111 protein-coding genes and 2 pseudogenes (1 of these 113 running past the window's edge) are annotated in these 109,563 nt (G+C 67.2%); 60 read left to right on the top strand and 53 right to left on the bottom strand.

The genetic code is table 11. From position 1 onward, the window contains the following. The first annotated feature begins 457 nt into the window (after window positions 1-457). Window positions 458-691, top strand: coding sequence for a NepR family anti-sigma factor (locus MGN01_RS13130; RefSeq protein ID WP_147047061.1), 234 nt, complete (start codon window positions 458-460; stop codon window positions 689-691). Further along, entirely contained in the window at window positions 688-1,275 is a 588-nt protein-coding gene (locus MGN01_RS13125; RefSeq protein WP_373319226.1) for a sigma-70 family RNA polymerase sigma factor, read from the top strand. Before MGN01_RS13130 ends, MGN01_RS13125 begins: the two co-directional genes overlap by 4 nt. A gap of 23 nt (window positions 1,276-1,298) precedes the next feature. Here MGN01_RS13125 and aroB read toward each other — a convergent pair whose 3' ends face one another. Beyond that, entirely contained in the window at window positions 1,299-2,417 is a 1,119-nt protein-coding gene (gene aroB / locus MGN01_RS13120) for a 3-dehydroquinate synthase (RefSeq protein WP_147047060.1), read from the bottom strand. A gap of 15 nt (window positions 2,418-2,432) precedes the next feature. Further along, window positions 2,433-3,044: a shikimate kinase gene (locus MGN01_RS13115; RefSeq protein WP_147047059.1), complete on the bottom strand. Its 612-nt coding sequence runs from the start codon at window positions 3,042-3,044 to the stop codon at window positions 2,433-2,435. A gap of 284 nt (window positions 3,045-3,328) precedes the next feature. Between MGN01_RS13115 and MGN01_RS13110 the strand changes: the two genes are divergently transcribed. From MGN01_RS13110 to MGN01_RS13095, 4 genes are all read left to right on the top strand, one after another. Next, entirely contained in the window at window positions 3,329-3,481 is a 153-nt protein-coding gene (locus tag MGN01_RS13110; protein WP_147047058.1) for a histidine kinase, read from the top strand. A 41-nt stretch (window positions 3,482-3,522) separates the two neighbouring features. Further along, window positions 3,523-4,467, top strand: coding sequence for a site-specific tyrosine recombinase XerD (locus MGN01_RS13105; RefSeq protein WP_280178544.1), 945 nt, complete (start codon window positions 3,523-3,525; stop codon window positions 4,465-4,467). 28 nt (window positions 4,468-4,495) lie between these two features. Continuing rightward, entirely contained in the window at window positions 4,496-6,301 is a 1,806-nt protein-coding gene (locus MGN01_RS13100; protein WP_147047057.1) for a methanol/ethanol family PQQ-dependent dehydrogenase, read from the top strand. An 809-nt stretch (window positions 6,302-7,110) separates the two neighbouring features. Further along, window positions 7,111-7,473 (top strand): hypothetical protein, encoded by a 363-nt coding sequence (locus MGN01_RS13095; protein WP_147047056.1) that lies wholly within the window; start codon window positions 7,111-7,113, stop codon window positions 7,471-7,473. Between the two features lie 54 nt (window positions 7,474-7,527). Here MGN01_RS13095 and MGN01_RS13090 read toward each other — a convergent pair whose 3' ends face one another. Further along, window positions 7,528-8,349 carry a transglutaminase-like domain-containing protein gene (locus MGN01_RS13090; RefSeq protein WP_147047055.1) on the bottom strand — a complete coding sequence of 274 codons (822 nt, stop codon included), beginning with the start codon at window positions 8,347-8,349 and terminating at the stop codon, window positions 7,528-7,530. A 154-nt stretch (window positions 8,350-8,503) separates the two neighbouring features. Next, complete coding sequence (locus MGN01_RS24395) at window positions 8,504-8,635, bottom strand: hypothetical protein (RefSeq protein WP_280178543.1); 132 nt, start codon at window positions 8,633-8,635, stop codon at window positions 8,504-8,506. Window positions 8,636-8,966: 331 nt separating this feature from the next. On the opposite strand from MGN01_RS24395, the gene MGN01_RS13085 reads away from it, so the two are divergent. Continuing rightward, the gene (locus tag MGN01_RS13085) at window positions 8,967-9,257 is read left to right on the top strand and encodes a methyltransferase domain-containing protein (protein WP_147047054.1); all 291 of its coding nucleotides are present in this window, start codon (window positions 8,967-8,969) and stop codon (window positions 9,255-9,257) included. Between the two features lie 39 nt (window positions 9,258-9,296). On the opposite strand, the gene MGN01_RS13080 is transcribed toward MGN01_RS13085, so the two are convergent. Further along, window positions 9,297-9,668, bottom strand: a complete 372-nt coding sequence (locus MGN01_RS13080) for a response regulator (RefSeq protein ID WP_147047053.1) — start codon at window positions 9,666-9,668, stop codon at window positions 9,297-9,299. Between the two features lie 363 nt (window positions 9,669-10,031). Between MGN01_RS13080 and MGN01_RS13075 the strand changes: the two genes are divergently transcribed. Further along, window positions 10,032-10,796: a methyltransferase domain-containing protein gene (locus MGN01_RS13075; protein WP_147047052.1), complete on the top strand. Its 765-nt coding sequence runs from the start codon at window positions 10,032-10,034 to the stop codon at window positions 10,794-10,796. Between the two features lie 9 nt (window positions 10,797-10,805). Here the strand turns inward: MGN01_RS13075 and MGN01_RS13070 are convergent, their stop codons facing one another. Beyond that, on the bottom strand, window positions 10,806-11,558 hold the full coding sequence (locus tag MGN01_RS13070; RefSeq protein WP_238258559.1) for an outer membrane protein: 753 nt from the start codon (window positions 11,556-11,558) through the stop codon (window positions 10,806-10,808). Window positions 11,559-11,645: 87 nt separating this feature from the next. Here MGN01_RS13070 and MGN01_RS13065 point away from each other — a divergent pair, with 87 nt between their 5' ends. The 14 genes from MGN01_RS13065 to MGN01_RS13000 all read left to right on the top strand — a co-directional run bounded on the left by MGN01_RS13065 (window position 11,646) and on the right by MGN01_RS13000 (window position 26,027). Continuing rightward, window positions 11,646-12,812 (top strand): GGDEF domain-containing protein, encoded by a 1,167-nt coding sequence (locus tag MGN01_RS13065; protein ID WP_147047051.1) that lies wholly within the window; start codon window positions 11,646-11,648, stop codon window positions 12,810-12,812. A gap of 107 nt (window positions 12,813-12,919) precedes the next feature. Further along, window positions 12,920-14,290, top strand: coding sequence for a D-serine/D-alanine/glycine transporter (gene cycA, locus MGN01_RS13060; protein WP_238258556.1), 1,371 nt, complete (start codon window positions 12,920-12,922; stop codon window positions 14,288-14,290). A 107-nt stretch (window positions 14,291-14,397) separates the two neighbouring features. Continuing rightward, a complete protein-coding gene (locus MGN01_RS13055; RefSeq protein ID WP_147047049.1) occupies window positions 14,398-16,635 on the top strand; it encodes a glycoside hydrolase family 3 N-terminal domain-containing protein in 2,238 nt (745 codons plus the stop codon). Window positions 16,636-16,686: 51 nt separating this feature from the next. Then, entirely contained in the window at window positions 16,687-16,869 is a 183-nt protein-coding gene (locus MGN01_RS13050; RefSeq protein WP_147047048.1) for a ribosome modulation factor, read from the top strand. A 148-nt stretch (window positions 16,870-17,017) separates the two neighbouring features. Then, window positions 17,018-17,383, top strand: a complete 366-nt coding sequence (locus MGN01_RS13045) for a hypothetical protein (RefSeq protein ID WP_147047047.1) — start codon at window positions 17,018-17,020, stop codon at window positions 17,381-17,383. Between the two features lie 87 nt (window positions 17,384-17,470). Continuing rightward, complete coding sequence (locus MGN01_RS13040; protein WP_147047046.1) at window positions 17,471-18,580, top strand: DUF2125 domain-containing protein; 1,110 nt, start codon at window positions 17,471-17,473, stop codon at window positions 18,578-18,580. A gap of 74 nt (window positions 18,581-18,654) precedes the next feature. Next, entirely contained in the window at window positions 18,655-19,482 is an 828-nt protein-coding gene (gene map / locus MGN01_RS13035) for a type I methionyl aminopeptidase (protein WP_147047045.1), read from the top strand. A 16-nt stretch (window positions 19,483-19,498) separates the two neighbouring features. Then, complete coding sequence (gene radC / locus MGN01_RS13030) at window positions 19,499-20,239, top strand: RadC family protein (protein WP_147047044.1); 741 nt, start codon at window positions 19,499-19,501, stop codon at window positions 20,237-20,239. 73 nt (window positions 20,240-20,312) lie between these two features. Further along, on the top strand, window positions 20,313-21,752 hold the full coding sequence (locus MGN01_RS13025; protein ID WP_147047043.1) for a circularly permuted type 2 ATP-grasp protein: 1,440 nt from the start codon (window positions 20,313-20,315) through the stop codon (window positions 21,750-21,752). 166 nt (window positions 21,753-21,918) lie between these two features. Then, window positions 21,919-22,863: an alpha-E domain-containing protein gene (locus MGN01_RS13020; protein ID WP_147047042.1), complete on the top strand. Its 945-nt coding sequence runs from the start codon at window positions 21,919-21,921 to the stop codon at window positions 22,861-22,863. 48 nt (window positions 22,864-22,911) lie between these two features. After that, entirely contained in the window at window positions 22,912-23,766 is an 855-nt protein-coding gene (locus MGN01_RS13015; RefSeq protein ID WP_147047041.1) for a transglutaminase family protein, read from the top strand. Window positions 23,767-23,856: 90 nt separating this feature from the next. Further along, window positions 23,857-24,609 carry a proteasome-type protease gene (locus MGN01_RS13010; protein WP_147047040.1) on the top strand — a complete coding sequence of 251 codons (753 nt, stop codon included), beginning with the start codon at window positions 23,857-23,859 and terminating at the stop codon, window positions 24,607-24,609. 91 nt (window positions 24,610-24,700) lie between these two features. After that, window positions 24,701-25,306, top strand: coding sequence for a sulfite oxidase-like oxidoreductase (locus MGN01_RS13005; RefSeq protein WP_147047039.1), 606 nt, complete (start codon window positions 24,701-24,703; stop codon window positions 25,304-25,306). Continuing rightward, complete coding sequence (locus MGN01_RS13000) at window positions 25,266-26,027, top strand: ferredoxin reductase (RefSeq protein WP_147047038.1); 762 nt, start codon at window positions 25,266-25,268, stop codon at window positions 26,025-26,027. Before MGN01_RS13005 ends, MGN01_RS13000 begins: the two co-directional genes overlap by 41 nt. Before the next feature lie 16 nt (window positions 26,028-26,043). Here MGN01_RS13000 and MGN01_RS12995 read toward each other — a convergent pair whose 3' ends face one another. After that, window positions 26,044-27,144 carry a calcium:cation antiporter gene (locus MGN01_RS12995; protein ID WP_147047037.1) on the bottom strand — a complete coding sequence of 367 codons (1,101 nt, stop codon included), beginning with the start codon at window positions 27,142-27,144 and terminating at the stop codon, window positions 26,044-26,046. Between the two features lie 254 nt (window positions 27,145-27,398). Between MGN01_RS12995 and MGN01_RS12990 the strand changes: the two genes are divergently transcribed. Continuing rightward, window positions 27,399-29,117, top strand: a complete 1,719-nt coding sequence (locus MGN01_RS12990) for a DEAD/DEAH box helicase (RefSeq protein WP_147047036.1) — start codon at window positions 27,399-27,401, stop codon at window positions 29,115-29,117. A gap of 209 nt (window positions 29,118-29,326) precedes the next feature. On the opposite strand, the gene MGN01_RS12985 is transcribed toward MGN01_RS12990, so the two are convergent. Then, window positions 29,327-30,193, bottom strand: coding sequence for a hypothetical protein (locus tag MGN01_RS12985; RefSeq protein ID WP_147047035.1), 867 nt, complete (start codon window positions 30,191-30,193; stop codon window positions 29,327-29,329). A 462-nt stretch (window positions 30,194-30,655) separates the two neighbouring features. Here MGN01_RS12985 and MGN01_RS12980 point away from each other — a divergent pair, with 462 nt between their 5' ends. Both MGN01_RS12980 and MGN01_RS12975 read left to right on the top strand, forming a co-directional pair. Beyond that, a complete protein-coding gene (locus tag MGN01_RS12980; RefSeq protein ID WP_373319136.1) occupies window positions 30,656-32,128 on the top strand; it encodes an ATP-binding protein in 1,473 nt (490 codons plus the stop codon). 13 nt (window positions 32,129-32,141) lie between these two features. Further along, a complete protein-coding gene (locus MGN01_RS12975) occupies window positions 32,142-32,819 on the top strand; it encodes a response regulator transcription factor (RefSeq protein ID WP_147047034.1) in 678 nt (225 codons plus the stop codon). Between the two features lie 33 nt (window positions 32,820-32,852). Here the strand turns inward: MGN01_RS12975 and ruvB are convergent, their stop codons facing one another. The 7 genes and pseudogenes from ruvB to MGN01_RS12940 all read right to left on the bottom strand — a co-directional run. Then, window positions 32,853-33,905, bottom strand: coding sequence for a Holliday junction branch migration DNA helicase RuvB (gene ruvB / locus MGN01_RS12970; protein WP_210246076.1), 1,053 nt, complete (start codon window positions 33,903-33,905; stop codon window positions 32,853-32,855). Window positions 33,906-34,146: 241 nt separating this feature from the next. Then, the gene (gene bfr, locus MGN01_RS12965) at window positions 34,147-34,644 is read right to left on the bottom strand and encodes a bacterioferritin (protein ID WP_147047033.1); all 498 of its coding nucleotides are present in this window, start codon (window positions 34,642-34,644) and stop codon (window positions 34,147-34,149) included. 50 nt (window positions 34,645-34,694) lie between these two features. Further along, complete coding sequence (locus tag MGN01_RS24140) at window positions 34,695-34,970, bottom strand: (2Fe-2S)-binding protein (protein ID WP_147047032.1); 276 nt, start codon at window positions 34,968-34,970, stop codon at window positions 34,695-34,697. 239 nt (window positions 34,971-35,209) lie between these two features. Further along, window positions 35,210-36,073 (bottom strand): universal stress protein, encoded by an 864-nt coding sequence (locus tag MGN01_RS12955; RefSeq protein WP_147047031.1) that lies wholly within the window; start codon window positions 36,071-36,073, stop codon window positions 35,210-35,212. 835 nt (window positions 36,074-36,908) lie between these two features. Beyond that, window positions 36,909-37,592 carry a carbonic anhydrase gene (locus MGN01_RS12950; protein ID WP_147047030.1) on the bottom strand — a complete coding sequence of 228 codons (684 nt, stop codon included), beginning with the start codon at window positions 37,590-37,592 and terminating at the stop codon, window positions 36,909-36,911. Between the two features lie 59 nt (window positions 37,593-37,651). Next, on the bottom strand, window positions 37,652-38,167 hold the full coding sequence (locus MGN01_RS12945; protein ID WP_147047029.1) for an NUDIX hydrolase: 516 nt from the start codon (window positions 38,165-38,167) through the stop codon (window positions 37,652-37,654). A 100-nt stretch (window positions 38,168-38,267) separates the two neighbouring features. Next, window positions 38,268-38,471 (bottom strand): annotated as a pseudogene (locus MGN01_RS12940) (DUF429 domain-containing protein); the annotation flags it as partial. A 116-nt stretch (window positions 38,472-38,587) separates the two neighbouring features. On the opposite strand from MGN01_RS12940, the gene dut reads away from it, so the two are divergent. From dut to MGN01_RS23575, 5 genes are all read left to right on the top strand, one after another. Then, complete coding sequence (gene dut, locus MGN01_RS12935) at window positions 38,588-39,073, top strand: dUTP diphosphatase (protein ID WP_147047027.1); 486 nt, start codon at window positions 38,588-38,590, stop codon at window positions 39,071-39,073. Window positions 39,074-39,240: 167 nt separating this feature from the next. Continuing rightward, window positions 39,241-40,299 (top strand): HD-GYP domain-containing protein, encoded by a 1,059-nt coding sequence (locus MGN01_RS12930; protein ID WP_147047026.1) that lies wholly within the window; start codon window positions 39,241-39,243, stop codon window positions 40,297-40,299. A gap of 90 nt (window positions 40,300-40,389) precedes the next feature. Continuing rightward, the gene (locus MGN01_RS12925) at window positions 40,390-41,679 is read left to right on the top strand and encodes an ammonium transporter (protein WP_147047025.1); all 1,290 of its coding nucleotides are present in this window, start codon (window positions 40,390-40,392) and stop codon (window positions 41,677-41,679) included. A gap of 164 nt (window positions 41,680-41,843) precedes the next feature. Beyond that, a complete protein-coding gene (locus MGN01_RS12920; RefSeq protein ID WP_147047024.1) occupies window positions 41,844-42,110 on the top strand; it encodes a hypothetical protein in 267 nt (88 codons plus the stop codon). 56 nt (window positions 42,111-42,166) lie between these two features. Next, window positions 42,167-42,331: a hypothetical protein gene (locus MGN01_RS23575; protein WP_170245971.1), complete on the top strand. Its 165-nt coding sequence runs from the start codon at window positions 42,167-42,169 to the stop codon at window positions 42,329-42,331. 125 nt (window positions 42,332-42,456) lie between these two features. Here the strand turns inward: MGN01_RS23575 and fabI are convergent, their stop codons facing one another. From fabI to MGN01_RS12880, 9 genes are all read right to left on the bottom strand, one after another. Then, on the bottom strand, window positions 42,457-43,287 hold the full coding sequence (gene fabI, locus MGN01_RS12915) for an enoyl-ACP reductase FabI (protein ID WP_147047023.1): 831 nt from the start codon (window positions 43,285-43,287) through the stop codon (window positions 42,457-42,459). A 499-nt stretch (window positions 43,288-43,786) separates the two neighbouring features. Beyond that, window positions 43,787-45,013: a beta-ketoacyl-ACP synthase I gene (gene fabB, locus MGN01_RS12910; RefSeq protein ID WP_147047022.1), complete on the bottom strand. Its 1,227-nt coding sequence runs from the start codon at window positions 45,011-45,013 to the stop codon at window positions 43,787-43,789. A 107-nt stretch (window positions 45,014-45,120) separates the two neighbouring features. Then, complete coding sequence (gene fabA / locus MGN01_RS12905; protein ID WP_147047021.1) at window positions 45,121-45,687, bottom strand: 3-hydroxyacyl-[acyl-carrier-protein] dehydratase FabA; 567 nt, start codon at window positions 45,685-45,687, stop codon at window positions 45,121-45,123. Window positions 45,688-45,961: 274 nt separating this feature from the next. Continuing rightward, on the bottom strand, window positions 45,962-47,461 hold the full coding sequence (locus MGN01_RS12900; RefSeq protein WP_147047020.1) for a permuted SH3 domain-containing protein: 1,500 nt from the start codon (window positions 47,459-47,461) through the stop codon (window positions 45,962-45,964). 230 nt (window positions 47,462-47,691) lie between these two features. Further along, a complete protein-coding gene (locus MGN01_RS23570; RefSeq protein WP_170245970.1) occupies window positions 47,692-47,835 on the bottom strand; it encodes a hypothetical protein in 144 nt (47 codons plus the stop codon). A 123-nt stretch (window positions 47,836-47,958) separates the two neighbouring features. Then, complete coding sequence (locus tag MGN01_RS12895; RefSeq protein ID WP_147047019.1) at window positions 47,959-48,837, bottom strand: metallophosphoesterase family protein; 879 nt, start codon at window positions 48,835-48,837, stop codon at window positions 47,959-47,961. Between the two features lie 42 nt (window positions 48,838-48,879). Continuing rightward, entirely contained in the window at window positions 48,880-49,359 is a 480-nt protein-coding gene (locus MGN01_RS12890; protein ID WP_238257559.1) for a DUF3016 domain-containing protein, read from the bottom strand. A 13-nt stretch (window positions 49,360-49,372) separates the two neighbouring features. Then, on the bottom strand, window positions 49,373-49,588 hold the full coding sequence (locus MGN01_RS12885; protein WP_147047018.1) for a hypothetical protein: 216 nt from the start codon (window positions 49,586-49,588) through the stop codon (window positions 49,373-49,375). An 87-nt stretch (window positions 49,589-49,675) separates the two neighbouring features. Next, a complete protein-coding gene (locus MGN01_RS12880; protein WP_147047017.1) occupies window positions 49,676-50,314 on the bottom strand; it encodes a ComEA family DNA-binding protein in 639 nt (212 codons plus the stop codon). A 274-nt stretch (window positions 50,315-50,588) separates the two neighbouring features. On the opposite strand from MGN01_RS12880, the gene MGN01_RS12875 reads away from it, so the two are divergent. Continuing rightward, the gene (locus MGN01_RS12875) at window positions 50,589-51,782 is read left to right on the top strand and encodes a patatin-like phospholipase family protein (protein ID WP_147047016.1); all 1,194 of its coding nucleotides are present in this window, start codon (window positions 50,589-50,591) and stop codon (window positions 51,780-51,782) included. 174 nt (window positions 51,783-51,956) lie between these two features. On the opposite strand, the gene MGN01_RS12870 is transcribed toward MGN01_RS12875, so the two are convergent. From MGN01_RS12870 to MGN01_RS12855, 4 genes are all read right to left on the bottom strand, one after another. After that, on the bottom strand, window positions 51,957-52,085 hold the full coding sequence (locus MGN01_RS12870) for a TFIIS helical bundle-like domain containing protein (RefSeq protein WP_147047015.1): 129 nt from the start codon (window positions 52,083-52,085) through the stop codon (window positions 51,957-51,959). A gap of 52 nt (window positions 52,086-52,137) precedes the next feature. Next, window positions 52,138-53,385 carry an MFS transporter gene (locus tag MGN01_RS12865; RefSeq protein WP_373319132.1) on the bottom strand — a complete coding sequence of 416 codons (1,248 nt, stop codon included), beginning with the start codon at window positions 53,383-53,385 and terminating at the stop codon, window positions 52,138-52,140. Window positions 53,386-53,500: 115 nt separating this feature from the next. Next, on the bottom strand, window positions 53,501-54,499 hold the full coding sequence (gene olsB, locus MGN01_RS12860; protein ID WP_147047014.1) for a l-ornithine N(alpha)-acyltransferase: 999 nt from the start codon (window positions 54,497-54,499) through the stop codon (window positions 53,501-53,503). Between the two features lie 239 nt (window positions 54,500-54,738). After that, window positions 54,739-55,122 (bottom strand): DUF2267 domain-containing protein, encoded by a 384-nt coding sequence (locus MGN01_RS12855; protein ID WP_147047013.1) that lies wholly within the window; start codon window positions 55,120-55,122, stop codon window positions 54,739-54,741. A 132-nt stretch (window positions 55,123-55,254) separates the two neighbouring features. Here MGN01_RS12855 and MGN01_RS12850 point away from each other — a divergent pair, with 132 nt between their 5' ends. The 9 genes and pseudogenes from MGN01_RS12850 (at window position 55,255) to obgE (ending at window position 62,248) form a co-directional block, all read left to right on the top strand. Further along, complete coding sequence (locus MGN01_RS12850; RefSeq protein ID WP_147047012.1) at window positions 55,255-56,793, top strand: helicase HerA-like domain-containing protein; 1,539 nt, start codon at window positions 55,255-55,257, stop codon at window positions 56,791-56,793. Window positions 56,794-56,955: 162 nt separating this feature from the next. Further along, window positions 56,956-58,191: a pilus assembly protein TadG-related protein gene (locus tag MGN01_RS12845; RefSeq protein ID WP_147047011.1), complete on the top strand. Its 1,236-nt coding sequence runs from the start codon at window positions 56,956-56,958 to the stop codon at window positions 58,189-58,191. Then, window positions 58,191-58,679, top strand: coding sequence for a TadE/TadG family type IV pilus assembly protein (locus tag MGN01_RS12840; RefSeq protein ID WP_280178545.1), 489 nt, complete (start codon window positions 58,191-58,193; stop codon window positions 58,677-58,679). The genes MGN01_RS12845 and MGN01_RS12840 overlap by 1 nt, the downstream gene beginning before the upstream one ends. Window positions 58,680-58,808: 129 nt before the next feature. Then, on the top strand, window positions 58,809-59,351 hold the full coding sequence (locus MGN01_RS12835) for a TadE/TadG family type IV pilus assembly protein (protein ID WP_147047009.1): 543 nt from the start codon (window positions 58,809-58,811) through the stop codon (window positions 59,349-59,351). A 213-nt stretch (window positions 59,352-59,564) separates the two neighbouring features. Next, window positions 59,565-59,873 (top strand): annotated as a pseudogene (gene rplU, locus MGN01_RS12830) (50S ribosomal protein L21); the annotation flags it as partial. A gap of 125 nt (window positions 59,874-59,998) precedes the next feature. Beyond that, a complete protein-coding gene (rpmA, locus tag MGN01_RS12825; protein ID WP_147047007.1) occupies window positions 59,999-60,265 on the top strand; it encodes a 50S ribosomal protein L27 in 267 nt (88 codons plus the stop codon). 173 nt (window positions 60,266-60,438) lie between these two features. Beyond that, window positions 60,439-61,017: a GNAT family N-acetyltransferase gene (locus tag MGN01_RS12820; protein WP_147047006.1), complete on the top strand. Its 579-nt coding sequence runs from the start codon at window positions 60,439-60,441 to the stop codon at window positions 61,015-61,017. Window positions 61,018-61,021: 4 nt separating this feature from the next. Then, complete coding sequence (locus tag MGN01_RS12815) at window positions 61,022-61,201, top strand: hypothetical protein (protein ID WP_147047005.1); 180 nt, start codon at window positions 61,022-61,024, stop codon at window positions 61,199-61,201. A gap of 12 nt (window positions 61,202-61,213) precedes the next feature. Then, a complete protein-coding gene (gene obgE, locus MGN01_RS12810; RefSeq protein WP_147047004.1) occupies window positions 61,214-62,248 on the top strand; it encodes a GTPase ObgE in 1,035 nt (344 codons plus the stop codon). Window positions 62,249-62,519: 271 nt separating this feature from the next. Here the strand turns inward: obgE and MGN01_RS12805 are convergent, their stop codons facing one another. From MGN01_RS12805 to MGN01_RS12795, 3 genes are all read right to left on the bottom strand, one after another. After that, window positions 62,520-63,287 (bottom strand): Bax inhibitor-1/YccA family protein, encoded by a 768-nt coding sequence (locus MGN01_RS12805; RefSeq protein ID WP_147047003.1) that lies wholly within the window; start codon window positions 63,285-63,287, stop codon window positions 62,520-62,522. 258 nt (window positions 63,288-63,545) lie between these two features. Continuing rightward, window positions 63,546-66,122, bottom strand: a complete 2,577-nt coding sequence (locus MGN01_RS12800) for an ABC transporter permease (RefSeq protein ID WP_147047002.1) — start codon at window positions 66,120-66,122, stop codon at window positions 63,546-63,548. A 183-nt stretch (window positions 66,123-66,305) separates the two neighbouring features. Further along, entirely contained in the window at window positions 66,306-66,989 is a 684-nt protein-coding gene (locus tag MGN01_RS12795; protein ID WP_147047001.1) for an ABC transporter ATP-binding protein, read from the bottom strand. Between the two features lie 183 nt (window positions 66,990-67,172). Between MGN01_RS12795 and MGN01_RS12790 the strand changes: the two genes are divergently transcribed. Beyond that, window positions 67,173-67,799: an arylesterase gene (locus MGN01_RS12790; protein ID WP_147047000.1), complete on the top strand. Its 627-nt coding sequence runs from the start codon at window positions 67,173-67,175 to the stop codon at window positions 67,797-67,799. Continuing rightward, window positions 67,800-68,351: an RNA 2',3'-cyclic phosphodiesterase gene (thpR, locus tag MGN01_RS12785; protein WP_147046999.1), complete on the top strand. Its 552-nt coding sequence runs from the start codon at window positions 67,800-67,802 to the stop codon at window positions 68,349-68,351. It abuts the gene before it with no gap. A 47-nt stretch (window positions 68,352-68,398) separates the two neighbouring features. Here the strand turns inward: thpR and MGN01_RS12780 are convergent, their stop codons facing one another. Further along, entirely contained in the window at window positions 68,399-68,770 is a 372-nt protein-coding gene (locus tag MGN01_RS12780) for a hypothetical protein (RefSeq protein WP_373319133.1), read from the bottom strand. Between the two features lie 121 nt (window positions 68,771-68,891). Beyond that, window positions 68,892-70,400, bottom strand: coding sequence for a histidine--tRNA ligase (hisS, locus tag MGN01_RS12775; protein WP_147046998.1), 1,509 nt, complete (start codon window positions 70,398-70,400; stop codon window positions 68,892-68,894). Window positions 70,401-70,725: 325 nt separating this feature from the next. On the opposite strand from hisS, the gene MGN01_RS12770 reads away from it, so the two are divergent. The 5 genes from MGN01_RS12770 to MGN01_RS12750 all read left to right on the top strand — a co-directional run bounded on the left by MGN01_RS12770 (window position 70,726) and on the right by MGN01_RS12750 (window position 72,659). Continuing rightward, window positions 70,726-71,037, top strand: coding sequence for a hypothetical protein (locus MGN01_RS12770; protein ID WP_147046997.1), 312 nt, complete (start codon window positions 70,726-70,728; stop codon window positions 71,035-71,037). Continuing rightward, complete coding sequence (locus MGN01_RS12765; protein ID WP_147046996.1) at window positions 71,034-71,456, top strand: hypothetical protein; 423 nt, start codon at window positions 71,034-71,036, stop codon at window positions 71,454-71,456. The genes MGN01_RS12770 and MGN01_RS12765 overlap by 4 nt, the downstream gene beginning before the upstream one ends. A gap of 88 nt (window positions 71,457-71,544) precedes the next feature. Then, complete coding sequence (locus MGN01_RS12760; protein ID WP_147046995.1) at window positions 71,545-71,808, top strand: hypothetical protein; 264 nt, start codon at window positions 71,545-71,547, stop codon at window positions 71,806-71,808. A gap of 126 nt (window positions 71,809-71,934) precedes the next feature. Beyond that, the gene (locus MGN01_RS12755) at window positions 71,935-72,228 is read left to right on the top strand and encodes a DUF2934 domain-containing protein (RefSeq protein WP_147046994.1); all 294 of its coding nucleotides are present in this window, start codon (window positions 71,935-71,937) and stop codon (window positions 72,226-72,228) included. A gap of 230 nt (window positions 72,229-72,458) precedes the next feature. Further along, window positions 72,459-72,659: a hypothetical protein gene (locus tag MGN01_RS12750; RefSeq protein WP_147046993.1), complete on the top strand. Its 201-nt coding sequence runs from the start codon at window positions 72,459-72,461 to the stop codon at window positions 72,657-72,659. 6 nt (window positions 72,660-72,665) lie between these two features. Here MGN01_RS12750 and MGN01_RS12745 read toward each other — a convergent pair whose 3' ends face one another. The 4 genes from MGN01_RS12745 to MGN01_RS12730 all read right to left on the bottom strand — a co-directional run bounded on the left by MGN01_RS12745 (window position 72,666) and on the right by MGN01_RS12730 (window position 74,682). Beyond that, a complete protein-coding gene (locus MGN01_RS12745) occupies window positions 72,666-72,965 on the bottom strand; it encodes a hypothetical protein (protein ID WP_147046992.1) in 300 nt (99 codons plus the stop codon). A 331-nt stretch (window positions 72,966-73,296) separates the two neighbouring features. Continuing rightward, window positions 73,297-73,569, bottom strand: coding sequence for a hypothetical protein (locus MGN01_RS12740; RefSeq protein WP_147046991.1), 273 nt, complete (start codon window positions 73,567-73,569; stop codon window positions 73,297-73,299). Between the two features lie 107 nt (window positions 73,570-73,676). Then, complete coding sequence (locus tag MGN01_RS12735) at window positions 73,677-74,108, bottom strand: hypothetical protein (RefSeq protein WP_147046990.1); 432 nt, start codon at window positions 74,106-74,108, stop codon at window positions 73,677-73,679. A gap of 70 nt (window positions 74,109-74,178) precedes the next feature. Beyond that, window positions 74,179-74,682 (bottom strand): peptide deformylase, encoded by a 504-nt coding sequence (locus tag MGN01_RS12730; protein WP_147046989.1) that lies wholly within the window; start codon window positions 74,680-74,682, stop codon window positions 74,179-74,181. Window positions 74,683-74,915: 233 nt separating this feature from the next. Between MGN01_RS12730 and MGN01_RS12725 the strand changes: the two genes are divergently transcribed. After that, window positions 74,916-75,146, top strand: a complete 231-nt coding sequence (locus MGN01_RS12725) for a hypothetical protein (RefSeq protein ID WP_174804588.1) — start codon at window positions 74,916-74,918, stop codon at window positions 75,144-75,146. A gap of 176 nt (window positions 75,147-75,322) precedes the next feature. Here the strand turns inward: MGN01_RS12725 and MGN01_RS12720 are convergent, their stop codons facing one another. Together MGN01_RS12720 and MGN01_RS12715 are read right to left on the bottom strand one after the other, a co-directional pair. Further along, window positions 75,323-79,660: a translocation/assembly module TamB domain-containing protein gene (locus MGN01_RS12720; RefSeq protein WP_147046987.1), complete on the bottom strand. Its 4,338-nt coding sequence runs from the start codon at window positions 79,658-79,660 to the stop codon at window positions 75,323-75,325. After that, entirely contained in the window at window positions 79,660-81,591 is a 1,932-nt protein-coding gene (locus MGN01_RS12715; RefSeq protein WP_147046986.1) for an autotransporter assembly complex protein TamA, read from the bottom strand. The genes MGN01_RS12720 and MGN01_RS12715 overlap by 1 nt, the downstream gene beginning before the upstream one ends. Before the next feature lie 538 nt (window positions 81,592-82,129). Here MGN01_RS12715 and MGN01_RS12710 point away from each other — a divergent pair. Next, entirely contained in the window at window positions 82,130-82,339 is a 210-nt protein-coding gene (locus tag MGN01_RS12710; RefSeq protein WP_147046985.1) for a cold-shock protein, read from the top strand. 219 nt (window positions 82,340-82,558) lie between these two features. Next, the gene (locus MGN01_RS12705) at window positions 82,559-82,939 is read left to right on the top strand and encodes a DUF6481 family protein (protein WP_147046984.1); all 381 of its coding nucleotides are present in this window, start codon (window positions 82,559-82,561) and stop codon (window positions 82,937-82,939) included. A 313-nt stretch (window positions 82,940-83,252) separates the two neighbouring features. On the opposite strand, the gene MGN01_RS12700 is transcribed toward MGN01_RS12705, so the two are convergent. Beyond that, window positions 83,253-84,395: an HPP family protein gene (locus tag MGN01_RS12700; protein WP_174804586.1), complete on the bottom strand. Its 1,143-nt coding sequence runs from the start codon at window positions 84,393-84,395 to the stop codon at window positions 83,253-83,255. A gap of 534 nt (window positions 84,396-84,929) precedes the next feature. Here MGN01_RS12700 and MGN01_RS12695 point away from each other — a divergent pair. After that, window positions 84,930-85,307, top strand: coding sequence for a hypothetical protein (locus MGN01_RS12695; RefSeq protein WP_170245968.1), 378 nt, complete (start codon window positions 84,930-84,932; stop codon window positions 85,305-85,307). Between the two features lie 105 nt (window positions 85,308-85,412). On the opposite strand, the gene MGN01_RS12690 is transcribed toward MGN01_RS12695, so the two are convergent. Both MGN01_RS12690 and sseA read right to left on the bottom strand, forming a co-directional pair. Continuing rightward, on the bottom strand, window positions 85,413-87,557 hold the full coding sequence (locus tag MGN01_RS12690) for a TonB-dependent receptor (RefSeq protein WP_373319135.1): 2,145 nt from the start codon (window positions 87,555-87,557) through the stop codon (window positions 85,413-85,415). A gap of 192 nt (window positions 87,558-87,749) precedes the next feature. Beyond that, the gene (sseA, locus tag MGN01_RS12685) at window positions 87,750-88,598 is read right to left on the bottom strand and encodes a 3-mercaptopyruvate sulfurtransferase (RefSeq protein WP_147047071.1); all 849 of its coding nucleotides are present in this window, start codon (window positions 88,596-88,598) and stop codon (window positions 87,750-87,752) included. 251 nt (window positions 88,599-88,849) lie between these two features. Here sseA and MGN01_RS12680 point away from each other — a divergent pair, with 251 nt between their 5' ends. Beyond that, window positions 88,850-89,098, top strand: coding sequence for a hypothetical protein (locus MGN01_RS12680; RefSeq protein ID WP_238257563.1), 249 nt, complete (start codon window positions 88,850-88,852; stop codon window positions 89,096-89,098). Window positions 89,099-89,122: 24 nt separating this feature from the next. Here MGN01_RS12680 and MGN01_RS12675 read toward each other — a convergent pair whose 3' ends face one another. Together MGN01_RS12675 and MGN01_RS12670 are read right to left on the bottom strand one after the other, a co-directional pair. Further along, the gene (locus MGN01_RS12675; protein WP_147046981.1) at window positions 89,123-90,277 is read right to left on the bottom strand and encodes a GNAT family N-acetyltransferase; all 1,155 of its coding nucleotides are present in this window, start codon (window positions 90,275-90,277) and stop codon (window positions 89,123-89,125) included. Continuing rightward, window positions 90,277-91,698, bottom strand: a complete 1,422-nt coding sequence (locus MGN01_RS12670; protein WP_147046980.1) for a lipopolysaccharide biosynthesis protein — start codon at window positions 91,696-91,698, stop codon at window positions 90,277-90,279. Before MGN01_RS12670 ends, MGN01_RS12675 begins: the two co-directional genes overlap by 1 nt. A 483-nt stretch (window positions 91,699-92,181) precedes the next feature. Between MGN01_RS12670 and MGN01_RS12665 the strand changes: the two genes are divergently transcribed. Continuing rightward, on the top strand, window positions 92,182-93,735 hold the full coding sequence (locus MGN01_RS12665; protein WP_147046979.1) for a DEAD/DEAH box helicase: 1,554 nt from the start codon (window positions 92,182-92,184) through the stop codon (window positions 93,733-93,735). Between the two features lie 105 nt (window positions 93,736-93,840). Then, entirely contained in the window at window positions 93,841-94,026 is a 186-nt protein-coding gene (locus tag MGN01_RS12660) for a YegP family protein (protein ID WP_147046978.1), read from the top strand. A 55-nt stretch (window positions 94,027-94,081) separates the two neighbouring features. On the opposite strand, the gene MGN01_RS12655 is transcribed toward MGN01_RS12660, so the two are convergent. Continuing rightward, window positions 94,082-95,323, bottom strand: coding sequence for an MFS transporter (locus tag MGN01_RS12655; RefSeq protein ID WP_147046977.1), 1,242 nt, complete (start codon window positions 95,321-95,323; stop codon window positions 94,082-94,084). Window positions 95,324-95,539: 216 nt separating this feature from the next. Here MGN01_RS12655 and MGN01_RS12650 point away from each other — a divergent pair, with 216 nt between their 5' ends. Continuing rightward, window positions 95,540-95,746, top strand: a complete 207-nt coding sequence (locus MGN01_RS12650; protein ID WP_147046976.1) for a hypothetical protein — start codon at window positions 95,540-95,542, stop codon at window positions 95,744-95,746. A 69-nt stretch (window positions 95,747-95,815) separates the two neighbouring features. Here the strand turns inward: MGN01_RS12650 and MGN01_RS12645 are convergent, their stop codons facing one another. Together MGN01_RS12645 and MGN01_RS12640 are read right to left on the bottom strand one after the other, a co-directional pair. Further along, window positions 95,816-97,057 carry a sensor histidine kinase gene (locus MGN01_RS12645; RefSeq protein ID WP_238257565.1) on the bottom strand — a complete coding sequence of 414 codons (1,242 nt, stop codon included), beginning with the start codon at window positions 97,055-97,057 and terminating at the stop codon, window positions 95,816-95,818. A gap of 397 nt (window positions 97,058-97,454) precedes the next feature. Then, the gene (locus MGN01_RS12640) at window positions 97,455-99,086 is read right to left on the bottom strand and encodes an ABC1 kinase family protein (protein WP_147046974.1); all 1,632 of its coding nucleotides are present in this window, start codon (window positions 99,084-99,086) and stop codon (window positions 97,455-97,457) included. A 359-nt stretch (window positions 99,087-99,445) separates the two neighbouring features. Between MGN01_RS12640 and MGN01_RS12635 the strand changes: the two genes are divergently transcribed. Beyond that, window positions 99,446-100,009: a LemA family protein gene (locus MGN01_RS12635; RefSeq protein ID WP_147046973.1), complete on the top strand. Its 564-nt coding sequence runs from the start codon at window positions 99,446-99,448 to the stop codon at window positions 100,007-100,009. A gap of 19 nt (window positions 100,010-100,028) precedes the next feature. Further along, the gene (locus MGN01_RS12630; protein WP_170245966.1) at window positions 100,029-101,021 is read left to right on the top strand and encodes a M48 family metallopeptidase; all 993 of its coding nucleotides are present in this window, start codon (window positions 100,029-100,031) and stop codon (window positions 101,019-101,021) included. Window positions 101,022-101,062: 41 nt separating this feature from the next. Here the strand turns inward: MGN01_RS12630 and MGN01_RS12625 are convergent, their stop codons facing one another. Further along, window positions 101,063-101,743 carry an AprI/Inh family metalloprotease inhibitor gene (locus tag MGN01_RS12625; RefSeq protein WP_147046971.1) on the bottom strand — a complete coding sequence of 227 codons (681 nt, stop codon included), beginning with the start codon at window positions 101,741-101,743 and terminating at the stop codon, window positions 101,063-101,065. 479 nt (window positions 101,744-102,222) lie between these two features. Here MGN01_RS12625 and MGN01_RS12620 point away from each other — a divergent pair, with 479 nt between their 5' ends. Together MGN01_RS12620 and MGN01_RS12615 are read left to right on the top strand one after the other, a co-directional pair. Continuing rightward, window positions 102,223-103,023, top strand: a complete 801-nt coding sequence (locus tag MGN01_RS12620; protein WP_238257568.1) for a lytic murein transglycosylase — start codon at window positions 102,223-102,225, stop codon at window positions 103,021-103,023. Window positions 103,024-103,375: 352 nt separating this feature from the next. Then, window positions 103,376-104,518, top strand: a complete 1,143-nt coding sequence (locus tag MGN01_RS12615) for a DUF2778 domain-containing protein (protein WP_238257570.1) — start codon at window positions 103,376-103,378, stop codon at window positions 104,516-104,518. A 35-nt stretch (window positions 104,519-104,553) separates the two neighbouring features. Here the strand turns inward: MGN01_RS12615 and MGN01_RS12610 are convergent, their stop codons facing one another. The 3 genes from MGN01_RS12610 to MGN01_RS12600 all read right to left on the bottom strand — a co-directional run bounded on the left by MGN01_RS12610 (window position 104,554) and on the right by MGN01_RS12600 (window position 106,828). After that, the gene (locus MGN01_RS12610) at window positions 104,554-105,024 is read right to left on the bottom strand and encodes a copper chaperone PCu(A)C (RefSeq protein ID WP_147046969.1); all 471 of its coding nucleotides are present in this window, start codon (window positions 105,022-105,024) and stop codon (window positions 104,554-104,556) included. 242 nt (window positions 105,025-105,266) lie between these two features. Continuing rightward, window positions 105,267-105,821, bottom strand: a complete 555-nt coding sequence (locus tag MGN01_RS12605) for a sigma-70 family RNA polymerase sigma factor (protein ID WP_238257572.1) — start codon at window positions 105,819-105,821, stop codon at window positions 105,267-105,269. Between the two features lie 374 nt (window positions 105,822-106,195). Then, entirely contained in the window at window positions 106,196-106,828 is a 633-nt protein-coding gene (locus tag MGN01_RS12600; protein ID WP_147046968.1) for a YqgE/AlgH family protein, read from the bottom strand. 136 nt (window positions 106,829-106,964) lie between these two features. On the opposite strand from MGN01_RS12600, the gene MGN01_RS12595 reads away from it, so the two are divergent. After that, window positions 106,965-107,447 (top strand): peroxiredoxin, encoded by a 483-nt coding sequence (locus MGN01_RS12595; protein WP_147046967.1) that lies wholly within the window; start codon window positions 106,965-106,967, stop codon window positions 107,445-107,447. 47 nt (window positions 107,448-107,494) lie between these two features. Here MGN01_RS12595 and MGN01_RS12590 read toward each other — a convergent pair whose 3' ends face one another. Then, the gene (locus MGN01_RS12590) at window positions 107,495-108,667 is read right to left on the bottom strand and encodes a GNAT family N-acetyltransferase (RefSeq protein WP_147046966.1); all 1,173 of its coding nucleotides are present in this window, start codon (window positions 108,665-108,667) and stop codon (window positions 107,495-107,497) included. Next, on the bottom strand, window positions 108,664-109,563 hold the 3' portion of the coding sequence (locus MGN01_RS12585; protein WP_147046965.1) for a cupin domain-containing protein. 36 nt of this gene lie beyond the right edge of the window; 900 of the gene's 936 nt are visible here — the last part of the coding sequence; its start codon lies off the right edge, out of view; the stop codon is at window positions 108,664-108,666. The genes MGN01_RS12590 and MGN01_RS12585 overlap by 4 nt, the downstream gene beginning before the upstream one ends.

The following is a 109,563-nucleotide window of genomic DNA, read 5'->3' as shown; positions in this document are numbered from 1 at the left end:
GGTTGCTCTACCAGCTGAGCTAAACCGGCATCGGGAAATGGGCTACCAGCCACTACTGCGCCATGCAAGCAGGTGGGTCGTTCGCCGTTGGTGGACTAGGCCGTGACGGCTGCGGAAACAGCCGGATCCCACGAATCGTGCTTCGGCAAAGCTGTCGGTCTAGCTTGTGACGTTGGTTGAGTCCGAAAGCATTCTGGCGCCATTCGAAAGAATTGCTGCTGACGTGGGCAATTATTTAAGCTGCTAAGCTTGGCTATAAACTCGTCTCGTTCTTGTTTCTAATCGTTTCTGCTTCTTGAAGAGCGACTGAACGCGCATTTCAGAGACGGTTAAATCGCTCGGCACTAGCACGGTAGCCTTCAATGATGGCCTCATCCGACTGAACGTGCCGCTCTCAAGATTTCTGCACGCTCCGACATCGGCCGTGGCCCTCAGGCAGGCACGATGACGGGGAGTGATGAACAATCACGAGCGCGACCGGTCCCGGTTCGGACAACCAGCACCCCGAGCATCCAACTCGGATGCGGAGAAGTCGCCGGCCATTGGCGGCGCAGCCGAGGCGCGCCGACGCATCGGGCGCGGCCTGCGCCTCCTCTATGCGGGCGTCCTCAATCAACCCCTGCCCGAAAGATTGACGCGGCTCGTCGACGTGCTTGCCGCGCAGGATCGAAGCACGGAGGGCCCACGATGACCCGGATGACCGTCCCGGCTCAACCGCAGAACAACACGCCACCGGGAGCCGACGCGGAGATGAGGTCTCTGCTGCTCGGGGCGATTCCCGCGCTCAGAGCTTTCGCCTATTCACTGACCTATGACCTCGATCGAAGCGACGACTTGGTTCAGGACACGCTGGTGAAGGCCTGGGTCAAAGCGGACAGTTTTCAGCACGGCACCAACCTAACGGCTTGGCTGTTCACCATCCTCCGTAATGCGTTCTACTCCGAGTTGCGCAAGCGCAAGCGCGAGGTAGGGGATGCCGATGGTGTCATGGCTGGCAAGTTGACAAGCCTGCCCGCTCAGGAGGTCTCCCTCGAACTGCGTGAGTTCCACGAGGCGCTTGATCTCTTGCCCTCCAGCCAGCGCGAAGCCTTGGTTCTCGTGGGCGCACAGGCCTTCACCTACGAGGAGGCGGCTGAGATCTGCGGTGTTGCGGTCGGTACTGTGAAGAGCCGGGTAAGCCGTGCTCGGCTTCGGCTGACCAAGGCGCTCGGCATGAATGGCGTTGACGAGATCGGCGCCGATGCCGCAACGCGTGCGGCGCTCGGCCCCGTGTAATCCGGTAGACCGGTCGCGGCCGACTACGCGTTGGTCAACTCATCCGTCAGGAAGGCCCGGACGTCGGCGGCGTCGATGCCTGGGGCGATGAAACTCTGGCCGATGCCGCGAGCGAGGATGAAGGTGAGCTGTCCGTCGCGTACCTTCTTGTCCTGTGTCATGGCGTCGAGGAGCATGTCGGCATCGCCTGAGCCGCCAGGAACCTGGCTCAGACGCGTCGGCAGCCCGGCGAGAGCCAGGTGATTGGCGACGCGGCCGGCATCTTGGCCGGAGCACAGTCCCAAACGAGCGGAGAAGCGGAAGGCGAGGGCGAGCCCGATGGCAACACCTTCACCGTGGACAAGCCTGGCGGGGTCGTAGCCGGTCAGCCGCTCAAGGGCGTGGCCGAATGTGTGGCCGAGATTGAGCAGAGCGCGCTCGCCGTCCTCGCGCTCGTCGCGCACGACGACGCCGGCCTTGGACCGACAACAGATGGCCACGGCCTCGTCGCGCTCGGGGCCACCCGAGAAGATACCGCCCCAGTTCGCCTCGCACCAGTCGAAGAATCCGGCGTCGTTGATCAGGCCGTATTTCGCGACCTCGGCATAGCCGGCGCGCATTTCGCGCTCGACCAGGGTGTCGAGCGTCGCGGTGTCGGCGAGGACGAGGCGGGGCTGGTGGAAAGCACCGATCAAGTTCTTGCCCAGCGGCGAGTTGATGCCGGTCTTGCCGCCGACGGAGGAATCGACCTGTGCGAGCAGGCTCGTCGGCGCCTGGACGAGGCGCACGCCGCGGCGCAGCGAGGCCGCCGCGAAGCCCGCGAGATCGCCAACTACGCCGCCGCCGAGCGCTACGACGAGATCGCCGCGCTCGATGCGGTACCCGAGTAGTCCGTCGCAAACCTGAGCGAAGGTGGCGTAGCTCTTCGAGGCCTCTCCGGGAGCGACGCTGACGATGCCGGAGCGCAGGCCGGCTGCCTCGAGGGAGGCCTGGACCCGCTTGGCGTAGAGACCGCCGACGGTGTCGTCTGTGACGATGGCAGCTGCCTTGCCGCCGAGGGCTGCGATCCGCCTGCCGGCCTCGTCGAGCAGCCCGCGGCCGATCAAGATGTCGTAATCGCGGCCCTGGTCGAGGGGCACGTGGACGGTGAGGTGCTCGCTCATTCTCTCGCTCGGGCTCTACTGCGCGGCGACGCCCTGGGCAGGCGGGCTCAGCCAGACGTCGAGGGCTTCCAGCACGTCCTGCACCACGCGGTCATGGGAAACGTCGCGGGACAGCACCATGACATCGGCCCGTCCATAGACCGGATGGCGCACCGCCATCAGGTCGCGCATCGTCGCCTCCGGGTCGGCGGTCTGCAGCAGGGGGCGGGTGCTGCGCTTCTTCACGCGCCGCATCAACACGTCGAGCTCGGCGCGCAGCCATACGGAGACAGCGCTGTCAGCGATGCGCTCGCGCGTGGCGTCGCGCATGAAGGCGCCGCCGCCGGTGGCCAGCACCATTGGGCCTTGGCGCAACAAACGGGCGATGACGCGCTCCTCGCCCTCGCGAAAGCTCTCTTCGCCGTAAATCGCGAACAGGTCGGTGATGGTGAGGTTCGCAGCCGCCTCGATCTCGGCATCGGCGTCCTTGAACATGAGGCCGAGACGGGTGCCCAGGCGGCGGCCAACCGTGCTTTTGCCAGCGCCCATCAGGCCGACGAGCACGATGGAGCGCGCGCCGAGGGCGCGGCGAATGCGCGCCTCGATCGGGTCGTCCGGCTCTGAGCCCGTGGCGTCGGGGTCGGTCATCGCGCGGTCATAGCCAATTTTCGGGAGCGGGCGAAGCATTTCGCCAGGCTGTTCCTGTGGCTTCGTGGACCTTGCCTTCGCACGCCACGCATGGGACCAGATCCTCCGGTCCGACACGCGCAACCGGCTTTGCCGCGCGCGAGATCGCGCTGCGTTTAAATCGAGTCGATCAAAACGTAGAAAACGTGATCAATTCAGAGGGTTAGAGTAGGCTTCACACGAAAAGCCGATCACACTTTTCGTAGCCTGCTCTTGGCAGAGTTTGTCCGAGAGGTTCGCGCGCCGTGCCGTCCCTGTTCCGTTTCCTGGCGATCCTGGCCATCCTCGGGGGCGCCGTCTTCGCCGGACTTTTCGCGTTGGCCACCTTCGTGCAGCCGACCCAGCGCGAGATGAGCGTGACGATCCCGGCAGGGAAGCTCCAACCGGGCAACAAGTGAGCGAAGGCCGTCCAGGCGCCCAACGCCGAGGACGCCGCCCGGTGGCAGCGCCCGCTTCAGCCGCTGAGACAGAACGGCCTCCCGCCGACGTGGCGCAGCTCTTTCTCGACATGCTGGCAGCGGAGCGTGGGGCTGCTGCGAACACGCTGGCGGCCTATCGGCGCGATCTCGACGACTACCTTGCCTACCTTGCCGCGGAGGGCATCGATCCGGTCGAGGCGGATGCGGCGAGCGTGCGGGCCTACATCGCCGATCTGGAGCCGCGCGGGCTGAAGGCGTCCTCGGCGGCGCGCCGGCTCTCCTGTATCCGCGGCTTCCATAAGTTCCTCTACGCAGAGGGTTTTTCGGAATCCGACCCGAGCGCTCCGGTTGCCGGGCCCCGCCGGGCGCAGGCCCTGCCGAAGGTGCTCTCGATCGCGGAGGTCGACGGGCTGCTGGCCGCGGCGCGCGAGCGGGTGGCCGCCGCCGAGAGTGCGGCGGAGACGGCCCGAGCCCGGAAAATGCTGTGTCTTCTGGAGCTTCTCTACGCGACGGGCCTGCGCGTCTCCGAGCTGATCGCCCTGCCGCGCTCGGCGGCCTCGACGCGCGAGCGCTATCTCGTGGTGAAGGGCAAGGGTGGGCGCGAGCGTCTGGTGCCGCTGACGGACGTTTCCCGGGAGGCCATGCGTGAGCACCTGCGTCATGTTCCGGGTGATGGTCCGTGGCTGTTTCCGGCCGACAGCGAGAGCGGACACCTGACCCGCCAGGCTTTCGCGCGGGATTTGAAGGTCGCGGGCGCAGCGGCCGGCATCCGGGCCGACCGGATTTCGCCGCACGTGCTGCGCCATGCTTTCGCCAGCCACCTGCTGCGAAACGGCGCGGACCTCAGGATCGTGCAGGAGCTGCTGGGACACGCCGACATCTCGACCACGCAGATCTATACCCACGTGCTCGACGACCGCCTCAAGAGCATGGTGCGCGACCTGCACCCGTTGAACGACGGCTGACGAGGCCTCGGACAAGGCGAGTTTTGCGATGAAACGTCTGCTGCTGTCGGTGCTCCTGTGGAGTCTCGCCGGCCCCGCATCGGCCGTCGGCCAGGCGGAAAGATCCGATCTCGAAACCCGGCTCGCCGATCCCGGTCAGCAGGTGATCCAGACGGTCGATTACGCGAATACCCGCTACTCGCGGCTCGATCAGGTTACCGCCGAGAACGTCTCCCGGCTCAAGGTAGCCTGGACCTTCTCCACCGGGGTGCTGCGCGGCCACGAGGGCGCGCCGCTCGTCGTCGGCCATCGGATGTACGTGCACACGCCGTTCCCGAACACGGTCTACGCGCTTGACCTCGACCACGAGGGCCGCATCCTCTGGTCATACGCCCCGAAACAGGCGGCCGACGTGGTGCCTGTCATGTGCTGCGACACCGTCAACCGCGGGCTCGCCTATGCGGACGGCGCGATCCTGCTGCACCAGAACGACACCACCCTGGTCTCGCTCGATGCCGAGACCGGCCGGGTGAACTGGTCGGTGAAGAACGGCGATCCGGCGAAGGGCGAGACCAACACGGCCACGGTGCTGCCGGTGAAGGATCTGGTGATCGTCGGCATTTCGGGCGGCGAGTATGGCGCCCGCTGCCACGTCACCGCCTACGGCCTCAAGGACGGCAAGCGGATCTGGCGGGCCTACGCGACGGGGCCGGACGAAGACATGCTGGTCGACCCGGACAAGACGACCGAACTCGGCAAACCCATCGGGAAGGACTCGTCGCTGAAGACCTGGGACGGCGACCAGTGGCGCATGGGCGGCGGCTGCGCCTGGGGCTGGTTCTCCTACGACCCCGCCCTGGACCTGCTCTATTACGGCACCGGCAATCCCTCGACCTGGAACCCGGCCCAGCGCTCGGGCGACAACAAATGGGCCATGTCGATCGTCGCCCGGCACCCCGAGACCGGCCGTGCGGCCTGGCTCTACCAGATGACCCCGCACGACCAGTGGGACTATGACGGCGTCAACGAGATGATCCTGACGGACCAGGAGGTCGATGGCCGGCCGCGCCATCTCCTCACGCATTTCGACCGCAACGGTTTCGGCTACAGCCTCGACCGCGCCACGGGCGAACTCGTCACTGCCGAGAAATTCGATCCGACGGTGAACTGGGCCACGGCGATCGACCGCGACCGGGCCTCGCCGACCTACGGGCGCCCCCTGGTGGATCCGCGGCACGCCCCGGAGACCACCGGCGAGGACGAGGTGATGCACGGCATCTGCCCCTCGGCGCTGGGAGCGAAGAACCAGCAGCCGGCAGCCTACTCGCCGCAGACGCACCTGTTCTACGTGCCCACCAACCACTTCTGCATGGATTACGAGCCCTTCCACGTCACCTACGTGCCGGGCCAGCCCTATGTCGGCGCGACGCTCGGGCTCTACCCGCCGCCCGGCACGGACCGGACCGGAAACGTCATCGCCTGGGACGGCGTGAAGGGGCGGATCGCCTGGTCGCTCCCGGAGCGGTTCTCGGTGTGGTCCGGCACCCTGGCGACGGCGGGCGGCGTGGTGTTCTACGGGACGTTGGAGGGCTGGCTGAAGGCGGTCGATGCCCGCGACGGGCACGAGCTCTACCGCTTCAAGACACCCTCCGGCATCGTCGGCAATCCGATGACCTTCATGCACGACGGCCGGCAGTACGTCGCCGTGCTCTCCGGTGTCGGCGGCTGGGCGGGCATCGGCCTCGCCGCCGGCTTGACCGATCCCGCCGACGGCTCCGGAGCGGTTGGCGGCTACGCGGCGCTGTCGCAGTACACCGCCGCCGGCGGCCAGCTCACCGTGTTCGCGCTGCCGTAAGGCTCGGCGAAGGATCGACGTCTGATGCTGGGCGCCCACCCGGAAGGTCCGCGTTGAGTGGCATCGTTTTTGGGGCGGATGAGCCATTTCTGTATGGGCCAAGTCGCAGAGCTCCCAAGTCCGCCAGGCTCGCTGAGCACGCCAGCCGTCTCATTGTTATCTTTTGTACAATGATCTAACGTCGACGAATCGCCGGCCAACAATCTTAGGGCGCCTGCGACTGAGAGAGACGTGCGCTCCCGCCTTCCTCGGAGGACGCGCCTTGTCTCGGCACTGCTTTGATACTCGGAATCGAACTCTCGCTCGTAACGATGAGATCGAGCCCGAATGGGCAGGCCGCGAAGCAATCAAAGATCGCGCCCTGCAGGTGCTAGGCCAAACGACAGGGGCTTAGCCATTTCATGCAGATAGCTGCATGTAGCTATCTGCGTTCCCATTCCGTTTCAATACTGTGTCATCACGGAAGTGTTCATAATTATCGATAATAACTCGTAGTCAATCGGTCCGCGCTCGCAGGTGTTGTGATGCCCAGGTTACCTACAATAGGCGGTTGGTTGAGGCGCCGCTCTCGGCGCCAGCGGGTTAGGCTCTTGACGTCATGGCCTCAGAACAAGGCCAAGCGCAACAATAGAGTTTCTCCTATATCCAAAGTGACCATCGCCGACTTGAGGAATGTGATCTTCTTCGACGTTCCAAATATTCGTATTCAAGTTAATCCGATTTAGTCTGTAATGCGGCGGATGGTCCTTGTGTCGAAAATGACCAGGCGAGTGACGATCCCGCAGCCATTGAAAATTTGAGGATCGGCAATGAAAATTATCTCCTGGTTCAAAGCGCAGAGTCGGCGGCGACAAGAAGCCGCTCGACGTAAAGTCTCGAGCGAAAAGCAAGCAGCTGCGATCGAAAACGGTACCTTCACCGACAAAGATACTTATGGGGATCGCGATTTCGACGAAAAATATCGGCTAGCAATGCGACTCACGCAGAGTTACGTCAATGAACATTATCCTAATTCGTATTATGCTCGGCAAACGAAAGATTTCGATAAAACTCTCGACTACGAGGGAATAAGAACGAACGCGATCAGTGTTCTGTCATCGTCCATCTGCGTATCCTTGCGGCAGGGTACAGGCGCCGAACAATCTGCAAGTATAGCAATAATGAAAATTTAGATTGATAAGTGTCTGTTTTGTAAGGCGGGGAATAGAAAAGCCGCGAGGCCGACCTCAATTCGCGATGGCGGGTGCCTCTTCAGTCGTAACCACAAAATTGACGAGCGAATTCGGCCCAAAGGTAAGCGTCAGCGGCACGTCGGCAGCGTCGCGACCATATGCAATCAAGATGCGACCGATGCGCGGGCTGTTATTCCGCGGGTCGAACGTGTGCCAGCGTCCGCCCAAGAAAACCTCCATCCAAGCCGCGAAGTCGCCGGGTGAATGCGGTAGGGGCAAGCCAATGTCGCTGACATAGCCGGTGCAATAGCGCGCCGGGATGTTCAGACATCGGCAAAAGGTAATAGCGAGGTGAGCATAGTCGCGGCACACGCCTCGTTGCTCCTCGAAGACCTCTGCGGCTGTACGCGTCGCCCGCGAGTGTTCGTACCCGAACGTGATCCGGTCATGCACGTAGTCGCAAATGGCCTGGACGCGCGACCACCCTGGCGACAGGCTTCCGAACAGTTCCCAGGCGATGTTCGACAGTCGATCTGTCTCGCAATACCGGCTTCCAATTAGGAAGAGCAGCGTGTCCGTCGGCAACATCGAGGCGAACGCTTCAGTCGCGGCTGTATCAGGTGGTGCTTCATTCTCGCTGTGATCGCGCACGACCGTATCGGTCTTCAGCGTCAGGAGACCGGCCGGCGCAACCAAGCGGGTGCACCAGTTTCCAAAGCTGTCACGATATCCCTCCAGCGGTACGGAGGGCATCGTCAAAATGTAGTCTGGCCGCTCAAGGTCGGAAAACCGTGATGAGTGAACATTCAGCATCGCGATGAGGGTTGTGGGATACTGAAAGTCGTAAGTCATCTCGCAGCCGACGAGAATTCGCATTCCTGATAATCCAGAGTTGCCGAGACATCGAGGATGGCGAGTCAACCCCCTTCGATGGAAGCTGATCGGTCGGTTGGAACGAGAAGACCGCATCGCTGCGCAACGTATGCGGTCGAAGCGGCCCCTCGGGCAGCGTTGGTGAGCGCTCTTGCGCTTACTTGCGTCCGGGTGCCTTCAAGGCGTCGCTGACGGGATTCTTCATCGACGGTGCAGACGCATTCGTCTTCACGACGGGCTTCTTCGGCTTCTTCGCCTCACGACTGCCGCGCTGCTTTTCCGTGGCCATAATCGTCACTCCCGGTCTGTGATTGTAGAACTGGTGGCGCCGCACCTGGCAGCCGCGGCATGCAGAAACAGGTGGCCAAAACGGCCGTGCTGCTCAGGTGACTCAATGATGTCCGATGGATACCGATCCTAGCCACGTGACCTCCCAAACCCTGCAGGCGGGAGACTTGGCCCTCAGCCACGGGAGCCTGTCGTTCTCGGCCGGTGATGACGCAGGATGCGCTTCTTCAGCAGTGAAAGATAGCCGTCTGATTATTTGAGCGTCGCAGTGTCAGAGACAGGGTCAAAATGTGTGGTGTTCCGGATCGGGCAAAGTCCAACCAAGCCGCATTATGGATCCGCACGGCGATCAGCACACTTCGCGGCTGCCTCCTTCTACTGTGATGGACGCGGCCGCCGCGCCGCTTGCACCGTCGCCCCGGACCCTGGAAATCGGCTGCGGCACCGGGTTCCTGACGCGAGCCCTGCGCAGCCGAATTCCGGTCGGATCGATGCTCGCCACCGATATCGCGCCGGCGATGATCGCGCGCTGCCGGACGCGGATCGGCGCGGAGGAGGCTGGTTTCCAGGGCGTCCGCCTTGCGACCGCGCAGCCGGGGAGCGGTTCAGGCCTCTGCCGGTGACGTCGGCTTGACCCCCTTCCGTGCTCGGCTGGTCAGGGGCTATGCGGCGTTCAGCAAACGCCCGAGCGCTCGCAGAACCTCCTCGACCGCGACGGGCTTTTCCAATCGCGGCGCCTTGGCGTAGCGCTCCGGGAGCGAGGCTTGGTCGTACCCCGTCGTGAGCAGGAACGGCACGCCTCGGGCGCGCAACGCATCGGCCACCGGGTAGGCCATCTCGACGCCGAGCTTCACATCGATCGACGCAGCGTCGACGGTCTCGCGATCGACGAGGCCGAGTGCCCCCTCCACCGAGGGCACCGGCCCCAGAACGATCGCGCCGGAAGCCCGCAGCCTCCGCTGCAGATCATCCGCGAGGAAGTAATCGTCCTCGACCACCAGGATGCGGCGGCCGGATAGGGGATTCTCAGGCATCGGCCATCTCCAGAGCAGTCCGTGGCTCCGAGACGGGCAGCGCCATGGTGCCGTGAACGCTGTCCTCTTCCATGACGTCGGTTGTCCTCGTGCCGAGCCGGTAGGGCACCGCCCGCGGGAAGGCTGCACCGGCTGCGGAGCTCGCGCATAATGGTCTCGCCGCTCCGCGCCCGCTCCGGATCATTGTGGGCGGCATGACCGCCCTCGTCCACGATGAGCACGGCCCAGGGCTCGACCGGGCGTCGGGGGCAATGCCGTTCTGGCAAGGGTTGCGGTCCAGGCCCGCGCCGCGTCAGCTTGAGCGGGCCATCCCGGCAGGGTAGGGCGGGCGCGAGCCGCTGGACGATCGCATCTCGAACAAGAATGACCGCGTGGAAACAGGCTGTCGCGCGGGCCTTCGATCGCGCGGACGAGTATGACGGCGACGCCCGCATCCAGGCCGTCGTCGCCGATGGGCTCGCCGCGACAATTGCCGCCGCGCCGCTCGCACCGTCGCCCCGGACCCTCGAAATCGGCTGCGGCACTGGGTTCCTGACGCGGGCCCTGCGCAGCCGGATTCCGGTCGGACCGATGCTCGCCACCGATATAGCGCCTGCAATGATCGCGCGCTGCCGGACGCGAATCGGCGCGGCGGCCGATCTTCACTTCGCCGTCATGGATGCCGAGCGTCCCGCCATGGCCCCCGGCTTCGATCTCATCGCGTCGAGCCTCGCCGCGCAATGGTTCGTGGATCTGCCGGGTACGCTGGCCGGGCTCTGCGCCCTGCTGCGCTCCGGCGGCCTGCTCGCCGTCACGACCCTCGCCGCCGGCACCTTTCGCGAGTGGGACGCAGCGCAGGAGGCGGTGGGACGGGTCTCGGCGACGCCCGCCTATCCAACGATCGACGCGTTGCGGGCCATGCGCTTCGCGGCCTGCCGTACCGAGATCCGGCTGGAGGACGTGCGCGAGACCCATGAGGACGGCGCCGCCTTCCTGCGGGCGCTGCGGGCGATCGGCGCTCAGACGCCCTCCGACCTCACGGCAGCCCGCTCGCCCGGTCAGCTCAGACGGGCGCTGCGAGCCTTCGATGCGCGGGGTGCTACCGTCACCTACGCCGTCGCCACCTGCCTGATCCGGCGGGCGGGGTAGCCGGCGCGCTCAGCGGATGCCGCTGCCCGTCATGCCCGCCTCGACGGCCAAGGTCAGCTTGTCGGTCACCGCCCACTCGACGCCGACGCGGGCGTCCGGCCGGATCGCGATGTCGTCGCGCGAGAAGGGCTGCGAGACCGAGGTCGGCCCGACGCGCCACTGCTCGTGCACGGCGAGCGCGCCGAGCTTGCCGTAGACGAGCACGTCGGGCGTCAGCAGCGCACCGACCTTCAACTGGAGCGCGCCCGCGAAGTCGCGCGAATAGGCGAGGCGGCCGAAGCCGGGCGTCGCGTTTCCGCCGATGGCCGAGAGATAGTCGAAGCCGCCGACGATGCCGTAGACGAAGCGCCCCTCCTGCCACATCCGACCACCCTCGAAGCCGACGGTCGGCCCGGAATAGCTGCCGAAATGCTTCGACGAGGACACCTGGTAGCCCGCCGACAGGCTCGCATAGGAGCCGGCCCAGCGACCTTCGTCGATGCTCTCCGGCTGCGGCCAGGCGAAGGAGGGCAGTGACGCGAAGCCGATGAAGGGCGAGAAGGCTTGCGCGGCCGCGGGACCGGCCGACGCCACGACGCTGCCGGCCACGAGGCAGGCTGCCCATCGGCCGAGGCGGCGGGTATGGCGAAGCAGGCTCATACGGCCAAGATAGCCCATGCCGATGGAGAGAGACAGACGGGGCTGGCGCGACGTCTCGCGCGGCGCCTGCGTACGCCGCCTGACGAAAGCCGCCTCGAGGGCTACCCCCTGTCTGTGTGACATTGCGTAAACTCAATTTTCGCGGTTGAGGAGCAACCATGGCGGCGTCGGGCCGGCACGCGGCGAGCAGGTAAAGGACAGACCCGGCAGATGCGCCTCGACACCCCGACCCTCTTTCTGATGACGGTGGTCGTCACCTTCATCGTCGGCGTGCTCTTTCTGCTGTCCTGGAGCCAGGACCGGCGGTCGCGGGCCCTGGCGATCTGGGGCGTGGCCCATCTCGTCGGCGCGGGGGCCTCGGCCCTGCTCTGCCTGCGCGGCATCATCCCGGACAGCCTGTCGATCGGCCTCGGCAACGCCCTGATGCTCGCGGCCTACGGCCTGATCTGGAGCGGCGTACGCAGCTTCGAGGGCCTGAGGCCCGCCTATCGAATCGCCCTGGCCGGCGGCCTCGTCTGGGGCCTCGCCTGCCTGGTGCCCGCCTTCTACGCGTCGCTTCCGGCGCGGATCGCGCTCGCCTCCACGATCGCCGGATCGTTCTGCGCCCTCAGCGCCCGGGAGATCCTGCGGGGCCGCGTCGAGCCCCTGGCCTCCCGCTGGCCGGCCATCATCCTGATGTCGGCCTATACGGTGCTGTACTGGATCCGCGTGCCGCTGGCGCTCTTCCTGGAGCCGCCGCCCGCCAGCCGTGTGGTCGAATCGCCCTGGCTCCCCGTGCTCTGCTTCGTCGGCGTCCTGTTCACGGTGGCGATCGCCTTCGTGCTGATGGCCTTGACCAAGGAACGGGCCGAGCGGCGCCAGCGTCTCGCGGCGGAGACGGATGCGCTCACGGGGCTCGCCAACCGCCGGGCCTTCGTCGGCCGCACCGAGGCCCGTCTGGCGGGCGGTGGTGACCCCGTCGCGCTGCTTCTGTTCGACCTCGACCACTTCAAATCGGTCAACGACACCTACGGCCACGCCGTGGGAGACGGCGTGCTCGTCGCCTTCGCCCATCTGGCCGAGGCCGTGCTGCCGCCGGGCGCCGTGCTCGGACGCATGGGCGGCGAGGAGTTCGCCTGCACCCTGTCCGGCTGCGACCTCGCGACGGCCGCACGGATCGCCGAGCGCGTCCGGGCCGCGGTGGCGACGGTCTCGCTCGCCGCCTATCCGCGGCTGCGCATCGGCGTGAGCGTCGGCGTCGCCGCGACGGCACCCGGCGAGGCCGGAGAGTTCGAAGATCTCATGCGCCAGGCGGATGCCGCGCTCTATTCCGCCAAGCGCGCCGGCCGCGGCCGCGTCGTGGCCGCGGAGCCCGTGGCTTACGGCCTCGCCGCCTGAAAACGCGCACGCGGCCCAAGATTGAGGCCGGTTGCCGGAGCGATGCGCTTCCTGCCGTGCGGTTTGATCGTCTACAACCTCCCTAGGGCCTAGCTTGGGGGATGGTGATGGCGAGGAGTGGTCGCGGGCTCGAGCGCAGTCTCGAGAATCGTCACATCCAGATGATGGCGCTCGGCGGCGCCATCGGCACGGGTCTGTTCATGGGCTCCGGCAAGACCATCTCGGTCGCCGGTCCCTCCATCCTGCTGGTCTACCTGGTCATCGGCGTGATGCTGTTCTTCGTGATGCGGGCGCTCGGCGAGCTGCTGCTCTCGAACCTCGCCTACAAGTCCTTCACGGACTTCGCCGACGATCTGCTCGGGCCCTGGGCCGGGTTCTTCATCGGCTGGACCTACTGGTTCTGCTGGATCGTCACCGCCATCGCCGAGGTCGTGGCTATCGCAGCCTATGCCAAGTTCTTCATTCCGCTGGTGCCGAGCTGGATCCCGGCCCTTGCCTGCGTCGCGCTGCTGCTCGGCCTGAACCTCGTCAACGTGCGCGCCTTCGGCGAGCTCGAATTCTGGTTCGCGATGATCAAGATCGTCGCGATCCTGGCGCTGATCTTCGTCGGCATCGCCCTGGTCGCCACCGGCTTCACCGCGCCCTCCGGTGCGAAGGCGGAGCTCTCCAACATCACCCGCGACGGGCTGTTTCCGACGGGGCTGTGGGGGTTCTTCGCGGGGTTCCAGATCGCGGTCTTCGCCTTCGTCGGGATCGAGCTCGTGGGCACCACGGCGGCCGAGACGCGCGACCCGGAGAAGACCCTGCCGCGTGCCATCAACGCGATCCCGATCCGCATCCTGCTCTTCTATCTCGGCGCGCTCGCCGTGATCATGGCGGTGACGCCCTGGAAGACGCTCAGCGCCGACAAGAGCCCCTTCGTCGAGCTGTTCGTGCTTGCCGGCCTGCCGGCGGCCGCCGCCTTCGTGAACCTCGTGGTGATGTCCTCGGCGGCCTCCTCGGCCAATAGCGGCATCTTCTCGACGAGCCGGATGCTCTATGGCCTCGCCGACAAGAACGATGCGCCGGCGGCCTTCGGCCGTCTTTCGGCCCAGCGCGTGCCCTCGGTCGGCCTCTACTTCACCGGCCTCTGCCTGCTCAGCGGCGTATTGCTGATCTACCTCGTGCCGGATCTCGGCGAGGCCTTCACCCTGGTGACCACGCTGTCCGCCGTCCTGTTCATGTTCGTCTGGGCGCTGATCCTGTTCTCGTATCTCGCCTATCGGAAGAACAGGCCGGAGCTCCATGCCCGCTCCGTCTACAAGATGCCGGCCGGCGTGGTGATGTGCTATGCCTGCCTCGCCTTCTTCGCCTTCATCATCGTGCTCCTGACCCTGGAGGCCGATACGCGGCTGGCACTGGCGGTCTCGCCGGTCTGGTTCGCGATCCTCGGCGGCGCCTGGATGCTGCGGCGTGGACGGCGGGCGGTGACCGCCTGACCGGGGACGGTTTTCGGCGCAATTAAGCCATCCTGATCAGCGAGTTGGTCCCTCGCGTCGATCGAGAACGCGGCCAGGAGCCGTCGCGGTCGATCGGGGAGGAGACGATGCAGGCAACGGCTATTCGGATCAGCGCACGCGTCATCGCGGCGGCTGCGCTCATGGGCGCCGTGTCGCTGGCCCGAGCCGAGACGCTCGACGAGCGCCTCGAGACGCTGCTCGGCAAGATGACGCTGGAGGAGAAGGCCGGCCAGCTCAACCTCGTCTCGCTCGAACCCGGCTTCGACCCCGAGAGCGTCCGGCGCGGCGAGGTGGGGGCCGTCATCAACTTCTCGAACCAGCACCTCGCCTCCACCATCGACTCCTATGCCCGCTCCTCGCGGCTCGGCATTCCCCTGCTGGTCGGCCTCGACATCGTCCACGGCTACCGCACCGTGCTGCCGCTGCCGATCGGCATGGCGGCGAGCTTCGATCCCGGCCTCGTGCGGCGTGCGACCGCGGCGGCGGCGCGGGAAAGTCTCGCCGTCGGCGTCAACTGGTCCTTCGCGCCGATGGCCGATGTCGCCCGCGACCTGCGCTGGGGTCGCGTGGTCGAGGGTCTCGGCGAGGATCCCTGGCTGACCGGCCAGTTCGCCGCCGCCCAGGTCGAAGGTTTTCGCGACGGCGGCGTCGCCTCCACCCTGAAGCACTTCGCCGGCTACAGCGCCGTCTATGGCGGGCGCGACTACGATGTGACCTGGGTGCCGCCCACCGAGCTCTACGATACCCACCTGCCGCCGTTCCGCGACGGCATCCGCGCGGGCGCGGACGCGGTGATGACCGCGCTGACCGCGCTCAACGGCCTGCCGACGACGGCCGACGGCCACCTCATGACGCAGATCCTGCGGCGCGAGCTCGGCTTCAAGGGCGTGGCCATCGCCGACTGGGAGGCGGTTGCGAGCCTGGTTAAGCACGGCGTGGCCAAGGACGGTGCCGAGGCGACCCGCAAGGCCTTCTCGGCCGGCGTGGACATGGACATGACCAGCGGGCTGTTCGTGAAGCACCTGCCGGAGGAGGTGAGGGCCGGGAGGATCTCGCAGGCCTCCCTCGACGCCTCCGTGCGCCGCGTGCTGCGCCTGAAATTCGGCCTCGGCCTGTTCGACCGTCCGCTGCTCGACCCGGCGACCGCCGAAGGCAAGCTGCTCACGCGCGAGACCCGCACGGTCGCCCGCGAGGCGGCGCGTGCCAGCCTCGTGCTGCTCAAGAACCGGGGCGACCTGCTCCCGATCGACCCCACGAAGGTGAAGCGGATCGCGCTCGTCGGGCCCTTCGCCGAGTCCAAATGGGATCAGGTCGGCCCGCATGAGGGCAACGGCCAGGTCGATGACGTGATCTCGATCCGCGCCGGCCTCGCCGAGCGGGCCGAGAAGGCCGGGATCACCCTCGACTTCGCCCCCGGCTGCGACCGGATCTGCGCTGACCGCAGCGACTTTCCGAAGGCGGTGGAGGCGGCGAAGGCGGCCGATCTCGTCATCGCCGTGGTGGGAGAGGGGCGCGACCAGTCCGGGGAGGGCTCCTCTCGCGCCTATCTCGGCATGCGGGGCGTGCAGCAGGACCTGATCAGGGAGGTTGCCGCCACCGGCAAGCCGCTGGTGATGCTGGTCTTCGGCGGCCGTCCCGTCGAGTTGCACGAGGCGATCGACCGGGCACAGGCCGCGTTGATGGTCTGGATTCCCGGCACCGAGGGCGGCCCGGCCGTGGCCGAGACGCTGTTCGGCGACGCCGCCCCCTCGGGCAAGCTGCCGGTGAGCTGGCCGCGCACGGTCGGCCAGTTGCCGATGAGCTACGACCGCCGCGCGGGCGGGCGCCCGCATATCGACGGGGCACGCTGGACGCTCGGCTACACCGACGAGACCATCTCGCCGCTCTTCCCGTTCGGTTACGGCCTCACCTATACCCACTTCGCCTATGGCGAGCCGGAGGTGCTGACGCCGAAGGTGGGCGTCGGAGACCGCCACGAGGCGTCGCTGGAGGTCAGGACCACCGTCACCAATACCGGCATGCGGGCCGGCCGTACGGTGGCGCAGCTCTATCTCAGCCAGCCCGTGGCCAGCCGCAGCCGACCCCTACGCCTGCTCAAGGGCGCCGTGCCTCTGACTCTGGCACCCGGCGAGACGGGGGTTGCGCGCTTCCGCATTCCATCCCGCGATCTCGGCTATCACGAGGCGGACGGCACGCTGGTGGTGGAGGCGGGCGATTACCGCGTCTTCGTCGGCGAGGATTCCGACGCGGCGAAGGGCGCGGATTTCGCGGTCGAGACCGGCTGGCGCGGCCCGCCGGGCAATGTCGAGGCGAGCAGCCGATAGGTCGCGGCCGTCCCCGTTGGCGAGGTGCCCAAGGGACTCCATATCCGTCGCATGAGCGACGAGCCCGATCCCAGGAAGGATGCCAGCGCCGAGGGTGCCCGCGCGCGTGCGCAGGGTCGCCCGAAGGATTCCTGCCCCTATCCGGCCGACTCGCCCGAGCGTCGCGCCTGGCTCGAGGGCTTCGACGGCGTTCCGGACGGCCGAGCGCCGGACCTGCCACTCGCGAACGGCTGACCAGCCTGCGGACGACCGGTGGATATCCGCGTGGAAACCAGCGCTTGACGAAGCCGGGAAACCACTCCTAAATGAGAACATAACAGGAACATCGCTTCGTTCCTCAGGCAATCTCGCTGGGGACGGAGCAGAGGGACGGAGAGCACCGATGGCCGAGGAGCGACTGAGAACCGTAGCAAGCCTTCGCGGCACGCCGGCCGTCACCCTGAGTGCCTGGCGTGGCCGGTCCGGCCGCCGCTACGTCGTGGGCGTGCACGATATGGCCGAGCCCGATCTTGCAGAGATGGGCGATGCCGTGGTGATCGCCGTGCGGCGCGACGGGGCCGGCATTGCGCAGCCCGTCTGCGTGGCGACCTCGGGTGAAAGCCCACGCGAGCGGCTGAAGCGCGGCTGGCTGGCGCATGTCGCCCGCCGTGGCGCTACCGAGATGCATGTCCATCGCCTCGCCCAGACCGAGGACGAGCGCCGCGCCGTGCTGGAGGATCTGGACATTCCGGCCGCAGCCCTGAACTGAGCGGCCGCTCCAGCGCCCTTGCGCCGACGAGGCTCCTGTCGTCAAAGACGGCCGCCCGCGATGTCGGGGCAGAGCCGAGGAACCGTGATGGCGCAGGGATCCGAGCCGAGGACCGAACCGACGCCCGCGGGCGAGCGCCGCCGCTCGCGGCTCGGGCTGTTCCTCCCCTACATCCTGCTGCTCGTGCTGGCTCTGCTCTGGTCGGCCGGCTGGTTCTGGGTGCGCGGCAAGGCGGCTTCCGAGATGGATGCCTGGCTTGGCCGCGAGGCGGCGGCTGGGCGCAACTGGACCTGTGCCGACCGCACGATCACCGGCTTTCCGTTCCGGCTGGAACTGCGCTGCTCATCCCTCAAATTCGCGCGCTCGGATGGCGGCTTCAGCCTTGGGCCGCTGACGGTCCTGGTGCAGATCTACCAGCCGCGCCACGCCATCCTGGAAGCGACGGGCCCGTTCCATGTCGAGCAGGGCGATCTCACCGGTGACGTGAACTGGACGTCGCTGGAGGGCAGCTTTCACGGCGCCTCAGACGGGTTCGTGCGCGCCTCTCTCGTCGTCGACGGTCCGAAGGGCAGCGTCCGCGGCGGCGCGCCCGGTCCCGTCGATTTCGCGGCCAAGCATCTCGAGATGCACGCGCGTCCGACCCCGGGCCGTTTCGAGTCGGATGGCGCCGTCGATCTCAACTTGCGCCTGACCGACGGTGTGCTTCCGCTGCTCGATCCGATTCTCGGCAATGCCGATCCGCTGGAGGCCGCGCTCGATGCGACGCTGGAGCGTGCCACCGTGCTGCGCACCCGCGCCGTGGAGCGCGAACTGGAGGCTTGGCGATTGGCCGAGGGCCAGCTCGACATCACCGCGCTCTCTCTGATCAAGGGCGACCGGCGCCTTCAGGCCAAGGGCGAGGTGGGGCTCGACGAGGCGCACCGGCCGGAGGGGCAGTTCGACGTCCGCGCCGCCGGGCTCGGCGATCTCATCGGTCAGATCATGGGCAAGCGCTTCGGCAACGAGAAGGGCGCGCTGATCGGCAACCTCGTCGGCCAGTTCCTGGGCGGGATGAAGCGGCGCGAACCCGAGGCAGCGGCTGGGAGCGCACCGGGCGATTCCGCCCTGCAGCCGATCCCGACGGTGAAGCTCGCCGGGGGACGATTGATGCTCGGGCCCTTCGCGATCCCGAACGTCGCGCTGCCGCCGCTCTATTGAGCTTCGGAAGGGTTGGCGGCACCTGCGACCGGGCGTAGACAGACAATCGACCAGACGCTTCCAAGTAAAGATCCATGAGCCGAGAAGACCAGGCCGTCGCCGCCGCAAGCCGGCGTTCGCCAGAGCCGCCGATCCACGGTCCGGAGGGCTTCGAGGGCATGCGCCGCGCCGGCCGCCTCACGGCCGAGGCCCTCGATCTCCTTGTCGAGGCGACGCAGCCCGGCGTCACGACCGAGTATCTCGACCGGCTCGCCTTCACCTTCGCCATGGATCACGGCGCCTACCCGGCCTCGCTGATGTATCGCGGCTATCCGAAGTCGATCTGCACCTCGATCAACCACGTCGTCTGCCACGGCATCCCGAACGACAAGCCGCTGCGCGAGGGCGACATCGTCAACCTCGACATCTGTCTCATCGTCGATGGCTGGCACGGGGATTCGAGCCGCATGGCCTATGTCGGCGAGGTGCCGCGCAAGGCCCAGCGCCTCTGCGAGATCACCTACGAGTCGCTGATGCGCGGCATCCAGGCGATCCGGCCCGGGGGCTCGACCACCGATATCGGCCACGCCATCCAGAGCTTCGCCGAGGCCGAGCGCTGCTCGGTCGTGCGCGATTTCTGCGGCCACGGCCTCGGCCGCGTCTATCACGATGCCCCGACCATCCTGCACTACGTCGAGGCGAGCTACGACGTGCCGCTGAAGCCCGGCCAGTTCTTCACCGTCGAGCCGATGATCAATCTCGGCCGCCCGTCAGTGAAGGTGCTTTCCGACGGCTGGACAGCGGTGACCCGTGACCGCTCGCTCTCCGCGCAGTTCGAGCACACCGTCGCGGTCACCGAGACGGGCTACGAGATCTTCACCCTGTCGCCGAAGGGGCTCGACCAGCCGAAGCCGCAGGTCTGAGCGAAAGTCTGCGGCCGTGAAGAGCCGGGTGCTCCCACCCGCGACGCCCGACCTGCTCGGCGCGGCGCCTGCGTCCAAGCCGGAGGAGCCGCACTATGTCGGCCACCGTGAGCGGCTGCGCGAGCGCCTTCTCAAGGCTGGGCCCGATGCGCTGGCGGACTACGAACTCCTCGAGGTCGTTCTGTTCCGTTCGATTCCCCGCAAGGACGTGAAGCCGCTCGCCAAGGCATTGGTCGACCGCTTCGGCTCCTTCGCCCAGGTCCTGACCGCCGATCCAGAGCAACTCGCGAAGATCGACGGCGTCAGCACCGGTGTCATCGCCGACCTGCAGATCGTTGCCGTCGCCGGTCAACAGATCGGTCGAAGGGCCCTTCGAGGACGGCCCCTCCTCTCATCCTGGACTGCCCTTCTCGAATACCTGCGAACGGCGATGGCCTTCGCGGGCCGGGAAGAATTTCGCGTGCTCTTCCTGGATAAGCGCAACCATCTCATTCGCGACGAGGTGCAGGGCCGCGGGACGGTCGACCATACGCCGGTCTATCCGCGCGAGGTGGCCAAGCGCGCTCTCGAACTCAACGCCACGGCGATCATCCTTGCCCACAACCACCCGTCCGGAGATCCCAAACCCTCGGCGGCCGACATCAAGATGACCCGCGAGATCGTCTCGGTGCTCGATCCGCTCGGAATCGTCGTGCACGACCACATCATCCTCGGCCGCGATGGCCATGCGAGCTTCAAGGGATTGAAGCTCATCTGAAATCGTGGTTGGCCCAGGGTCTTCCCCTGGCCTGCCTCTTGCCTAGGTGAACCGAGAGCTAGGGGAGTCTCGGATGGCGCTGGGGAAAGCCTTCGATGAAATGAACGGGCCGGGAGATCTGCCCGCCGGAGGGCCGGTCCGCGACGCCTACGACACTCTGAAGGCTTGGCTCGACAACACCCCGCCCGAACATTTCAACACCCGCCGCAGCCAGGCCGAAATGCTGTTTCGGCGCATCGGCATCACCTTTGCCGTCTACGGCTCCAGTGATTCCACCGAGCGGCTGATCCCTTTCGACATTATTCCGCGTGTTCTGACCAAGCCAGAATGGGACTTTCTGGAGCGGGGACTGAAGCAGCGCGTCACCGCGCTGAACATGTTCCTCAACGATATCTACGGTGCCGAGGAGTGCATCAAGGCGGGCGTGATCCCGGCCGATCTCGTCTATCGCAACCAACACTATCAGATGGAGATGCGCGCCTTCCGGGTGCCGCACGACCTCTACGTTCACATCGCCGGCATCGACATCGTCCGCACCGGGGAGAACGACTTTTTCGTCCTCGAGGACAATGCCCGCACGCCGTCCGGGGTCTCCTACATGCTGGAGAACCGCGAGGTGATGATGCGGCTCTTCCCGGAGCTGTTCTCGCGCCACCGCGTCGCGCCGGTGGAGAACTATCCCGACGCCCTGCTCGCGACCCTGCGCAGCCTCGCTCCGCAATCGGCAACGCGCGATCCCACCGTCGTGCTGCTCACGCCCGGCCGCTACAACTCGGCCTTCTACGAGCACTCGTTCCTGGCCGATAAGCTCGGCGTCGAGCTGGTGGAGGCGGGCGACCTCTTCACCAAGGACGACGTCGTCTACATGCGCACGACCGAGGGGCCGCGCCGGGTCGACGTGATCTACCGCCGTCTCGACGACGCATTCCTCGATCCGCTCGTGTTCCGGCCCGATAGTGTCCTCGGCGTGCCGGGCCTGATGAACGCCTACGAGCGCGGCAACGTCACGTTGTCGAACGCCGTCGGCACCGGGATCTCGGACGACAAGGCCGTCTACAGCTACATGCCCGAGATCGTGAAGTTCTTCACCGGCGAGGAGCCGATCCTGCACAACGTGCCGACCTATCGCTGCCGCGAGAAGGAGGCCTTCTCCTACGTGATGGACAACCTCAAGGATCTCGTCGTGAAGGAGGTCAACGGCTCGGGCGGCTATGGCATGCTGGTCGGGCCGCACGCGACGCGGCGCGAGATCGAGGAGTTCGGCAAGCGGCTGCGTCATGCGCCCGACGGGTTCATCGCCCAGCCGACGCTGTCGCTCTCCACCTGCCCGACCTTCGTCGCCTCGGGCGTCGCGCCGCGCCACGTGGACCTGCGCCCGTTCGTGCTCGCCGGTGCCGACGAGATCCGCATCGTGCCCGGCGGCCTCACCCGCGTCGCACTCAAGGAGGGTTCGCTCGTGGTCAATTCGAGCCAGGGCGGGGGCACCAAGGACACCTGGGTTCTCGACGCTTGACCGGATTGCGCGTCTCCCAGGCACTGACGGGAGCGGCACTCCGATGGAGCCGCTCAAACCGCCGGCATTTGCCTGCTTTTCGAGCAATCATACGCCGCAGGGCGGTGTTTCTGCCCTCTTCCCTGATATCGGCCGCTCCTGGCCGGATGCAGCAGTGACCTGAGCCATGCTGTCCCGCACCGCCGACAACCTCTACTGGCTCTCGCGCTACGCAGAGCGTGCCGATTTCGTCGCGCGCATCCTCGATGCGGCGCATCGCCTTGCCGCCCTGCCGTCGAGCTATGGTGGGCGTACCAGCAACGAGTGGGCGTCGGCGCTCGAATCCACGGGCGATGCCGACGAGTTCAAGAAGCATTACGACGCCGTCAACGAGCGCACCGTCTGCGACTTTCTCGCCTTCTCACGCCACAACCCATCCTCGATCCGCTCCTGCATCGAGACCGCGCGCGAGAACGCCCGCGCGATCCGCACGGCGCTCACCACCGAGATGTGGGATGCGATCAACGGCGCCTGGCTGGAGCTGCGCAGCTACGAGGGCCGCGAGCTGTCGCGGGACGAGTTCTCGCAGTTCCTGGACTGGGTGAAGCAGGTCTCGCTCGCCTTCGATGGCTCGGCCTACCGCACCATGCTGCGCAACGACGGCTACTGGTTCACCCGCCTCGGCATGGCGATCGAGCGGGCCGACAACACGGCCCGCATCCTCGACGTGAAATATCAGATCCTGCTTCCGGCCTCGGAACGGGTCGGCGGCACCCTCGACTACTTCCAGTGGACCACGATCCTGCGCGAGGTCTCCGCGTTCAACGCCTATCACTGGGTCTATCGCGAGAGCATCAAGCCGGTGCTCGTCGCAGACCTCTTGATCTTCAATCGCCAGATGCCGCGCTCGCTCACCAACTGTGTCGGCATGCTGGTGGAACATCTCGACCTGATCGCCGATTCCTACGGGCGTCGCGGGGAGAGCCAGCGACTGGCAAGCAACCTACGCAGCTGCCTGCACAACGCCGACATCGACCGGATCTTCGCCTCGGGACTGCACGAGTTCATCGAAGCCTTCATCGGCGAGAACAACAAGCTCGGCGCGGCGATCAGCGACCAGTATCTGGTTTAGGCTCGCACAGACCGCTCCCCGCTCACCCCAGGCATCCGGGACCGAGGCATGCGCATCCGCGTCGTTCACGACACGATCTACACCTACGAGCAACCAGCCCGCGGCCTGATCCAGGTGCTCCGGCTGACCCCGCGCGACCATGATGGCCAGCACGTGCGCCAGTGGCGGATCGAGCCCTCGGCCGACGGCAGGCTGACGGTCCGCGAGGACGGCTTCGGCAACATCGTCCACTGGTTCACCGCGGACGAGGCGGCCGACGCACTCACGGTGCGCGTCACAGGCGAGGTCGAGACCTTCGACACGGCCGGCATCGTGCGCGGCGCCGTCGAGCGGCTGCCCGAGCCGTTCTACCTGCGCGAGACACCGCTGACCGAGCCGAGCCCCGAGATCCAGGCCTTCGCGCACGAGGCGACGTCCGGCGCAGGCGAGCGCCTGGCGGTGCTGCACAAGCTGCTCGCGGCGATCCCCGAACGCGTAACCTTCGAGCCGGGACCGACCAGCGCCAGCACCACGGCTTCGGCATCGTTCGAGGCCGGCAAGGGCGTCTGCCAGGATATGTCCCACATCTTCATCGCCGCGGCGCGCCACCTCGAGATCCCGACCCGCTACGTCTCCGGCTATTTTCGGCGCGGCGACGGGGTCGACGAGCAGCATGCCGGCCATGCCTGGGCCGAGGCGCTGGTGCCGGGGCTCGGCTGGGTCGGTTTCGATGCCGCCAACGGCATCTCGACGACCGAGGCGCATATCCGCGTCGCGATCGGCCTCGACTATCTCGGCGCAGCCCCGATCCGCGGCAGCCGCCTCGGCGGCGGCCGGGAAGGCCTGGAGGTGCATCTGCGCGTCGACGAGGCGACGCAGGCGCAGAGTCAGGGCCGGGGGCAGCAGAGCCAGTCGCAGGGCTGACCGAGCCGTGGCCGACCGACGTCTTGCGCCGCGAGGGCCCGATATGCGATCCGGACGACCGATATTCTCCGTGACGAGGCCTCTGTCGCGATGACCTACTGCGTCGGAGTTCTCGTCGAGGAGGGGCTGGTGATGATTGCCGACACCCGCACCAATGCGGGGCTCGACAACATCTCGACCTTCCGCAAGCTGCACCTGTTCAACGCGCCGGGCGAGCGCGTGATCATGCTGGCCTCGGCCGGCAACCTTTCGGTGACGCAATCCGTGTTGAGCCTGCTGCGGGAGGGCGTCGACGACGTCGAGGGGCAGCCGCCGGAAAAGCTCGAAGACATGCCGAGCATGTTCAAGGCGGCACAGCTCGTCGGCCGCGCGGTCCGCCAGGTCGGCAAGATCGAGCACGAGGGCTTCGAGCGGGCCAATCTCCGCTTCGAGGTTTCCCTTCTGCTCGGCGGACAGATCGGCACCGGCGAGATGCGCCTGTTCATGATCTACTCCGCCGGCAACTTCATCGAGTGCGGGAAGGATTCGCCCTTCCTGCAGATCGGCGAGCACAAATACGGAAAGCCGATCCTCGACCGGGCCGTGACCTCGCGGCTCGATCTCTACGACGCGTTGAAGGTCGCCCTGGTCTCGATGGATTCGACGATGCGCTCGAATCTCGGCGTGGGCCTGCCGATCGACATTGCCGTAGCGCGCCGCAACGCCCTTACCCTGGAAGTCGACCATCGCATCGAGGCCGGCGAGCCCTATTTCCACGATCTGCGCGAGCGCTGGTCCGCCGCCCTGCGCGCCGCCCACCGTGCGATTCCCCGCCCGCCCTACGGGCCTCAAGCTGCCAAGTAGTCCGGCGCGCCGACCCGGCCTTTGAACTCCGGCAGCCCAGAGGGCATATCGGGTCGCTGAGGCTGGGCGTGGCGAGCGAGAGGAGAGACCGATGGTGACACGGGGCTTTACGGGCCGTCCGCCGAAGGCGGACGTTGCCGCGCGACTGCCGCCGGGCCAGTACCTCACCGAGGATTTCCCCGTGCTGCAGCTCGGGCCGACGCCTCGGGTGACGGAGGAGACCTGGAGCTTCACGTTGCGCGACGGGCCGCGGCCCCTGAAGAGCTGGACCTGGGACGAGTTCGCGCGGCTGCCGCAGACCCGCTGGAAGGGCGATATCCACTGCGTCACCAAGTGGTCGAAATTTGACACGGCCTGGGCAGGCGTGAGCTTCGACGACATCCTAGCCGATGCCGGGATCGAGCCGCCGACGGACTTCACGCTGTTCGAGGGCTTCGACGACTACACCACCAACGTCCCCGTTGCGGACCTCATCGGCGGACGGGCGATGGTGGCGACCTCCTATGAGGGCCGGCCGATCCCGCCCGACCATGGTGGCCCGGCCCGGCTTCTCGTGCCGCATCTCTACTTCTGGAAGAGCCCGAAATGGGTGAAGGGCTTGCGCTTCACCCGGAAGGACGAGGCCGGCTTCTGGGAGCTTCGCGGCTATCACATGTATGGCGACCCCTGGCGCGAGCAGCGCTTCACCGGAGACTGACGTGGCCGCAGACAGGGTAGCCTGGCGTACAGCCAGGATTGGCGCGATCACGCCGGTCACGCCACGCGTGAAGAGCGTGCGTTTTACAGGACTCGACGGGACGCATCGGGCTGGCCAGCACGTCGAGCTTCGGCTCACCGCGCCGGACGGCTATCAGGCGCAGCGCAGCTACTCCATCGCCTCCGCTCCCGGCGATACAGACGGGCTCGAGCTGATGATCGAGGGGCTCACCGGCGGCGAGGTATCGAGCTACTTCGCCGACATCGCGCAGGTCGGCGACGAGGTCGAGCTGCGCGGGCCGATCGGCGGCTCCTTCGTCTGGTCGCCGGAGGATGGCGGCCCCGTGCTTCTCATCGGCGGCGGCTCCGGCGTAGTTCCGCTGCTCTCGATGCTGCGCGCGCGCGCCGAGACGGGCAGCGAGACGCCCATGCTGCTGATCTATTCCGTGCGCGAGGCGTCGGAGGCGATCCTGCGGGAGGAGCTGCAGGCCCGCTCCCGCGACGAGCCCGGTTTCGACCTGACGCTACTGACCACCCGAGAGGGCGCCACCGCCGGACGGCATGTCGACCGGGTGATGATCGAGACGGCCCTGGACCACCTCGGCACGCCCCGCCACGTCTTCGTCTGCGGCGGCAATGCCTTCGTCAGTGCGGTCTCCGATCTTCTCGTCGATGCCGGCGTGAAGCCTGGCACCATCCGCACCGAACGCTTCGGCGGCTGACCCGCGCGCCGTCACCTCACGGCGAGAAGATCAGCGTCAGATAGACGAAGAACAGCACCAGGTGCACCGCGCCCTCGAGCACCGTCGTGCGCGTGCCGGAGAAGGTCAAAGTGCTCAGGATCAAGGTGACCGCGAGCAGCGTCATCTCGGTCGGCGCGAGGCCGAGGATCACCGTCTGGTGCGTGACGAGGCCCACGGCGAGGATTGCCGGCACGGTCAGCCCCACCGTCGAGGTAGCGGCCCCGAGGCAGAGATTGATCGCCCGCTGCAGCTCGTTGCGCGAGACCGCCTTGAGCGCGCTGATCCCCTCGGGCGTGAAGACGATGGCGGCGATGAGCACGCCGCCGAGCGCTTGAGGCGCACCGAGCGCGGCGATGCCGTGGTCGAGCAGCTTGGCGAGGCTCTTGGCGAGCAGAACGATCGGCAGGATGTTGGCCAGCAGCAGAGCCGTATGGATCAGCACGGCCTTGGCCGAGGCGTCGCCCTTGTGCCCGTCGGCCGTGGTCTCGGTCTCCTCGGTCCCGGCCTCCAGGAAGAAGCTCCTGTGCCGGTTGGTCTGGATCAGCAGGAACACGCCATAGAGCGCGATCGTGAAGATCGAGAACGAGATTGCCTGAAACCGGGTGAGAGAGCCGTTCGTCGTCGAGGTCGTGAAGTTCGGAATGATCAGCGCGATCACCGTCAGCGGGATGATCACCGAGAGGAAGGAGGCTGCACCCTTGAGGTTGTAGCGCTGCTGGTGGTGGCGCAGGCCGCCGATCAGTAGCCCAAGGCCGACGACGCCGTTCAGCACGATCATCAACACGGCAAACATCGTGTCGCGGCCGAGGGTTGGGGCGTCCTTGGCCGAGAGCATCACGGCCGAGACCAGAACCACCTCGATCACGACGATGGAGAGGGTGAGGATCAGGGTGCCGAGCGGTTCGCCGAGGCGGTGGGCGAGGTCCTCGGCCTCGTGCACCACGCCGAAGGCCGACCAGATGATGACGACGAACAGCCACAGGAACAGGCCGCTGGCCCAGAGCGGCGAGGACAGCTCACCCAGCCAGCCCGTGCCGAAGACGGCGAATGCCGCAACGCTCGCCCAGGCGACTACCAAGCGCAGCACCGTTTCCATCCGCTCCCCTTCCTCCGACCGAAGGGTCTCGTGGCATGGGCCCTCGGGTGCGACAACCCGATGACCGGCCTGCGGATTTTGCAGTCAGTGCGCGACGTGTCCCATCGCACGAGCGTCATGCGTCCCGGGCCGTGGCCTTCCGGGGCAGGGAAGCGTAGGAAGCGCGTCTGCTTTTCATCCGAGACCGGCCCGCGGCCGGAGGGATCACGGGCGGCCTTGTGCTGCCCGCCCCAAGATTCCAAGGTCGATTGCCCGTGCCGTTTCCGATACTCCCAGCCCCGCTCGCGCGGACGCTCGCCGCGCGCGGCTACGAAGAGCCGACCCCGGTTCAGGAGGCCGTGCTCGATGCCGCCTCCCAAGGGCGCGACCTGCTGGTCTCTGCTCAGACCGGCTCGGGCAAGACCGTGGCCTTCGGCATCGCCGTTGCCGAGCGCCTGCTCCGCGAGGACGAGACTCTGCCGCCTCCTGGTGCGCCGCTCGCGCTGGTGATCGCGCCGACGCGCGAACTGGCGCTGCAGGTCGAGCGCGAGCTGTCCTGGCTCTATGCCGAGACCGGCGCCCGCGTCGTGCCCTGCGTCGGCGGCATGGACCCGCGTCGGGAGGCGAGGGCGCTCGATGCTGGGGTCCATATCGTGGTCGGCACCCCCGGCCGCCTGCGCGACCATATCGAGCGCGGCCGCCTGAAGACCGAGACGCTCTCGGCCGTCGTGCTCGACGAGGCCGACGAGATGCTCGACCTCGGATTCCGCGACGATCTCGAGTTCATTCTCTCCGCGGCGCCTGCGACGCGGCGCACGCTGCTGTTCTCTGCCACGCTGCCGAAGCTCATCACCGCGCTCGCCCAGCGCTACCAGCGCGACGCTCTGCGGCTTGCAGTGGCCGGAGCCGCGCGCGGGCATGCGGACATCCAGTACCGGGCGGTGCGGGTGTTTCCGCGCGAGATCGAGCATGCCGTGGTCAACGTGCTGCGCTACGTCGATGCGCCGACCTCGATCGTCTTCTGCAACACCCGCGAGGGCGTGCGCCACCTCCAGGCCTCGCTGATCGAACGCGGCTTCACCGCCGTTGCGCTCTCGGGCGAGCTCGGCCAGGGCGAGCGCAACGCCGCACTCCAGGCCCTGCGCGATGGTCGGGCGCGGGTCTGCGTCGCCACCGACGTCGCCGCCCGCGGCATCGACCTGCCGGGGCTCGACCTCGTCATCCATGCCGATCTGCCGCATGACGCCGAAGTCATGCAGCACCGCAGCGGCCGCACCGGCCGCGCCGGACGCAAGGGCACCAGCGTGCTCCTCGTCCCCGCCTCGCGCCGCCGCCGCGCCGAGCAGATGCTGGCGATTGCCGGCGTGAGCTTCGAGTGGAGCGGGCCACCCACCGCCGAGGAGGTTCGCGTGCTCGACCGCGAGCGGATGCTCGGCGATCCGTCCTTCGCCGAGGAGCCGAACGAGGAGGATCGCGAGTGGGCCGAGGCGCTGCTCGCCCAGCTCCCGCCGGAAAACCTGGCCGCTGCTCTGGTGCGCGCCTATCGCGCCCGCATCCCGGCGCCGGAAGAGGTCGGCGACCCGAACTTTTCAACCGATTCTCGCCAGAGCCAGCGAAGGGGTGCCGATGGCGAGCGCGGCGGCGCACCGGTCGGCGCGCCGCGCGTCGGCGACGATGGCCCCTCCGTCTGGTTCCGGCTCAATCTCGGACGACGCGATTCCGCCGATCCGCGCCGGCTCCTGCCGATGCTGTCGCGCCGCGGCGGCATCGGACGCGGTGATATCGGAGCGATCCGGATTTTCGAGCGCGAGACCAAGTTCGAGATCCGTGGTACCGCCGCCGCCGGGTTCGCGGAAGCCTTCGCCAAACGCGGGCCGCCGGACGTCGCGATCGAGAGGATTGCGGCAGAGGGCGCTCCGCCGCCGAAGCAACGCTCGCCGCGCGCCAACAAGCATCAGCGCGAGGCTGGCAAGCCGAAGCGGCGGCAGGGCTGACGACGAGACGTCGATCGCCTGCGCGGGCGTCTGACGGGCAGGCCGTCCCACACCTGAGTACGGCCCCGCGGCGTCACAGACTTGCGAGTTCGGGGGCGATGAGCGCCGGCGCGATGCCCTGATCGCGCCGGCTCGCGTGTCTTCACCCTCGCTGCCGTGGCAGCGATTCCGGGCTGACGAGGAGGTGGCCGTCGGCGAAGGTGCGACGACTACTCGTCCTTGTCGCCGCCGAAGAGGCCCGTGATCGCCTTGACGCCGGCCCGGAGCTGCTGGGCGCCCGGGATGTCGGAATCGTCGGACGCTGTGGCGGCGGGCGTGCCGGCGGCCGCAGGCTCGGCATCCGCCACTGTCTTCGCTGCCGGGGTCTTCCGTGCCGCCGTCTTCTGGACAGCCGGCTTGGCGGCGACGGGCTTGCGAGGTGGCTGGACCGCGGCCGGAGATGACACGGTCGCGGTCGAGGCCGGCTCCACAAGGGGCTCGGCCTCCCGGCTCGGGGCGACTGCGGCGACGGCATTCGCCTGAACCGGCTTCGCCTTCACCGTCTCGGTGCGGGCTGGCGGGATCGTCGCCGCGGGCCGGGCCGGGGGCGCAACCACGGCGACGGTGCGCGTGGCCGGGACGGTCGGGGCGTTCTGGATCGGCGGCGGTGTCGTGCCGCTGCGCAAGGCCGGAGCTTGCGGATCGAAGGCTGCGTGTTCGACCGGCGCGGGCTCGGCGGCCGGCGGCGTGGCGGCTTGCTCGACGGGGGCTGGCTGCGCCGGAGCAGGTTCGGCAGTCTCGGGCCGCGGAAGGTTGAACGTCGCCGACTTCTGCACGGGCCCCTCGACGAGCTCCGGCAGGCCGTCCTTCAGGTCGGGCATCAACGCGGCGACCGGCATCGGCCGGGATATGCGGATGCGCGGATCGGCGAGCGTCGAGAAGAACGAGAAGGCGCCAACGGTGAAGGCGATCAACCCGGCGCCGCCGAGGCCGCCGATCAGCATCGCGCGCAGCGGAAGCCGCCGGCGCGCCTTCGCAGCCACAGGCATGGCGGAGGTACGGGCTCGGACCTCGGACGGATCGATGTTCACCGTCATCAGATCGGACTCGCGAACGTTGTACAATGGCAACGACTCGACCCCGACATTGCGGCCACAAGATGTCTGAAGCGCCGAGCGAAGTCGTCGCGGTTCAGCATTTACACAAAAACTGATCTAGGCTGTCTCGATTAAGAAAGGGTCACTGCCCTGCACTTGAGTGATCCCGAGATGGTGCGCGGCGAGAGTCTCGCCGCTGTTACAATCGCCCGGGCTCGACTCGGGCGCAGCCGCTGGGCCGATCGCTCGCACCACTCGCGGCTTGGGACGTCTTTAAGAGAATCATCAGTGCGTCCGCACAGTCTGCGACATGGACATCCCCCCGGCGATCGGCAAGGTTGCAGACCGAGCGGAAACAGCAAGGAAACAAGTGACTTATCCGATGATCGATTGCCGAAATATCCCGGTCGACTGCGCGCGAACGGACAGGACGGCGATCTGATTGCCGCGCCGATGACCATGATGCCGAAGAGCGCGGAGTTCGAGCACCGGGACGCGGAGCGGGATGCGATGCCTGGCCGCGCTTCGGTCTGGGCGAGCCTGCCGACACGCACGCGGCTCGTCGTCGTGGTGCTTGCCATCGACGTGATCGCAGCGATTGTCTGCTGCGCGGTGCTGGTGCTGAACGCGCGCTCGGCCGTGAAGGTGGAGATGAACGCGACGCGGGCCACGGTGGAGCCGCTCGTCGCCGATACCATTCGCATGGCGCGCAACCCCACGCCGGAGAACCTACTTCATACGCTCGATCTGCGCCTGCAAACCCTGCGACATGTGCGGGTCGCGGTGTTCGACGCTGCCGGCGAGCGCATCGGTTTCGTGCTGCCGGACCTGCGGCGCGACGACCACGTCGCCCCCGCCTGGTTCGTGGCGCTGATCGCCCCGCCGCCCGAGCAGCACGAGTTGCCGATCGTTGTGAACGGCAACCCCATCGGCAAGGCGGTGGTCACGGCCGAACCCCTGGACGAGATCGACGAGGTCTGGGGTTACGCAGTGTCATTGTCGCTGGCGAGCCTGCTGCTCAACCTCGCCGTGCTGGCCGCGCTCACGATCGCCTTCGGGCGCGTCCTGAAGCCCCTCGAACGCCTCGCCGACGGCCTGACCCGCCTCGAGCGGCACGATTATACCGCGCATCTCGATCTTCCGGCCTCGCGCGAGCTGGCGGTGATTGCCGAGCGCTTCAACAGAGTCGCCGGCGCTCTCGCCGAGGCCCGCGCCGCCAATGGCCGGCTCAATCGGCAACTGCTCACGGCGCAGGACGATGAGGGGCGCCGCATCGCCCTCGAACTGCACGACGAATTCGGCCCGTGCCTGTTCGCGCTGGAGGCGAATGCCGCCTCCGTCGCGCGGATCGCGGAAGGCGAGAACGCGCCCGACCGCCGCAAGCTCGCGGCGCGCGCCGCTGAGATCAGCGGCATCGTCGCCCAAGTCCAGGCGCGCAACCGCGAACTCCTGAACCGGCTCCGTCCGCATGCCCTCGGACAGGTGCCGCTGGCCGAATGCCTCTACCTGCTGCTCGCGGATTTCGGGCGCCGCCATCCCGGCACGGCCTTCGAGGGCCGTTTCGAGGGGCTGGCCCGCTGCTACGGCGATCTCGTCGACCTGACCGTGTTCCGCTGTATCCAGGAGAGCATGACCAACGCCGTGCGCCACGGCAACGCGACCCATGTCTCGGCGCAGGCCAGGGAGAGTCGCGAGCCGGGCCGGGGCATTGCGACCCTGCATGTCGAGATCCGCGACGACGGCAGCGGACTGAAACCCGGACATGGCACCGGACTGGGCCTGTCCGGAATGCGCGAGCGCGTCGAGGCCCTCGACGGCAGCTTCACGCTTGACAATGCAGCTCCCGGAGCGGTTGTGCGAATTGCCATCCCCATCGAGCCCGAGGAAGCCGAGGATGTCCGGTCCGAGGATCCGCCCGCCCCGCCCTCGTCCTGAACGTGCCAGCACCATGAACGCCCTGACCCGCCCCGACCCGACCAAGACCCGCGCCCTGCTGCCGGTGCTCGTCATCGACGACCATCCAATCGTGCTGCAGGGATGCCGGCGCGTGCTGGAAGATGCCGGCATCGAGACCGTCGCCGAGGCGACCGGCGTCGTGTCGGGTTACCGCGCCTTCTTCCGCCTGCGGCCGCCCGTGGTCATCTGTGACCTGACCTTCCAGGGTAACGGCCTCGCCGGGCTCGGCCTGATCCGGCGCATGCGGGCCGTCGAGCCGAGCACGCGCATCCTCGTCTTCTCGATGCACAACGATCCGGTCATCGTCTCGCGCGCTCTGGAGGCCGGGGCGCTCGGCTACGTGCTCAAGGATCACGCCTCGAACGAGCTGTTCCAGGCCTTCGAGCAGGTGCGCATCGGCGAGGTCTATCTCGACCGCCGGCTTGCCACCGAAGTGGCGATGCTCAGGGCCGACCCGCGCCGCGCGCCGGAGACTCAGTTGACGCCGCGCGAGCAGCAGATCCTGTCGCGGCTCGCCCAGGGCAAATCCTACGGCACCATCGCCTCGGAACTGTCGGTCAGCTACAAGACCGTCACCAACGCCTGCTCGCAGATGCGTCAGAAGCTCGGCGTGCGCACGCTGGCCGAGCTGATCCACGTGGCGGTGACCCAGGCGCAGCGGCAGGGCTGATCCCCGCCGCAGATCGCCACGCGCACGACGTGCTCAGGTATCGTCGTCGGAGAAGAAGCCGAACTGCGTGCCGGAATCGCGTTTCGGCTCGGCCAATCCGAGATGCCGGAAGGAATGGGCGGTGAGCACGCGTCCGCGGGGCGTGCGCTGCACGAAGCCCTTCTGGATCAGGTAGGGCTCGATGATGTCCTCGATGGCGTCGCGCGGCTCGGAGAGCGCTGCGGCGATAGTCTCGATGCCGACGGGGCCGCCGCCGAAGGACGAGGCGATCATCGTCAGATACTTGCGGTCCATTACGTCGAGCCCTGCCGGGTCCACGTCGAGGAGCTTCAGCGCACGGTCGGCGACGGCACGCGTCACGCTCTCGGCCTCCGAGACCACGGCGAAGTCGCGCACCCGGCGCAGCAGCCGGCCGGCAATGCGCGGCGTGCCGCGGGCACGCTTGGCGATCTCGTTGGCGCCCTCCGCCGCCATCGGCAGGCCGAGCACGCGCGCGCCGCGGGCCACGATCTGCTCCAACTCGTCGATATCGTAGAATTCGAGCCGGATCGGGATGCCGAAGCGGTCGCGCAGCGGCGTCGTCAGCAGGCCCGCGCGGGTCGTGGCGCCGACGAGGGTGAATTTCGGGAGCTCGATCTTCACCGAGCGCGCCGCCGGCCCCTCTCCGATGATGAGGTCGAGCTGATAATCCTCCATGGCCGGATAGAGAATCTCCTCCACGGCCGGGTTGAGACGGTGGATTTCGTCGATGAAGAGGACGTCACCCTCTTCGAGATTGGTGAGCTGGGCGGCGAGATCGCCCGCTTTCGCGATGACCGGGCCGGAGGTCGAACGGAAGTTGACCCCGAGCTCTCGTGCCACGATCTGCGCCAGCGTCGTCTTGCCGAGGCCGGGCGGCCCGACGAAGAGCACGTGGTCGAGGGCATCCTTGCGCGACTTTGCGGAGTCGATCGCGAGCTTCAGCTGAGCGCGGCCAGCCCTCTGGCCGATGAACTCGGTCAGGCTTAAGGGGCGGATCGACTGATCGATGTCGTCGGTGCGCTGCTCGGGCTTGAGCAGCGGGTTGGGCGTAAGCGCCTCGCCGATGTCCTCCAGGGGAGTCTCGGATGCCCGGCGTGGTGTGGACCTGCGCTTACTCAACGGGATTCGCTCATGGGAGACAGGCGGTATGCCACCCGGCCGAGCCTGTTGGCCCCCGGGGCATTCGCTTCGCCTGATGTCGCACACCGCCGTCGATCACGCTACGGCCGGACGGCGCCGGTCACTTCCCCATCGCAAGGTTGGCCGCGGCAGCTCCCGCTGCCGCGGCTAGACTTATTGTATGATCTCAATCTTGCTCGGGCTGGATCTGCTCCAATCCGCCGACGTGCTTCTGCGCGTAGAGCGGCAGGCCGATCTGGCCGATCAAGTCGAGCTGGGTCTCGAGGAAGTCGATATGGCCTTCCTCGTCGGTCGCGAGCAGCTCGAACAGGTTCTTCGAGACGCGATCGTTGATCGACTCGCAGTACTTCGCAGCTTCGAGATAGAGCGCGCGCGCCTCGTTCTCGGCGGCGAGATCGCACTCGATGATTTCCTGGACGTTCTGGCCGATCCGCAGCGGGTCGAGCTCCTGCAGGTTCGGGAAGCCGTCGAGGAACAGGATCCGGTCGATGAACCGGTCCGCGTGGTTCATTTCCTCAATCGATTCCTTGCGCCAGAACTTGGCGAGCTCGACGTAGCCCCAATCGTTGAGCATGCGGAAATGGAGCCAGTACTGGCTCACGGCGGTCAGCTCGCTGCGTAGGCCCCGGTTGAGATACTCGATGACCTTGGCATCGCCCTTCATTCGCTACTCTCCTCTCGTATGGGAGGGTCGTAGCTGGTGCGACGGAACGTCTAGGCTGCGACCTCTTCGAGGTTCTCTGTAGTTTGGAACTGTCCCAAACTGCAAGGGGTCGAGCAGCTCGTTGCGCATGAGGCATGTGCATCGGCCCCTGCTTCCATCAGGGCCGTCTGCATGATGGCGCGGATGGTGCGCGCACAGCGCCCGCATTTCGCGCTGCATCCGAGGCAAGCATAGACCTGCGCAGGTGTTCGCGGGCAGCCGGGACCCGGCGTGACGCAACCACGGACTTGGCCATCCGAGAGGACGTTACAGGAACAGACGATCATGCGTTCGGCCGCGGGCTCGTCGGGTTAGGGACGATCGAATCGTGCGCGATGGAAATGCCTATGACGTCAATTTGGTGCGACTTCATGGCAGTTCCAAGCCGGCCCAGTGTCCCGATCGCAGTTTAGAATTCTTAAAAACTCAAGACTTATCAGCAAGTTAGATTGCGCGCGCACCATTTGCAATGGCGTGGCTGTGTCGCACTCCAGGCATGCCGGATGGCCGAAAGGTGGGGGCGGGTTTAGTGCGCCATCAGCACCGGGAGCTGGGCATGCGACAGGATATGGCTGGTTGGACCGCCGAAGATCATCTGCCGCAACCGGCTCTGCGTGTAGGCGCCCTTGATCAGGAGATCGCACCCGAACGTCGCGGCCTCCTCGAGGAAGATCTCTCCGGGCGTCAGCCGGCCGGCCGGGTGCGCCCTGTGGGATGCCTCGATCCCCTCGCAGGCCAATGACCGCGCCACCTCCTCGGCGCTGGGGCCAGGCACCATGCCTCCCTCGGCACTAAGCACCATGACGCGTCGGGCGCGGCGGAGGAACGGCATGGCGAAGGCCACGGCGCGGGCGGTTTCGGTCGAGCCGTTCCAGGCGATGATGATCGACTCGCCGAGCGACGAAGGTGGTCGCGGCGGCGCGAGCAGAATCGGGCGACCGCTTTCGAACAGCGCCGTCTCGACGGTGGTCATCCTCGGCGCCGCGTCGTCCGCGCCGGGCCTGCCGACAATCGTGGCCGCGAACAGGCGGGCATACTGGCCGAGGAAGGCGTCACCGGGTGGTGCATCGTTCCGCCATCGGAAGCGGGGGCCGGCGCTCACAGCAACTTCGGGTGCGCAGGAGCCGACCGGGTCCCGGCGCGGCAATCCAGCGCTTTCCATGAAGGCGACAAAGCGCTGACCTGCGGATTCGGCCTCGGCACGGTCGGCCTCCTCGTCCCTCAACCAGGTCATGCCGCCGACCATGTCGACCGGCACATATTCCGCGAGGGCTGGCCGCAGCGACACCCCCTCGATCACGCTGCCGAAACGCTGAGCGACGAGAAGCGCCGTCTGAAACACCGAGGGTAGGGCGTCATGCAGGGCGATCGGAACCAGCAGAGCCTTCATGAGGCAAACCCTCCGTGAGATGCCGCCGAGGCTAGTTCGGTTTCGGTCACGGGGAAACGCGAGAGCCAGCCTCTTCAAAGGTTTTCGTTGCTGATTCACGGCATGTCGAGACCTAGGCCGACATGCCCCACGCTGCCGCGATGAATGACCGGTGCAGCAACAGGATGCGTCGCGCCGTCAGCGGGTGAGCATGGCCGGTAGTACCATGTGGCCTGACCGATCGATTTTCGTCGTATGACCGGCCGACCTGCGAAGATGCGCAGCAACCAGTCGCTCCCTCATCGGTGAGCAGATCGGCCTGTCCCTATGAGCGAGCTTGTCGCGAACCGACACTTGGCGTCGGCCACCGTTGTTCGTGTAAATGGCGTTATCGGGGAGTATTTCCGGCTCGCATCCGCTTAGCCATGAGTGTGTACAAGTATATAGTGCGATGTCTTGGAAAAGTAAGATGCTTTTCTGGGTCCATCTGCCGCTCGCTACGGCTCATTTCAATCAATGGACAGCTAAGATATACGTTTCTGCAATTTTTTCGATATTTTTAGGTCTGACTTAAGGATTTTTTAGTGTCAGAAGTGAACGATTTCCTCCAAACTATCTTGTTCTTAAGTGGGCTCAGGCAAATCGGGAGGTTATTCTGAATACAAAAGATAGAAAAGGGATCGAGGCCGTCAGGCAGCTTTGTTTGAGCGCCAAGAAGCAATTGCCGTCTACAGCGTCCTTTCGCCTACACGTGCTGCTGGACATGACATTACTAGAACTCGACAGAGACTTGGCTCGGCTCGCCGATAGCAGGGCGGCCTGACCGTTCCCGGTCAGGCTCCCTCGCATCTCGTCGTCAGCTTTCCGAGCAACTGATCAAGGCCGACGGCCGCAGGCTCTTGCCGTCACGCTCGACGACAGACTGGAACTCGCCTGTTGCCGGATCGAGGATCAGAAGCTCGCCCTTCTCGATCCCGAAATGCGCGCCGTGCAGATGTAGCCTGCCGCTCTCGACCCGCTCGCGCACGAAGCCGAAAGTCAGAAGGTTCTTAAGGCTCTGTTCGATCGACGCGAATTCTAGCCGGGTGAGATAATCGGGCCTGTCGGTGGCTTCGCCACGCGCTTCGAGGGTCTTGGCAGCCGGTTCGATCAGGCTGACCCATTTGCCGATGAAGTCTCCGGGCGAGAGCGGCTTGGCGCCGTCCGCGTAGGCCTTGATGCCACCGCAGGTGGCATGGCCGAGGACGACGATGTGCTTCACGTTCAGCCCCTGGACAGCGAACTCGATCGCCGAGGACGTGCCGTGGTGGCCGCCAACCTCCTCGTAGGGCGGAACGATGTTGGCAACGTTGCGGATCGTGAAGATCTCGCCCGGACCGACATCGAAGATGACTTCGGGCGCGACCCGGCTGTCACAGCAGCCGATCAGCAGGACGTCCGGGTCCTGGCCCTTGGCGAGGCGCTCGTATTTCTTGCGCTCCTGCGGCAGCCGCTCACCGAGGAAGCTGCGGTAGCCTTCCGTCAGAACAGTGGGAAACATCGTCCGTTCGCTCCTATCGGGTGTCTCGAATCTAAGTCGGTCGGCGGGCGAGCAGCGGATCAGTCCCCGTGCCAGCGCAAGGCCACGGGCGTTGCTGGAATATCGCCCCGCACGATCCGGCGTGCCAGATCGACGAGGCCGGCGGGCTCGACTCGGGCGTCGGTCGAGGCGAGTTCATCGAGCGGCCACCAGCGCGTGCCGATGACGGGATTGTCCTCTGTTTCAGCGAGGCGGCTGGTGTCGACCTGATCATCCGGCAGGCGCACGAGGAAGTAGCGCTCGCGGGCATCGCGAGACTTGTCGAAGAGCAGAAAGGGCCCATCGCAGAGGGCAACCTGGGGACCGAGCACGACGTCGTGGACGCCGATCTCCTCTCCAAGTTCGCGCCGGCAGGCCTCCTCGTGGCTCTCACCCCGCTCCAACCCGCCGCCCGGCATGAACCAGAAGTTCTTCATCTCTGGGTTCGAGGGCGCCGGCCGCACGGCCTTGTACTCGATCAGCAGCAGACGGTCGGCCGGATCGAACACGAGGGCGCGTGCGATGTGGCGGATTGCGGGCGGGGCATCGGACGTCATGGGCATGCCCTAGAGCAGGTGCCGAAGAAGGGGAAACGGATTTTTCTTTCAGGCTCGCTCTAAACTATTGAGCCAATCACCTTTTCTGTATTTTGAATGTTGCCGTGCGACCTTTGCCGACAATCCTGTCTGGCAGACCAATCGGCACATCGATCCCGGCGACAACCGGCGCCTGCGGCCCGTCGCGCAGCGTCTCGCCCGTGTCGAACCGGGCGGCACGGAAACGCTCGGGCGCGTCGAGGTCGAGCAGCACGCCGGCCCAGGCGCCGCGACATCCGTCGAGGCCGGCGATCCAGCGCGCCATGGTTGAAGCCTCGCTTCTTGTGGAGCCGGGAATAGGACGATATCGGCCTGAGGATCGATCCGGAAAGGAGCCACCGTGACCGGAACGCCTTTTCGTCCTCGCTCGCTGCCTGCCTGATGCGGATCGCGGTCCGCGTCCTCGACAGCCGTGTGACGGAGTGGGGATTCCCGCGTCGCGGCTCGGCGCATTCGGCCGGCCTCGATCTCTTCGCCTGCCTCGATGCGCCACTCGTGCTGGAGCCGCAGGCACCGGCTGTGCTGATCCCATCAGGGATCTCGGTCATGATCCGTGATCCAGAATGGTGTGGGTTCGTGCTGCCGCGCTCCGGCCTTGGCCATCGCGATGGACTGGTGCTCGGCAACGGGACCGGCGTAATCGATGCCGACTACGAGGGGCCGCTGCTGATCTCGGCCTGGAACCGCAACCCAGCGGCGGCAAGCAGTCAGCCCCCCGCCTCGATCGTGATCGAGCCCGGAGACCGCATCGCCCAACTCGTGTTGGTGCGGGTGGCGCAACCGGAATTCGAGATTGTCGACGAGATCGGGTCCGGCAATGAGGGCGCGCGAGGCAGCGGCGGATTCGGATCGAGCGGCCGACGGTAAACGCGGCGCACGGCTTCGTTCGGGGAATATTCCCGCAGGAACGACGGCAAGGTCTCGATCGATACTGCGCCTTCAAGAGCGGTTAACGGCTCTCGGCTAGATCTCGTGAGTCGTTGCGATGCAGGCGAGCATCGGCTCGGCAGATATCGGGCGATGGGACCTCGGGTATGCTGAGCGCGGAGACTGGCAATGCCCTCGTAGCGGTCGTTGCGGCCAAGACCCCGATCCAGCTTGTCCTCGCGCTGCGCGCCTTCGAATGCACCACGAGAGTCATCGAGAGTGCTCATGCCGCGCTCGCCGATCTCTCCACGCAGCCGCCCGACGTAATCGTGATCGAGCATGATGCGGCCGTCGACGCCTTTGCGCTGACCCGGTCGCTGCGCGCGATCCTGGTCCTGGCGCACACCTCTATCCTGATCGTCGCCGCGGGCGAGGGCCGCACCGAGCGCCGCGCGGCGCTACAGGCCGGGGCGACGGACGTGATGCTGAAGCCGGTCGACACCCTCGATCTCCAGATCCGTTTGAGAACCTTCATCGAACTTGCCGCCGCCCGACGTGACAGCGATCGGCAGGCGCAGATCATGAACGAGCAGGTCGAGCGTGCCGTCGCGGAAATCTCCGCCCGTGAGCGCGAGATCGTACGCCGCCTGATGCTGGCCGCCGAGTTCCGCGACGACCAAGCCGGCGATCACCTGACCCGGGTCGCCGGTTGCACCATCGCGGTGGCCGAGGGTCTGGGGCTGTCGGAATCGGAGGCCAACGACATCGCGCTCGCCTCCACCATGCACGACATCGGCAAGATCGGCATTCCCGACGAGATTCTGCTGAAGCCCGGTCCGCTGACGGAAGCCGAGCGTGAGGAGATGAAGCAGCACGCGTTGCGCGGCTACCGCATGCTGCACGACAGTCCGTCGCGTCTTCTCCAACTCGCCTCGGAGATCGCCCTGACGCATCACGAGCGCTGGGACGGCAAGGGCTATCCTCAGGGGCTGAAGGGCGATGAGATCCCGCTCTCGGGCCGCATCGTCGCCGTCGCCGACGTATTCGACGCGCTGATTTCCGCTCGCGTCTACAAACCGGCCTGGGAGCCGGAGAAGGCTCGTGCCCATCTCGAAGAGCAGGCCGGCACGCATTTCGATCCGGCCTGTGTCGCGGCCTTCGTCTCTCGTTGGGAGGATGTTGTCGCCCTGATCCGCGACCGGCCGGCGACTTCGCAGGCAGCGTGACCACAAATTAGGCAGATATGCGACTTGTATCGGCCGAATGACTGCGTATTGAGCAGTCGACCAATCTTGGCCGTTTCGAAAGTCCCTGCAATGCGCTGTCTTGCCCTGTGCGGCTCCGCTGGTCTCGGCCTCGCGCTGCTGGTGACCCCCGCCTTCGCCGCAACGGCGGCCGATACGGGCCATACCGCCTGGATCCTTACAGCGTCGGCGCTGGTGCTGTTCATGACGCTGCCCGGCCTTGCGCTGTTCTATGGCGGGCTCGTGCATGCGCGGAACGTGCTGTCGGTGTTGATGCAGTGCTTCGCGATCTGCTGCGTTGCGTCGGTGCTTTGGGCGATCTGCGGCTATAGCCTCGTCTTCGATGGCAACGCGCCCTTGATCGGCGGTCTCGGCAAAGCGTTCCTGGCGGGGCTCGACGCGGTGCGCATGCCGACCCAGCTGCCGGAGAGCGCTTTCGCGCTCTTTCAGATGACGTTCGCGGTGATCACGCCAGCACTCATCATCGGCGCGTTTCCCGAACGCGTGACCTTTCCCTTCGTCGCGCTGTTCTCGGCCTTCTGGTTGATGCTGGTCTACGTGCCGGTGGCGCATTGGATCTGGGGCGGCGGCTGGCTGTTCAGTCTCGGCGCGCTCGATTTCGCCGGCGGCATCGTCGTGCACACCACGGCGGGCGTTGCGGCGCTGGTGCTCGCCGTGATGATCGGCCGCCGCCGCGGCTTCCCGGCACAGATGACGCCGCCGCACAGCCCCGGCATGACCATGGCTGGCGCCGGCATGCTCTGGGTGGGCTGGTTCGGCTTCAACGGCGGCAGTGCGCTGGCCGCAGATGCCAGCGCCGCCAATGCCATCATCGCGACGCATCTCTCCGCGGCAGCCGGTGCCATCGCCTGGACAGCGGCCGAGTGGGTCAAGATCCGCAAGCCGACATCGATCGGCATCGTGACTGGCGCGGTCGCGGGGCTCGCCACCATCACGCCGGCCGCAGGAATGGTCGCACCGGGCGCTGGTCTGCTGATCGGCTTCGCCGGAGGCATCGTCTGCTTCTACGCGACGCTCACCGTGAAGCAGCGCCTGCAGATCGACGATTCCCTCGACGTCTTCGCCGTGCACGGCGTCGGCGGCATGCTCGGCTCGCTGCTGATCGCGGTCTTCGCGCTGCCCGGCCTCGGCGGCATTGGGTTCGGCGAGGCTGGCAGCGCCGTGCGCCAGTTCGGGATCCAGCTCCTCGCCATCGGCGTGACGATCGTCTGGTCGGGTGTCGTCACCTACGGCCTGACCAGGGCGATCGGCGTATTCACGCCTATACGCGTCCATGCGGAGGCCGAGTATGAGGGCCTCGACATCGCCTCTCACGGCGAGCGCGCCTACGAGTACAACTGAGCCTGCTCCGGCCGTCTTCCGCACAAATCCGTACAGGACGCAGCAGCTGCCCCCGAGCTTGGCCGAAACAGGCCGAACTTGCTCGTCGTCTTCGATTAGCCTGCGGGCCAAAACCTCATCGACGGACGAGGCGCCGCGGGGCGCATCGCGATGGGGAGAAGACGATGCCTCGGATCGACGACATTCCGACCAGCCGGGCCGACACCAGGGCTCACCCGGCGACCCTTCTGGCGCTGGCCTTCGGCATCATGATCGGCGCCTATCTCTCGAGCGTGCCGGCCAGGAGCGCCGAGGCAGAGAACACACCGAAGACCGAACGGGTTGGGCTGGCGCCAAGCGCCTTCGGTACGCCGAGACGCGTGCGTACGGTGCGCGTTCTCGCGAACCACGTCACCGCGCCGGCAGCCGCAGCGCCCAAGGTGGCCGAGTAGCACGCTGACGGCGATGCCGAGTCCCGGTGCTGCATGACCGATCCGATGGCGCAAACATGACGTTCGGTGCCTGCGGCGGTGTGCTCGTCATGTCGGGGGATGCGCGGCTGAACGCGGCCTGGAAGTGCATCTACACGACCGGCGGGGAGACGCATCACCCCGACCTGCTCGAAGAGGACCGGGTCTGGATCGCGTTAACGGAGGCGGGCTGCCGCTCCTAGGCTTCCGGCTGGTTTGGCGGCGAGGGGAAGGTGCTGTCCTTCCACGTCGGCTTCGTCGCCCGGAGGAGCGCGGCGCGCGAAGGCTACGGGAGAGGGGACAACCGCTGAAAAGGACGCCCTAGGCCCTAAGCGTCGCCGACCACGCCGGCCTCGTCCTGCGCCTGCAGCACGTCGGGTCGCGGCATCGAGATGATGTTGTAGCCGGAATCCACGAAGTGGACCTCGCCAGTCACGCCGCTCGACAGGTCCGAGAGCAGGTAGAGCGCGGAGCCGCCGATATCGTCGAGCGTGACCGTGCGGCGCAGGGGCGCGTGCGCCTTCTGGTGGTTGAACATCAGGCGGGCGTCAGCGATGCCGGCACCGGCCAACGTCCGCACCGGACCGGCCGAGAGGGCGTTCACGCGGATGCGGTCAGGCCCGAGATCCATGGCGAGGTAGCGCACCGAGGCCTCGAGCGCGGCCTTGGCGACGCCCATGACGTTGTAGTTCGGCATGACGCGCGTCGAGCCGCCATAGGTCAGCGTCAGGAGCGAACCGCCATTGGTCATGCGCTTGGCGGCGCGCTGCGCGATCTCGGTGAAGGAGAAGCACGAGATCGTCATCGTGCGCGTGAAATTGTCTCGCGTGGTGACGTCGACATAACGGCCCTTGAGCTGCGCCTTGTCGGAAAAGCCGATGGCGTGGACCACGAAATCGAGCTGGCCGTCGAAGCGCTCGTCCAGAGCCGCGAAGGTGGCGTCGACCGAGGCGAGATCCTCGACATCGCAGGGCATCACCAGGTCCGAGCCAACCGAGGCGGCGAGCGGAGCGACCCGTTTGCCCAGCGCATCCCCCTGGTAGGTGAAGGCGAGTTCGGCTCCTTGAGCATGCAGGGCCTGGGCGATGCCCCAGGCGATGGAGTGGTTGTTCGCGACGCCCATGATGAGGCCGCGCTTACCCGTCATCAGACCTGTCATGCAGCGCCGCCTTGCCCGACCGATGAACCCGCGCCGGGCCTCAGACCCGGTCTCGAACGGGACGCTTAGCGCGCGGGTGGCGGCCCTGTCCACGCAAGAGGGTCAGAACGGCCCTGCTGGCAAAGAAAAGCCCCGGATCGACATCGGTCGATACGGGGCCTCGGAACACTCCGCGCCATGATGTTGGGGACGTCAGAAATACCCCTTCGTCGCCGAGCGGGCATCTTCGATGAGGCTTTGCTTAGCAAAAGCCGCTGCACCGGCCGTCACGGCCAAGCCTCCGAAAACCGCTAAAATCAGCCAAAGCATGGCAGTATTGTCCTGCTATCCGCAAGACAAACGGTCTTTACGTCATTCGGTTCCGGACCGAGAGCTTGGGCTGATCCAGGTCTAGCTTGGCCGTACTGCTCGCAACTGCGAAGCTATGCTTTCGCAGTTGCGGCGGAGCTTGTTCGAAACGCTCCGCTGCTCGCGGTTTGCGTGGCCTGAGCTTGGCCGTTCAAGCGTCGACGTTCTTGAGGATCAGTGTCGCGTTGGTGCCGCCGAAGCCGAAGGAGTTCGACATGACATGGCCGAGCTTCGCCCCGTCACGCCGCTCGCGCAGGATCGGCATGTCAGCAAAGGCCGGGTCGATCTCGTCGATATGGGCGCTCTCGCAGATGAAGCCGTTATTCATCATCAGCAACGAGTAGATCGCCTCCTGCACGCCAGTGGCGCCGAGCGAGTGCCCGGTGAGCGACTTCGTGGCTGAAATCGGCGGGCAGACTTCGCCGCGGCCGAAGACCTCGCGGATGGCCTCGATCTCTTTGTCGTCGCCGACTGGTGTCGAGGTGGCGTGCGGGTTGATGTAGTCGATCTTCGCGCCCTTCAGGCCTTCCATGGCCTGACGCATGCAACGCACCGCACCCTCGCCGGAGGGGGCGACCATGTCGTGGCCGTCGGAGGTGGCGCCATAGCCGGCGATCTCACCGTAGATGCGCGCGCCGCGGGCCTTGGCGTGCTCCAATTCTTCCAAGACCAGGACGCCAGCGCCGCCAGCGATGACGAAGCCGTCGCGGTTGGCATCGTAGGCACGCGACGCGCGGGACGGCGTCTCATTGTACTTGGAGGACATCGCGCCCATCGCGTCGAACAGAACCGACAGGGTCCAGTCGAGATCCTCGCAGCCGCCTGCGAAGATCACGTCCTGACGTCCAGCCTGGATAATCTCGGCGGCATTGCCGATGCAGTGGTTCGAGGTCGCGCAGGCCGAGGAGATCGAATAGTTCACGCCGCGGATCTTGAACCAGGTCGCGAGCGTGGCCGAAGCGGTCGAGGACATCGCCTTCGGCACGGCGAACGGTCCGACGCGCTTCGGGCCTTTCTCGCGTGCGATGGCCGCCGACTCGACGATGACGCGGGTCGAGGGTCCGCCGGAGCCCATGACGATGCCGGTACGGTCGTTCGAGACATCACTCGCCTCAAGGCCCGCATCGCGGATCGCCTGATCCATGGCGACGTGATTCCAGGCGGTGCCGCCGCCGTGGAAGCGCATGGCGCGGCGGTCGACGACCGACTCGGCGTCCAGGCTCGGTGCCCCGGAGACTTGGCTGCGGAAGCCGTGCTCCGCGTAGGAGGCATCCGTGTCGATGCCGGAGCGCGCCTCGCGCAGCGAGGCGAGCACTTCCTGAGTGTTGTTGCCGATGGACGAGACGATGCCCATCCCGGTGATCACGACGCGCCGCATGGTGGCCTGGCTTCTCCGCCGCGACGCTTCGATCCGCGCCGCGAGACGTCACCTAGGATGATGCGCGTCCAATCTCAACAGGAACGCCCCCGATCCGGAGGGATCGTTCAGGCCTGGAACAGGGCGACGCGCAGATCCTTCGCCTCATAGATACGCCGACCGTCGGCTTCGAGCCAGCCATCAGCGATGCCGAGCACCAGCTTTCCGGTGCGCACCCGCTTGATGTCGATGCCGTAAACCACCTGTTTCACGCTGGGCAGGACCTGGTCGGAGAATTTCACCTCGCCGACGCCGAGCGCCCGGCCGCGGCCAGGGGCGCCGAGCCAGCCGAGATGGAAGCCGACGAGCTGCCAGAGCGCATCGAGGCCGAGGCAGCCCGGCATCACCGGGTCACCCTTGAAGTGGCAGGGGAAGAACCAGAGGTCCGGCCGGATATCGAACTCGGCCAGCACATGGCCCTTGCCGTGAGCGCCGCCTTCCTGGCCGATCGAGGTGATGCGGTCGAACATCAGCATCGGCGGCAGCGGCAACTGCGCATTGCCGGCGCCGAACAGCTCGCCACGGCCACAGGCCAGCAATTCCTCGTAGGAATACTGCGATGCGCGCTCCGGAGTGGCTGCTCCTGCGGCGGAAGAGCTGGTGTGATCCGAGGCGGTGGGCGCGTCAGGCGGCATCGGCTGTAAATCGTACCCTGATTTTACGGTTGTTCGACCCAGCGGAGACCCAGTCGGGCACTGCCTGGAATGGAAATCGGCGCTTCGTTAGCACAGCGCCCATGCGCCTCAAAGCCGCGTGGCCAGATCGGAGGTCAACCGAAACTGTTCCCCGTCGTTCCGGGGCACCGCAGGTGAACCCGCGATCCAAGACAGGTGGTTCGTGGGATGGCAATCGCGCACCGCGTGTAGGCTCCGGTTTCTGCTTCGCAGCCCCGGAACCGAGACCGGCCGATCAGTTCGACGCCCTGTCCGAGGTCGGTAAGGCGTTGACCAGATCGCCTTCGCGCACGAACGGTCCGGCGCGCAGGAGAACCGCCTCGCCGCCGTCGAGGCCGCTGCGGATCTCGACGGCATCGTTAGCGCTGAGGCCCGTCGTCACGAAGCGCCCCTCGACATGGCCCTGGTTGCTCACGAAGACGACACTGCCCTCTGCGCTGCGCAGGATCGCGGATTCAGGCAGGCCGATCCCACAACGCTCGCCGATCGTCGCCACGCCTCGCGCGAACTGCCCCTGCCGCAGGTCGGCATGACCCACGAGGGATACGCGAGCACGTCCGAGCTGTGTCGCGCCGTCGATCTCGGCCGAGACGCTGCGCACGCGGCCGGCAATCTCAGGCAGTCCGAGCGGGGTCACCGCCACGCTCTGCCCCGCCCTCAGTATCGGTAGACTTTTGACGGGCACTTCGGCGGCAAGTTCGAACGTGCCCTGAGGGATGATCTTGAACAGGGCCTGGACGCGCGCCGTAAGTGCGCCGACATGAGCCTGACTCTGGCCCACCGAACCGGCCACGGGCGCGCGCAGCGTCACGACGGCCTGGCCCGGTTGATCCGGACGCGCCAACTCGGCGAGTGCCTGGCCCTGCGCGACCTTATCCAGGGGCTTGGCGAACACGCGCAGGATGCGCAGGCCGTCCTCGTCCGGGCTAACCTCGGCCTCGCTTCGCGGCACGATGGTGCCGGAGAGCCAAACCGCTTCCTTGAAACAGGCACGCTGCGGGTGGACCACCGCGACGGAGAGGAGGTCCGCTCTCTCCAGGGCCTCGCGCGCCGCAACCGGCGAGAGCGGTTCGGCCTCGACGCTGCCCTCAGTCCTGCCGTACAGATCGTCCCGAAACACCATGGCGAGGCCACCGGCCAGGAGCAGCAGGAGCGCCGCGGAGACGCCGACCAGGCGCGGCCACCGCCGCCGGGCCTTTACCGTCTCGCCTGGGCCGTCCCAGGGCAGCACGACGCGGAAGGCGTGGATTGGCCGGGGAATGTTCTTGAGGGTCTGGGGGCCGATATCGCGGAAGGCGACCGTCAGCCGGGCTGCGATCGCCTCATGGACCGAGCGGGACAGGCAAATGCCGCCAGGCTCCGCGAGGCCTTCAAGCCGCGCGGCGACGTTGACGCCGTCGCCGAGCATGTCACCCGCATCGGTCTCGATGACATCGCCGATGTTGAGACCCATCCGGAACAGGATCCGGCGCTCGGGCGGGTGATCCGCGTTGAGGCCCTGCATCTGCTCCTGGATGGCGATGCCGGCACGCAGCGCTTCGACGGCGCTTGGGAACTCGGCGAGAATCGCGTCGCCCGCCGTGTTGAACACGCGGCCACCGACGCGCGTCACCTCGGCGCGAAACACCCGCGAATAGTCCTGCAGCCGGCGGAGTGTGTCGTCCTCGTCCTCGGCGACGAGCCGCGAGAAGCCGGCGACATCGGCGGCCAGGATCGCCGCGATGGTTCGTTTCACGGACGCGCTCCGCGCCGGCCACGTGGGAGCAGGATGCTCGTGAGGGTCGGGATGGTTCCGGCGATCATACCGCTTACGAGCAGGAGCGATGCTGCATCACCCTCCGCCACATCTGGCGGCTGCAGAGACGCGGCAGCAGGACGAGCCAATCGGTCCGGTCCTGTCAAGCCTGTCGAAGCGGGTGGCTGTGAAATCCTGCCTCCTCGCACCCGGCCCCGGGGCCACAGACCTTAGCGCCAGCGGACGAAGAGCGCGATCACGAGGATCGCGAGCAATGCCACGACCCAGCCGGTGCCCGTATGCAGGGCGACCAGCAGGGCGGCGACGTAGCCGATGGCGATCGTGGCCATGACGATGAGGGCAACGGGATTCATCGGTGACGGCTTATGCGTGTCGCCCGGCTGCGATGCGATGAAGGGGTGAAAAGAGCGTCCGCTCCTGCCTCACGAGACAATCGAGCCATGACCGGATCGATCTGGGTGGTTCGAGAGACGATTTCATGTTGCGGCTCGTTCCGTAGCCAAGCCTGCATTCCTCGTGCCTGACGGGTCGACGAAGAGTTTGCTTACTCCAGTCGAGCACGGCGCATCCTGCCAGTCGGCTCCGTTCCACAGACGCACCGTGACCGTCGCCGCACCATTCTCGACGACGATGCGGTTATAGGCGTTCGGCTCCCGCCCACGCAGGCGCGTCGAGGTCGCCGAGCCGGCCTGCACCACGAGCAGCTGCTGACCGCCGATCGCACAGGCCGCATCCCTCTGCACGCCGTCCACCGTGACAAATCGGGAATAGTGCCTGTGGAAATGTCCGGCGAGCGTGAGGCCGACGTGGTGGCGACGGAACGCGTCGAGCGCCGCCCCGGCCCGCCCCACCAGCCGCGCCTTCTCGTTCCAGGGCGGCGGCGCGAAGGGGTGATGGCCGACGACGATGCGGAAGACATGGGGCGGCAGGGCGGCGAGCCGCGCCCCGGCCCGAAGGATCTGCTCTCGGCCGATCCGTCCCTGCGACCAGTCGGGGTCCGGCGCCCAGGTCCGCACCGTGTTGAGGCAGACAACGCCGATCTCCTCGTCGAGAAAGGTCGGCTCGGTCTCCTCGGCGATGAAGCAGCAATAGCGTTGGAAGGGCCGGATGAACCGTCCCGGCAGGGGGAAACAGGCGATGTCGTGATTGCCGGGCACCCCGATCCAGCGCGACGTCAGGCGGTTGAGGAAGGCCTGAGCCTGCCGGTATTCGACCTGGCGCGAGCGCATGGTGAAATCGCCCGAGATGACGATCAGGTCGGGGCGATCAGCGTTCAATTCGGTGATCAGCCCCTCGACCACGTCGGGATTCGTGCAGCCGAAATGCAGGTCCGAGATATGTGCGATCCGTCGCAAGCGATGGTCCGTGAGCGAGCCGTAGGTCAGCCGTGCGCTGGCTCACGCCGCACGATCCGCCCCTGGAGCCAATCCCGTATCAGCTCGCGCTCGTAGGTGAAGCTGCAAGCTGAAACTGCGCGCATAACGTGTGAGAAAGTTGATGTCGGTCACCACTTCCTCCCCCGAGAGCACGGTACGGCCGCGCTCCTTCAAAACGTAGCGTAAGCGCAGGCGCGGCGGTGCGACGTCCGAGACGATGCGCGGGCTGTTCGGCAACCCGACGGGTCGTTCGTAGCCCGCCAGATCGATGTCGAGCACGGTGATCGCGAGGCTTTCGCCGGGCCGGAGCACGCGGTCTCCGAGCTCCGTGAAGAGGCGCCGGATCTCTGCCAGGGTGACACGCAGCGTGGGGCCGGATCCGAAGCGGTTCTCGGCGTCGGTGAAGCGCTCGGGCGCGACGAAGGCAACGCTGACCTGAGCCTCCGCCGGCAGGGGTGCCAGCAGCGCCGCTGCCAGAACGACTGCGGCGCGGATTGTCACGCTGCGCCCTGCATCATTGCTGCGCGCGGTTGATGATCGTTTGAAGGGCCCGAGCGACGGGCTCGGTGACCGTTCGGCGGTACTTGCGGTGGACGAGTTGGCCATTGTGATAGACGTCGTGCTCAACGTAGAGCCGCTCGCCGTCCCATCGGACGATGTTGTCGGACTCGCTCGTTTCCTCGACGCCCAGTTCCGAGCGCATGATCGGCGCGCCGGCGGTGGTTTGCATGGGATGCCTCGGCTCTCAGGTCTGTCGCCCGATCCTTCTTACGAAGTCGAGAGGCCGCGCACCAGAGCATCGAGCCGAGAGAACCGATCAGCGCACTGTGACCTGGTCCTTGATGCGCTGGTAGACCGTGCGGCTGAGCACGCGCTTCGAGAGCAACTGGTCTGTCGAGCTATAAGGACGGCGCTGGATGATCGCCCGCCCGATGCTGCCGCCGCCCTTGAGGCGGTTCAGCGCCTCCAGCGAGGCGGTATTGAGATCGACGAGATCGACCGCCCGTCCGTCCGTGGGCCCGGCCGCGGTCTCGTCGGTCAACTCCGATTGCGCAGGTGCTGGTGCGGCCGCGGGAGGCAGCGGCGGCTGCACGACGGGCGTCGGCGGATCGGAGACCGGCTCGGGGGCGGCCGGCGCGGGACTCGGCGATGGGGCTGCAAGCCCCTCATCCGGTGGGGGTGGGGGAGCGAGAGGCTGGGCCTGCTGTGCCGGCTTGGGCGCTTCGCTCGGCTGCGCTGCGGAAGGCTCGAGCGCCGGCACTGCTCCAGCGGCGGCCGGAACTGTCGCCGGCTCGGCCCGGCGGATAGCGGTGCTTTGGGCGGTCGGGCGCACAACCGGCTTCGCAACCTCCGAAGGGCCGCTGTCGAAGCTCCAGTAATGCTGGACGAGCCCAGTCAGAATCGCTGCGGCGACAACCACCAGGAAGACGCGCAGGAGCGCCGGTCCGTTGAGCATGCGGAGGCCTTTCCGCCCAGGTTCCGCGGCGTCGCGCGTCCGCCATCGTACCGTTCGCGATGCTCTGATGCGGAAGAATGGCAAACATATGTTGGCGTTGAGGAACGGGCCGACTTTTGGGCGCCGCTCCGCAGCAACATCCGCAAGCCCTGAGACCGGAATGCCACGGCCTCGGGCAACCAGCTCCACGGCCTCGAAATAGCCAAGCTTCGACCGGAACGAGACAAGGCCAAGCTCGTTCGGTACAAGCTTAGCCGTTGTTCCGGGCCTCGTAATGTCATTCCTGTCCTGTCTGCGCGTCGCGCGCATCGTGCCCGGCCTGCTGATGGCAGGTGGACTTGCTGCCTGCTCCTCGCTGCCGCGCGCGTCTTACACGGCGCAAGAGGCTTCCCTTGCCACCGTGCCGGGCATGGGGCCGGTGCGGGCCTATGCCGATGCCACAGCCTCCGAGATCGCGGCCGTTGCGGCCCGACCCGAAGGCAGGCGCAGTGGCTTCAGCTACCTTGCTCTATCGGGTGGTGGCGGAGACGGCGCCTACGGCGCGGGCATCCTCAACGGCTGGAGCGCCTCGGGCACCCGGCCCGATTTCACCATCGTCTCCGGCGTGTCGACGGGCGCGCTGATCGCGCCCTTCGCTTTCCTCGGTTCGGCCTACGACTCCTACCTGACTGATTTCTATACCAGCGGCATCGCCGAATCTCTGGTTCAGGCACCGAGCATCACCAATGTGCTGTTCGGCTCCGGCCTGTTCGGCGATGGCCGGCTCCGCGAGATCATCGGCCGCTACGTCACGCCTGACCTGCTCGCGGCGATCGCGGAGGAGCACGCCAAAGGCAAGCGCCTCTACGTCGTAACGACGAATCTCGATCAGCAGCGCGCGGTGATCTGGAACATGGGCGCGATCGCCGCGAGCGGCGCTCCGAACGCCGCCAACCTGTTTCGCGACGTGCTGACGGCCTCCGCCAGCGTCCCGGCGGTATTCCCGCCGCAACTCGTCGATGTGCAGGCCGGCAACCACGCTTTCCAAGAGATGCATGTCGATGGATCGGTGGTGATCCCGGTCTTCACGCTGCCGCAGGGCTTCCTCGCTCGCGACGAGCGCCTGCGCAGCAAGGGCAAGGCCGACATCTACGTCGTGATCAACGGGCGTTTGGATCCGGATTTCGCAGTCACACAGAACAACGCCCTGGCGATCGCCGGCCGTTCTTTCACCACCGCGAGCCGCGCACGCACGCGCGCCACGCTGACGGCGACCGAGGCCATCAGCCGCCGCAGCGGCATCGGCTTCAACCTGACCTATATCGACGAGAGCGGCCCGAGCACGACGGCCGCGCGCGGCTTCGACACCGCCTATATGCGCAACCTCTACAATGCTGGCTACGAGAAGGGCCGCACCGGCCATTTCTGGCAGCACAGCGTCTCAGGTTCGCCGGCCGCCGCGCGGATGGAAGCAGCGGCGGGCCGCTGAGAATGTAACGTGCCGGCTCCACGTGAATGGAGCCGGCATGCCCGGCAGGACCATGCCAGCCGACCGGAAACGGCATCAGCTGTCATTGCGGGGAGCGGCTGACACGATCCGGGGGCACACCCGCACCGTCAGCGCGTCGGCCTTCGATTGCTTCGGCTGTGCCCGCAGCGAAGGCTATTTACGGAGGATCTTGGTGACGAGCCGGCCGATCGGCGAGCTCGACCCGGAATTGCGGTCGTCGCGGGTGACGGGCCGGTCCTCGTTGCCGAGGATCTTGGTGACGATGCGTCCGATGAGGCTCATAGCCTTTCTCCGATCAAAGACATGCCGCCGAAAACGGCGCAGCTTCGCCTAGTCAACGGAGAAGTCGCTCGTCCTGTTCCGGGGTTGCATTGCGATCGGCAGCCGAAACACCTCTGAGGATAGCGACCACGACGATGCCCGCATAGGCCGCGAACATCGCCGCCAGCGTCCAGGCGAAGCCCTGCGGCACGATCAGATCCATGCCCCCGCCGATCATCGCCGGACCGAGCATCAGGCCAACGCCGTAGAGCGCGATGAAGGCTGCGTTGGCTCCAGCCAGATCCGGACCGCGCACGCTCGCGCCGAGATGCGCGAGGCCCACCGTATAGAGCGTGCCGGCAACGCCGCCCCAAACGAAGAGCAGGACGGATAGCATCATCAACGAGCCGCTCGCCGCCGGCATCAGCGCCGCGCCGAGGGCTCCGGCGAGGGCGCTCGCCAGCAGCACCGATCCACGATCGGTGCGGTCCGCGAGCCATCCGATGGGGATCTGAAACAGCACATTGCCGAGGGCGACCACGCTGACGAGACCGGCTGCCGTCTGGGCGTCGAAGCCGAGCCGAAGCCCGTAGAGCGGCAGGATCGCGAAGCCGCCGGTCTCGACTGCGCCGTAGAGCAGGGCGGCGAAGGTCGCGATCGGTGCCACTCGGAGGTAGCTGAAGAAATTCAGGCTCTGGCCTTCGTGTGGGATGCTCGGCGACACGCCTCGCGCCAGCGCGATCGGAATAGCCGCCACAACGAACAGGCCGGCGCCGGCGAGGTAGGGAGCGAATCCCTCCGTCCCGAGAAGGACCAGAAGCCCAGGTCCCACCGCGAAGCCAATCGCCAGAACGGTGGCGTAGATGCCCATGACCAATCCGCGCCGCTCGGGTGGCGCGGCCTGGGTGATCCAGAATTCGGACAGGACGAAGAGAGCGCCGAGCGTGACCGAGAAGAGGAAGCGTAGCGGAAACCACCAGGTCAGGTCGTAGAAGATCCTGAACCCGATGAGCAGCACGGCGCCGAGCCCAATCGAGAGCAGGAGCAGACGCAGCACCCCGACGCGAGCGGCGAGCCTCGGCACGAAGGGTACCGTGATGATGCTGGCGAACCCGCCGACCGCCGTGTTGAGGCCGATCAGGAAGCTCGAAGCTCCCATCCGCTCCATCTCCAGCGAGAGCAGCGGGATCGACAGGCTGAGACCGATGCCGACCACGGCAACGCAGGTAATCGCCGCGGCGATCGCCGTGAGGCGGTCGCGGTGGGCAGACGGGGCGGGGGCGAGCATCAACACGGTGGGCTGAGAGGGCACGGCGGCCATGACGGCCGCAGATGGACAGATTTGTTACATTGTTACCAATGCGAGTGCTGTCGAGGCCTTGACCGGGCCTTGCAACCCTCACCCGAGCGGCAAGCGTGACGGGACTGGCCTGTCCTCAGGCGGCGTGCCGATCTGCCTCGGCGCCGAAATGGCCGATATACCGTGCAGCGATAGCTTCCACCGGCAGCACCACGAAGACATCGGTCGTGCCGAACTGGTGGTCGATCACCGCCCCGTCCCCGAAGGTCGCGCCGATGCGCAGATAACCCTTCACGAGCGGTGGCAGGCTTTGCAGGGCTGCCTTGGGGTTCACGGCCTCCGGCGCGAGGCGATCCATCTTCACGAAACGGTCTGAGACCGCGCGTGCCCGCCATGCCTCGGGTGCACGGGCGTGGTGATGGAGAAAGCTCAGCTGCAGGGCGAGCCGGTCGGGATCGGTGCCCTCCAGGCTGGCGCAGCCGACCATCGCATCGATGCCGTGATGCAGCACATAGGTCCAGATGCCGTGCCAGAGCAGCTCCACCGTGCGCTTGGTGCGATAAGGCTTGAGCACGCAGGAGCGGCCGAGCTCCAGGAAGCGCTTGCCGGGATGCCGGTCGAGCAGCGGCCCGATGTCGAACTCGCCCGCGGAGTAGAAGCCGGCGCCGCCGTCGACCTGGTCGCCGCGCAGCAGCCGATATGTGCCGACGACCTTCGGCCGCGGCTTGCGGAACGGCTTTGCCTTCACGGCAGCGTGGTCGATGACCAAGAGGTGGTCGCAGAGTGCGTCGTAGATGTCGATGTCGCGACGCTTGAGCATCGCCATGGCCGAAGGGATCGCCGACATCTCCTCGTAGAACACCTTGTAGCGAAGACGCTGAGCGCGGCGGATCTCGGATTTCCTGGTTGCGAGCCGGACCTCGAGATTGCCGAGGCGGCCGAGCGTCGGGCCGAGACCACACTCCGGTTTCGGCATGCGGGGCTTGAGCAGGACCGGCACATTGCCCGGTAGCGCGAGCCCCGGAATCCCGCCCTCGAATGTCTGCTTGAAGCGGGCGAAAGGAGCCTGGACGTGCGTCTCCCAGCCCGTCTTCCACGCTGCTGAGGCATCGCGCCCGGAGAAGTTCGGAACCATGTCCAGCTCGCCCCACGAGGCCGGCCCGGCCTTGATCCGCGCACATCATCACGAAGCGCGCACGCTTTTATGACATCGGAAGGCGAGGTGGGACAGCGGGTTAGGTGCGTGCTCGCGGAGCAGAATCAGCCGCGCAGGGCCGTATCTCCATCACGGCCGCCGAACGAAACCGGCTAAGGGTTTTGGCGGCTCGGAAATAACCCTCCCCCGCAGAGGGGAGGGTTTCGAAGCGCTCTGCCTCAGACGAACTGGCTGACGCCCGGGATCGCGCCGATGATCCTGCCCATCGTGTCCTCGCCGGCCTTCTCGCGCCCGTAGGCGAAGAGTTCCTGGCCGAGAGGCTGCATCTGGCTCATCGAGACACCGGCCGACATCAGCTTCTGGCCGAGCGCCATGACGCCGCCGCCCAGGCCGCCGAGCATGCCCAGCAGACCGCCACCGCCCTCTTCCGCATTCGATTCCGCAATGGCTGCCTCGGCGCCCGGCAGCTTTGCGATGAGCTGCGCGACGTCTTCGGCCGGCCCTTCCTTCTGCAGAAAGGCGAGGATGTGCCCGATCGCGGCCTTCGCCGTATCGGCATCGACGCCCGTGCGGTTGGTGATGCGGGCGATCAGCTCTTCCATGAAATGTCCTCTCGTCGGTTCCTCAGGTCCATCCGACGCCCGACCCATGAAATCAAGGGCGACGACTGTCGCGCCTGGAAAACCGTCGCGCTTCCGGCCTAGAGTGCAAGCATCGCGAGAGGACGACACGGCATGGTGGGCGACGGCACGATCCTGGTTGGCAAGAGCACGGGCAAGACCGCGAAGCCCGAGGTGCTGGCGCTGAAACTCGCCAACCGGCACGGGCTCGTCGCGGGCGCCACCGGCACCGGCAAGACCGTGACGCTGCAGGTTCTGGCCGAGGGCTTTTCCAATGCCGGCGTCCCGGTCTTTGCCGCCGACATCAAGGGAGACCTCTCGGGCATCGCCGCGGCCGGCGAAGCGAAGCCGGCCTTCGTCAAGCGAGCCGAGGAACTCGGGATCACCTACGAGCCCGACCGCTTCCCGGTCACCTTCTGGGACCTCTTCGGCGAGCAGGGTCATCCGATCCGCTGCACGGTCACCGAGATGGGCCCGCTGCTGCTCGGGCGGCTGCTCGAACTGAACGACACGCAGGAGGGCGTGCTCAACATCGCCTTCCGCGTCGCCGACGAGAACCAGTGGCCGGTCATCGACCTGAAGGATCTGCGCGCGATCCTCGGCTTCCTCTCCGAGAATGCGAAGGAGCTCGGCGCCAAGTACGGCAACGTCTCCGCCGCCTCGGTCGGCGCGATCCAGCGCGCGCTGCTGGTGCTGGAGAACCAAGGGGCCGACAAGTTCCTCGGCGAGCCGGCCCTCGACCTGCACGACTTCATGCGCACCGACCGCGACGGACGCGGCATGGTCAACATTCTCGCCGCCGACAAGCTGATGCAGCGTCCGCGGCTCTACGCCTCGTTCCTGCTGTGGATGCTCTCCGAGCTGTTCGAGCAGCTTCCCGAGGTGGGCGATCTCGACAAGCCGAAGCTGGTCTTCTTCTTCGATGAGGCGCATCTGCTCTTCAACGATGCGCCGAAGCCCCTGCTCGATGCGGTGGAGCAGGTGGTGCGCCTGATCCGCTCCAAGGGCGTCGGCGTCTATTTCGTGACGCAAAATCCGCTCGACGTGCCGGAAACGGTGCTCGGTCAGCTCGGCAACCGTGTGCAGCATGCCCTGCGCGCGTTCACCCCCCGCGATCAGAAGGCGGTACGCGCCGCCGCCGAGACTTTCCGGCAGAACCCAGGTTTCGATGTTTCGAAGGCGATCACCGAGCTCGCCGTCGGCGAGGCTTTGGTCTCGTTTCTCGAGGCCAAGGGCACGCCCTCGATGGTCGAGCGCACGCTGATCGCGCCGCCCCAGGGCCGCGTCGGGCCGCTGACCTCAGCGGAGCGCACCGAATTCATCGCCAAGAGCACGATCAGGGGCAAGTACGACGAGGCGGTCGACAGCGAGAGCGCCTACGAGATGCTTGCCAAGCGAAAGAATCTCGACAGCGACACGGCGGAGGCCGCGAACCAGTCCGAGGGCGGTCTCGGCGGCTTGCTGAACAGCATCGGCGGGATATTCGGCGGCAGATCGGCTCCAGCGCCGGCCGGCAAGGGTAGGGGTCGCACCAAGCCGAGCCTCACCGAGCAGGTCATCACCAACGCGGCCCGATCCATGGCCCGCAGCGTCGGCACCCAGATCGGCCATGCGATCCTGCGCAACGTGTTGGGTGGTCTGACGAAACGGTGAAGCGTTCGGGCTCAGGCGTTTCGGCAATTGTCTTAAAGTTTTATTTTCCTTCGCGCTGAAAAGCCGCGTACGCGAACGCTATGCGGTATTTGGAAGAGTGTTTTTTTACTGTCTCATTCTAGTACGGAGGTCGCACAAGAACGTTTTCTCGGGCCTCCTTCGATGTTCAACCGGGACCAATCCGGCAGCGTGGCGCTACTGTTCGCCCTATTGCTGCCCGTCCTCATCGTCGGGATCGGTGGCGGCATCGAGATATCCCGCGCCATCGAGTACAAACAACGCCTGACCTCGGCGGCGGATCTCACCTGTAAGCAGGCCGAAATCTACGTCGAGAGCCTTGGTAGTTCTACGACGATGCCATCGACATATGCGGCCACAGTCCAGTCCTACGCGGACAATAACAGCGCCGCACGGTCTTTGGCGTCGACGGCGACGATCAAGGCGACACCGACAGTCTCGGATCTGGTGCTCACGACTCCAGCGCTCAACGTTCGCCCAGGCAACATCCATGTGGCTGCGACTGGGTCCCAGGCGCTCTTCTTCAAGAGCATCCTGAGCAAGGACAGCATAAGCTTCACGGTGGTGCGCGACTGCTCCGTGAACTGGGGAGGTTCGGCTGGACCGCCGACGTTGCTGATGTCCGAGTCTTTCGAAGGCTACAACTCTCAGCTCAAAGGCGGGTGGGGTGTGTTCGGAACGATGTCGCAGGCGAACTGCCAGAGCGGGGTCTGCCAGGGCAAGAGCTGGGGAACCACCAACGCCGGTGTCGAGGTCGACCAGTTGTCGGCGATCACGACGGGCGATGGCGTGCAATATGGTCAGGCTTTCGCCGAGCTCGACAGCGATTGTGGCAATAGGGTCGGTACAACGAACTCTAACCAAACAACGGCTTGTAAGCAGAGCGGACAGACGACGAACTCGTCGATCAACATGCCGCTGACGCTCGATGTAGGGACATACGAAGTTGCTTACGTCTATACCGCGCGTAAGAACGTCGGAAACTACCAATATCCTAACGATGACGTCATCTGTTCCAATCCTGCAGATACGGACGGACTGACGCGAAACAATGACGTCGCCAAGAACGCTGCCGGAGCCAGTACCATCAGTCTCGATGGCCAGACGCGCCGTATCGAACTTTGGGTTGAGCCAAAAAGCAGTGGCTACAAGTCCGACAATCAAGCCTTGACCGCGACATCGAGCACCGCTGATGCCAACTACATGAAGGCTTACATGGTCGATGTATGCGTCTGGGCGAAACTTTGGACGCCACGCAGTTATAAATTCAAAGTCACGACCAAGGGTGAATATCGGATCTCATGGCGGGCAGCTGGCCTTGATGACAGCTTCGGCGGCCTAATCGACTACCTGCGCATCTGCGAGAATTCGTGTCCGTGATGAATGCCCATCGCGCCATACAGCTCAGAGGGCCGGTACGCTGGCCTCTGCGAGCCCTGTCCGATCAAAGGGGGGCATCCGCTGTCGAGTTCGCCCTCGTCGCAACGCCATTTCTGATGCTTTGCTTGGGCGTTCTTCAGTTCGTGATGCTGTATTACACGCAGCTGACTCTCAGCGACGCTCTGTACAGCAGCGCATCCAATCCCGAAACGGAGCTCACATCGGGGAATAAGTCCGGCTATGTCGCTAAGCTGTGCGCAAAGATTGCTTTTCAGGCCGATTGTCTGAATTCGACCAAAGGCGTGAAGGTCGAGATGATGCGCTTGGCCGATTTGTCGACCAGCCCAACGGCGATCTCCGGAACTGCGTTCTCAACCGGTGCAATCGGCGATGTGCTTGTATTGCGGGCCACGATGCCTGCTCCGCGGATCGTTCCCTTCATACCCATTCTGACCGCGAAAGATTCGGTCATCTTCCGCAGACAATGAGGGGTGAAGATGTCTTCTGCTACGGCGAAATGGGTTTCTCTGTCCAAGAGCGCGACGAGTAGAAAACGTGAGCAGCCGGTCCGATCGCCTCACGACTCCATGGTCGAAAATTAGGTAGGATGCCGGTGCATGCGTAACCCGTTTAAGTGCTTTCGCCGAGAGCAATCAGGCGTCGCCTCAGTCGAGTTCGCTTTGCTCAGTAGCGTCTTGTTGCTCATCTTGATGGGTGGCTTTGATCTCGTTTACATGGTCAGCGCAAAGCGGGATGCCGACCGCGCATCGGTACTCATAGCCCGGGCAATGACAAGTTGCTCAGCTTCCAGTTGTGTCCAGGATTTCATACAGTCCTATTTGCCCCGCGAAGCGAACGCATTGATCCGTTATCCAAACGCGTCTGTCGATCTTTACGGCATCCAATATGTCGGCGGTCAGCTCAAGACCTGTTTCGGCAAGGATGACTCCCCATTGAGCGATAGTGCCGTTATTGCATTGGCGAAGACCATCATGCGCGATAAGGACTTCGGCGCTGCGGTCACTCTAACAACCACATATACGTCAATTTTACCCAAGTTTCTGGTTGGATACATCAGTTCGGCAGGTGCCAGCTACAGCAGATACACTGTCGATGTGATGCGAAATAACAGCGGAACTACAAGCGGCAGCACTTGCTGACAAAATTCTGTGGCGCCTCGGATTTAAGACGCTTCATGCGGCAGGCTCGTTGACAAGCCGGACTATCCGCTCTATCGGCCATCACCTCGCGCGGCTTCCTCGACGAAGTCCGCGCGTTTCGCGTTCGCGCCCATTGGGGCGCGGATGACCTGAACAAGAAGACGGTCCATGCGCCTCGTCGCGGGAGACCGGCAGAGAACACGAGAGACAACGATGTTCGCAGTCATCAAGACCGGCGGCAAGCAGTATCGCGTTGCCGCCAACGACGTCATTTCCGTCGCCACGATCGAAGGCGAGGCCGGCACGGCTGTGACCTTCGGCGAGGTCATGCTGTTCACCGACGGCGATGCCGTTCAGGTCGGCGCCCCGCTGCTCGAGGGTGTTACGGTTTCCGGCGAGATCGTCGATCACGGCCGCACCAAGAAGGTCATCGCCTTCAAGAAGCGCCGCCGCCAGAACTCGCGCCGCAAGCGCGGTCACCGCCAGCACTTCACCACCGTGCGGATCACCGAGATCAGCGCCGGCGGCAAGTCCTCGAAGGCCGAGCCCCGCAAGGCTAAGGCCGCGAAGACCGAGACCCCCGCGGTCGCCTCCGCCGAAGCCTGATCGTCTGTCCGCAGAAACCTTAGAGATCCTGGAGTAGCCCGATGGCTCACAAAAAAGCAGGCGGCTCGTCCCGCAACGGCCGCGACTCGGCCGGCCAGCGCCTCGGCGTCAAGAAGTTCGGCTCGGAAGCCGTGATCGCCGGCAACATCATCGTGCGCCAGCGCGGCACGAAGTGGCATCCCGGTACCAATGTCGGCATCGGCAAGGACCACACGCTCTTCGCCCTCGTCGATGGCCGCGTGGCCTTCCAGACGAAACGCGGCCGCGCCTTCGTGGCCGTAGTACCGGTACAGGAAGCCGCAGAGTAACGGCGAACGCCTCGACAGCGCGTTCCGCCGGTGCACCACACCGAACCGGCGGACCGGCGCAACGCAAGACGCGAGACGCGCAAATCGGAACGCCGGGGAGGATGGGCACCATCCTCCCCTTCGTCATTCCAGGGGGTCGTGTTCCGCGAGGAGGCGCCCGAGGAGCGGACGCGATGTTCCCCGATCTGACCCGAGACGACGTCTTCCGCATCGAGACCAGACGGCTCTGGCTGCGCTGGCCGCAGGCCCGCGACGCCGAGGCGATCGTACGGCTCGCCGGTGAGCGAGCGGTTGCTGAAATGACCTCGCAGATCCCGCATCCGATCGATCCGCTCGGCACCGACGCCTTCATCATCGAGGCGCGGCGTGCGAATGCGGAGGGCGAGGCGCTGACCATGGCGCTGGCACTCCGTTCGGCGCCGAGTGCCTTGATCGGGGTCATCTCGATCGGACCACACCCGGCGGTTTCGGGCGCACATCTCGGCTATTGGCTCGGCACGCCGTATTGGGGGATGGGCCTGATGAGCGAGGCGGTCGCGACGATGGTGGAGGCTTATTTCTCCTATGCGGGCGGTGAGGTGTTGAGGTCGTCGGCGATGACGTCGAACGTCGCGTCGCGTCGCGTGCTGGAGAAATGCGGCTTCGTGCGGCAGGGCTGTGAGCGGCACGCCTTTCCCGCTCGCGGCGGCGAGCGTGAGGTCGATCTGTTTCAGCTCACACGCAACGAATGGTCGAGCGCACGAGGCGGGTGATCGCATGATGCGGTTCGGACGCATGACGATCGGGGCGGCGGTGCTGCACGCACCGGACGACGCCGTCCTGATCAACCTCTATGATGACGTCCTCGAAAGGCTCGGCTCGAACTGGTTCGAGGCGGGCCTGCGCAGCCTGCGCTACCGAAATCTCGGCGGCCAATGCCGCCACAGCACAGCCTGAAACGAGACTGCCGTGAAATTCCTCGACGAAGCCAAGGTCTATGTCCGCTCCGGAGACGGCGGGCGCGGCTGCGTCTCGTTCCGCCGCGAGAAGTTCATTGAGTTCGGTGGCCCGAATGGTGGCGATGGCGGCCGCGGCGGCGACGTCTGGGTCGAGTGCGTGCAGGGTCTCAACACCCTGATCGACTACCGCTACCAGCAGCACTTCAAGGCCAAGAAGGGCGAGCACGGCATGGGCTCGAACTGCCACGGGGCCAAGGGCGACGACGTGCTGCTCAAGGTGCCCGTGGGCACGCAGATCATTGCCGAGAACGGCGAAACCCTGATCGCGGACCTCACCGAGGTGGGTCAGAAGGTGCGGCTCGCCAAGGGCGGCAATGGCGGCTTCGGCAACGCCTATTTCACCACCTCGACCAATCGTGCCCCCAAGCACGCCAATCCCGGCCAGGAAGGCCAGGAGATGTGGATCTGGCTACGGCTGAAACTCATCGCCGATGCTGGACTTGTGGGCCTGCCGAATGCCGGCAAGTCGACCTTCCTGGCGAGTGTTACGGCGGCCAAGCCCAAGATCGCCGATTATCCCTTCACCACTCTCCACCCTGGCCTCGGCGTGGTCCGCTCCGATGAGCGCGAATTCGTGCTCGCCGATATTCCGGGACTGATCGAGGGCGCACATGAGGGTGTCGGGCTCGGCGACCGGTTCCTCGCCCATGTCGAGCGCTGCCGGGTGCTGCTGCACCTCGTCGAGGGCACCTCGGAGCATGCCGGCAAGGCCTACAAGATGGTCCGTGCCGAGATCGAGGCCTACGGCCACGGTCTTGCCGACAAGCCGGAGATCGTCGCGCTCTCGAAATGCGACGCGCTCGATCCCGAGACGCTGAAGCAGCAGAAGGACCGGTTGAAGCGTGCTGCCAAGCGGACGCCGCTTCTGCTGTCCTCGGTGTCGGGCCAGGGCGTGCAAGAGGCCCTGCGGGCGATCCAGGCCGCGATCGGCACCGATGTGGCTCAGCAGGAAGAGGCGACACCGGCTCCCGCCTGGCAGCCCTGAACAGGCAGCCGGGGGCGATGCCTGGGCGTGATGTGCCTCGCGATCGAGCTTCCCGGTCAGCTCGAACAACGGGCGCCTAAGGTTCGGCGCTTGCCCACAGCTTCTGTCGTTGCGAGCACAGCGAAGCAACTGACAGCCAACACACCTGTATCGCGGGCGTCGCCGCCGATTGCTTCGCTGTCCTCGCGCTGACGGAGAAAGGCTTCTCGCCAAACGAAGAAGGCCCTGGCATCGCTGCCGGGGCCTCTTTTCGTTCAGGAGCCTGTCGCGCTTAGCGGCGGTCGCCGAGGAGCTGGAGCAGGAACTGGAACATGTTGATGAAGTCCAGGTACAGCGTCAGAGCACCGTTGATGGACATCTTGGCTGCCGCCTCACCGTCGAAGCCGCTGTAGAGATACATCTCCTTCAGCTTCTGGGTGTCGTAGGCTGTGAGGCCGGCGAAGATCAGCACGCCCAGCACCGAGATGGCGAACTGCAGGGCCGAGGAGGCCAGGAACAGGTTCACCAGCGAGGCGATGATGATGCCGATCAGGCCCATGATCAGGAACGAGCCCATGCCCGACAGGCTGCGCTTCGTCGTGTACCCGTACAGGCTCAGCGCGCCGAACGTTGCCGCGGTAATGAAGAACACCCGCACGACGCTGGCGCCCGTGAATACGAGCATCAGGGTCGACATCGAGGCGCCCATCACGGCCGCGAAGGCCCAGAACATCGTCCGCGCCGAAGCGGCCGACATCCGGTCCATCCGGAACGAGAACACGAAGATGAAGGCCAGCGGCGCGAACATCAGCACCCACTTGAAGGGGCTGGTGTAGAGGAACTGGCCGAACGGGGTCAGCGCGAGCTTGCCGGTCGCGGTCGTCGCCGTCGCAGCCATGTTGAGGCCGAGGGCAACGAGACCGGAAATCCCGAGGCCGATGACCATGTTGTTGTAGACGCCGAGCATGAAGGACCGCAGCCCCTGGTCGACCTCGACCTGGGGAGCCGCGTAACCCTGGGGCTGGGCAGTCTGACGGAACGGACTGTTTTCGAATGCCATGAAAGTTTCCCTTGGAAGCTCTCTCAGCGTGGGTTGAGTAGGCTCACGCGATACCTTCGGCTCCGCGGACGGTGCCTCACGCCGAAATATGTTCGGTCGGCGCGTCATAAACAAGAGCCCCGTCGAGCTTGCCGGTGCGAAATTGAGTTACGGCTCATGCATCGATTTCATCCCTGAAGACGGGATTAAAACTTCGTAAGCCAGGAGGCTGATCAAGTTGTCGCTCTAATCTGAACCGTCCAAGGCTGGGCGAAGCGCTCAGAACTGCCGCAGATAAGGAGCCGGTTTCTGGCCGAGGATGCGCCAGGTACCTGCAAGTCCGATCAGGATCGCCAGCATCACCGCGCCTACCGCGGCGATCGAGGCTCCTTCGAGATCGAGGGCGAAGTCGAGCCGCATGACCTTTGTGACGATGGCCCAGGCAGCCCCCGTGCCGGCGAGCAGGCCGAACAAGGCGGCTGCGAGCCCCAGTGCACCGTATTCGAGGCCATAGGCCAGCATCAGCCGACGGCGCGTCGCGCCGAGGACCTTCAGCACCACGGCATCGTAGAGGCGGGCCCGATGTCCAGCCGCGATGGCCCCTGCAAGGACGAGCAGGCTCGTGAGCACGGCGACGGCGCTTGCGCCGCGGATCGCAAGGGTGAGCTTGCGGATGAGGCTGTCCACGGTCTGAAGCGCGTCCTTTACCCGGACGCTCGTGACTGACGGAAAAGCCTTGGCAACGTCGCGCAGGATCGCCGCTTCGGCGTCCGGATCGGCGCCGTTCGGCAGCGTCAGGGTCGCGAGGTCGGAATGCGGCGCCCCACGGAACGTGCCGGGCGAGAACACCATCACGAAGTTGATGCCGAGCGAGCGCCAGTCGACCTTACGGAAGTTCGTGATCGTCGTGGTGAGCGTCCGGCCGAGCACGTTGACGGTGACCGTGCTGCCGATGTGGAGGCCGAGCGCCTTCCCCATATCCGCTTCGAACGAGAGCTTGGGAGTCTGGCCTTCTTCCTCCGTCCACCACTGCCCCTCGACGATCCGCGTGCCCTCGGGGACGCGCTCTGCGGTGGTGACGCCACGGTCGCCGTCGAGCACCCAGGAGGCGTCCTCCGGCGGCTTGATCTTCTCGACTGGGACGCCGTCGAGGGCGGTGATGCGCCCGCGCAGCATCACCACGCGCTCGATTTTCGCACCGGGAGCCTTGTTGCCGAGGAACGTCGTGAAGGCGTCGGAATCACGCGAGGGGATGTCGAGGAAGAACAGATTCGGAGCCTTGCCCGGCAGGGAGCTCGTGAGCGCGCGGGTTATGTTCGCGTCGATCACGCTGAGGGTCACGAGCAGGGTCACGCCGAGGCCCAGCGACAGGGTGAAGGCCGGCGTCAGCGCGCCGGGGCGGTGAAGGTTCGCCAGCGCCATGCGGGGGCCGGCGGCGCGCGGATGCGGCAGGCGGCGGGCGGTGGCCATCAGCCCGTATGCGACGAGGCGCAGCAGGCCGAACGACAGGGCCGCGGCCGCCATGAAGATCAGGGCCACGCGCCGGTCGAAGGCCGTTGCCAGGGCGAGCCCGGCGAGTGCCAGGAGCGTCAGGGCGAGGATGGCCTTGTAGCGTAGCCGCGTCCGCTGAGCCGAGGGGTCGACCGTGTCGCGGAACAGGCCGGAAACCGGGATGTCGTGGGCGCGGCCGAGCGGCAGGATCGTGAAGGCGAGGGCCGTCAGCAGGCCGTAGGCAGCGGCGAGTGCGAGCTCGCCCGGCGCGAGCGTCGGCTCGAGCGGCAGCGGAAGCTGGTCGCCAAACGCCGCGTCGATCAGGAAGGGCAGGGCCGCGCCGATGCCGAGCCCGATCGCGATGCTGAAGGCGGCGATCAGCGCCACCTGCGTGAGGTAGAGCACCACCACCTGCGAGCCCGGCGCACCGACGCTCTTCAGCGTCGCGATCGAACCGCGCTTGCGCTCGACGAAGGCGCTCACGGCATTGGCGACGCCGACGCCGCCGACGATCAGGGCGGTCAGCCCGACCAGTGTCAGGAACTGCGTGAAACGCTCGATGCTCTTGGCGAAGCGTGGGTCGGCGTTGAGGCGCGAGCGCACCTCCCAGCCGGCATCGGGCAGAGCCTTGCCGATGGCGTGACTCGCGGCTTCCAGCTCCGCATCGGTCGCGCTCGGGAGCTGAAGCCGGTAGCTCCAGCGGTTAAGGCTCCCCAGCTCGCCGAGCCCTGTGGCGCGCAGCGCCTCCATCGGAACGATCAGGCGCGGGCCGAAGCCGATGCCGGCTGAGATCGTATCGGGCTCGGTCACCAGCGACGCCCGGATCGTCAGCGGCTTGCCGGCCACGGTGATGCGGTCGCCGACCTTGAGGCCGAGGCGGACCAGCAGTGCAGGATCGGCGACCGCTCCGAAGGCGCCGTCCCCGGCAGCGAGCAGGTCCGCAACCGGCGCTTGCGGATCGGTGGCGAGGTTGCCGACTGCCGGATAGCTCTCGTCGACCGCCTTCAACTCGACGAGCGCGGCGCTGCCATCGCCGCCGACCGCCATGGCCCGCATCGTCGCGACGGTGGAGACGCGGCCCTGCTGGCGGAGGATCGCGGTCTCGGCCGGCGTCGCCTCCCGGTTGATCAGGCTGTAGACGAGATCGCCGCCGAGGATGCGCCGGCCCTCGCGACCGAGCCCGTCGCTGAGCGAACGCGAAATCGAGGTCACCCCGGCGATCGCCGCCACGCCGACGGCGATGCAGGCAATGAACACGACGAACCCCGACAGGCCGCCGCGCAACTCCCGCAGGGCAAGTCGGAGGGTGAGCGGCAGGCCGATCGGGCGACGGCTCGGCTGCGAGGGGGGAAGCGTGCCGTGCAAGGGTCTAACGCTCCACTCTGCCGCGCGGCGTGATCTCGCCCATCCCCCGCATTCCCACCTGCTGCGAAGCAGCGTCGACAAAGGGCTCCAGGGATCGCTGAGCTGGCTGAAGCCTGCCTTCGCAGGCGCCGCCCCGCGCCGCCACCTCAGGACGAGATGGTATGGTGGGAGGAAGGCTCGTGCTCACGCCGCCACCGGCTCCTCGATCCGGCCGGCACGCAGCCGTACGGTGCGGTCGCAGAGGCGCGCGAGGCCGGGATCGTGCGTGACCAGAACCAGGGTCGCGCCGCGCTCGCGCTTCAGCTTGAACAACAGGTCGACGATGCCGCGCCCCGTGGTCTCGTCGAGATTGCCGGTGGGCTCGTCCGCGACGAGGATCGCCGGGTTCGGCGCCAGCGCGCGGGCTACGGCGACGCGCTGCTGCTCGCCGCCGGAGAGCTGGGCCGGATAATGATGGAGCCGATGCCCGAGCCCGACGGCTTCGAGTTCCGCCGCGGCGCGGGCCTGCGCATTCGATGCGTCGGCGAGTTCGAGGGGCAGGGCCACGTTCTCGAGCGCCGTCATGGTCGGCACGAGGTGGAAAGCCTGGAAGACGATGCCGATGTTGCGGCCGCGAAAGCGCGCGAGGCCATCCTCGTCGAGCCCGCCGAGATCGGTGCCGGCGACCATGATCCGCCCTGATTCCGGCCGCTCCAACCCGGCCATCACCATCAGCAGCGTCGACTTGCCCGAGCCGGACGGACCGACGAGGCCGACGGCCTCGCCCTTCTCGACGTCGAGGGAGATGCCGCGCAGCACGTGCACCCGAGAGGGGCCGCGCCCGAGGCTGAGATCGATCCCGGCGAGGGAGACGGCCTTGTCGCTCATGGCCAAGAGACCGATCTGTGCTCGGATGGAAAAAGCATCATCGGCGAAAGGGCGTGTCCAGTGCGGGTTGAAGCGGGAATCGTCGCGCGCCTTGTGTCACGCATCGGACTCGCGGGCGAGGCGTTCGCGCGCCGTCGAGCCCGATATCTGGGGTGGCGGCCGGCCTTACGCACGGCCACGCTCATGCTCCTCTTTGCCGCAGCCACGCTCGCCGCGCCCATGAGCGAGCCCCGGGCCGCCCGGCCGCTCAAGCTCGTCGCTTTCGGGGACAGCCTCACCGCCGGCTACATGCTGCCGGCCGACGCCGCCTTTCCGGCGGTGCTGGAGAAGGCGCTCAAGGCCAAGGGCCACGACGTGGCCATCAGCAATGCCGGCGTCTCGGGGGATACTGCGACCGGCGGCCTCGACCGCCTCGACTGGTCGGTGCCGGACGGGACCGACGGCGTCATCGTCGAGCTCGGCGCCAACGACATGCTGCGCGGGACCGACCCTGCGGTCACGCGCAAGGCCCTCGACGCGATCGTCGCGCGGCTGCAGGCGCGCGGCATCCCCGTGCTGCTCGCCGGCATGCGCGCCTCGACCAATCTCGGGCCGGACTACGTCGCGCGGTTCGACGCGATCTATCCCGATCTCGCGAAGCAGTACGGGCTCGTGCTCTACCCGTTCTTCCTGACGGGCATCGCGGGCGACCCGGCCTTCAACCTCGCCGACAGGCTGCACCCCAATCCGCGGGGCGTGCAAAGGATCGTCGAAGGGATCCTGCCCTCCGTCGAAACCTTCCTGGAGCGGCTTCAGGCCGGCGGTCGTTGAATGCCGCGCCTGTTCACCGGACTGGAGATCCCGGCCGAGGTGGCCGAGCACCTCGGCTCCTATAGTGGCGGCCTGCCCGGTGCGCGCTGGGTCGATGACGGCGACCTGCACATCACGCTGCGCTTCCTCGGCGACGTCAGCATCGCGACGGCGAACGAGGTGCATGCCATGCTCGAGGAGGCCCGGCCGCGTGCGCCGATCGACATCGTGCTCGACGCACTCGCCACCTTCGGCGGTGACAAGCCGCGCGCCATCTACGCGGCCGTCGCAACGAATCCCGAGCTCGACGACCTGCATGCGGAGCACGAGCGCATCGCTCGCCATGCCGGCCTGGAGCCGGAAACCCGCAAATTCACGCCGCACGTGACGCTGGCCCGGCTCGGCCGCGGCATCGGCGCGGAATCCGTCGCGCATTACATGTCGCAAACGGGGATTTTTGCGCGGATCGGCTTCACCGCGACACGGGCGGCGCTGTTTTCCGCGCGGGCCTCGCGCGGTGGCGGGCCCTACGTGGTCGAGGCCACGTTCCCCTTCGTGCTGGGGGAGGAGTAAGCCTGCCACCCGACATTGCTTCGCTGCACTCGGGGTGACGGAAGCGCTCAGCGACAGTAGCGGAGTGGCCTGCCGAACGGGTCGTCGCGCCCGAGGCCGGGCGGATTGCCGTAATAGCTCGGCTTACCCAGGCCGTAAGCCGAGCCGACATAGCTCGGATCGTCGAGGGCATCGGTCGGCACTGGTACGCGCCAGGGCGTGCAGCCGGCAATGCGATGCCGAACGGGTGCCGGTACGAGGACCGACACGTCGGCCTCGCCATCACCGCGCGGGAAGTAACGGGGCCCCGGCGCAACCAACGGTCCGTCGATGAACTCGGGATAGTCGGCCGCGAAGACCGTCGCGCTGAAGCCCAGCGAGATGCCGAGGCACAGCAGCATCAGCGCCCGATACGCCGCCTCCCGCCGCTCCCGATCCATCGCCATCTCCGGTGACATGCGGGTGGACTGTCGGAGGGTATGGTAAACGACGGCTTAATCCGCCGCCGTCATTCCGGTCCTCGCCCTCGGCGCTCCGGAACGACGGGCGTTTTCGTGTCCGTCAGCCGTAATGCCGTGCCAATACCTCGCGCACGCGCTCGACCATCTCGGCGACCGGCACGGAGATCTGGGCGGGACGGGCCGCCTTCCACTCCGCGTTGCTGGTGATGTCCGCAGCGGCCCTGGCGCCCTCGATCAGATCCTTGATCTGGATCTCTCCGGCCTCGCGCTCATTCGAGCCCTGGATCAGGGCGATCGGTGAGCGACGGCGGTCGGCGTACTTCATCTGCGCCTTCATGCCCGAGGCGCCGAGATAGAGCTCCGCCCGGATGCCGGCATTGCGCAGGGCCGCGACATGCGCCTGGTACTCGGCGATGTTCTCGCGATCGAGCACGAGCACGACGACCGGTCCGGGCTTGGCGGTCCCCTCGATCAGCGGGCTGTTCGTGAGTTGCAGCGCCGAGAACAGCCGTGAGACGCCGATCGAGAAGCCGGTCGCCGGCACCGGCTCGGAGCGGAAGCGGCCGACGAGGCCGTCATAGCGTCCGCCGCCCGCGACCGAGCCGAAACGCACGGTCTGGCCGTCCTCGTTCTGGACGGGGAAGGTCAGCTCGGCCTCGTAGACCGGGCCGGTATAGTATTCGAGCCCGCGCACCACGCTCGGATCGGCGCGAACGCGGTCGTGCCCATAGCCGGCGGCCGTGCAGAGCCGCATGATCGCGTGCAATTCGGCGATACCCTCGCGGCCGGTCTCGGAATCACCGACGACGTCGTGCCAGGTGCCGAACAGCTTCTCCCAGAAAGCCATGCGGTCGCTGCCCTCGTGCGGCGCGGCCTCGAAGGAGACGTAGGCGAGGATCCGTTCGATCGCATCGGGTGCGAGACCGGCGCCCTTGGTGAAGTCGCCGCTCTCGTCCTTGCGGCCTGCGCCGAGCAGGAGGCGCACCCCATCGGCACCGAGGCGGTCGAGCTTGTCGATGGCGCGGAGCACGGTCAGGCGCTGCCCGGCCTTGTCGGCACCGGCCAGCCCACAGGCCTCCATGACGCCGTCGAGCACCTTCCGATTGTTCACCTTCACGACGTATTGGCCGGCGAGGCCGAGCTTATCGAGGGTGTCGGCCATCAACATGCAGACCTCGGCATCCGCCGCGACGCTTGCAGCGCCCACGATGTCGGCGTCGAACTGCATGAACTGGCGGAAGCGGCCCGGACCCGGCTTCTCGTTGCGGAAGACCCAGCCGTTCCGGTAGCTGCGATAGGGCTTCGGGATCGCGTCGAAATGCTCGGCCACGTGGCGGGCGAGCGGCGCGGTGAGGTCGTAGCGCAGGCTGAGCCACTGCTCGTCGTCGTCCTGGAACGAGAACACGCCCTCGTTCGGACGATCGAGGTCCGGCAGGAACTTTCCGAGCGCTTCGGTGTACTCGATGAACGGCGTCTCCAGCGCCTCGAACCCGTAGAGCTCGAAGGCCGACTTGATGGTCTCCAGCATCCTGCCTTGCGCGGCGAGGTCGCTCTCGCTGCGGTCGAGGAAGCCGCGGGGAAGCCGCGCCTTGGGTTTGTCGCCCGTCATGGGGGTGTCGATCGTTCTGGAGCCCGGGGAATGGCCCTGGCTCTATCGCAGGCTCCGGTGCGGCGGCAAGCGAAGGCCGTTCCGCCCCGTCATCGCCGCATGGCGACGATCATCAGGCCAGAATAGGCGAGGGCGGCCGCCATGAGCGACAGGGGCGCGAAACCGAGGAGCAGGATGTCCATGCGCCCGTTTGAACCGCGATGGTGGCCCGGGTCGATCAGGCGTTCGGTCGCTGCGTCATCGCATCCGGTGGTGTATGGTTAAGCCGCGCTTAACCAGGGCGGCCAATCCTGCCCGTTTCCAGACACCGCAGCGAGGGCGTCGCGTGCGAAGCCTCCTCTCCGCCATCCTTGCCGGCTCGACCCTCATGGCGTCGCCTGCCTTTGCCGAGGAGCCGCTGTTCCTGCGCATCCGTCCGAACGACGACGAGGCCGTCGCGGCGCGGGCAAGGGCCTTGCGGGAGGCCGTGTGGGCGCGTAGCGACCGTCGCGCACGCATCGCCATCGCTTCGGTCTGCACCGGATGCATGAAGCCGCTCGCGCCCGCCCGCTCGGACGGCGCCGGAGGCCCGGCACCCGATGTCCCCGCCACCGGAGCGATCCCCGACCCGTCTCCCGTCCCAGCAGGTGATCCATGAGCCAGGCCCATCCGACCACCGGCGCCGAACCCGACAAGGAATGCCCCGTCTCGCTGGAGCTTCTGGGTGAGGTCTACCGCGCCGACGACTACGACCTGCCGTACATCCTCGAGGAGATCCCGCCGCTGACGCGGGCGCGCCTCGCGGGCTATCTCTACAGCAAGAGCCACATGCACCAGCTCGGCCTCAAGGTGGCGCGCTCCTGCGAGCGCGACGACCTGATCCGCGCGGTGGGCGAGATCGGCTCGGTGATCCATGGACAGGCCTCGCTGAAGCCGGCCCCCGTCGTCGAAGACGCCAAGGCCGCGGCTCCGGCGCCGAAGAAGATCAGCCTTGGCGGCGCGCAGGCGAAGCCGCCGGCCAAGAAGATCAGCCTCGGCGGCTCGCAGGCCAAGGGCCGCAACTTCGACTTCGATTGAGACGGCCGCTGCGCGATTCGAGTGCGCAGACCGGAACGTTTCGAGCAAGCGGGGCTTTACGAAAGCCTCAACTCAGGAGCCCGTCGGCATGTTCGGACCATGGTGGAAGCTCAGCATGGACACCGCGATGCTCGCCCTCGAATCGCAGGCCGTGATCGGCCTGCGGCTGGCTAAGCTCGCCGCGGGCGGTGCGGGCGCACAGGTCGAGGCGCAGCGCATGATCAGCGAGAAGGTGTTCGCGGCCGGCGAGGCCGCGATGATGATGGCGACGGGCGGATCGACGCAGAGCATCGTCTCCGGCTACCGCCGCAAGGTGCGCGCGAACCAGCGCCGGCTGTCGCGTCCGCGCTAGGCCGCGTGGCCCGAAAGTGACGGGCGTCGGCTGTGCCGCCACGCGAATCCCGTGAGGCAGGCAGTTTAACCCTCTCTTAACCATGCCCTCCCATCGTCCAACTCGCACGGACCATAGGAGAGCGTCATGGACACCATCGAGCACCGCGTGCGTGAGCGCGCCTACTACATCTGGGAAGACGAAGGCCGCGTCACCGGCCGGGCCGAGGCCCACTGGATCCAGGCCGAGATCGAGATCGCCGCTGCCCGCGCCGAGACCGCTCCCGCCGCTGAGACCAGCGTCAAGAAGGCTCCCGCCCGCGCCAAGGCCCCGGCCAAGGCCGCTGCCGCCAAGCCGGCTCCGAAGGCCGCCGCCGCGAAGGCGCCTGCCAAAACCAAGAAGGCGCCCCGCGCCTCAAGCGCCAGCCTCGCCCTGCACTGACCGGCGCCGAACCCGTCTTTCGAGGCCCGCCGCACGGCTCCCGTGCGGCGGGCCTCGCGCGTTTGAGTTGTATTGCTCGCGCCCGTGCAGCCAATCGCTGTCTGCATGGCCGTGTTGCATAGCAGCATTTTTGGCTGTGTAGCGCCTGGGGATAGTCGGCAAACCTATGGCGCGAGCCGTCGGATGGTCTTAAAGGCCCGCGTCGAAACACGTCCGTGCGGGACCGGATCATGCAGACGACAGCCGAGCCGACTTTGATTGCGACGAACAAATCGCTCCAGCAACAGGTCGCGGAGGCGCTTCGCAACCAGGCTCTCCCGATCAGCAAGCTGCTGCGGCTGATGTGGGCGATCGAGGCTGAAACGAGCCCCCTCAGCGAGAGCCTGCGCGTTCAGCTCCGCGCCCGGATCGGCGCGCCCCTCGCGAGCTGACCGGCCTCAGCGCCGGCGATACCGGCGCTTGGCCTTCTGATGCGTGCGGTGTGGCGCGCGCTTCATGCAGCCGAAATAGAGCTGCTTGCCGATCTCGCGCAGGCCGAGATTCAGCGGGTCTGGCACCGAGAACACCTTCGCCTTCGCCTCGGCCCGGCAGGCGGCATCCTGGACGCTGGTGATCGGCGGCTCCTCCGCCCGCGCCGCGCCGGAGAGGCCCGCAACAGCCAGGAACAGCATCGCGCCGAGGCAGCGCGACCGAGCGGGGTGAAGAGACCCGCTCCTGCGGGCGGCATGACGCGGCATCAAACCGGCTCCCTCGCTCTCTCGTTCCGCGGATCTACGCCTGCCTGTCGTGCCCCATTCATGTGCAGGCCCGTTCTCATCGTCTGAACGATAGAGCCGCGACTCCGCAAGAGGGGCGAAAGACTGATCTCGGCCGCAAACTCCGGCGGCTGTGCGATCGATCCGGGGCATCCATCAAACGTCCATCTCGAGGCTGGCTCCCGAAGATCGCATGCAGGTCCATCGTGCAGGATCATGACTGGATCGAACACAATCGTTCCGCGGACAGAAATCAGTTGGCGACGGAGAGAACTGTCCATGCCGTGCTTGGGCGATCCCGAACCGGCGCCGATTACGGGCGAATCCAGAGGCAGGACGCCTCTTTCACGCTCCTGCACTCGTAGGGGACGTCGCCGATCATCGAGCGCTTCTCGACCTCGCCGACCCGATCGGCGGGGACCGCGCGGCATCCGCTGAATTCGGGCGGGATGTCTGATCCTTCGGGGTTCTGCACGGTCAGGCGCCGCAGGGTCACGAGGTTGTCGCAACCGACCACTGTCGCGGCTGGCTCGGCGAAGGCGGTGGTCGAGGTCAGCACCAGGCAGGCGATCAGGGGCAGCCGCAAGGCAGGGTCTCCGGGGGAGCGGTACGACCGCCTAACTAGGCCGCTTGCCGGTCTTGCCAAGCAGGGTCTTGCCCAGTCCAGTCTTGCCCAGCCTGGTCTTGCGAGCCTCAGCGCTTGCTTTTGCCCGGAGGCGGCGAGGCCGGCGTGCCCCGTCCCGGCGCCGAATTGGCTGCGGGCGGAACGACCGAGCCGGCCACGGTCCATTGGCAGATACTGGTGTTCTGCATGCCGAGACACTCGTAGGCACGACCGTTCAGGGCGACGTGATCGGTGATGCCCGTCACCGCCTTCCTGTCGAGGACGGAGCAGCCGAGGTCCGATTTCGGATCGGTGACGAGCTGGACGGCTGCGCTGGGGTCGTCCTTCGCGCCGCGTAGGACCATGCGCAGATTGGCGAGCGAGGCACAGGCGATGACGGGTGGGGTGGCTGCCGTCCCGGTCGTGGCAGGGAGGTCGCCCGGTCGGGCGGGCGCCTGTGCCGCGCTCGGCAGGGCCGAGGCGATGAAGAACAGAAAAGCGGTCGCGAGATCGGCGCGCATCGACCTGTCCGAGAGGTACCGTCCAGGCTTTAGCACGGCGCTCCCCCGAGGAGCGATATGACGCGTGCGCTCAGGCGTTCGTGCGCCGAAGCTTCGCGTAGCGTTTCAACGCGCGCTCGCGCCGCAACCGCGTCAGCCGCTCGATCCAGAAGATACCGTCGAGCTGGTCGATCTCGTGCTGAAGGCAGGCGGCCGCGAAATCCTCGGCCTCCTCCTCATGCTCGAGGCCGTCGAGGTCGCAATACCGCACCCGGATGCGCGTCGCTCGTTCGACCGGTTCGGTGATGCCGGGCATCGACACGCTGCCCTCGGTCTGCGGCGCCCGCTCGGCGGACGCCTCGATGATCTCGGGATTGACGTAGACCGTATGCGGCAGGTCGGGCTGCAGCCGGATCACGACGAGACGGGCCGGCACGCCGATATGCGGCGCGGTCAGGCCGAGCGCGGAGACACTGCGCAGGGTGTCGAGGACGTCGTCGGCCAGGGCGCGCAGCCCGTCGTCCCAGGCCGTCACCGCCGTTGCGACTGAGGCCAGCCGAGCATCAGGAAAGACGATCAGATCGCGTGCAGGCATGAGGTGGTCGAACCGGTCACTATTCGTATCAGATGGAAACGGTGATGCTTGCGATGGGGCAATCGATCGGGCGTCAGGGCCGATCTCAAGCCTCAGATATTGCTCGGAACGGAGGCGTTATACGCCTGATGACGTGCCGAGATTGTCTATTTTTGTTTTTCGGAACGAAGCCGCCTGCGATGTGTTGGCCCTGCAACCTACGGCATGAGAGAGGAGGTCTTATCGTGAAGACCATGAAAATCGTTCTAGCCGGCGCCGTTCTCGCGGCAACCATGGGTGCCAGCGTTCCGGCTTCCGCCCAGCGTATCACAATTGGTCCCGATGGACCCGGTGTGGACCTGCGCAGTCGCAGCCAGCGGGAGCGCGACCGGGAGTACGCACGCCGCGACCGCGAGGACAGCTACTACCGTCAGCAGCGTTTCCGCGATCGTGAGCGTGGCTACCGCCGCGACTACGACTACTGAGTTCGAGGGCAGCTCTGCTGCCGAGGGGGCCGGGAAACCGGCCCCTTTTTCGTGCCAGGCTTGCCGGAAACGCCATCGTCCCGATCGCGATCACTTGCCGCTCGATCTCCCGAACACTGCAATGCGGTCGAGCATCGATACATCGAGGCTTGGGGTGCGGACCTGAATCGTGGCCGCTACCACTCCCACTCGGCGCCGACACCCAGCGACGTGCGCCCATCGCTGCCGGCCTCGCCATTGACCTTGATCCGTCGGGTCAGATCGTAATTGACGGTGGCGGCCGTGTCGGCCGGCTTGGCGCCGGCCTTTACCCCGACGCTGAGATCCTTGGCGATGTAGCGCGAGGCACCGACGGCCGGGCCGCCGCTCGCACCCGTCGAGACATCGAGGCTGTCGAGCCCCAATCCCTTGCGGGCCGCCTCGAAGGCATCGGGTCCGCCCGCTGCGCCCGAGAGCTGGGCGGCGGCCTGCGCGAGTTGCAACGCCTGGAACGGTGACAGGCTGCCGGACGCTTTCTTGAACAGAATGCGCGAGAGCACCTCATCCTGCGGCAGGGCGGGATCGGACGACAGCGCGAAGGCGGGCTGGTTGGCGGGGCCGGTGACGGCGACACGAGCCGTGACGTCCGACGCTTTGGTCTCGGCGATGAAATCGAGTTCGGGGGCGGTGACATCGCCGGAAAAATTCAGGCGGCCGCGCGTGAAGTCGAGGCGCTGGCCGACAATACTGATCTTGCCACGCCGCATCTCGAAATCACCGTTGGCGCGCGGATCGCGGGACGAGCCGCTGACGCGCAACTCACCGCCAAGCTCGGCATCGATGCCGCGCCCGCGCACGAAGATCCGATTGGGCGCGCTGATCACGAGATCGAGGGCGGCATCGAAGGGCGCGGCGGGTTTGCCCTTGCGGCCGGCAGCGGCGATCTGCGCCTTGCGGTCGGCCCGCTTGGCGAGACGGGCGCGCACCTCCGGCGTCGTGTTGACGTGGCGGATGCCGGGCAGCGGCTGCACCGTCGCGGGCAGGCGATCGGGCACCGAAACGTCGATGGAGACGACGTCCACACGGCCGGAGACCTTGGGCGTACGGGCGAGGGGGCCGCTGAGCGCAAGGTTGAGGTTCGTCACCGCCGTCATCAGCGGGCTCGAGACCAGCTCGGCCTTGTCGGCGCTGATACGCATCGAACCGGGAAAACCGGAGGCTGGCTGCAGTGCGACGCGGCCATCGACCGAGAGGCGGCCGCCGTTGCGGGTCGCCGCGGTGAGGCGTTCGATCACGATGGTGTCGCCCTGGCCGGTGACGCGGCCCTGGATGTCGGTGAGGCGGATGCCGTTCAGCGGATCGGTGACGCTGCCGCCGGTCAGCGTGGCCGAGCCTTCGACGCGGGGCGCAGCGATGGTGCCGGTAACGCCGGCATCGAGGGCGACGCGACCGCCGACGCGCTGGCCGCCGGTGCTCAGGAGGGAATTCGCCATGGCCGCATCGAGGCTGCCGCGCGCCTTCAGCGCCAGCGCGCCGCCAGGCTCGATGGGAATGGAGCCGTTCACGGTGACCTCTGCGCCGCGCCCGGCCGAGACCCGGCCGTCGATGCTGGCCGCGCCTTCGCTCAGCGTGCCGCTCGCCCTGGCGTCGATCGGCGGCAGGCCGGCCTTGCGGGTCTCCGGCGCGACGAGGCGTGAGATGGCGAGCGCGTAATGGCCCTCTGGCCGCTCGGCCGAGCCGCGAATGTCGGCATCGCCCTCCACCGTGCCCGACAGCGCCAGGCTCGGCGAGGCGATGCGGGCCATGGCCAGCGGCAGCGCGCGGATGCCGACCTTGAGGTCGAGCGTCTTGCCGGCGCGGCCCTGAACGCTGACCCGGCCCGAACCGGCCGCGATGCTCAGTCCGTCGATCACGGCCGCACCGTCCTCGATCGTGACACTGGCGGGCCCGGCGAGCGCGACCTTGTCGCCGCCGCGGATGGCCGAGAAGCGCTGCAGCTCGATCCGCGTCGCGTCGCCAGGAACCAGCCGAGCGGCGCCGTCGAGGGCGAAGCCGCGCGCCTGGGCGGTGAGGGTGACGTCGCTCGCCGCCGGCGTGCCGGTGGCTGCGAGCCGCACGGTGTCGACGGTCTGGCCCGCAGCGACGAGCCGGTCGGCATTGAGGCGTCCGTCGAGGGAGGGATGGGCCCGCACATCGCGCGCCGTCAGGTCGGCGTCGAGCCGGGCAAGGCCGTAGCGATCGTAGCGCAGCGAGGCGCCGGTGGCGCGGATGGCGGCATCCTGGCGGCCGCCATCGCGGGAAAGCGTGATCGCCGCATCGAGACTGCCGCCCATCGGCGCGAGCGCCAGGGGCGAGAGATCGTCGAGATTGCCGGCGCGCAGCGCGACCCTGCCCTCGCTCAGCAGCGTGTCGATGTTCACCGCCGCCCGGCCGTCGACCGCGACCGAGCCGAGGGCGAAAGCGAGCTGGTCGAGCGAGAATTCTCTCGGCGAGGGCCGCGCAATCCGCGCCTCGCCCGTCAGCGGCTTCTCCGCGACGCTGCCGCCGAGGCGTACGGTGCCAGTGAGCGCGCCGGTCATGTCGGCAAGGGCCGCGTCGATGCGCATGTTACGGATCGGCTTCGCATTCGCCGAAGCCTCGGGCACGGCGATGCTCGCCGTCAGGGACGGCGAGAGGAGCGAGCCGGTGAGATGGGCGTCGAGACCTGCACGGCCCTTCAGCCGCTCGTCGAGGGCGGCGAGGTCTGTCAGGTCGACGCGGCCAGTGACGTCGGCCTGGGATTGCGTCGCCTGACCCTGCAAGGTTGCGGCGATCGTCGCACCGGTGAGCTTCAATCGGTCGAAGCCGTAGCCGTCGAAGGCCTGCGAGACCCGGCCCGTCAGCGTCGGCTCGCGGCCGAGCAGGTGGTCGGCTGCATCGATGCCGAGCACGAGGCCCTGGCCGCGCAGGTCGAGATCGGCCGCGACCGACTTGCGGGCCGGGTCTCCGCTCAGAGCCGCCTTGGCGTCGAGGCGTCCGGCCAGCGTGCGGCCGGCCAAACCGGAAAAGGCGCCGAGATCGGCGAGCGCCGCTTCCGCGTTTCCGGTCAGCGTATTCTGGCCGATGCGGCCGGCATAGGTCAGCCGGGCCGTATCGGCGTCGAGGGTCAGTGTCGAGACGTCGAGATTGCCGTCGGCCGTCGAGGCCGCGCGTAGCGTCAGCACGGCGCGCGAGCCGATGGCCCGGCGCAGGGCCGGATCAGCGAGGCGCAAGCCGTCAACCTTGGCATCCGCCGTCAGGGCGAAGCGGGTCGCCTTCGGGTCGGTGCCGATCGGCTCCGCGGCGATCCTTGCCTCGATCCGGTCGAGGGACGATTCCTTGGTGCGCAGCCCGGCGGCATTGAGTGCGCCCTTCACCACCGGGGAGGCGAGGGGGCCTTTCAGGCTGCCGTCGAAGACGAGGGTCTGCAACTCGGTCTCGGCCGCCTTGGTGACGCCGCCCTCGGTGGGCACGGCACGGGCCTGGATCGTCATATCGGCGACGCGGTCGGCGGTGATGCCGCCGGTGGCGGCCAGCCGGGCCGTGCGCGAGGTCAACTCCAGCCTGTCGATGCGAAAGGCGCCGCTATCGGCAAAGCCGAGGCTGCCTTCGAGCTTCGTGGTGCCCGAGAAGACTGCCGCCGCCGGGCCCGGCACGAGCCCCTCGATCCGCGAGGCGAGGTCGAGGCTCATCCGCCTCTCCTTGCCGATGCGCGAGATGCGGGCGGTGCCCTTGGCGCCGATCTCCGGGCCGGCATCGAAATCGAGCCGCGCGTTCCAGGCATCTAGGGTGCCGCGGCCTTCGAGGTTCAGGTTGATCGGCGGCTCGCCGGGCAGGCCGCCGGCCTTCGAGAGCAGGCCGTGCGCCTCCTCGACGAGGCTGGTCTTCAGTTCCAGCGTCTCGCCCTTCGGCACGAAGAGCAGCCTTGCGATGAAGCGGCCGGTGGCATCGAGACGGCGCGCATCGACGTTGAGGTCGAGACCCTCGGACGGGTTGCCGAGCTTGATCGTGCCGTCCGCGGCCAGGCGCGCCGGCTGACCTGCGATCGGCTCGCCGAGCACGAGCTCCTGCAGCTTGAAGCCCTTCACCTCCACCTTCACGGGCAGGTCCGGCAGCAGCTTGCCGTCCGGCGCCTCGGCCGGCACCGCGTTGGGATCAGGCAGAGGCTTCCTCAGGATCTCGAGGCGGCCGATCTCCAGGCTGTCGACCTGAAGGCGCCCGGACAGCAGGGCGAGGCGACTCCAGACGAGGCGGGCGCGGTCGAGCTTCAGCCAGACGCCGTCGCGATCGCTGATCGTGACGTCACGGATGGTAGAATCGGAGGAGAGCGCCCCGTCGACGCCGCCGATCGAGACCTTGGACGCGGGCGTCGACAGCGTCTTCGACAGCAGTCCGCCGAGCACCGTCTTCTCGCCGTCTGCAGCGCGGGACAGGCCGACCGGGAGCGCGACCGCAAGGAGCAGCAGGACGAGAAGCGCCGCGGTCGCGCGGCTTCGTGCCGTTCCGGCAATCACCATCAAAACGCTTGCCCTAGGCTGATGTACAGGGCGACCGGGCGCTCGTGGTACCCCTTGATCGTGTCGAGCGGGAACGCGACGTCGACACGGATCGGGCCGATGCCCGTGTAGTAGCGCAGGCCCAGGCCGACCGCCTTGCGGATACGCTCATCGAAATCGGGCAGCGTCGAGGCGAAGGCCGTCCCGGCGTCGAAGAACGGCACGATGCCGATCGTGTCGGTGACCTTGATCCGCGCCTCGATCGAGCCCTCCAGCAGGCTGCGGCCGCCGATCGGCAGGCCGAAGGGGCCCCGCGGGCCGAGCGTGCGGTAGGCGAAGCCGCGGACCGAACCGCCGCCGCCGCCGAAGAAGCGGAAATTGTCCGGAATCTCGGCGAGCGAGGCACCCGAGACCGAGCCGAAGCCGATGCGGCCGGCGATGACGTAATTCGCGTCCTCGTCGAGCGCGTAATAGGTCGAGCCCTGCGCCTTCGCGACGAAGATGCCCGGGTCGGAGCCGAGGAAGCTCGGATAGGGCGTTGCCGAGGCCGACAGGCGCACGCCCTTGGTCGGGTCGAGCAGGCTGTCCGTCGAATCGTAGTTCACCGAGACCGGCACGCCGATCAGGCGGTAATCGACGGTGCCGAGCGCGTCTTTCGAGCGCCCGACCTGGCCGTCGAGGCCGATCTGGGCCGAGAAGCTGTCGGAGAAGCGGTGCCGCAGCCCGACGGAGGCGCCGGCGGCGTCGACGAGGTAGCTCTGCTGCACCTCGCGGGTGACGAAGACGTTGGCGAGCAGGTCGTTGCGAGTGCCCTCCAGCGCCGGCTTCACGAAGGTCGCCGAAAGCCGCCCGCCGAGGCCGGTCGTGTCGATGCCCGCGAATTTGCGCTGCTGCGCGAACGGGTCGTAGCCGAGACCCAGATAGTAGAGGTCGGCATCGATCCGCAGGGTCTCGCCGCCGCCGAACAGGTTGCGATTGGCGTAGTAGGCGCGCACGCCGGGGCCATCGACCGTGGAGTAGCGGGCGGAGACGCCGAGCAGGTTGCGCTCGCGCTCGCCGATCTCGACGAAGACCGGGAGGTTGCCGTTGGCGTCGAGAGCGTCACCCTCGCGCACCCGGATCGAGCCGACGCCCTCGACCTTCGCGACCGTTCGGCGGATCTCGGAAATCGCCTTGGGCGAGTACGGGTCGCCGGGCTCCGAATAGATGAAGGAGCGCACGACCGCCGGGTCTATGCCTTCGCCGCCGCTGACCGCGACCTCGCCGATCCCCGCCCTCGGACCGGGATCGACGGTGAAGCCCACATCCATGACATGGGCGGCATCGTCCACCACCGGATCGCGCGAGACCACCTTGGCGAAGGGATGGCCCAGCGCCCTGAAGCGGTCGATGATCCGGGCCTCGCGGGCGAGGACCGTCGCCGAGCGGGCCGGCGCATCGTCGTCGGTGCGCGTGATCTTCTCCGGCAGGACGTCGCGCGGGAAGCTGCGCCCCGCGCGGTCGCGCACGGTGACCGAGCGGACCGTGTAGGCCGGCCCGAGATCGACGGCGATCTTCACGGGGACCAGGGCGCGGCTGCGCGAGCCCTCGGCCGCGCGGGCTGCCGCCGCAAGCGACGCCTCGCCGGTCACGATCACGTCGTCGACGCGGATCGCCACCGTGCCCTGATAGTAGCCGTATCCGGACAGGACCTCCGTGAGGCGGCGCTGATCGGCCTCGGCGCGACGCACCAGGCCCTCGCCGTCAGGCGGCGGCTCCTGGCGCAGGCGGTAGAGGGTCGAGGTGTCCTGGAGCGCCTGGACCACATCGTTGTCGTCGACGCCGGTGATCCGCACCGTATAGGGCAAGGCCGCGGCGCTCGGCGCAGGCGGCTCTTCCTCGGACCCGAACAAGCCGAAGAGATCGAAGGCGCACGCCGGCTGCGGCACGGCCAGGGCGGCTGTGCACGCCATCGCCAGCGCCCAGAGGGGCTGGCATGCGAGACGACGGATTGCCGAGATGGGGGCCCGCGGCGGGGTCAGGACAAACACCGGATCGCGCAGGTCATCCAGTCAGGTGCGACAGCGCACGGAAATTTTGACCGCGAAGGTCCAACGACCCGTCTACCATGTCATGACCCCTCGACGGGCCTGCCGCTCGGGGCGTCGCGCCGGCCTGCGAGAGGCTTCGGCGGGACGCTGTGCTGCGGCTTTCGTTGAGGCCAAGCCTAGCCGCATGGCGGGGCGCCGGGCAACCTCTGCAGGTTCCTGCCCCCGTTTTCCCCCGGACGGCGAGGTGCGTTCGACGTTCGACCAGGTTGCAGACTCTTGTCGCCCCACCGAGCCAGACCTACCTCAGAGGCCACTGCACGACCCGCCTGCCGCTCAGCCAATGCTTTGTTCGTGGAACGGGCACCAGCGGCCGGACGAAAACGTTCGATCACCGGATGCATCAGGCACGTCCGAGGCCCGACGCATTTGCGGAAAGGGTCGGCCAAACGGAGATGACGGAATGCAGACCGGTACCGTGAAATGGTTCGATGAGATCAAGGGTTACGGCTTCATCCAGCCCGACACGGGCGGGAAGGACGTGTTCGTTCACGTCTCCGCGGTGCAGGCGGCCGGGCTTCGTGGTCTCGCCGAGGGCCAGAAAGTGAGCTTCGAGGTCGAGAACGACAAGCGCAGCGGCAAGGCTGCCGCCGTCAACCTGCAGGCCGGCTGATCATCCAGCCGTCCGCGTCAAGCGTTTCCGAAGATTTCGCGCAACGTTGGTAGAAAATCTTCGCGGAAGGGTGCGTAGAGCGCGTGTCTTCCGTTGATTGTTGCGGCGCAAACGTGCATCGGCTGCGCCGTTGCCTTACCCGGAACTGATCCGGTCCCTCCCGCCGTGGAACTGCTCACAGCCCGGCGGGGCTTCAGTCTCCTACACGAGAAAGGTCAGATGGGCGCATTCGACTATCGTAATTTCGACGACCGCCGCCAGAATTCCTTGAATGCCAAGGCGGCCCTGCTGCAGAAGTTCAAGGCCCGGCCGTCCCTCGACGATCCTGAAATGGTCGCCAAGGCCAGAGCGCGAGCCGAGATTGCCAAGGCCCGTGAGGACCGGATCCGCGAGCGCGAGCGTGCTCGCATCGAGGCAGAACGCAAGGCTGCCGAGGAGAAGCGGCTCCGTGAGGAGGCCGAGCTCAAGGCCCAGATCGAGCGGGAGGAGGCAGAAGCCGCCGCGCTCGCCGCCCGTAAGGCCCAGGAAGCCGAAGAGCGCAAGGCCGCCCGCGATGCGCGCTACGCCGCGCGCAAGGCCCGTGTGAAGATCAAGCGCTGATCTCGGAACGCGCGCGCTACGGGTTGGCGCGCCCTCTCCTCGCAAGAGGATCGATCGAGCCGGGCTCCTAGCGGGTCCGGCTTTTTCGTTCGGTCGACCCCGCGATGCGCCCTTTCAGGGTCTCGGATCCGCGTTCGAAGAGATGGAAGCGATCAGCGTCGAGATCGAGAAGGCGAAGTGCGCCGCCCGGACCAGAGCTGCATCGTCTTGTTGGAGAAGGCAGCGCGCGAACGCCGCTTTGCTCAAAGCCTATCCCACACCGTCCATACGATTTTGCCGCTCCCTCGGCCGGTTCGGTCGAGACCCTGCGTGATCAGGCGGCCGCAGTCTGCGACTTGCCCTCGAATGCCCGCAAGGTGGATTGCCGGGCGAGCGTCGCGAGCAGGTCCGTCTGGGTGATGACGCCCAAGATCTTCCGATCGGCCGAGACGATGATGATCGCGTGGGTCCGACCATCCGTCAGCGACTGAACGAGACCGACTGCCGGATCATCCTTCGCCGCGGTCTTGGCCTCGACGACCACGTCGGCGACCCGCGCCGCGCTCTTGTTCGCGAGTTCGCGAAGCCCGACCGTCCCCAGGATGCGGCCGGCCCTGTCGACGACGGGCAGGGTCCTGATGTTGTGGTCGAGCAGGAGTGCTGTCGCCTCCTCGATAGTCCCATTCTCCGCAATCGTGATGACATCGCGAGACATCACGTCTTCGCAGAGAAGTTCGCGATGCGTGTGGACGAGCGCCTGGAGCTCGACCTGCCGAAGCAGGCGATCGAGGTCGCTGCGGTCGATGTCGAGGGTCTCGTTCATCGCCGTCAGCGCGGCATCGACATCCTCCGCCCGGAAGCCGACGCGCAGGTCGGGGGGAATGTCGGCCGTTCCGTGCGTGTTGACCGGCGGCTTGACCGCGACATGCGGATAGTTTCGGCCCGAAATCTTGTGAAAGCCGATCCCGAGCGCGACCAGGATCAACGAGTTGATGCAGACGGGAAACAGGGGAAACCAGAACCCGGCCGACGTCACCGCATGACCGCCAATCAGCGCCGTCAGTGCGGCTGCGCCGCCAGGCGGGTGAAGCGAGCGGGTGAGCGACATGGCTGCGATGGCAAGGGACACGCCGACACCGATCGCCATGATCGGATCCGGCACGAACCGGGCAGCGACCACGCCCATGAAGGCCGAGATCGTGTTCCCGCCGATGATCGACCACGGTTGAGCGAGAGGACTCGCTGGGACCGCGAACAGGAGCACGGCCGAAGCACCCATCGGTGCAACGATCAGTGGGATATGTGGCCCGTCGCCGAAGAACCAACCGCAGATCAATCCGGTCAGCGCAATGCCGATCAACGCGCCGAGACAGGCGACGAGGCGTTCCCGCAGCGTTGCGCCAGCAAGGATCGGCCTGAAGATTTGAAATCCGAAGATCTGACCAGGACCCGGTGTCGGATTCTTGGGGTTGGCCATGGGGCAGCTACCTCAACGCATGCTGAGAACGGGCGGACCCAAGCCATGCAAGCGAGACCATGGCTCCGTCACGAGACCGACCAGGCGTAGCAGCGATGGCAACGCCTCAACGAGCGGTCGGACCGCAGAGCGGGTCTGCACATCCAAAGGGCACCAAGGGCCAGAAATGTAGCATTATCCCTTCGAAGCTCGTGCCGCAACTCAGGCATATCGTATTTGGCATACCAGATGATTAAACAATAGGCACTGTAGCGCTTGCGTAAATTGCGGGCAACGTTCGGTCTTAGCCAGCTTGGCCATGGGCAAGATGCCGCGCGACAGGGACAGCCGGGCCTCTGAGCCACGAAGGCCTTCACCAACACAGCAATGCACAGCCATCGCCCTCTGCCAGCGGCAGAGTGATGCGCCGTGAAGTCCAGATACCGAAATGGGCCAGCCAACTCGTCCGGTTCGACGCTGTGGCACGCAAGTTGCCGAGGTTCTCGAGAGTGCGGCGGCGATCGGGCCCGGTCCCGGTCCAACGAGGACCCCTCCATGATACTGCGAGCTGTGTCGGCAGGAAAAAGCATCGGCGAGGCATCGAGCCGCTTCGCAGGAGCCCTCAACTCATGCGCCAACCACGCGATCCTGATCTCGTGCTGTTATCTCGTGGCGACCTTCACGTCCCAGGTGATGATCTTCCTCCAGGAAGGCCATTGGATCGGCGGGATGCGGCCGCTCTACGCGCGGATCGCGAAGGGGATTCCCGCCGGCCCATCGGGCGATGGAAAGCTCATGTCCTTCGTGCTCGATGACGTTAACGCGCTGTTCCTGATTGGCGCCGCGATGCTGCTGTTCAGTGGTTTGAAGCTCGCGGCCAGCCGTGGTCTCCCATCGTCGGCACATGCAGCCCTGAAGCCTTCGGTCGCATGATCGCGTCGGCCGCGATGTGATCGATCGGTCGGCGGCCCCGCGCCGCAGGCAAAGGTCCGCAGGTCAGGCTGGAACGGTGCGCCAACGGCCGTCGATCTTCGCTCTCTAGAAACGTGCGGTCATGAATAGCCGCACATTCCGCCCCTGCAGCAGGATCTCGTCCTTCTTGAAGGAAGCCGAGTTCCGGATGTCGTCGTCGAGCAAGTTGCGCCCCTGCAGGCCGAGGGTGATCTCGGTTGCGCCGTAGAGCGTCGGGTTGAGCGCCTTGGTGTAGCTGACCTCCGCGCGCAGGTCGTTCCAACCGGCGGTCGTGGTCTCGAAGGCCGCAATCTCGGTGTGGTCGAAGGCGTGCAGCAGGTTCACGCGGGCGAACCAGCCATCGGCGCGCACGAAGACGCCGCCGCCGAGGCGATGGGGTGGGATGCGCGGCACGTAGGTGCCGTCGTCGAACTGCGCGTGGACGAAGTCGTACTGCGCCTCGATGCCGGCCCAGCCATTGCCGATGGGAAGCAGATCAATCTGCGCGCCGATCTCGGCACCATAGAACGTCGCATTCTGCTGCCGGTAGACGATCTGGCGCAGTTCGCTGCCGCTGCCGCAGGAGGCGAAGTCGTCGTCGCAGAGAGCGCCGGTGTAGTTGCGATAGATGAAGCCGGTATAGCGCGTGTAGTAGCCGGTGGCGTCGAGGCGGAACGGCCCCTCGGCGCGGCGGAGGCTGATCTCGGCGGTGCGGGCGCGCTCGAGCTTCAGGCTGGGATTGCCGATCTCGAAGGTCGCGGTAGCGTCGTGCGGGCCCTGCGAGAACAGTTCGTAGGCGGTCGGCGCGCGCTCGACATAGGAGCCGTTCAGGCTGGCGACGAAGCCGTAGGGCAGGTCCTGCAGCGCGCCAAGACTCGCGCTCTTCGGGGCGAAGCGCCGGGTCAGGCGGAACTGCTCGGGGTCCTCGCCGGGCACCGGCGGGTAGTCTGATGGAAACTGCGTCGCGGTGCTGGCGACCCGGTCGCCCTCGATGCGGCCGGCGGCCTGAAAGCGCAGGCCGTTGCCAACATTGAGTTCCTCGAACAGGTAGGCGGCGTTGCTGCGCGCATCCGTCGCCGGCAGGAAGGATTCGAGCGCCGAGTTGAGCACCCGGCGTCCACTCTGCAGGCCGAGCGCGCCAGTGAGCGTGCCGAAGGGCAGCGTCACCGGCACGTGCTGCAGCTCGACCCGGCCCTCGACCTCGCGGTTCTTGAAGACCGCCTGGATGCCGTCGATTCCGTTCTCGCCGATCCCGTTCTCGTCGTGCCGGTAGACCGAGCCGCCGGCCCAGTATCGGATCACCTCGAAGGGGCCTTCGGTCGGCCGGTACTCGCCGCGTGAGAGCACCTTGTCCTGGCGCGGGTCGAGGCGCGTGCGGGCCTGCTCGGCCTCGCCGCCGGGGATCTGGTAGAGCGCGTCGTAGTGGCTGAAGGCAATGCCGACGAAGCCGCGATCGCCGATCGCCGAGATGCCGACCGAGCTGCCCTGCGACTGCGTCGCCGAGTTGCGCTGGATGCCGCCGGGAATGGCGTAGCTGTCGGTGGCGCTGGCGAAGCCGTCGGCATGGACCGCGATGCCGTCACCGCCCGCATCGACCGTCGCGGCGCCGAGCCGGCCGCCGTCGACGCTGGAGAAGCCGCTGGTGACCTGGCCGGAATAGCCCTTGGCCGGGATGAAGGTCGGCACCCGGTTGTTCTCGGCGGAGACCACGCCGCCGATCGAGCCCGAGCCGTAACGCAGCGTCGCTGGGCCGCGGATCACCTCGATGCGCTGATCCACGAGCGGGTTCATCGGCACGCCGTGATCCTCGCCGAGATCCGACACGTCGCCGGTGATGACGCCGTTCTCCTGGATGCGCACGCGCGCATTGTCGAGGCCGCGGAGGATCGGGCGTGAGGCAGCGCCCGGTGCGTAGCTCGACGAGGACAGGCCAGGCCGGTCGGCGAGCGCATCGCCAAGGGTGGTTGGCTGGTTGCGGGCGATCTGGTCCTGCGTGACCACCGTAACGGGAGAGAATGTGTCCGTGACGACCGGCAGGATGCCGGTGCCGGCACTGGTGACCGGAGCCGTCCTGGCCTGGACCGGGCTCACCGAGGTTACGCTGATCTCGTCCAACACCTCCGCTTGCGGCGCCGCGAGGGCTCCATGCGGAAGCAGGGCCATCGCCGTTCCGTACAGCAGGGCCGTCCGGCGCAGGGCACCACGCCGCGAGGGCCGAAAAGCAGCATCCATCACGCCTCACCGATAAAACGTTACAACGTTTCATCGTACGAATGTGATAATGTTACAAGACGGAATTTGAGCTGCCCGGCTTCCGCTCGAGTGGTGTTGCGTGGACGCATCTCGGCGCCGCTGCGAGTGCAGCGGCTGCCGGCCGCCACGGCCAACGGGATAGACGCGAGGCAGATCGCCTGTGGAAAGAACTCAGGCTGGTCCGGTGGCGACCGCCCGGGTCTCGTCCGAGCCCCAATCGGTCCACGACCCGTCATAGAGCGCGCGAGGCGGCCGCCCGAGGGTTTCGAGGGCGAGGCCGACGATGGCCGCGGTGACGCCCGAGCCGCATGTCGTGATGACCGGCTGGTCGAGATCCACGCCTGCCTCGGCGAAGGCTGCGCGCAGAGATGCCTCGTCCTTGAGCCGGCCGTTGGCCTGCAGGGCGGCGTAGTGGACGTTGCGGGCGCCCGGCATGTGGCCGGGGCGGACGCCCGGCCGCGGCTCGGCCTCTTCGCCACGGAAGCGCGGGCCGGAGCGGGCATCGACGATCTGGGCCGTGTTACGGTCGAGGGCGCGGGCGACGTCATTCGCGTCGGCCACCGCGGCGTGATCGAACCGAGCGGTGAAGTGGCGGCGTTCGCGGGGGCGGCCAGGGCCGTCCTCGGTGGGATAGCCGGCTGCGATCCAGGCCGGCAGGCCACCTTCGAGGATGACGGCGTCGCGCACGCCGTAGGTGCGCAGCATCCACCAGACGCGGGGCGCGGAGAACAGGCCCATCCCGTCATAGACGACGATCTGAGCGCCATCGCCGACACCGAGCGCGCGCATGCGGGAGGAGAAGACGTCGGGGCGCGGCAGCATGTGCGGGAGCGGCGAAGATTCGTCGCTCATCGCGTCGAGGTCGAAGCGGATCGCGCCCGGAACATGCGCGGCTTGGTACTCGGCCTCGGCGTCGCGCCCTTGGGCCGGCAGATACCAGGAGGCGTCGAGCACCACGATATCCGGCGCCGAGAGGCGTGCCTCGAGCCATTTCGGGGTGACGAAAGGCTGTGTCGCCATCATTGCTCTCGTTCGACGTCTCGCGCGCAATCAACCACATCGGGGACCGGGAGGCACCCCGCGCGGCTGCACCATGCCCCTTAGCGCGTTCCGGGCGGGTGACGCCATCGTTCGGATCACATGCGGTAATCAGGCGAAAGCCGGGGATGCCGGCCCGATCGACCCGGACGCGGCCCGAAGGGCTCTGCCGCCGGGCACGCAGGCGTCCTATGTGGTGCTCCAATCCAACCCGATCCGGAGCCGCCCGGCCATTGACCGTCCGCGAGACCTTTCACATCGAACTGCTCGGACCCGAGGAGGGCGCCGCGTCGCCGCCCGTCCAACAGCGCGTCAGCATGCGCACGAGCGACCTCGACGGCGCCACGGAGCGCGCCCGGCGGCTGTTCACGCGGGCCCGCGCTCCGCAGCGGACCGAGACGCATCCCGAGGCGGTGCGCGTCATCGACGGCGCCGGCCGCGAGGTTTTCCGCTGGAGCCGGTTCGACGAGCCCGGGGGCTGATCGCCCCCTGCGCGAGGGGCAGGTTCACGGCCTGGGCGTTCGGGCCCGCGCGGCCTGCGCCCGCAACCCCTCGAGCGCGACGGCCGGGCGAAACAGCCTGTCTCCACCGCCGGCTTCGATCAGGCCATGCGCGAGCCGCCTGCGCTCGCCCCAGAAGGTCTCGATCAGCGGGAAGTTCGGAGGCGCGCAGGAATCGGCCTCGGCGATGCGCGGGTCCGCGAGCAGCGAGCGCGTCACACGCTCCACGAGGAGCGCGCCCGGCGAATTCTTCGCCTCGGTCTCGTCGTGGGCGATCTTGAGGAACCAGAAAGTCGAGCCCGTCTCCAGTGAGAGCGAAGCCGCGAGGCTCCGGCCGTCGCGGCGCAGCCGGTCGAAGCGCATCCGGCCGCCGCATCCATAGGATCTGACCAGGCCGGCGAGAAAGGCTGCCTCCTCCGGCCGTTTCGCGACCGCCGTGCCGGCCCGTCCCTTCCAGCCGGCGGATTCGAGGGCGATGTAATCGTCGAGGGCCTCGGGGAGCCTGTCGGGCTCGCGGACGATCTCGTGCGCCACGGGGGCATCGGTTGAGATCCGCCGGAAGAGGCGGGCGAGCTGGCGTGCCTTGCGCTCCGAGAGATGGGTGTCGAGGTAGCCCTCCCGTGTCCCGTCGCGTCCCGCTGACGGGTCGAGGAAGCCGCGCTCGTGCGCCCAGAAATCGGCGCGGCGGCTTCCCGTCCGGGACAACGTGTCGTCGAGCAGCGCGGCCAGCGGACCGTTGAGCGGCAGATACGGCATCAGCAGGCGGCGCGGCAGGCCGAGATGGCGCGGCGCGTCGAGAAGGGCTCTCAGCGCCGGTGCGGCTTCGCTTCGGGCGAGAAGCGGCGCTCCGAAGATCGAGAAGCCGTGCGTCCATCCCATCAGCGCCGGGATCGGCACGCCCCAGCGGCGGACGACCCGGCACGGCCAGAGTGCGAAGAGGCGGGCGCCCGGTGCCTCGGGCGGCCGGTCGCTGACGGTGAGGAGACGGATGCCGCCGCCGAAGGCCTCGGCCGCAGCCAGGGCGAACTCCGCCTCGAAGAACAGATTCTCGACCAGGGGATCGCGAGCGAGGTCGCGCCAGGCCGACAGCAGCGGAGAGCCCGCATCGAGCGGAAGGGCCGCAACGATGAGGCCGTCGGCGGTTCGGGCGGAGACCGCCATCAGGCAGGCCGCCGCGCCCGGCGCGTGAGGATCTCGGCGAGGCCGCTGATGTTGAAGTGCCAGGCTACGCCCGCGGCGACGATGCCGATCACGAGGGCCTTCAGAACCAGCAGGATCGGCGTGCGGCCGCCGGCGAGGAGATCCAGGCCTAGGGTCGCGGCGTAGGCGAAGAACGCGCAAGCGATGATCAGTGCGATGTCGAGGACCGGAACCGGCATCCGCACCCGCCCCTCCGCGGCGGCGATGTAGACGAGGCAGGCCACCGCCTGCCCGGCAGCCAGCGCGATGGCGGCGCCCTTCACCCCGTAATGCGGGATCAGCAGCAGCGACAGGCTGCCCGTCGTGGCCAGAAGAGCCGCGGAGGCAATGGCGTCCAGCCTGCTCGATCCGTTGAAGTAGATCACCTGCCCGAAATAGTAGGCGCGGAACATCATGCAGATGCTCGCGACAATCAGGTACGGCGCCACTGCCATGGCCGAGGCGCGGTAGCTCGGCCCGAGCAGGATCGACACCACGACCTCGTCGAAGGTCAGGAAGAACACGGCCCCGAAGGCCCCGATCAGGGTGAGGGCTCGCGCCGCGTCGCACAGGATCGGATCGGCCGCCTCCATACCGCCGCCGCGGGCGTCGCGCTTGGCGATGGAGATCATCGACAGGGCGATGCTCTCGCCGAACACGACGAAGCTCTGGCGCAGGAAGTCGCCGATCGCGCCGTAGGCTCCGAGATCCTCGGTGCCGATCGTCTTGCCGATCATGAGCCGGTCGATGGTCTGCGCCAGCGCGGCGATGCCGAAGGAGAGCACCAGCGGCCAGCCATAGGCGAGCAACCGCCGCGCCTCGATCAGGCTGCCCCGGCCCCCGCGGATCTGCGGCCAGACCGACAGAGCGGCGGGTATGGCCGCCAGGGCGTTGGCGAGGCCGAAGGCCAGGACGAGGTCGAGGGCTTCGCCGGTAAATGCGAGGGCAGCGCAGCCCAGGCCAAGGACCAGCACGCCGCGGGACACCACCGACATCGCGACGGCCTCCGCGTGGAGGCGTGTACGCGCGATCTCGTTCATGCCCTCGAACAGCGTGATGCCGGCCGTGGCCGCGACAACGGCCGCCGCGAACCGGTGATCGATCAGGCCGAAGGCGGCGGTCGCGCCCATTGCCAGGGCGGTCATCGCGAGCAGAGCCGCGAGCATCCGCACCAGCGTGGCGATCTGGGCCGGTGCGCGCGCTTCCTCGTAGAGGGCGAAGAACGCGAATTTCGGCCATTGGCAGGTCGCGCCGTAGACCACGATCGACCAGGACAGGATCAGGAGATAGGTGCCGAAGGTGTCGACCGGTGCCAGTCGCGTAAATGCCGCCAGCGACATCAGGTTGAGCGCTGCCGCTACGGCCCGCGAGCCGACATAGGTCAGGGTATGGCGCGCGATCATCCGCGTCCTCGGCCGCCGACGCGGTGGCTCGAGCGTGATCCGCCGTGCCGGCCTGTCGGCCAGCCGTGTAGCACGAGAGCCCGCGCGATCCCGCTCCGGGACACGGCACCGGCCTCGTGGCTATCGCGCAGGCGCGATCGTGCCATTCTCGGACATGAAATCCGCATCGATGCTCCTGTGGGCTCGGCATCGCATCCGGCATGCCGGCTGGCGGCGCGTCCCGCGCATATCTTTCGTTGACTTTGCGCTGCAACATGCGCATATCGCCAGTGCAGCGTCAGCGGCCGTACAGGGTCCGCATGAGAGGGCTGCGTGACGGTCCATCTCCGCGCCATGCGCCGGGCGGGCCGGCCCCTCTCTTTATAACGTGCATGCACCAGACTGCCCCATCACGCGGGCTGTCCCCGACAACGGACCGAACGACCTCTCGCGCCCGAAGCTGGCTTTGCGAGACGCGGTCCCGCTGCCCGAAAGACTCACTACTTGACCCAGTTCATCGATTTCGGCCTCTCCCAGCCTGTTCTGAAGGCGCTGGAAGAGGTCGGCTACACCACGCCGACGCCGATCCAGGCGCAGACCATCGCGCCCGCCATGGAAGGTCGCGATATCTGCGGCATCGCGCAGACCGGCACCGGCAAGACCGCGGCTTTCGCGCTGCCGATCCTGCATCGCCTCTCGCTGAAGCGCACCCGCGCCCCGCGCCGTGGCTGCCGCGTGCTCGTGCTCTCGCCGACCCGCGAGCTCGCCAACCAGATTGCCGAGAACTTCTCGGAATATGGCCGGCACCTGCCGCTGACCAGCACCGTCGTATTCGGCGGCGTCACCATCAGCCGCCAGGAGCGGGCACTCGCCAACGGCGTCGACATCCTCGTCGCCACGCCGGGCCGCCTCATCGACCTGATCGAGCGTCGCTCGCTCACGCTGGAAGGCGTCGAGATTCTCGTTCTCGACGAGGCCGACCAGATGCTCGATCTCGGCTTCATCCACGCCCTCAAGCGCATCGTGAAGATGCTGCCGCCGGTGCGCCAGAGCCTGTTCTTCTCGGCCACCATGCCGAAGAACATCGCCGGCCTCGCCGAGCAGTACCTGCGCGACCCCGTCCAGGTCGCCGTCACCCCGGTGGCGACCACGGCCGAGCGTGTCGAGCAGCAGGTGATCTTCGTCCATACCGGCGCGAAGCAGGCCCTGCTCAACCACATCCTGCGCGATCCCGACTATGAGCGCGTGCTCGTCTTCACCCGCACCAAGCACGGCGCTGACCGCGTGGTGCGCGGGCTGGAGAAGGCCGGCGTGAACGCCTCGGCGATCCACGGCAACAAATCCCAGCCGCAGCGCGAGCGGGCGCTCGCCGCCTTCAAGGACGGCTCCTGCCGCGTGCTCGTCGCCACCGACATCGCCGCCCGCGGCATCGACGTCGAGGCGGTAAGTCATGTCGTGAACTACGACCTGCCGAACGTGCCGGAGAGCTACGTCCACCGCATCGGCCGCACGGCCCGCGCCGGCAAGGCCGGTCTCGCCGTCTCGTTCTGCAACGACGAGGAGAAGGCGTACCTGCGCGATATCGAGCGGACCACCCGCCAGAAGGTGCCGGTCGGCGCGTTCCCGGAGGGTTTCAACCCGCCGTCGCGTCAGGAAGCGGTCGAGACCGCCGCCGACGAGGCGCGCCGTCCGCCTCGCCAGCCGCATGGCCGTCCCGGCCAGCGCCAGGGCCGTCCCGGCGGTGGTGCTCCGGGAGGCCGCAACGGCCGTCCGGGCCAGCGCCAGGAGCCCGGTCGCCAGGGTCGTCCCGATGCCGGTGGACAGCAGGCGCGCGGTCCGCGTCCGGACGGACGCCAGGACCAGCGTCCCGGTCGTTCCGGTGAGCGTCAGGACCAGCGTTCCGGCCGTCCCGGCGGGCATCAGGGCCAGCAGCGCACGGACAACCGCAACGATCGCCGTGGCGAGGGCCGCCCGCAGCAGGGGCGCCCGCGTCCGGCCGGCGGTGGCGGCGGCGAAGGCCGCAACATCGGCTGGCTGGAGCGCGCCCCGCGCTCCTGATTCAGGCCGCTGACGAGATCAGGGGCCGCTGGGTTCGAGCGTTGCCGCTCGGGCCCGGCGGCCCCATCTTTTTGCCCAGGCCATATCGGCCGGGAGGGACGGTTCATGCGCTTCGAACTGTATCGGGATGCCGGCGGCGAGTGGCGCTGGCGCCTGCGCGTCCAGAACGGACACGTCATCGCCGATTCCGGCGAGGGCTATGTCCGCCGTGAGGATTGCGAGCACGCGATCTCGCTCGTGAAGAAGAGCGGCGACGCCTCGATCGTCGACATGACGACGAAGATCGCCTGAGCAGCCCGTCCGCCGACGCTCACGGGAGCGATCCCGTGAGCAGGCAACCCACCCATCACGCCTGCTGCGGCTCCACGGTTGCCGATACGCGCGTACGCCGCTTGCGCCGCGGGTTCTCCTCCGCCGTGGCGTGAAGCCAGAACACCATCACCGTCGCCGCGACACCCGCGACCCCGAGCGCCAGGAAAGCGCCCGGCCAGCCGAGCCAGGCCTGCGCGAGGCCGCCATACCAGGCCGAGACCGCGCCTCCGGCTCCCTGGATGGCGTTGACGGTGCCGAGCGCCGTCTGCGTGCGGCCCGACTTCCAGGTGAGGTCGGCGACAACCACCGGAACGGCCACGCCGATGATGCCCGAGGCGATGCCGTCGAGGATCTCTGCCGCGATCAACCAGTGCGCATCGTCGATGAAGGCGCACAGCGCGGCGCGCAGCGGCAGTGCCAGACAAGCGACGACGAGGAGCCAGCGCCGGCCCCGTCGGTCGGCGAGGGATCCGGCGAAATAGGCCACCGGCACCATGGTGAGCTGCGCCACCATCACATAGGTCGCCGTCCAACCGGTCCCGGAGGACGAGACAGCCACCAGCTTCTGGCCGAGCAGGCTCAGCATGCCGCCGTTGCCGAGTTGGAACAGCGCCAGAGCTACGGCCAGGACCAGCAGCCGCCCGTTGCGAAGCACCTGCCGCGTCGCCGAGCGGTGGGGCGCGTCGTCGCCTTCGTGGTCCTCCCAGCCGAAGGATCTGCGGCACTCCCAGGAATGCCGCGGCATCGTCACCGTGGCGACGATCGCCGCCGCGGCCATGGCGCCGAGCACCCAGAGCGAGACCGCCGCGCCCCAATAGGGCGTCCCGAGGGCGATCAGCCCGGCGGCGGCGAGGATGCCGATATGGTTGAAAGCCTGGTTTCGGCCCTGCTGGCGCGGGAAGGCCTGCTTGCCGACCATGCCCAGGGTGAGCGAGGTCACGGCGAGCAGGAGAAGTGTGCCCCCGGCCGCTGCCAGCGATTGCGCTGCGAGCACCAACCAGAAGCCGCGGGCCGGCAGCAGGAGCAGCGTGCCCGCAAGGATGGCCGCGCAGGATATCGCGATGAGCAGTCGCGGCCGGCCGAGCCGATCGACCAGGGCGCCGAACGGTCCGCTCAGCAACAGAACGCCGATGCCCGAGAGCGACGTCACCAGCCCGATCCGCGTCGGACTCCACTGGGCTGTCTCGGCGAGCCAGGTCCCGAGAAACGGTCCGAGCCCTCCTTGGATGTCTCCGATGAGCAGGTTGAGCAGGGCGAGGTGACTGGTCGGTGACATCGAGTTTCCGTCCGGCCGCGGCGGGACGCTCGGAAGCGCCCGGCCGCGGGAAATGCACATGGCTGCGCTAACGGCTGAGACGCCCAAACCGATCACTCAAAGATTGCTCTTGGCTGTGGAATTCGACGCCGGGCCGATTTTTACCGGAGCCGCCGCACCGATTGCGCGGCGCCGCTCTAAATTCGGCGAGGTCCCGCTCGTCCTCAGGTTATGGACTTGAGCGAGAAACAGCGGTTCCTGTTGCTGACGTTGCGGCGCACGCCCGTGGTCTTCACGGGGCAGGAGCCGCAGGACGAGCATCTGGCAATGCTCCAGCTCTGGATGCAGGGCCTCGTCGAGCGCGACGATGAGGAGGAGCCCGGCCCGATCAGGTGGCGCATCACCAAGCGTGGCGCGGCCGAGGCGGCGCAATTGCTGCGGTGACGGGCGCAGCGGCATCGTCTCGACCGGCGCGTCCGTCCCGCCGAGCGGCCCCGGACTGCCCGGGCGCCGTCAGGCTGCGGGCGGCACGACGACGTTGGCGGCGGGAGCCTGCATCGTCAGCACCACGCCGGTTTCCGGGAAGTCCAGCTTGGCGCTGCCGCCGAAGCTGTGCACGAGGCTGCGCTCGATCAGCCGGCTGCCGAAGCCGATGCGTGTCGGCGGCGTCACGGCCGGGCCGTCGATCTCCTCCCAGCGGAAGCTGAGGCGTTCCTCGGCATCGACCGTCTCGACGCTCCAGCGGATCTCGACATGACCCTCGGATTTCGAGAGCGCGCCGTATTTGGCGGCGTTGGTCCCGAGCTCGTGCAGGATCAGCGCGAGCGTGAGGCCGGGGCGCGGCCCCAGCGTCACGTCCGGGCCGGAGACCACGAAGCGGCCCGGCTCGCCGTCGCTGTGGAGCGCGACCGCGGTGTCGACGAGCCCGCGCAGGTCCGCGCTCGACCAGGAGCCCTGCATCAGGACGTCGTGGGCCTGGGCCAGGGCGAGCAGACGCGCACCGAGCGCCTCGCCGGCCTCCTCCAGGGAATGCGCGTTGCGCAGCGTCTGCGTCGCCACCGCCTGCACCATGGCGAGCGTGTTCTTCACCCGGTGCGCCATCTCCTGCATGAGCACGGTCTGGCGGGCCTCGGTCTGCTTCAGCTCGGTGATGTCGCGCGAGACCGCGAGCAGCCGCTCGGGACGGCCGTCGTCGCCGTTCATCGGCGCGACGACGATGTCCCACCACAGCAGCGCATCGCCGGCGGCGCCGGTGTAGAGCGCCGCCTGGAAGCGGCTGGTTCGGCCCGCGCGGGCCTCGTCGAAGGCGCGGAGCACCGCCTCGCGGCTCTCCGGCAACTGCCACATGTCGGACCAGTGCTTGCCGACGGCATGGGCGAAGCCGCTACGGCCGAAGAGCGGGATCGCGACCTCGTTCATCGAGATCACGCGGCCGTCGATATCGAGCACCGTGATACAATCGGTGGTCGAGGCCAGGATGCGGCGGTTGAACTCTTCGGTCGCCCGAAGCTGGGCATTGATCTCCTCAGCCGCGACGCTGCGCATCTCTTCGGACTCCGACCCGCTCCGGAGCGCCGCGGCGGACCGGCTCGCGCCAGTCTCCTCCGCCTGGCGCCGCTCCGCATTCACGTAGATGTCGTTTGCGCTGAGCGGTCGCTGGGCGAGCAGCTTGCGGAGATAGGCATTCTCAGCCTCGAGAATGGCTCTCCGATCTATGCGGGAAATCCCCGTCGAAACGATGGTCGACTCAAGCACCGAAGCCCCCGGGTCCATCGCATTGGCCTACGATGCTCTCGATCGGCCGCCGCGCGTCATGCGCCGACGGGCGGATGGGGATCTGCTCTCACCTAGCTTCGAGGGGATGACGGCTTGAACGCCCGTTTCTCAACCCCGCCGCGCTACCTGTTGCATCCCGCGAGTCGGTTGGTGAGTGACCATATCACGATGCCGTGACTCGGCAAGCGAGATCTAAAGTTTTCGTAAATGCAAAAGAGTGTTATCCGCCGCCAAGGTTGCCCCTGGATACTGTAAAAATTTAGATTGAATTCTGGTGTTCGGCACGCTTCGCCGGCCAGCCGAATCGAAACTGTATCCAATCGCACGACACCACACGAATTCAGGCGCCGGCGGTCTCGCGTCATTGCAAGCCAGCTCAGCGATTGCGGCCGAGCAGGATCAGCCAGCCGATGCCGACGATCGAGACGGCCAGCGCGATCAGCACGAAGACCGGCGTGCCGAGATCGATCAGCCGCGGCGCCAGCTGCGTCGCGAAGGCGGCGACGATCAGGCCGACCGCCACGCGCGCCGCGCCGCGCTCGATGCCGCGCACGAGCTTGTCCATCCCCTTCAGCTCGATCTCGACGGTGACCTTGCCCTGTTTCAGGCGCACCAGCAGCAGGTGGATCAGCGTCGGCAGCTCGGAGGCTGCGCCATAGAGGCCGGAGCCCAGCGCCTCGGCCTTCCTCAGGAGCGCGCGGGCCGAGAACACGCTGCGCATCGAGGCGCGCACCGTTGGACCGGCGGCCGAGAACAGGTCGAAATTCGGGTCGAGCTGGCGCATGACCCCGTCGGCCGTGACCAGGCCCTTGAACAGGATGGCGAGGTCCGTAGGCATCGCGAGGTCGTTCTCGCGGGCCATGGTCATGAAGTCGGTGAGCACCAGCCCGAGATTCAGCGGAATCGCGGAGTGCGTCTGCACGAAGTTCTGGGCGCTCTGCTCCAGTTTCGTCAGGTCGGGCGCCGTCGGCCCGGTCCAGTCGAGGAGCGTCGCCATCAGGCCGTCGACGTCCTGCTTCAGCATGGCGCCGATCAGGACGAGAAGCTGCTGGCGCCGCTTGTGCGAGAGCCGGCCGACGATGCCGAAATCGATGAAACCGATGCGGTTGCCGGGCAGGATCAGCAGGTTGCCCGGATGCGGATCGGCGTGGAACACACCCTCGATCAGGGCCATGCGCAGGAAGGCGTCGCAGCCCTTCTGGGCCAGCACCTTCTTGTCGGCGCCCATGGCGCGGAGCGCGGCGGCATCGTTCGGCGAGACGCCGTGCACGAATTCCTGCACCAGCACCCGCTCCGAGCACCATTCCCAGTAGATCTTCGGGATCAGGATGTCGTCGCGCCCGGCGAAGATGCCGGCGATCATCTCGCAGTTGCGGGCCTCGTTGAGCAGGTCGAGCTCGCCGTTGATGCCCGCCGCGAGGTGCTTCATCTGCTCCTGCGGCTGGTAACGGGCCATCTCCGGCCACTCACTCTCGACGATGCGGGCGCCGTGACCCATCAGGCGCAGATCCGCCTCGATGATCTTCTTGAGGCCCGGCCGCAGGACCTTGACCACGACCTCCTCGCCGGTTTTCAGCCGCGCGCGATAGACCTGCGCGATCGAGGCCGAGGCGATCGGGTTCACGTCGAACTCGGCGAAGACCTCCTGCGGCGGCGCGCCGAGATCGTTCTCGAGCTGTGGCCCGATCAGCTCCCACGGGATCGGCTTAACCTGGCTGTGCAGCTTTTCGAGTTCGTCGGTCCAGACCGGCGAGAGCAGGTCGGGGCGGCTCGCCAGGATCTGCCCGAACTTGATGAAGGTCGGCCCCAGCGTTTCGATGGCCCGGCGCAGGCGCTCGGGTTGCGAGAGCCGCGTCACGTCGACCCGCGGCGTGCGCCGCGGGATCAGCGGGATGTTGCGCAGCCCCAGGCGATCCACGGCCTTGTTCAGGCCGAAGCCGATCAGGACCGAGGCGATCTCCGAGAGGCGCTGACGGTCGCGCGCAGCGACGAAGGCGGTCTTCAGCATGGAAGGGGGATGGACCCGGTCTCGGGGATTGGCAAGCGCAGGGCAGGAGCCATGAGCCTGGGGCTTTTTTGGGGAGCGCGCCGTCTTTTTCAGAACGCCGCGCGAAGCATTCGGCGTTCGACCCGGACGCGCCGCGCGGCTCTCAGCTTGCCGAGATCATGGCGGAGAGCAGCACGCATGTCCTGCAGATATTGAATTTGTCCGGTGCTGCCCTTCACATTTCAAGCGAAAGCGAGGTGTGGAACGATACTGTCGAAGGCTGACCGCTCGCTATAAAGAAGCCGGTAGCCGACCGGACCGGATCGATTCGGCTGTCCTTCGGACGTGTTGGGCCGAATCTCTCTTTCTCTTGGTGAGACATGTCGACCACCTGGATCCTTCTGATCATCGCGGGCGTCGTGCTGGTCTGGTTCGTGATCACCTATAACGGCCTTACCACGCTCAAGCAGCGCGCGGGCCAAGCCTTCGGCGACATCGACGTACAGCTGAAGCAACGTCATGACCTGATCCCGAACCTTGTCGAGACGGTCAAAGGCTACGCTGCGCATGAGAAGGGCACGCTGGAGGCCGTGATCCAGGCCCGCAACGCGGCCGTCGCATCGCGGGATCCGGCTCAGATGGCGCAGAACGAGGCGCAGCTGCAGGGTACGCTGGGCCGTCTCATCGCGTTGAGCGAGGCCTATCCCGACTTGAAGTCCAACGCGAATTTCCAGGCGTTGCAGGGCGAACTCTCCGCGATCGAGGACAAGCTCGCGGCCGCGCGGCGCTTCTTCAACAACGCTGTGGCCGAATACAACGCCGCCATCCGTTCGATCCCGGCCGTGCTGTTCGCAGGCGCGTTCGGCTTCCGGCCGCAGAGCTTCTTCGATGTCGGCGAAGGCGCCCGCGCCACGCTCGACGTGGCGCCATCGGTCAAGTTCTGATCCGGGCCACGGCAGTTCGATGCTGCCTGCCTTCGGCCTCTACACGCATATCCGCCAGAACGAGGTGCGCTCGCGCGCGCTCGTCGCTGGGCTCTTCGCCCTCAACCTCGTCCTCGCCTACGGCATCGCGCTCGTTCTGCGGGGCATGAGCGCGAACCTGCCGGCAGGGGCGCGGCCGGGGTTTTCGGCCTATCTCCACGCGGCCTTCCACGACCTGCTCTGGATCGGCCCGCTTTCCATTGCGGTGACCTTCGCCTGGCTGTTCATCGCCTATCACGCCCACCGCGCGATGATCTCTGCGACGGTGGGCGCGCATCCCGTGACCCGCGAGGAGGCGCCGGACCTCTACCGGCTGCTCGAACCACTCTGCATCTCCCGCGGCATGGCGATGCCGACGCTGCTGATCGTCGACGATCCAGCGCTCAATGCCTACGCCACCGGGCTCAACCCCGAGCAATACGCGATCACCGTGACGACTGGGCTGAGAGATGCGCTCACCCCGCGCGAGATGCAGGCGGTGCTCGGCCACGAACTCACCCACATCCGCAACGACGACGTGCGCACGATGATGATCGCCATCGTCATCGCCGGCATCTTCGCCTTCGTGGCCGAAGCAGGCTATCGCACCGACCTGCTGCGCAACCTCTTCAGCGGAAACCGAGACGGAAAGAACCGCGCCGGTGCGGTGCCGGCGATGCTGCTCGGCGCCCTGCTGATCGCGCTCGCCTGGATTCTCTCGAAGGCGATCCGCTTCGCGCTGTCGCGCTCGCGCGAATTCGTCGCCGATGCCGGCGCGGTGGAACTGACCAAGGATCCGGACGCCCTGATCTCGGCCTTGATCAAGATCTCGGGCCGCGGCGACCTTGCCCGCGCGCCGTCCGGCGTGATGGAGCTCTGCTTCGACAACCCGCGCGTGGGCTTCACGGATTTCTTCGCCACGCACCCCCCGATCGAGGCGCGCATCGACGCGCTGATGCGCTATGCAGGCGGGCGACTGCCACCGCCGGGCTGAACCCCGCCGTTGCCGCGGATCCGCCTCGCAGTGACGAGGTCCTAGGGAGCGCGCACCATATCCAGCGGTTTGCCGCCCTCGGCCTTGGCGTAGCTCTCCGGTCCGGAAGCCTCGAAGCGGAGGGAGGTCTCGGGCTCGCCATAGAGCATCAGCGCGATGTCCTCGACGCGGGCGCTGTTCAGCCTCAGCTTGGCGATGGCGGGGTCGCAGGGCGTGCCGGGCTTCAAGGTGAGATCGGTGTCGCCGTCTTTCGCACCCCTCGACAGGGTGACCGAGCACAAAGCCGGGCCGCCCGGCCGTCGCAGGACCCAGTTTCCGATGAGCAGCGGGGCGGAGGGTGCGCGCTCCACACCGGGCTTGGCCCGGACGATGAAGTGGACGGGCGGCGTCTCGAAACTCGTCTTCATCAGCGTGGTCTCGTCCTCCCCGAATTCGAGGAGGATCTTGCGGTCGGCGCCGTAGAGGCGCACGCCCCCACTGAAGTCCCAGGCGACCGCCTTCCCGACATTCGGCAGGCGCGCCGCGCAGTCGGCGGCCGGGCTCGCGCGCCAAGTCTTCCCGACGGGTTCGCTGCCGAGCGTGATCCGGCAGCCAGGCTTGCCGTCATCGGTGACGACGAGCCACTCGCCGAGGGTGTCCTTGACGAAGTCGGGCAACGGGGCGGCCCGCGCGCCCGTGCCGAGCATGAGCGCGACCGCAGCCGCGAGGACGGGACGGCGCATGTCGGGAGGCCTCAGTTCGGCTTGAACAGCGCGATGCGCCGGTTCGTGGCGCGACCGGCCTCGCTATCGTCGTTCGCCGCCGGCAGCTTGATCACGCGTGCAGCCCCCGCTGTAAGACTTTATGGGAATTCGGTTTCCGGCCTGCTTCGCCTGCCTTTACAGACTAGCGCACAGGTTGTCACCGGGCCGTGCTTGAAGAGACGCGCTTTAGAGTGTCGTCTCGCGAGCGACAGAGATGTCTAGTCTCATCGTTTCTTGTCGAGGCTCTGCATTGCGATGCTCGGGGTGCCGCCGGACAAGCCCAGTTCGGCCGACGCCCCGTGTCGATGCGTCGGCCCGCGCCCGAAGGCGTGGTTTGATGGTGTGTAGGCACGGCTCCGCAGTGGCGGCTCGGCCATATCTTCGCCTACAACGGCAACGATTTGGGCGGCATGCCGGGACGTCGCCGACGGGGCCGGCCGCCTGCCAGGGAGTTTCCAGTGACCGACGTCAAGCGGCGCATCGCCATTACAGCCGCCGCGCTTGCGGCACTCGTCAGCGTGGCCGGACAGGCCGAGGCCGCGCAATGCGGCAACACGGCGAGCGGCTTCGAGAACTGGAAGCGCGAATTCGCGGCCGAAGCGCAGGGCCGGGTGAGCGCGTCGAGCCTGCAGGCCTTGATGGGCACCTCCTACTCGGCGCCGACCATCGCGGCCGATCGCGGCCAGCACAGCTTCAAGCTGTCGCTCGAGCAGTTCATGGCCAAGCGCGGCGCCTCGACCATCGTCTCGCAGGGGCGCCGGATGAAGGCCGCCAATGCGGCGCTCTTCGCCTCGATCCAACAGCGCTACGGCGTGCCGGCGGGCCCGCTCATCGCGATCTGGGGCATGGAAACCGGCTTCGGCAAGGTGCGCGGCAACGTCAACACGCTCTCGGCCGTGGCCACGCTCGCCTATGATTGCCGTCGCTCGGCCTACTTCACCGACCAGCTCTACGCGGCGCTGAAGCTCGTCGACACCGGCGTGCTCACGCCCTCCACCCGCGGCGCGGCCCATGGCGAGGTCGGCCACACCCAGTTCCTGCCCAAGAACATCCTGCTCTACGGCACCGGCGGCGACCTCAACAACGTCTCCGCGGCGATGGCGTCGACCGCGAACTTCCTCAAGGGCCATGGCTGGCAGCCGGGCCAGGGCTACGCCCCGGGCCAGCCGAACTTCGCGGCCCTCCAGGGCTGGAACGCGGCCTCGGTCTACCAGCAGGCCCTCTCCATCATGGGCCGCCAGATCGACGGCGCGGAGTAGAATCCGGGTCGTTTCCGGTCTCGCCACAGGTCAGAGATCCGGACGGACGCTGTCCCGATCGTATAGCCAAGCTTGGCCATAATCTCCGGAGGCTCGGTGCACCCACCGAGCCTCTTTTGATTCGGCCTGTGACCGGTCTGGCCGGGCCGATGCTATGCCGCGCATGTCCAGCCCGGCCGTTTTTATGCGGGTTCGCCCCTCGGAGAACCGGAAACGCCTCGGTTAGGCCCAGATTCACCATGCTCTCGCCCCACAAATGCCCCGCGACCTCGGCTGTTTGATGCAAGGCGGATGCATCGGGCTGGCGGGCCCGAGGCGGATTTCGCGAGGTGAAGACGGGACGGCGCCAGGCATGACGAAGTTTCCCGAACCATCGGTGGCCGAGATCTCGCGCCTGTCGGGCCGGTCCCCGATCCTGCTGCGCGGCACGCTCGTGGCGCTGGCCGGGCTCGGCATCGTCGGCGGGCTCACCCATTCGAGCCGGCTCGCTCCCTCCGACAGCGAGAGCGCGGCAAGCCAGGCCGTCGCCGAGATGCGCCTGAGCCTTCCGGCGCTCGATTACGAGGCGATCAACATCCTGCGCAGCGCGCTCATCGCTCAGAACGCGCCGCCGGTCCCCGAACCCGAGCCGGTCCGATCCATCGCCGCCGTGACCGGCTCCAACGCCACGCCCGAGATCGGGGAGGCCGAGACCGCCGATCCGTTCACGCAGCAGGCCATGGTCGAGCCGCCGCCGGCCGCCGAGCCCGATCCGGCCGCGACGGATCTGCAGACCGGCGACCGCCTCGTGCAGACCGTGCCGCTGCCGGTGCCGCGCCCGCCCGAGCTGCGCGGCCCGAACCCGCTGCAATATTCCCGGCGCAGCTCCCGCCGCGTCGCCGCCGTGGCGCCCGCGGCCCCTGCGCCGCAGGAGGACACGCGCTCCTTCTTCGACAAGGTCTTCGGCATCACGCCCGAGCCGCAGAGCCCCGCGCTCGCCTATGCCGCGCTCAACCAGCCCCCGGTCGCCTCGGCGATCCCGCGGCAGGCTGCACCGACACCTCCGCCCGCGGGCGGCGGCGTCGCCGTCTACGACATCAGCGCCCGCGTCGTGACGCTCCCGAACGGCGAGAAGCTCGAGGCGCATTCCGGCCTCGGCGATCACATGGACAACCCGAACTCGGTCGCGATCAAGATGCGCGGCTCGACGCCGCCGGGCGTCTACGACCTCACCGAACGCGAGCAGCTCTTCCACGGCGTCAGGGCGATCCGCCTCAACCCCGTCGGCGGCCCGGGTGCCATCTACGGCCGGGCCGGGCTTCTCGCGCACACCTTCATGCTCGGACCGAGCGGCGCCTCGAACGGCTGCATCTCGTTCCGCGACTACAACAAGTTCCTTCAGGCCTATCTCTCCGGCCAGGTCGCCCGCGTGGTCGTGGTTCCCGGCAACGGCCAGGATGCCGTGCCGGCCATCGCCTCGCGCCGGACGGTGAGGACCGCCAAGGCCGGCGACTGACGGCCGGCCCGGGCGATCGACGCCGTCGGTCGACCTCAGTGCTTGTGCCGCCCCGCCTTCGCCGCGGCGCCCTCGATGGCGAACTCCACCACGCCGGTGCCGGCATTCTCGAAGCGCAGGATGCTCTGAGCGGTCTCTCCGCGGTCGAGCGATCCGATCAGGCCTGTGAACATCAGGTGCGGACCCGTCGGGCTGAGCGCGACCGTCTCGCCCGGATTGATCGGCAGGCCGCCCTCAATGGCCTTCGTGGCCTTGCCCGAGCCGGCAACGATCTCGACCTCGTTGGCATCGGCGAAGGAGCCGCCGACCAGGCGGTCGGGCGCGCTGCCGGTATTCGTGATGGTGAAGTAGCCCGGGGCCGCCTTGGCGCCCTCGGGCGTCGCCGGCGCCCAGGGATGGGAGATCTTCAACGAGCCGATCATCGTGTCGGCGGCCATGGCCGCGCCCGATCCGAGCACGGCGAAGGCGAGGGCCAGCGCGGGAAGCGTGATAGGGGTCTGTCTCATCGGGTCCTCGGTGTCATCCGCGCGGATGAGCGCGGGTCCATTGCGCGAAGCGTCGGTCTGCAACCGGCGTTCCAGATCGGTGCCTGCCAGGGCTGGAGGTGACGCGCCGGTCGGTCGAGATTGCGGCATCGCCGCAAGCGGAGCCGTGACATCTCGGCAGGGCCGCATCGCCGCCCCGGCATGGCCGGGCCAGGTGCCGGGGCGAGGAGCGCGCCGTCCGCTCCGGGGGCGACCAGTGCCGGCTACGCCGCCACGGCGTCGCGAGCCACCGCGCTCTCCTCGTCCAGCGCCTTGCGGCACAGGGCGGTGGCGTCGCGGATCATGAAGTTGACGAGCGTCGGCGAGACCCCGTTCTCGGCCGCGATGGTCTTCTGGGGCACGCCGTCGAGGCGATGGGCGAGGATCGCGCGGCGGGTGCGGGCGGGAGCGTTGTCGAGGGCCGCGAGCACCGCCTTCAGCGTCTGGCAGGCCTCCATGCGCTCATGGGGGCAGGCGTGTGGACAGGCCGCCCCGTCGGCATCGGTGATCGGCGCGAGCAGGCGGCATTCGAGCCCCGCCTGCCGGACGGAGTCGATGGCGAGGTTGCGGACCATCCGGCGCAGATAGGCGGCGGGGCTGCGCAATTCGGGACCTGCGCCGTTCTGCCAGATCCTCAGGGCGGCATCCTGCACCACGTCCTCGGCCTTGGCCCGGCACCTGAGAATGCCGTGCGCCACCTCGACGAACCGACCGCGATCCGCGAGCAGCAGGTCGAGGAGGCTTTGTCTCGGGCCAGCGGCCGGCATCGTCTCGCCCACGGGTGCGGGCCTCCGCGCTGGCTGCATCTGGCGCCCGCTGGCGCAGCGATCGACAGGCGATGGTCCGACGGGACAGTCGCTGCTGACAGCCTGGTTGCCGAACTTGCTCATCGCCGCAGATCTATCAGTGCGATTTTATGTATTCAATAAGAAGAATCGGCAGTTCAACACTCGAATTATATCGTACACTAGTTATATTTTACTTATTCTAATGCATAACTGGATCACCGGATAGTTGCGGGCTGCTCGACGCGCAAGGTCGCCGACACGGTCAGCCTGAACGACGGCCTGCTCGGCACTGCCGACCGGGCGGTGCGGATCGCGGGGGGAGGGTGGTCGCGGCGCCGGTGTGAGGTTGCCTGCGCCCGCGCGGGCTATGCCCGGCCCGCGATGGGGGAGAGCATCGCGGGTTCGATCCCGTTCATGCGCAGCACGCGGTCATACTTGTCGTCGAGGACGGGGTTGAAGATCAGCTCCGGGTCGGCCGCGCAGGTCAGCCAGCCATTGGCCAGGATCTCGTTCTCGAGCTGCCCGGCCTGCCAGCCGGCATAGCCGAGCGCGAGGATCGCGTTTTCCGGGCCGCAGCCTTGGGCGATGGCGCGCAGGATCTCGACCGTGGCCGTCAGGCACACACCCTCGTCGATCAGCAGCGTCGATTGATCGATCCGGAAATCCGACGAGTGCAGCACGAAGCCGCGCTTGGCGTCGACCGGCCCCCCCATGAGGACGGGCATGTGACCGACCTGCTCGCGCAGCCGGATCTCGTCCGCGGCCGGCGCGATTTCGAGCTGCATCAGCAGGTCCGGCATGGTGAGGTCGGTCGCCGGCTTGTTGACGATGATGCCCATCGCCCCGTCCGCCGAGTGATGGCAGAGGTAGATCAGCGAGCGGGCGAAGCGCTCGTCGCCCATGCCCGGCATCGCCACGAGGAATTGACGGTCAAGATACCGCGATCCGTCCTCCTTGGACGGGTCGTGTTCGGAACGTGACGGCGGGAACGGCTGCATGCTCCCATGCTAGTTCGAGGCCCGGTTTTGTCCATAACCGGAAGGCGTCTGCGTCATCGTGGAAGAGGGGTGGCTTCGCCTCGACACCGTCGCCTCACCACGCTAACGCTGCCGCACGATCGAGGAGACGGTGAGAATGACGATTCAGGTTGGCGACCACCTGCCGCAGGTGACCTTCCGCATTAACGGACCGGATGGGCCGCAGACCAAGACCACCGACGACGTTTTCAAGGGCCGGCGCGTCGTGCTCGTCGGCGTTCCGGGCGCCTTCACCCCCGCCTGTCACCGCAATCACCTGCCCGGCTTCGTTGCCAAGAAGGACGAGATCCTGGCGCGCGGCGTGGATGCCATCGCGATCACCGCGGTGAACGACATCTTCGTGCTCAATGCCTGGAAGGAAGCAACCGGCGCGCAGGGCCTCGAATTCCTGGCCGACGGCAATGCCGAATTCGCCAAGGCGATCGGCCTCGAGCTCGACGGCAGCGGCTTCGGCCTCGGCTCGCGCTCGCAGCGCTATGCCATGCTGGTCGATGACGGCGTGGTCAGCGTGCTGAACGTCGAGGATTCGCCCTCCAAGGCCGAGGTCTCCGGTGCCGAGGCACTGCTCAAGGTCATCTGATCCTTTCGGATGCTGCGATGATCAGCCGGGGCATGTCCCCGGCTTTTTCATGCGTGCGGACGCCGTAACAACCGGCCCACCAGTCCCCGCACCTTGCGGTCCAGTTCGGGATGCCGGCGCAGGCCTCCGGCCGCTGCGGCCCGCAGCGTCGACGGGATGCCGGCGAGACCGAGGCTCTCGGTGAAGTCGACGAGCGGGATCGGCGTCACGCCGAAGCGGCGCTTGTAGTCGTAGTTGCCGATGCTGAAATCGAAGGAGCGGCAGCCCTGCGCGTGCAGGGCGGCCATGGTGCGCTCGATGATCAGCCGGCCTGGCGAGCAATTGCTCCAACGGCCCGACGCGTTGCTGATGCGGATCATGACATAGGTCTCGGCGTCGCGGATGCCGAGGAGCGAGGCGACGACGTCGTCGCCGGCCATCAGGGCAGAGACCAGGACGTCGCCGCTGCCGAGGGAGCGGTCGATCAGCGTCCGGTAGAACCGAGCGAGATCCGGATCGTCGAGGGCGTAGTCCGCGCCCTTGGCCCGCATCCGGATTTCCTGCTGATGCTCCATCGCGTCGACGATGCGCTGCGCCCGGGCGGGATCGGTGACGATCTCGAAGGAGGTCTCGGGCTCGCGCGAGAAGACGCGCCAGCTCCGTTCGAGCTCCTTGCGCACCGTCTTCTCCAGGCTGTGGCGCCAGCCGTCCCAATCCTCGCCGGTGACCACGACGTTGCCGTTCAGGGCGCAGGGCTGGGCCTTCGGCAGAAGGGCCAGAGGGTTCGGACGCCCGCGCAGGGTCAGCGGCATCTTGGCAAGGCGCACGAGATACGCGCGCGGCAGAGCCTTGCGGATCGCCTTCCAGAGGGCTGCGGCCCCCGCGGCATCGCGCGGCGCCGCCGGGCCGAGGGCAGGGGCGTTGTAGTCGGTCAGATCGAGGTCGGCGAAGCCGATGCTGCGGCGGCGCCCGTTGCCGTGGAGCACGAGCGGCAGGCGCACGGCCACCTCTCCCGTCGCGGCATCGCGGGCCGTCACGAGCAGAGGCGTCAGGCCGGGTCGCTCGCGGAGCGCCGCGTACCAGGCGTCGAGCCAGGGCTTCTCCTGGAACGGCGTGCCCGCTCCGGTCCAGCCGGCCGAGACGAGCGCCCAATCGGACGTCGTCTCGACGCTGTAGCCCGCCGCGCGCCGCGCAGCCGGGGCGGCAGGGGCGGCCTCGGCGGTGGGCGCGAGGGCGATCACGCGGCGACCTTGAGCTCGACGATCTCGCCGGGCGCCTCGGCATCGAGGCGGAAATCCACCATGCGGCGGATGCTGCGCTCGCGCTTGACCCAGCTCGTGTTCCGCATCGCCTTCTGGAGAAGGAGCTTCGACCAGTAGGACGGACCGGTGATGGCCCGGCTCTTCGGCTGGTAGCCGAAGCGGTGACGCAGGATGCCGTTGGCGAGGTTCACCTTGCCGAGGCGGCGGATCGACTCGTCGTTGAAGGACACCGTCATCGAGACGTTGAGGCAATCCAGGTTCTCGACGCGGTGCGGCGCGTTCAGCGGCCAGCTCAGCATCTGGCCGGGCGCGAGATCGAGCACCTGGGCGTGCTCGTCGTACCAGGGCGCGTAGGGCATATCGACCTCGACATCGAACAGCGCGATGTCCTCGAGGTTCTGCGGCGTCACGAAGGGCGCCGAGGCCGGGTACACATAGACCCGCTTGCGGCCGATGATCTGCCAAAGGTGCTGACCGGGCAGGTCGCAATGGTAGTAGACCTGGGCGCTCGGCGACGAGATCAGGATGCCGCAGGTATATTCCGGGGGCTCGAAGCCGGGGACACGCTCGGCGAGCTCGGTGAACATCGCATCGAGGACGGCGCGGTAGCGCGCATCGACCGTGTCGACGTTGCGCAGGTTGAGCCACATCCGGCCCTTCTCGATGGCGTCGATCACGCCGGCGCCCGGCATGTTGCCGATCTCACCCTCGCGCCAGAACCGGCGCTGGCCCGCCGCGCCCATATGGACGAGGCCGTATTGATCGCGCGGGTAGCGGTCGATCAGTTCGGCCAGCGCCTCCTTGGAGAAGGCCGGCATCTGGTGCAGCCGGTGCTGCAGGCGCAGGGGCTGGTGGCTCCAGAGCGCCGAGTGGGT

The organism is Methylobacterium gnaphalii (assembly GCF_007992215.1).
In the GTDB taxonomy this organism is placed as follows: Bacteria; Pseudomonadota; Alphaproteobacteria; order Rhizobiales; family Beijerinckiaceae; genus Methylobacterium; species Methylobacterium gnaphalii.
The sequence above is the reverse complement of the archived record's forward strand: the minus strand, read 5'-3'. Positions and strand labels throughout refer to the sequence as shown.

Bases quoted from the DNA above. Each gene is read 5' to 3' on its own strand.
- MGN01_RS13130 (WP_147047061.1), top strand. From the start codon at position 458: ATGAACAATCACGAGCGCGACCGGTCCCGGTTCGGACAACCAGCACCC.
- MGN01_RS13125 (WP_373319226.1), top strand. From the start codon at position 688: ATGACCCGGATGACCGTCCCGGCTCAACCGCAGAACAACACGCCACCG.
- aroB (WP_147047060.1), bottom strand. From the start codon at position 2,417: ATGAGCGAGCACCTCACCGTCCACGTGCCCCTCGACCAGGGCCGCGAT.
- MGN01_RS13115 (WP_147047059.1), bottom strand. From the start codon at position 3,044: ATGACCGACCCCGACGCCACGGGCTCAGAGCCGGACGACCCGATCGAG.
- MGN01_RS13100 (WP_147047057.1), top strand. From the start codon at position 4,496: ATGAAACGTCTGCTGCTGTCGGTGCTCCTGTGGAGTCTCGCCGGCCCC.
- MGN01_RS13095 (WP_147047056.1), top strand. From the start codon at position 7,111: ATGAAAATTATCTCCTGGTTCAAAGCGCAGAGTCGGCGGCGACAAGAA.
- MGN01_RS13090 (WP_147047055.1), bottom strand. From the start codon at position 8,349: ATGCGAATTCTCGTCGGCTGCGAGATGACTTACGACTTTCAGTATCCC.
- MGN01_RS24395 (WP_280178543.1), bottom strand. From the start codon at position 8,635: ATGGCCACGGAAAAGCAGCGCGGCAGTCGTGAGGCGAAGAAGCCGAAG.
- MGN01_RS13085 (WP_147047054.1), top strand. From the start codon at position 8,967: ATGGATCCGCACGGCGATCAGCACACTTCGCGGCTGCCTCCTTCTACT.
- MGN01_RS13080 (WP_147047053.1), bottom strand. From the start codon at position 9,668: ATGCCTGAGAATCCCCTATCCGGCCGCCGCATCCTGGTGGTCGAGGAC.
- MGN01_RS13075 (WP_147047052.1), top strand. From the start codon at position 10,032: ATGACCGCGTGGAAACAGGCTGTCGCGCGGGCCTTCGATCGCGCGGAC.
- MGN01_RS13070 (WP_238258559.1), bottom strand. From the start codon at position 11,558: ATGTCACACAGACAGGGGGTAGCCCTCGAGGCGGCTTTCGTCAGGCGG.
- MGN01_RS13065 (WP_147047051.1), top strand. From the start codon at position 11,646: ATGCGCCTCGACACCCCGACCCTCTTTCTGATGACGGTGGTCGTCACC.
- cycA (WP_238258556.1), top strand. From the start codon at position 12,920: ATGGCGAGGAGTGGTCGCGGGCTCGAGCGCAGTCTCGAGAATCGTCAC.
- MGN01_RS13055 (WP_147047049.1), top strand. From the start codon at position 14,398: ATGCAGGCAACGGCTATTCGGATCAGCGCACGCGTCATCGCGGCGGCT.
- MGN01_RS13050 (WP_147047048.1), top strand. From the start codon at position 16,687: ATGAGCGACGAGCCCGATCCCAGGAAGGATGCCAGCGCCGAGGGTGCC.
- MGN01_RS13045 (WP_147047047.1), top strand. From the start codon at position 17,018: ATGGCCGAGGAGCGACTGAGAACCGTAGCAAGCCTTCGCGGCACGCCG.
- MGN01_RS13040 (WP_147047046.1), top strand. From the start codon at position 17,471: ATGGCGCAGGGATCCGAGCCGAGGACCGAACCGACGCCCGCGGGCGAG.
- map (WP_147047045.1), top strand. From the start codon at position 18,655: ATGAGCCGAGAAGACCAGGCCGTCGCCGCCGCAAGCCGGCGTTCGCCA.
- MGN01_RS13025 (WP_147047043.1), top strand. From the start codon at position 20,313: ATGGCGCTGGGGAAAGCCTTCGATGAAATGAACGGGCCGGGAGATCTG.
- MGN01_RS13020 (WP_147047042.1), top strand. From the start codon at position 21,919: ATGCTGTCCCGCACCGCCGACAACCTCTACTGGCTCTCGCGCTACGCA.
- MGN01_RS13015 (WP_147047041.1), top strand. From the start codon at position 22,912: ATGCGCATCCGCGTCGTTCACGACACGATCTACACCTACGAGCAACCA.
- MGN01_RS13010 (WP_147047040.1), top strand. From the start codon at position 23,857: ATGACCTACTGCGTCGGAGTTCTCGTCGAGGAGGGGCTGGTGATGATT.
- MGN01_RS13005 (WP_147047039.1), top strand. From the start codon at position 24,701: ATGGTGACACGGGGCTTTACGGGCCGTCCGCCGAAGGCGGACGTTGCC.
- MGN01_RS13000 (WP_147047038.1), top strand. From the start codon at position 25,266: ATGGCGACCCCTGGCGCGAGCAGCGCTTCACCGGAGACTGACGTGGCC.
- MGN01_RS12995 (WP_147047037.1), bottom strand. From the start codon at position 27,144: ATGGAAACGGTGCTGCGCTTGGTAGTCGCCTGGGCGAGCGTTGCGGCA.
- MGN01_RS12985 (WP_147047035.1), bottom strand. From the start codon at position 30,193: ATGACGGTGAACATCGATCCGTCCGAGGTCCGAGCCCGTACCTCCGCC.
- MGN01_RS12980 (WP_373319136.1), top strand. From the start codon at position 30,656: ATGCCGAAGAGCGCGGAGTTCGAGCACCGGGACGCGGAGCGGGATGCG.
- MGN01_RS12975 (WP_147047034.1), top strand. From the start codon at position 32,142: ATGAACGCCCTGACCCGCCCCGACCCGACCAAGACCCGCGCCCTGCTG.
- bfr (WP_147047033.1), bottom strand. From the start codon at position 34,644: ATGAAGGGCGATGCCAAGGTCATCGAGTATCTCAACCGGGGCCTACGC.
- MGN01_RS24140 (WP_147047032.1), bottom strand. From the start codon at position 34,970: ATGATCGTCTGTTCCTGTAACGTCCTCTCGGATGGCCAAGTCCGTGGT.
- MGN01_RS12955 (WP_147047031.1), bottom strand. From the start codon at position 36,073: ATGAAGGCTCTGCTGGTTCCGATCGCCCTGCATGACGCCCTACCCTCG.
- MGN01_RS12950 (WP_147047030.1), bottom strand. From the start codon at position 37,592: ATGTTTCCCACTGTTCTGACGGAAGGCTACCGCAGCTTCCTCGGTGAG.
- MGN01_RS12945 (WP_147047029.1), bottom strand. From the start codon at position 38,167: ATGACGTCCGATGCCCCGCCCGCAATCCGCCACATCGCACGCGCCCTC.
- dut (WP_147047027.1), top strand. From the start codon at position 38,588: ATGCGGATCGCGGTCCGCGTCCTCGACAGCCGTGTGACGGAGTGGGGA.
- MGN01_RS12930 (WP_147047026.1), top strand. From the start codon at position 39,241: ATGCTGAGCGCGGAGACTGGCAATGCCCTCGTAGCGGTCGTTGCGGCC.
- MGN01_RS12925 (WP_147047025.1), top strand. From the start codon at position 40,390: ATGCGCTGTCTTGCCCTGTGCGGCTCCGCTGGTCTCGGCCTCGCGCTG.
- MGN01_RS12920 (WP_147047024.1), top strand. From the start codon at position 41,844: ATGCCTCGGATCGACGACATTCCGACCAGCCGGGCCGACACCAGGGCT.
- MGN01_RS23575 (WP_170245971.1), top strand. From the start codon at position 42,167: ATGACGTTCGGTGCCTGCGGCGGTGTGCTCGTCATGTCGGGGGATGCG.
- fabI (WP_147047023.1), bottom strand. From the start codon at position 43,287: ATGACAGGTCTGATGACGGGTAAGCGCGGCCTCATCATGGGCGTCGCG.
- fabB (WP_147047022.1), bottom strand. From the start codon at position 45,013: ATGCGGCGCGTCGTGATCACCGGGATGGGCATCGTCTCGTCCATCGGC.
- fabA (WP_147047021.1), bottom strand. From the start codon at position 45,687: ATGCCGCCTGACGCGCCCACCGCCTCGGATCACACCAGCTCTTCCGCC.
- MGN01_RS23570 (WP_170245970.1), bottom strand. From the start codon at position 47,835: ATGAATCCCGTTGCCCTCATCGTCATGGCCACGATCGCCATCGGCTAC.
- MGN01_RS12885 (WP_147047018.1), bottom strand. From the start codon at position 49,588: ATGCAAACCACCGCCGGCGCGCCGATCATGCGCTCGGAACTGGGCGTC.
- MGN01_RS12880 (WP_147047017.1), bottom strand. From the start codon at position 50,314: ATGCTCAACGGACCGGCGCTCCTGCGCGTCTTCCTGGTGGTTGTCGCC.
- MGN01_RS12875 (WP_147047016.1), top strand. From the start codon at position 50,589: ATGTCATTCCTGTCCTGTCTGCGCGTCGCGCGCATCGTGCCCGGCCTG.
- MGN01_RS12870 (WP_147047015.1), bottom strand. From the start codon at position 52,085: ATGAGCCTCATCGGACGCATCGTCACCAAGATCCTCGGCAACGAGGAC.
- MGN01_RS12865 (WP_373319132.1), bottom strand. From the start codon at position 53,385: ATGGCCGCCGTGCCCTCTCAGCCCACCGTGTTGATGCTCGCCCCCGCC.
- olsB (WP_147047014.1), bottom strand. From the start codon at position 54,499: ATGGTTCCGAACTTCTCCGGGCGCGATGCCTCAGCAGCGTGGAAGACG.
- MGN01_RS12855 (WP_147047013.1), bottom strand. From the start codon at position 55,122: ATGGAAGAGCTGATCGCCCGCATCACCAACCGCACGGGCGTCGATGCC.
- MGN01_RS12850 (WP_147047012.1), top strand. From the start codon at position 55,255: ATGGTGGGCGACGGCACGATCCTGGTTGGCAAGAGCACGGGCAAGACC.
- MGN01_RS12845 (WP_147047011.1), top strand. From the start codon at position 56,956: ATGTTCAACCGGGACCAATCCGGCAGCGTGGCGCTACTGTTCGCCCTA.
- MGN01_RS12840 (WP_280178545.1), top strand. From the start codon at position 58,191: ATGAATGCCCATCGCGCCATACAGCTCAGAGGGCCGGTACGCTGGCCT.
- MGN01_RS12835 (WP_147047009.1), top strand. From the start codon at position 58,809: ATGCGTAACCCGTTTAAGTGCTTTCGCCGAGAGCAATCAGGCGTCGCC.
- rpmA (WP_147047007.1), top strand. From the start codon at position 59,999: ATGGCTCACAAAAAAGCAGGCGGCTCGTCCCGCAACGGCCGCGACTCG.
- MGN01_RS12820 (WP_147047006.1), top strand. From the start codon at position 60,439: ATGTTCCCCGATCTGACCCGAGACGACGTCTTCCGCATCGAGACCAGA.
- MGN01_RS12815 (WP_147047005.1), top strand. From the start codon at position 61,022: ATGATGCGGTTCGGACGCATGACGATCGGGGCGGCGGTGCTGCACGCA.
- MGN01_RS12805 (WP_147047003.1), bottom strand. From the start codon at position 63,287: ATGGCATTCGAAAACAGTCCGTTCCGTCAGACTGCCCAGCCCCAGGGT.
- MGN01_RS12795 (WP_147047001.1), bottom strand. From the start codon at position 66,989: ATGAGCGACAAGGCCGTCTCCCTCGCCGGGATCGATCTCAGCCTCGGG.
- MGN01_RS12790 (WP_147047000.1), top strand. From the start codon at position 67,173: ATGCTCCTCTTTGCCGCAGCCACGCTCGCCGCGCCCATGAGCGAGCCC.
- thpR (WP_147046999.1), top strand. From the start codon at position 67,800: ATGCCGCGCCTGTTCACCGGACTGGAGATCCCGGCCGAGGTGGCCGAG.
- MGN01_RS12780 (WP_373319133.1), bottom strand. From the start codon at position 68,770: ATGGATCGGGAGCGGCGGGAGGCGGCGTATCGGGCGCTGATGCTGCTG.
- hisS (WP_147046998.1), bottom strand. From the start codon at position 70,400: ATGACGGGCGACAAACCCAAGGCGCGGCTTCCCCGCGGCTTCCTCGAC.
- MGN01_RS12765 (WP_147046996.1), top strand. From the start codon at position 71,034: ATGAGCCAGGCCCATCCGACCACCGGCGCCGAACCCGACAAGGAATGC.
- MGN01_RS12760 (WP_147046995.1), top strand. From the start codon at position 71,545: ATGTTCGGACCATGGTGGAAGCTCAGCATGGACACCGCGATGCTCGCC.
- MGN01_RS12755 (WP_147046994.1), top strand. From the start codon at position 71,935: ATGGACACCATCGAGCACCGCGTGCGTGAGCGCGCCTACTACATCTGG.
- MGN01_RS12750 (WP_147046993.1), top strand. From the start codon at position 72,459: ATGCAGACGACAGCCGAGCCGACTTTGATTGCGACGAACAAATCGCTC.
- MGN01_RS12745 (WP_147046992.1), bottom strand. From the start codon at position 72,965: ATGCCGCGTCATGCCGCCCGCAGGAGCGGGTCTCTTCACCCCGCTCGG.
- MGN01_RS12735 (WP_147046990.1), bottom strand. From the start codon at position 74,108: ATGCGCGCCGATCTCGCGACCGCTTTTCTGTTCTTCATCGCCTCGGCC.
- MGN01_RS12730 (WP_147046989.1), bottom strand. From the start codon at position 74,682: ATGCCTGCACGCGATCTGATCGTCTTTCCTGATGCTCGGCTGGCCTCA.
- MGN01_RS12725 (WP_174804588.1), top strand. From the start codon at position 74,916: ATGAAAATCGTTCTAGCCGGCGCCGTTCTCGCGGCAACCATGGGTGCC.
- MGN01_RS12720 (WP_147046987.1), bottom strand. From the start codon at position 79,660: ATGGTGATTGCCGGAACGGCACGAAGCCGCGCGACCGCGGCGCTTCTC.
- MGN01_RS12715 (WP_147046986.1), bottom strand. From the start codon at position 81,591: ATGGCGTGCACAGCCGCCCTGGCCGTGCCGCAGCCGGCGTGCGCCTTC.
- MGN01_RS12710 (WP_147046985.1), top strand. From the start codon at position 82,130: ATGCAGACCGGTACCGTGAAATGGTTCGATGAGATCAAGGGTTACGGC.
- MGN01_RS12705 (WP_147046984.1), top strand. From the start codon at position 82,559: ATGGGCGCATTCGACTATCGTAATTTCGACGACCGCCGCCAGAATTCC.
- MGN01_RS12700 (WP_174804586.1), bottom strand. From the start codon at position 84,395: ATGGCCAACCCCAAGAATCCGACACCGGGTCCTGGTCAGATCTTCGGA.
- MGN01_RS12695 (WP_170245968.1), top strand. From the start codon at position 84,930: ATGATACTGCGAGCTGTGTCGGCAGGAAAAAGCATCGGCGAGGCATCG.
- MGN01_RS12690 (WP_373319135.1), bottom strand. From the start codon at position 87,557: ATGGATGCTGCTTTTCGGCCCTCGCGGCGTGGTGCCCTGCGCCGGACG.
- sseA (WP_147047071.1), bottom strand. From the start codon at position 88,598: ATGGCGACACAGCCTTTCGTCACCCCGAAATGGCTCGAGGCACGCCTC.
- MGN01_RS12675 (WP_147046981.1), bottom strand. From the start codon at position 90,277: ATGGCGGTCTCCGCCCGAACCGCCGACGGCCTCATCGTTGCGGCCCTT.
- MGN01_RS12670 (WP_147046980.1), bottom strand. From the start codon at position 91,698: ATGATCGCGCGCCATACCCTGACCTATGTCGGCTCGCGGGCCGTAGCG.
- MGN01_RS12660 (WP_147046978.1), top strand. From the start codon at position 93,841: ATGCGCTTCGAACTGTATCGGGATGCCGGCGGCGAGTGGCGCTGGCGC.
- MGN01_RS12655 (WP_147046977.1), bottom strand. From the start codon at position 95,323: ATGTCACCGACCAGTCACCTCGCCCTGCTCAACCTGCTCATCGGAGAC.
- MGN01_RS12640 (WP_147046974.1), bottom strand. From the start codon at position 99,086: ATGCTGAAGACCGCCTTCGTCGCTGCGCGCGACCGTCAGCGCCTCTCG.
- MGN01_RS12635 (WP_147046973.1), top strand. From the start codon at position 99,446: ATGTCGACCACCTGGATCCTTCTGATCATCGCGGGCGTCGTGCTGGTC.
- MGN01_RS12630 (WP_170245966.1), top strand. From the start codon at position 100,029: ATGCTGCCTGCCTTCGGCCTCTACACGCATATCCGCCAGAACGAGGTG.
- MGN01_RS12625 (WP_147046971.1), bottom strand. From the start codon at position 101,743: ATGCGCCGTCCCGTCCTCGCGGCTGCGGTCGCGCTCATGCTCGGCACG.
- MGN01_RS12615 (WP_238257570.1), top strand. From the start codon at position 103,376: ATGACGAAGTTTCCCGAACCATCGGTGGCCGAGATCTCGCGCCTGTCG.
- MGN01_RS12610 (WP_147046969.1), bottom strand. From the start codon at position 105,024: ATGAGACAGACCCCTATCACGCTTCCCGCGCTGGCCCTCGCCTTCGCC.
- MGN01_RS12600 (WP_147046968.1), bottom strand. From the start codon at position 106,828: ATGCAGCCGTTCCCGCCGTCACGTTCCGAACACGACCCGTCCAAGGAG.
- MGN01_RS12595 (WP_147046967.1), top strand. From the start codon at position 106,965: ATGACGATTCAGGTTGGCGACCACCTGCCGCAGGTGACCTTCCGCATT.